We start from the raw sequence: 115343 nt of genomic DNA on the forward strand, positions 1-115343 counted from the left end.
AGAACCCCGAATTTCATACAGAAACCTTAGCAGATTTGAATGTTGTTCCGGATAAGGAATATTTATCGAGGGAACAATTAGAAGACTATTTTTATGGCATCAAGTCGAAAATTGAAACCTATATAAACGAGTTGTCCGATGACGAACTTTCTAATATGCCGGAAGGATGCAACATGACAAGATTTCGTCTAATATTGGGACAGTTTAGGCATTGGCACAGGCACATGGGAGTAATCTATGGATTTATTGTGGAAGATACTGGAAAGTGGCCGTATGTTCTGAATATGAAAGGGGCATATCCGGAAGAACCAATGCCAAACTACTATTAAGATTTGATAATAACGGGAGAAATTATATGCAAGATTTCTTTTATATTTCAAAGGAAGACATCATTTTGCAGGGTAAAACGCATGAGCCGTACTCTGAACATAATTTTATTGTATATGTAAATCCAAATGATAACCGCAATAAAATCCATATAAATACATATTTTGTTGAATATGAAGAAGGTATTCAGTGCTGTCATTTTTATGACAGAGGGCTTTGTGATACCATAGATGAATATAGAAAATTAAATATGTATGAAATTGAAAGTCAGGCATATGGTTCGTGGATGGATGGTGCCAGATAAAGTTTGCTAACAGTAACACAAAGTAGATGGGGATACTTAAAGACAGGAGATAATAGAATGCTCATTAATGATGAAATTATAAATGTAAAAGGAAAAGAGTTGCTATTTCGCAATGCAACGGAAGAAGATGCACAAATGCTGATAGACTATTTGAAAGTGACTTGTGGTGAGACTAGATATTTGGTGAAAGAGCCGGAAGAAATAAAATTCACCTTAGAACAGGAAAAAAAGTTTATTACTCAAATTAATAATTCTGAAAATAATTTAATGTTATTAGGTTTTTTAGATGGAAAATATGTCGGCAATTGTTCTCTTATGGGAATGGCAACAAGCAGATATAAACATCGTGCCAGTATGGGAATAGCGCTTTATCAAAAATATACCGGAATGGGTATTGGGCGTGCTATGATAGAGAAGTTATTTGCGGTAGCTAATGAAAAAGGTTTTGAGCAAATTGAACTTGAAGTAGTTGCTGATAATGAAAGAGCTATCCATTTATATAAAAATATGGGATTTGAAATTTATGGAACTTTTCCTAATAATATGAAATATAAAGATGGTACATATGCTGATGCTTATTGGATGATGAAAAAACTTTAAATAAAGCAATGTGAAAGGGCTGATTATGAGGTTAATAATTTATCAGAACTTTTAGACATTTGCGAGGAACAATGAAATGAATAAATTAAATATTGAAACATTAGAAAATTATCTAAAAGAAACATATAAAAGTTTTGATGAAGACCAAGGCTTATTTATGAAACTTGTGGAAGAAATTGGTGAAGTGGCAGAACTTCTAAATATTAGAACAGGAAGAAAAGGTGGCGACAAAGATATAAAGGAAGAATTAGCAAAAGAATTAGCTGATGTTATCCATTATACTGTAGCTATAGCTGCTATTAATAATATTGATTTAGAAAAGACAATAATTGAAAAAGATTTAAAGGCTGCTATTAAATATAATCATGAAATCAATTTAAAAGATTATATGGAACGAAAAAGTTGAATTGAGCGAGGTCTTTAGAGCGGGGGATGCTTCTTGTCCGAAGGACAAGAAGATGGGTGGAGATAAAGAAAATTGATGTTGGAGGAAACTATGTACTATCATGCATCGCCAGTAAAGAATATAGAAATTTTGAAACCACGAATTTCTAACCATAATATACCATTAATATACTTTTCGGATAAGCGTGAAAATGTCTTAGTATACTTAAGCAATGCTGTTGAGAAATTCTGTAAGGAACAGAATTTTGAATATAACGGATTTTGGTATAAGTGGGGAGCGTATGGATTTAAGGATGGAATCCTATGCTTTGAAGAATACTATCCTAATGCTTTGGAAGAAACATATAAAGATGTTTCTGGCTATATTTACTACTGTAATGAAATCATTGAGGAAAATGCAATAGATATCAAGATTCCCAATGCACATATTTCCAGTAAGGCAACAAAGGTAAATTTCTGCGAATTCATTGAAGATGCATATGAGGAAATAATGTTGGCTGAAAAAGCGGGCAAAATACATATCATTCGCTACGAGCAGTTTATTGGTAAAAGAAAAGCGTGGTTGGAAAGAGTAATAGAGGAAGAATATAGTAGTATTGAAAATCACCCAGAGTACCGATTCTTTTTGAAGAATAAGTTTGCAGATATTCTGAAGGATAAATCCTAAGTTATCGAGCGGTGCCATTCGCATCTTCGCACCGCTCGTAGAAACGCGCAACTTCCAATTTGCCGAAAGGAGAATCTGATGAGGATAGAACATATTGCATTATATGTAAATGATTTAGAAGCGACCAAAGAATTTTTTATAAAATATTTCGGGGCGTCTTCCAATGATGGATACCATAATTTTAATACGAATTTTCGTTCCTATTTCTTGTCTTTTGATGATGGGGCTAGATTAGAAATTATGAATAGACCATCTATGGATAATCCTGAAAAAACTATGGAAAGAACAGGATATATTCATTTGGCTTTTAGTGTAGGAAGTAAAGAAAAGGTTGATGCACTTACAGCAGAGTTGAAGAAGGATGGTTATGAAGTAATAAGTGGGCCAAGAACAACAGGCGACGGATATTATGAAAGTTGTATCCTTGGTATCGAGGGGAATCAAATTGAAATAACCGTATAAAATAAAAATTAAGGAAGAATATGGCAATTTATTATGGTACAAATTGAACCAAAAGAATATCCGGCAATTGGATCATATGTTGATGTAGGAACATATCAAGCACACTATTACGCAAAAGGTGAGGGTGATGTTGCATTTGTTTTTATTACGGGTTCCGGAACACCATGTGCTTATACGGATTTTTATATGATTCAGAATATGTTGTCAACAATGGGACAGACAGTGACATTTGACCATGCGGGAAGTGGTTGGAGTTCGAGTACGGAAACGGAGCGTTCAATCGAAAATCTTGTTAAAGAACTTTCGATATTGATTGATACGGTTGCTCCAAACAAGCCGATAATTTTACTTTGCCATTCTCTTGGTTCTCTTGAAGCAATTGGCTATGCCCAAATGAATCCAGAAAAAGTGAAAGGCATTATATTTTTGGATTCTGGAAGTCCGGAGTTTTATAGTACAGATTCTGAAATTTTCGCAAAAATAATTAATCGAGGAAGTGCATTTATCAGAACAATTGGTATCAATCGTCTATTGGGAGAGCTTGGAATTATGTTGCCATTATACGGTGAAAATATTAGAAATCACAACATTCCGGAAGAAGTGAAGGAAATAGATAAATCAATGTATTATCAATTTACAGGAAACTCGGCTTCATTGGACAACATTAAACTCATCAACGAAAATGCAAAAAAGGTTCGTGAAGGCTCTTTGTTAGGTAAAATACCGATACTTGTTCTTTCCTCTGATAATGGTGATGAATGGAATGATGTACAGATTCAATTGGCATCATGGTCTGAAAACAGTAAACAAGTCATGATTAAGAATGCCGAGCACTATATACACTGGTCAAATTATGACAAGGTTTCATATTATATTGAGTTGTTTGTTGAAGATATCTTGAATTAGGAGATGAATTATGATAGAAAAAGTAAATATTAAGGAAAAAGTAAATTCTATAAATGAATTGTTTTCGTATATGCGAATTGGTACATTAAATAATCACATGATTAACGTTCTTCAAGCCGAGAATAGGACACTGGATTTTCATATTCATGAAGAATCGGATGAATTATTTTATTGTATTGAAGGTGAATTTGATATTGAATTTGAAGATGGACTTACTCACCTGGTAGAAAATGATTTTATTATTATTCCAAAAGGAGTTAAACATAGACCTGTTTGTAAAAAATTGGTCAAGTGTCTTCTAATTGAAGTTGAGGGGACTCTAAATAAAAGCAATACAGGTGGTACATATTCGGAAAGTGATTGAGGAAATGAAAATGATAAGAAATGCACAGAAAGAGGATAAAGAAAATATAACAAAAAATGGAATCATTAGTTCAGAGTTCATAGAACATAAAAAGCAGATATTATCAATTGCGAGCCGTAACTATATTAGTAAACTTATGGAATTTGAGATACCAAGAATAAATGACGATATTGCAATCCAAGCCTTTATAGAAGAAAAAATGGAGCATATGCAGGGAGTTGTTTATCTGCAAAAAGGATGTTGCAAAGGATATTTGCTTTATCAGTTATGGGAAGAAGATAATATATTACATTGCAATATTCCGATATGGGGATATGGTGCCGAGGGCGAAGACAGAACAAAAATTGTGTCACTCTTATTTCAAGAGTTAGCCGGACAGTTGGTAAATGGAAAAGTAGTTTCGTTTTCCGTTCATATATATGCACAAGATTTGGAGATACAGAGACTATTTTCCTATATGGAATTTGGAATACAAGCAGAGACAGGTGTTCGCCTCTTGCAAAAGAATGATATCAATAAAGAATATTGCATAAGAAAAATCGAAGTAAGCGAAATAGGCAAAAGGTGGTCAGAGATTTGGGCGTTATTAAGTAAGTTGATTATGCATTTAAAGGAGAGTCCTATTTTTTATCCAGGTAATGAGTTTACAGAAGATGTATATAAAGAATTTTTTGAGGATGAAGATACTAATGTTTTTATTGCAGAAGAAAACGGAAGAATCATAGGCGTAATTGAAACAAATCCAGAAAGAAATGAATTTATTTTTGGAAAAGAGGAATCTGCTAATGTGGGGGAAGCATTTGTACTACCAGAGTATCGAGGAACAAAATTGGCGGAATCATTGCTATTTTATGCAGAAAATGAGTTGCTTATGAAGCAGTGTTCCTATGAGTGGGTAGAACATGGAACAGCCAACCCTAATGCTAGAGGATTTTGGAATAAATATTTTTCTACATATGAATATGAATTTGTTCGATGTATAGGAGGTATATAATGGAAAAGAGTAAAAAAATTTTCGTTGATTTTTTAGATCAATATAATGAATGTTTTTATAACAAAGATATAGTAGGTTTAAAAGAATTTTATGATACGCAAAGCAATGTGTTGATATATTTTGATAATCATAAAGGCAATGATACATATACTTTAGAGGAGCATTTGCAACTGATTTCAGACTTTTTTGTGAAGGGAAAGCAAACAGAGTCAGGGGGCGTAGAGCCGCTTATCATAGAAAATTTAAATGTTTTCCATAAAGAAAATGCAGCGTGTTTATGTTTTATTTCTAAGTATAAAAGTTTTCCTGTTCCGGTAGTACGAAGTACCATGTATTTGGAGCGTATCGAGGATAAGTGGAAAATTATGCATGCGCACTTTTCTTTTGAACCTGAAAAGAACCTGAAAAATAGAATAGATATTGTAGGAGGCATGTAATGAAAGATTTTCCAGATTTTATGAAGAGCAAATATAACCACATAGATAGTAGTCAACAAAATACAAAAGACATTGATGGATACTATTTTGAAGGAAAAGATGGTAGCCAGATGGCTTTTTGGACGTATTATTCAGATCGAGAATCAAAAGAGCAGATACATGAATTTGATGAATATACGTTATGTGTGGCAGGTGAGTATGTTGAAATATTTAATAATGAAGAACACATTTTAAGACCGGGAGATGAAATTATTGTTCCGAAGGGAACACCACATCATGGAAGAGTGAAAGCAGGAACAAGAACAATACATTGTTTTGGTGGAAAAAGAATTAGGCAGTAAGGCATTGTTTTTTGAAGATGTAACAGATATAATAGTAAAAGTTAAGATAAAATGGAAGGAACATTTTCATGGAAAAAAGAGTGATTTCCACACAGGCACAGGAAGAAGATATTAAAATAGAGACAAGCCTGCGTCCTCAAACTTTAAATGAATATATTGGACAGGAAAAGGCAAAGGGAACATTAAAGGTCTATATTGAAGCAGCAAAACAGCGTAAGGAATCTTTAGACCATGTATTGTTTTATGGACCACCGGGACTTGGTAAAACTACTCTTGCGGGTATTATCGCTAACGAAATGGGTGTACATATGAAGATTACTTCTGGTCCGGCAATCGGAAAACCAGGAGAAATGGCAGCTATTTTAAGTGGACTTCAAGAAGGCGACATCTTATTTGTAGATGAAATTCATCGCCTAAACCGTCAGGTAGAGGAAGTTCTTTACCCTGCCATGGAAGATTATGTCATTGATATTATGATTGGAAAGGGAGCAACTGCCCGTTCCATTCGTCTTGACTTACCACACTTTACACTGGTGGGGGCAACAACAAGAGCTGGTTTGTTATCAGCACCATTGCGTGACCGCTTCGGCGTAGTAAATCATATGGAGTTCTATACACCGGAGGAATTAAAGACGATTGTTCTTCATTCAGCAAAAAAACTAGATGTTGAGATAGATGAAGAGGGGGCCTTTGAGCTTGCAAGACGTTCCAGAGGTACTCCAAGACTTGCAAATCGTCTTTTGAAGCGTGTCCGTGATTTCGCCCAGGTAAAATATGATGGAAAAATCAATAAGGAAGTAGCTTCCTTTGCATTAGATTTATTGGAAGTAGACAAATTTGGATTAGATCAGAATGACAGGAATATTTTATTGACGATTATCGAAAAATTCCAAGGCGGACCGGTAGGTCTTGATACCCTTGCTGCATCTTTAGGCGAGGATGCAGGGACCATTGAAGATGTGTACGAGCCATATTTGGTGAAGAATGGCTTTATTAACCGTACTCCCAAGGGAAGAGTGGCTACAGATTTTGCTTATGGACATTTTGGAATTACAAAATAAAGGTTGTTTTTCTGTAAAAAAAGAGATATACTTTTGAGTGTATATGGTAAAAGAAAGCAGAGAGGATGAAGACTTATGTCAGCGAAAACCAGCGCAGATGTTTTAATAGGAGGCAAGATTTATACATTAAGCGGATACGAGAGTGAGGCTTATTTACAGAAGGTTGCTACCTACATCAATAATAAGATAAACGAATTTGACGAGATGGAACAGTTCCGCCGTTTTCCGATGGATATGAAGTCCACTCTGTTGGAGTTAAATATTGCGGATGATTATTTCAAGGCTAAAGAACAGGCAGAAACACTGGAACAGGATATAGAGGTTAAGGACAAGGAAATTTATGATTTAAAGCATGAACTGATTTCTGCTCAGATAAAGCTGGAGAGTAATGAGAAGGCCATTACAGAGCTTGAAAGAGAAAATAAGGAATTGTTATTACATAAAGCGAAGCTAGAGGCTTCTTTAGAGGATGCATTACTTGGAAAAGTAAAAGGACAGGCAGAAACGAAAGAGGTTGGAACAAAAGTAGCAACGCAGAAGACAAATGGAAATAAAATTTCGCAGGTAAAGACCTCAAAAGAGGAAGGAAACAAGTGATAATGAGCTCTGAAAAGGAAATAACTTTTCAGAGCGTTTTTATCTTATAATACGAGGTTATATTATGAAAGAAAATAAATTTAAGAAAACAGAATTATTAGCACCGGCAGGATCCTTCGAGACTTTAAAATCGGTAGTAAATGCCGGAGCAGATGCCGTATATTGTGCAGGAAATCGTTTTGGTGCAAGAGCGTATGCCAATAATTTTACAGAAGAAGAAATGCTTTCGGCCATTGATTTTATGCATCTAAAAGGGAAAAAGTTGTATATGACAGTGAATACCCTTTTAAAAGAAAAAGAGCTGGAAGAAGAATTATATGATTATCTGAGACCTTATTATGAGGCGGGACTGGATGCAGTAATTGTACAGGATTTGGGTGTCATGCGTTTTATACGAGAGCATTTTCCGGAACTTCATATCCATGCAAGTACTCAGATGACCATTACCGGAGCATATGGGGCAGAGTTGATGCTAAAGGCTGGTTGCAACCGGATTGTAACAGCAAGAGAACTTTCTTTAAAAGAGATTCAGGATATTTACGAGAAGACAGGGGCGGAGATTGAGAGCTTTGTTCATGGTGCATTGTGTTATTGTTATTCAGGACAGTGTTTGTTGAGTAGCATGCTTGGAGGTAGAAGCGGCAATCGAGGACGGTGCGCACAACCTTGCCGTCTTCCTTATGAACTGATTGAAGAAAGAAAGCACGGATTTCTTTTGAGCCCGAAAGATTTGTGTACCATAGACCTGATACCGGAATTGATTCAGCATGGGGTACATTCCTTTAAGATTGAAGGACGAATGAAGCAAGCAGAATATGCAGCTGGAGTTACCAGTGTATATCGTCATTATATTGACAAATATGAGGACAATCCGCAAGCTTCCTACGAGGTATTGAAAGAAGACAGACAGAAATTATGGGATTTTGGAAATCGTTGTGGATTTACGGATGGTTACTACAAGAGACATAATGGGAAAGACATGATTACTTTTGAAAAGCCTTCCCATGAAAAGAGTAATGAGCAACTGCAACAGCAAGTGCGAAATACCTACATCAATCAGGAAAGAAAAGAAAAAATAAAGGGAATCTTAATACTTTCCAAAGAACTTCCGTCAAAACTTATGTTAGAATATAAAGGTGTGGAAGTAACCGTTGAGGGCGATGTGGTACAAAAAGCCCAGAAACAGCCAATGTCAGAAGAAACCATACGGGATAAGATGCAAAAGACCGGAAACACGCCATTTATGTTTGAAACATTGGAAATAACAATGGAAGAGGATATTTTTATTCCGGTAGGTGCATTGAACAAATTGCGGAGAGAAGGTCTGGAACAGGTAGAACGTCAGATTCTTGGGACATATAGGCGAAGGATACCGGAGAAAACAGCTAATATCCAAGAAAAGGATAAAGCAAAAAATACATCGAAAGCAAGAGAATGGAACCCAAAGCTTCATGTATTATTAGAAGAGCCGGAACAGCTTGCCTTTGCATTAAAACAGCCAGAGGTTGACAGAATTTATTTGGATATTTTAAAAGTAACGAAATCAGATGTTTGTTCCGTGAAGGCAACCGGAAAAGAAGTGTATCTGGCATTGCCTTATATCATGCGAATGGATTTGGCAAAACGGTTAGAAGCGCTGATTTCAGAATTAGAAAAAGAAAATCCTGATGGTTATTTAGTTCGAAATATGGAAGAAATCTGCTTTTTACAGAAACTGGGAATAGATGGAAGTAAGATACAGACAGATTATGGAATCTACATATTTTCCAATGAAGCTCAAAATATTTTAAAGGAATGGAAGATAGGGCATTTTACTCTGCCGGTAGAGTTAAACCGTGGGGAATTGTCAGAGCTGAATTGTGAAATGGGAGAAATGATTCTGTATGGTCATCAGCCGTTAATGATAAGTGCTCAGTGTCTTCACAAAAATGTGGCAGGCTGTGACAAAACACCAGGTATTTTTCATATAAAGGACAGATATGGTAAGCTTTTCCCGGTAAAAAATAATTGTAATGCATGTTATAATGTGATTTACAATACCAGTCCATTGGTTTTGATGCATCATTTTACAGAAATCCAAAGACTGACGCCGGAGGCAGTAAGACTCAGCTTTACCGTAGAAAACGAGAAGAAAATGGAACAGGTATTTTCCCTATATCGGCAAGCTTTTATGGAAAAGAAGAAGGTATCGCCGGAACAATATTTTAAGGACTATACCAATGGTCATTTTAAACGAGGAGTAGAATAGTTTATGGTACACTTGATTACGGAGCTATCAAAATATTTAATGATTATTCTGTTTGCACTGTATACTTATCAGTGTTTTGCAGTATTAAAACGCAACACAGACCCGGAGAAACAGAACAGAAAGTTTCATCAACAGGTATTCTATATGTATATGATACATTTAAATGCCTATCTTGTTTTGTATTTATCTACAAAAAATCAGAGCTTGATTACTTTTTATCTGATGCAGGTAGTGTATTTTGTGGTAGTACAGATTTGTTATACTACTATTTATCGTAGGGCATCCCGGCTGGTAGTAAATAATATGTGTATGCTTATGATGATTGGCTTTATTATATTAACTCGGCTATCTGTGGATTTTGCAGTAAAGCAGTTTAAGATTGCCATTATTTCCATGGCAGCAACGATGCTGATTCCGTTTTTGATTAGTAGACTGAAGTTTTTTCGCAATCTTTCATGGATGTATGCCATTGCCGGGATTACGCTGCTGGGAGCAGTTGCAGCATTAGGAGCAGTTTCTCATGGAGCAAAGCTTTCTTTTACTATAGCAGGAATTAACATACAGCCTTCAGAATTCATTAAGATTATTTTTGTATTTTTTGTGGCAGCTATGTATCATGAATCGACCGAATTTGTGCAGGTAGTAAAAACCACAGCCATTGCGGCACTTCATGTAATCATACTGGTTTTATCCAAGGACCTGGGAGCAGCGTTGATTTTCTTTATTGCTTATATTGTAATGCTTTATGTTGCCACTCATAAAATCTATTATTTTTTGGGAGGAATTTTATGTGGGTGTGCTGCATCCGTGGTAGGATATTTTTTGTTCAATCATGTAAGAGTGCGTGTATTGGCATGGCAAGACCCTCTGGCACGGTTTGAAAATGAGGGAAATCAGATATCAAATTCACTGTTTGCCATTGGAACCGGAGGTTGGTTTGGAATGGGACTGAATCAGGGAATGCCAAATAAGATACCGGAGGTAAAGCAGGACTTTATTTTTTCTGCCATTTCCGAAGAATTGGGCGGTATTTTTGCGCTGTGTCTGATTCTGGTATGTATCAGTTGTTTCCTTATGTTTTTGAATATTGCTATGCAGATGAAGGATTCTTTTTATAAGCTAGTGGCATTAGGACTTGGAACGATATACGGATTCCAGATATTCCTCTCTGTTGGCGGTGATATTAAGTTTATTCCCTCTACCGGTGTAACTTTACCACTGGTAAGTTATGGTGGAAGCTCACTGTTAAGTACATTGATTATTTTCGCTATCATTCAGGGATTATATTTATTACGGGAACGTGAGGAAAATGAACTTGAAAAACCAAAAATAAAAAAGAAGAAGAAAGGAGGCAGAGTGACCCATGAGGAAACAGTCAAAATCCATGGAACGAAAGTCCAGAACTTCGACTAATAAAAACAAAAATCGTGAATTTGTGATTATTACATATATGTTCGTTGGAATCTTTATCCTGATGATGGGATATTTTGCTTACTTTCAAATTTTCAAAAGTGAAGATTTTATTAACAGCCCGTACAATACGAGACAGGATAAGTTTGGAGAACATGTTGTGCGGGGAAGCATTTTATCCTCTGACGGGAAAACATTGGCAGAAACCATTGTTGAGGAAGATGGCAGTGAAACAAGATATTATCCGTATGGAAATATGTTTGCACATGCAGTAGGCTATGATAGCAATGGAAAGTCAGGAATCGAATCCTTTGCTAACTTTAATTTGCTGCGTTCTCATGCTTTTTTTTTAGAGCAGATTATAAATGGATTGAAGGATGAAAAGAATCCTGGAGATAATGTAATTACAACTTTGGATTACTCTGTACAAGAAGTAGCTTATAATGCACTTGGAGATAATAATGGTGCTGTAGTTGTCATGGAGCCGGAAACAGGAAAAATACTGGCATGGGTATCCAAACCGGATTTTAATCCAAATACCATAGCAGCAGATTGGGAAAGTATTATTTCTAATACGGACAGCGAGAATTCTGTATTGCTAAATCGGGTAAGTCAGGGACTGTATCCGCCAGGGTCTACGTTTAAAATATTGACTACTTTGGAATATATTCGAGAAAATCCGAATTATTTAGATTATACTTATGATTGTACGGGAAGTATTAATAAGGATGAAACAGAAATTCACTGTTATGATAATTCCGTACATGGGACGGAAGATTTAAAAACATCTTTCGCAAAGTCTTGTAATGCTTCTTATGCAAATATTGGACTTTCCTTGAATAAAACATCTTTTGCAAAACTTTGTAACAGCCTATTATTTAATGCGGATATTCCCAGTGCATACCCGTATCAGAAGAGTAGTTTTGTGCTGAATGAGGCTTCGGATACATCTGCTACCATGCAAACAGCAATTGGGCAGGGGCAAACTTTGGTAACTCCACTTCACATGGCGCTTATTACTTCTGCAATTGCAAATGATGGTGTGTTGATGAAACCTTACATTATTGACCATACAGAAAATTATAAAGGAATTTCTGTGAAGGAATATAACCCTTCTACTTATGGAACCTTGCTAAATTCTCAGGAAGCAGCTACCATGCAAGAATTTATGTCTTATGTGGTTAGTGATGGAACTGGTTCTAAATTAAATGGTCAAAGCTATGAAGCTGCTGGAAAGACCGGTTCTGCAGAATACAGCAATACCAAAGGAGAAAGCCATGCATGGTTTACCGGCTATGCTTCTACAGAAGAAAAAGGAACGATAGTAGTAACCGTAATTGTAGAAGGCGGAGGAGCAGGAAGCTCTGTAGCAGTTCCGATTGCAAAGCAGGTTTTTGATACCTATTTTAATAATTAATTTCTTGTCTGTCTTGCAAGATAGTCGAAAAAGAGGTATACTGTTTTCAAGTTCTAAAACCACATCAGGAGGTATTGCAATGATAGAAGCAACGAGTTGTGGTGGTGTGGTAATATTTCGCGGGAAGATACTGCTTCTGTATAAGAATTACAGAAATAAGTATGAAGGCTGGGTTCTTCCGAAGGGAACGGTAGAGCCGGGCGAGGAGTATAAAGATACGGCAGCAAGAGAGGTTCTGGAAGAGACAGGTGTAAATGCATCAATTATCAAATATGTTGGAAAAAGCCAGTATACCTTTAATGTTCCTGAAGATACAGTGGAAAAGGATGTTCACTGGTATCTTATGATGGCAGACAGTTATTACAGCAAACCACAACGGGAAGAATATTTTGTTGATTCCGGGTACTACAAATTTCATGAAGCATATCATTTATTAAAATTTGCAAATGAGAAGCAGATATTAGAAAAGGCTTATAATGAATATCTGGATTTAAAAAAGAGTAATCTTTGGGGCAACAGAAAATATTTTTAAAAGGTGCTCATCGAAAGACGGGCGCCTTTTTTACAAAAAAGTAATGAGAGGTTTGGATGATTTGGTATAAAGATTTTTATGCAGGGGAATCCATTGCATCAAAAAAAGAAAGAGTAAAATGGAAAATTCTGCATAATGCAGGACAACTGGATATATATGTCATTGCTCTTGGAAGTGCCGAGGGAAATCTCCTGGATATCATCCCGGCTTGGGAATTGATGCAGAAACATTATCCTAAAATAGATATGCTGGTTGTTGGCGTGGACAAAGGATATGATAATGCCATGGAATTAGCAGGAAAGATTGTGATAGACGTTTTTAAAGAGACCGGAACCTTTAAGGTAAAAGAGTATTTTCTTGAAAAACAGCGGGAAAATCTCAGAAAAGAGCCTGTATGGAAATCCTGTTCTTAATTCTAAAAATAATTGGCATTTGTTTTCTTGTTTTAATTGGAATATTCTTATTTTTGATACTCTCTATACTATTTATTCCGGTCAGGTATCGTATCAAAGGAAAAGGAGAGGTTCCTAAGACATTAGAAACAGATGCAGTGTTTAGTTGGTTTTTACATGTTATTCATGGAAGAGTCTGTTATGGCACAGATGGATTTTTGGTTAAAATACGAATATTTGGTATTCCTTTAAGGTTGGGGCAGAAGAAACCCAAGAAAGAGAAAAGAAAACGCACAAAGGAAATACAGGAATTGTCAATAGATTTAAAGAACGAAGCAAAAGAGGCGTCTATCGACTTTGATGAACAGTTAAGTGAAACACAAGAAACCGAAATAAAGGTTTTGAAAGAAGAAAAAGAAGAGAAATCTTCTCGAAAGAATTTTTTCAAAAAACTAAGTTTTAAAGGAATCAAAGAAAAATGCAAGCGATTCTGGCAAAAGCTAATTCGCTTAAAAGAGCAGCTTGGTAACATAAAAAATATCATTTTGGAAGAGACTAATAGAAATGCGGCGACTGCTTTGCTTCGGGAATTCAAAGGGTTAATGAAGCATTATACTCCGAGAAAAGCTTCAGGAGAACTTCAATTTGGTACAGAAGATCCTGCCAATACAGGACAAATTCTTGGAATAATTAGCTTATTTCCGTTTTGGTATCGCTATAAAATATCCGTAATACCTGATTTTACAGCGGAAGGATTTTATGCCAGAGGAGAACTTTTTCTAAAGGGACACATTCGAAGTGCTCATCTGTTGGCATCAGGAATGCGGCTTATAAAAAATAAAGATATACGCAAACTTATCAATCAAATTAGAACATAATAGGAGGTTTTTATATGCAGGACAATAATTTTAACACAACAGTACAGTCATTATTTAAGGGAATGGACAACTTCATCAGCACCAAAACAGTAGTAGGTGATGCGGTTCATATAGGGGATACCATTATTCTTCCATTGATAGAGGTTTCCTTTGGAGTAGCTGCAGGGGCATTTTGTCAGGAAAAGAAAAACAATGCAGCCGGTGGTATGGGAGGTAAGATTACTCCAAGTGCAGTATTAGTAATTCAGGATGGATGCACCAAACTTGTAAATATTAAGAATCAAGACAGTGTGACCAAGATCTTGGATATGGTTCCTGATTTTGTGAATAAATTTACTAGTGGGAAAGACAATAAAAAGACAAACGGAATCGTAGACGAAGCTGCGAAAGAGGCTGCTGCAAAAGATTTATCAGAGAAGCTGAATATTGTTGATGAGACAGAAGCGTAGATTTGGTTTTGCCGTTTCAAGGCATTTATTCCCAAGTTTTGCATATAGTATATAATAGAAAGGTTTGCAGGAGGGAAAATATGCGACGGCTGATAGGATTTGTTCTGTTCTGGATAGCAATCGGAATGGCGCTTATGATGTTTCTGCACAGCCAATTATTGGGATTGATTATAATATTTCTGCTTTTGTTATTAGGATATAATTTATTTTCTTGTTGAGTTAATACTGTCGTATTTATTCTTTGATACGACAGTATTTATTTTTTTGTATAAAAGTGAGCTGTCCGCTTTATTTTGGAAAAACTTGACAGTAAATTTAATCTTTTGTATGATTTAATAGTTAAAAATAGGTAATTGCGAAACAAGTTCGCAATCCTGATTGAATACAAGGATAGAATCCTGCAATGCAGGATTCTTGGTATGAAAAGTGGATACCAGGTATTTTTTGGCACACGAAATAAATCCCATGGATTTATGGAATTGGTAAGCCCTATGCGATGAGAGGTTTCAAACTTCTAAGATACTGGTGTTTATGTATTTTATCAGCAACCATCACAGTAACAAGCTGGGTAATACCGGCGAGAAGAAGATCTGCATGGAGCGTTTTCTCATTTTGAGTTTTACGTCCGGCAATACAGAAACTATCTTTAAAGTGATTGATAGATTTCTCTACATTGACTCGGATTTTGTAAGTTTCATCCCATTCGGCGGAACCGCGTTCGACACCCGGATACGCGCGGAGGTTTTTCTCCGGATAGATGTAGATCATTCGTCCGCAGGAAGAAGTTGTACAGGGGTTATCGCAGTGGCAGACGCGACGTTTGGATTTATCTGCCGGATTGTATTCCCATTTCATTTTGGGGCATACAAACTTCATGGTTGGAATCTTGCTTTTTAAATGAGATTTACTTCCTTCTCTTTTCATTGGGAGTGAAGGATCGTGAGGGCAACAGGGAATGCCGTTCTCGTTGAATGTGCAGCCGTTTTCTTCCATGGAGAGTTTTACTCTAAGGGGAATGAAAGCTTTTTGAAATCCGATTTCTTCAAAAAGAGATTTGTAGATTTCAATCGTATCAAAGGCTGCATCGCCCAGAAAAGTCTTTGGCTCAATAAGCGGATGTTTCTGGAAGAAATCAATCAAAACAGGAAGTAATGCTTTTGAGTCGGCGAGTGACTTATCTTCGTCCGGAGAATCCGATTTTTTCTCCACAACGATATCAGGATGAGCATTCAGAAAGTCTTTGTTATAGAAAGTGATATCACGAACAATGCCAAGCCCATTTGTAATAATGCCAAACTTGTAAGCGTAACAGAAATGTCCATTAATGTACATTTGTTGGATAGCCTGATTAGAAGCAGCATGGGAAGGCATGGAACCATAGGCAGCCTTATAAGGGTCGTAAGAATCATCAAGGTTATGGGATTTTTTAAAGGCTTTCAGCTGTTTGATAATACGGTTAGCATATTTGGGATTATTTTCAGCGACCCAGGCTTCTATACCGGAGGTATCGAAGATGGTCATGGATGCAAGAGCAGAATCAATCTTTTGGCAGATCGGTTCGGTCAGATCAACCAAGTGGTCGAACATAGATTGTAAGTCCAGTAAGAAATCCTGTTTAAAACGAGTGAATTTTGAGGCATCGGGAACAACATCAAATCCACAGAAATCACGCAATTCCTGAGAGTATTTGAGAAAGACAATCAGAAGCATATCAGTCGGGATTGAGAAGATACGCTGGATCAGAAGAGCTTTGAGCATAGGATAAAGCTGATGTTTGCGAGGTCTTCCGGTACGAGCGTGAAAATGAGACACAAAAGAAACAGGAACAATTTCATCAAGGTTAATGGCTTCATCAAGAAGTATTAGAAACTGATATTTGTCATTGTCAAATTTATTTTGACAATCTTCAAAAACTTCTGCCAAAGTGAGCTGCTTATGTGTTATCATATGAGTATATCTCCTTTCAGGTGGATGGTTGATTAGTTTCTCGACAATTCTATTTTACCATAAACCTTGAGGAGATATTTTATTTTGGCAACAAAAAAAATGCTGTATTTATGCGGCTTTTGGCGTTTCGCAAACGCCAAATAGTTAAAAAGCATAAAGGGAGAAGAAATAATATGTCAGAAGAAATTAAAATTAACCAAACCTCCGTAGAAAATGACGCAACGGTACTTTCGGGGGCAGCAGCATATTTTGAAGAAGTTGCGTTAATTCCGTCAGATGAAGAGACTACGCTTACAGCAAATGGAAACGGGCAGAGTAATTTTGGCAAATCCCAAAAACTGATCGCTTCTTTTGGAGCTGCGATAGAAAAAGAAGTTGGCAATGTCAGACAACTGGGTGCAACTTTTGAGGAATATGACAGCATGATGAGCCAATTATGGGAAAATGGCTGTAGATATGAAACATTAACAGAGAGCAAACCCTAAACAAAAATAACATGGAGACTTAACAATGGAAGAGACTAAAAAACAAAAGAGTATTGAAAAACTAGAAGAAGATAAAGAAGCTTTAGAAAGGCGAAAAAAGCGTGTATTAGAAAGGGAAGACGATGAGGATATGGAGATTTTAAGGACTTATCGGAATCTGGATAGAATGCGGGAAGCTTGTGGAGTGAATGATACAGAAATATTACGTCTGTTGGATGAAAAGCAAAGTGTATTAGACTCATTAAGAAGAAGGAAAATGGAATTTGGGGAAGAGTTCCAAAATGAGACTAAGAAGGAAGAACAGAAAATAGAGGAAACAGAAGCAAACTTTCAGGAAAAGAATGCTGAAAAAAATGAGGAAGATAATAATTAATACGGAGGAAAAATTTCATGAACGAAAATTCTTATTTAAATCCCACCAAAATAAAAGAAGAATGTGATAGTGCGATTCACAGTGCTGCAGGCAATGAGAACAGCAAATAATTCCGATATTGCTGATTTTACAATCTTAAAATCGTCTGTTGGAGATGAAGTGTTAATTGGCGGCAATATTCTGAAACAAAAAGCTGCTGCGTTGCGACAAAAAGCTGCAGATGAGGAGACTGCACAGGAGTATGAAAGAGAAGCAAACAAAGCCTTCTGGCCATGGGAAAGTCGGTATTATAGCTGGAAAGCAAATCAATACTGGAATATGGCAGAAATTGACCAAAGGTTGTATCTCATGTGGCAGGCAAAAGAAGACCGCTATGATGAAATAGAAGGTACTACCAGTGGATTGTTTTTGGCAGTGGCTACTATGCGGGCGGCAGCAGAAACGGGACTTTGTGCTATTGATAATGCTTTTCAAAATGGCGCTTATGTTTCGGATCCAAATGCAGCATGGAGGACAGAGCTTGCAAAGTCTTACATAGAGCGTATATTGACAGTAAATGCAGACGGAACTATAACTGCAAATTGGGATGAAGTAGAAAAAGTGTTGAGTAAGCCAGCAGAAGAAATTACGCAGGAAGAGTATCAAGCATTGGCATTGTTATATCTGAATATTGATGAAACAGAATTGTCTCATTTTCTTGAACTTTGCATGGATAGAACATCGGATGTAGATATTCCATGGTATAATGAAATGATTCAAATGGGAACAGGCTTTTCGGGAGGCGAAGATTTCTCTGAATGGACTGTAAATACAGAAAAATTGGATAAATTGATAGAGCAGGTGTCCATTGCTTCGGATGGTACATTAGCTATGTTGCGAGTGATTGATAGTGAAAATGAAAATGGAAATGAGAATGAACAATATAAAAGACTAAGAGAGCAACGAAATATTATAGTTCAGAGGATGACACTTTTGGAAGTGACAGGAGAAGTTGGAACTTTTCGTGGAGAGTATCAGGCGGAGCATCCAACGATTAAGATAAAGAAAAATGAGGATGAAAGTCTGACTATGAGTTTTTGCCAGTTTCGTAATATAGGAAGTGAAGTGTCACCAACAATGAGTAATCTTGGAGAATCTACCATAAACATTTCAAGAACTAAGAATGGTGAAAATATTGATAGAGATGCATTAAAAGATACAGAACTTTCTTTTGCGGGATATTTTGCAGGGGTTTCCTTAGTTGACGAGACGTGGAGTTTTATGATAGATGAAACTTCAGGGGAAATGATTAGTATGGGCTCAGAATATTTAGGGACATATCTGGTAGAAAAAACAGGAAAAGAGGCATTAGAAAATGTGATAGGATATGTTCCCATAGCCGGTGATATAGCAGGCTTTGCAATCGACATGGCAGAAAGCAGAGCAGAAGCAGATGCGGCGCAAAAGTTTATCACAGGGCAATTAGACACTTTAGAAAGTGCAATGATTTATAGAGCCTTTGATTGTAGCGTTAACTTTGTTCAGTATGATACAGTAGATAATGAACAACTTGCCTTATATACACAATCTGGACGAAAGACGGCAGATATTATAAATAGTGTAAATGATGCATTAGGAACAGAAATAACAGAGGCAGATGTTGTGACAAAGCCGAACGAGATTTCGAATTTAATTGATCAGTTAATTGCTGAGAATCCAGAGAACGCAGATAGATATAATGATGCAATAAAGGGAGATTAGGAGGTAGACATGAAAAAAAAACATATTATAACAATAATAATATTAGTAATAGTACTGTTGGCAGGAATCAAAGGAGTATTGTTGTATCGTGACTATAAAACAGAACAGGAACGAATGGCACAGAAACCTTATTTTACAAAATATAAGTTAAATGAAGAAGAAATGAATATTTTAAACAGTCAATTTCATGTGAAGACAACACCAGACTGGTGGGAAAATTGGAATGAAGAAGATAGACCAGATTATAGTTATTATACCATAGAAGCTACAGAAGATACTAAAATAGTGGTTACTGTAATGAATTATTGGTTATTTGATGATTTGTCAGAAGTGGATAAAGACGCATGGGAAAAGGCAACAGAATATGGTTTTACAACGGATAATCGGATAACAGTAGAATGGGTTATGGAACATCCTAGAAAAGCAGTTGAGATTATGTATTCCATGGCAAGTCATGGAGAAATTTTTCAAGAACTTAGAGAATGGATATATCCAATATATGAAAGAATTACAGGTGAAAAGATAGAAGATATAACCAAAGAGTAGGAAGTAAGATTATGAAGAAGAAACGTATTATGACAATAATATTACCTGAATCCGTGAAACTCATTAATCAATAATGTGTCAAACTTATGATAAACAAAGGGATTAATGAAGCTTCATTTCCTATTTCTGATTTCACCCATTTGATGAAGTTAAAATACACGAAAAAAACTTAAGTTTTCCTATGCTATCTATGCCTCATATAGTAAAATATAGGTATCAAATATATGAGGTAAATACACATGAAAAAGCTTGTAATTGAATTCTCTAATGAAAGATAAATCACCCCGAGTGGACTATCTCTTGTTGGACAAATGCTTGGCAAAAGCAACTTTATCAAAAAGTGCAATAATAAATTCAGCCTTCTGCACTTAAGTCAGATCTTGTTCCTCTGGATCTTGATGTGACTCCTATGGATAATTCCAAGACTCATAAGGAAGGTGTTTCACACACTTACAAAGGATTTGATGGTTACGCACCAATGATGGCTTACATTGGAACAGAAGGTTTTCTTGTAAATACAGAGCTTCGTGAAGGAAGCCAGCATTGCCAGTGTAATACGCCTACATTTTTAAAACAACCCCTGAAGAAAAGACGCCGAATCAGAACAGTCATAGGAAATCTGATTCAAATCGCAGGTCATGTAACAACACATGGACGACGAATAATCCTGGCAATAGGATGTAGCAATGTATGGCGCCATGTTTTTATGGATGTTTATAATCGATTTGCTTTAGCATAAATCCTTCCCCAAATAGAAGGCTTTTTAAAGTGCGTAAATTTTTTGAACGAGTAACTCTATTAAAGGAAAAAATAGGTATAAGCAGGAACTTTTTCAATTCACTTGGCTGATTATTGTCTAAAATCAGTTAGAAGCGAGGTTCCTGTAAAAAAACACCTGAGTTTCACGGATTCTGGTTATTGGTTGTTTGATGATTTATCAGAATATGATAGAGACGGATTTGAAAAAGCAAAAGAATATGGATTCACAACAGACAATCGCCTAACGGTGGACTGGGTCATGAAATATCCAAACGAAGCGGCAGATATTATGGAATCTATGGCAAGTGATGGAGCAGATTTTATATATTTGTTTCGTTTGGTTTATCCAAAATATGAAGCAATAACCGGAGAAGTAATAGATACAGAAAAGAAAGAGGATGAGTGGATAGAAGATTTTAAAGAAGGTTATGTGGATTAATGCAAAAGGATTATGATAGCAGTAGAAGAAAAATAGAAAAATAAAAAGAGCCAGCCTTCACAGGCTGGCTTGATTTCCGCTTCTTAAGCTCTTTCAACTTTACCACTTCTTAAGCAAGAAGTACAAACATACATCTTCTTAGCGGCTCCATTTACCTTACACTTAACGGATTTTACGTTAGAACTCCACATTCTGTTAGATCTTCTATGAGAATGGCTGACATTATTTCCGAAATGTGCACCTTTTCCACAAACACTACATTTTGCCATAATTGCACCTCCTTGCAACTTACTAAACCTACATATTGTTATAGGCTCACAACAAACATATTCTACCAGAAAGAATACTGAATTGCAAGCGAAAAATGATTTTTTTATAAAAAAGTAAAAAATTATGTTTGATTTTTCTATAAAAGCGGTTATAATAGCAATATATGTGCAAGTGATTGCAGTAATAAAATGGAGGTTATGGTATGAAAGGACAAATGAACACACCTTACGGAAAAGTGTTAATTGATACAGATGTCATTGCAACCTATGCCGGTTCTGTAGCGGTAGAATGTTTCGGTATTGTAGGCATGGCTGCCGTAAATGTAAAAGATGGTCTTGTTAAACTTTTAAAGCGTGATTATCTGAATCATGGTATCAATGTTACCATTACAGATAATAAAATTACATTGGATTTTCATGTAATTGTTTCTTATGGCGTTAGTATTTCAACTGTTTCTGATAACTTAATCAGTACGGTGAAATACCAGGTGGAAGAATTTACTGGTATGGAAATCGAAAAAATCAACATCTTTGTAGAAGGTGTGAGAGTGATTGATTAAGGAGGAAACTGTAGTGCAGGTTAATACAATAGATGCTTCTATGCTTGCTAAAATGTTTTTGGCAGGTGCGAAGAATCTGGAATCAAAGAAAGAATGGATTAATGAGTTAAATGTTTTTCCGGTACCGGATGGAGATACCGGAACTAATATGACTATGACAATTATGGCTGCGGCAGCAGAAGTAAGTAATTTGGGTGAACATCCTGATATGAAGTCTTTGGCAAAAGCGATTTCTTCCGGTTCCCTTCGTGGTGCAAGAGGAAATTCCGGTGTTATTCTTTCACAGCTATTTCGTGGTTTTACCAAGGGAATCAGTGAATATGATACAATTGATGTAGTTGTATTATGTGATGCTCTTCAGAAGGCAGTGGAAACAGCATATAAGGCAGTTATGAAGCCGAAGGAAGGTACAATCCTTACCGTAGCCAAAGGTGGAGCAGATAAGGCACTGGAATTAATCGGAGAGACCGATGATTTGGTGTATTATATTGATGAAGTAATTAAGCATGCAGATTATGTTTTAAGTCAGACTCCAGAAATGCTTCCGGTATTGAAGCAAGCCGGTGTGGTAGATTCCGGCGGACAGGGTCTTATTACTGTATTAAAGGGTGCTTATGATGCACTTCTTGGAAAAGAGATTGATTATACCATTGAAGGAGCTTCCCAAGGTTCTGGTGTGGTAAAGATATCAGCGCAGACAGAACAGGAGATTAAATTTGGTTATTGTACAGAGTTCATTATTGTGTTAAACAATCCTTTAAGCGAACAGGAAGAACTTAACTTTAAGGGATTTTTAGAGTCTATTGGTGATTCTATTGTAGTTGTTGCAGATGATGAAATTACAAAAGTCCATGTACATACTAATGATCCTGGACTTGCAATTCAAAGAGCATTAACCTATGGTTCTTTAAGTAAGATTAAGATTGATAATATGCGCGAAGAACATCAGGAAAAACTCATTAAGGACGCTGAAAAGGTGGCAGCCGAACAGAAAGATGAAGAGAATAAGAAACGTTCTCAAAAAGACGCTGAAGAGGAAGCTAAGGCCAATGAGCCAAGAAAAGATATGGGATTCATCTCTGTATCCATCGGAGAAGGAATCAATGAAATTTTCAAAGGCCTTGGTGTAGATTATATTATCGCGGGCGGACAGACCATGAATCCAAGTACAGAGGATATGCTGAATGCCATTGAGGAAGTAAATGCAGATAATATTTTCATTCTTCCGAATAATAAAAATATTATTCTTGCAGCAAATCAGGCCGCGTCTTTGATGGAAGAGAAGAATATTTATGTAATTCCTACCAAAACAGTCCCACAGGGAATTACTGCTTTAATTAACTTTATGCCGGATAAAACTGCAGAAGAAAATGCAGAGCAGATGACAGCAGAGCTTGAGAATGTTAAAACAGGTCAGGTTACCTATGCGGTACGTGATACGCTGATTGATGATAAAGAGATTAAGCAAGGCGATTATATGGGAATTGGTGATAGTTCCATTCTTTCGGTTGGACAGGACATGGATAAAGTCATCAAGGAGATGGTCGCACAGATGGTAGATGAAGATTCTTCTATTATCAGTGTTTATTACGGAGAAGAAATAGAAGAGGATGCTGCAGAAGTATTAGGAAATGAATTAGAAGAACTTTACCCGGATTGTGAAGTAGAAGTACATTCCGGCGGACAGCCAATCTACTATTATGTTATTTCTGTAGAATAAGATAGGAGGATTCCCATGGAATTAAGTTCTGGAATTGGAACCATTAAGGGAATCGGCGCAAAAACAGAAGAGTTGTTTCACAAGATAGGAGTATACACCTTAGGTGATATACTCCTTCATTATCCAAAGAATTATGATAAGTTGCCAGAAATTACGCCGTTGGCAGAGTTACCGGAAAAGTTTGAAGTTGGAACAGAAAGTATCACTACGGCATTGGCAGTACATATTCAGAAAACTCCTTTTGTAAAAAGTGCCCGTTCCATGCAGATTACCACATTACAGGTACAGGAGCAAAACGTTCATCTGGACGTGATATGGTTTCGTATGCCCTATTTAAAAAATACGCTTACGCTTGGAAGCTGGTTTGTTTTTCTTGGAAAAGTGACAAGAAAAGGAAACGGTTATCATATGGAACAGCCACAGATATTGGTGCCCGAAAAATACAATGCTATGCAGAATTGTCTCTGGCCAAGTTATGCATTAACTGCCGGATTAAGCAAAAACAAGCTATCCCAAACTATTCAGCAGGTATTGAAGGAACTGGATTTATCCAAAGATTATCTGCCAGAGGAAATTCGAAGCCGCCATCAGTTAGCAGAATACAATTTTGCCATTGAAAATATTCATTTTCCCGAAAATGATAAAGCATTGGAGGAAGCACGAAAACGCTTGATTTTTGATGAATTTTTTCAGTTTATTCTTTCTGCTGGAATGCAAAAAGAACAAATGGAGGAAATACAAAATGATTTTTCGTTTCTACCACTAGAGCAGAGGTTGTGGGCTGATGAAGTGATGGAAAAGCTTCCTTACAAACTAACAGGAGCACAGCTTCGTACTCTTGGAGAAATTCGTGCAGATTTGCGTGGAAAAAAGGTGATGCAGCGTCTGGTGCAAGGAGATGTAGGTTCCGGTAAGACAATTATTGCATTCCTTGCTATGTTGGATGCTGCACAGTCCGGTTATCAATCTGCACTGATGGCTCCAACAGAAGTTCTTGCCCAACAACATTATCAGACATTTACAAATCTTTGCGAAGAACATGGATTAAAAATCCCCATTGTATTGCTGACTGGTTCATTAACTGCAAAGGAGAAGCGACGGGCTTATGAGCGAATGGAACTTTATCCCAATGCTATGGTAATCGGAACACATGCACTGATTCAAGAACGGGCAGTGTTTGACAATCTTGCATTGGTCATAACTGACGAACAGCACCGTTTTGGTGTAAAACAGCGAGAAACACTGTTTTTAAAAGGAGAACAGCCTCACACACTTGTAATGAGTGCAACACCGATTCCAAGAACCTTAGGAATTATTTTATATGGAGACTTGGATATTTCTGTAATTGATGAAGTGCCGGCAAAACGTCTGCCAGTAAAAAGCTGTGTGGTAGGAAAGAATTCCCGCAAAACTTCTTATGATTTTATAGCAAAGGAAATACAAAATGGCCATCAGGTTTACGTTGTCTGTCCGTTGGTGGAAGAGAGCGAAGGACTGGAAATGGAAAATGTTACAGACTATACAGAAGCTTTGAAAAAAAATCTTCCCAAAGGTACTGTGGTGGAATATCTTCATGGAAAAATGAAGTCTGGACGTAAAAATCTAATTATGGAACAATTTGCGCGAAATGAGATTCAGGTTCTAGTATCTACAACTGTTATTGAAGTCGGAGTAAATGTACCAAATGCTACTGTTATGATGATTGAGGATGCGCAGAGATTCGGACTTGCCCAATTGCATCAGTTACGAGGAAGAGTGGGGCGTGGAGATGCACAGTCTTATTGTATTATGATTAATACCACGGATTCGGAAAAAGCAAAAAAACGTTTGGAGATATTGAATAAGTCAAATGATGGATTCTTCATTGCCAGCGAGGATTTGAAATTGCGTGGTCCGGGAGACTTTTTCGGTATTCGCCAAAGTGGATTATTGGAATTCCGTTTGGGAGATATTTACCAAAATGCAGATTTGTTGAAACTAGCTTCGGAAGAAGCAAATCTGATTCTGGCTGAAGACAGAAGATTAGAATCAGAGAAATATGCTTCTGTGCGAGAAAGGATTCAGACATATATAAGGGAACAGGCAGAAATTGCAAACTTATAGTTGAAAATTAAACATGATTTTAGTATAATTATTCATGAAGTATACATATACAAAAGAAGAGCTATGGAGGTATGGGAATTATGAAAAAAATTTGTGCTTTTTTAGCAACTATCATGCTTATCTTTTCGATAGGTACTATTGTAGCACCTATGCAAAAGGTAAACGCTTTTTCAGAATCAGAGCTTAACTATTCTGATTTTAATGGGTATTATTCGACGAAAGCAGGAACGAGTTTGTATTATTATGTCTCACTGGATTATGAGACGGCAAACGAGTTGGATGTAACCGGATGGAAAGCCGCACTTTGTCCAGAAGATAACAAAACATTAGCTGGTGCAGTGGCTACAGTTGATATTTCTAATACTGACAAATATGTCAGTACAGAATACAATTATGCATGTATGAATTTGACTATTATATTAGCAAATGATATTCCAGAAGGAAGTTATAAAAAAGTAATCTTTGATGCAGAAGGTAATATCAAAAATGAGGATTATAGTCCAAGTACATTTATAAATCAGTATTTGACTTCATTTGAGTGTGATTTGATAAATAATGATGGTTATGCTTATGCCTATGTGTATGCAGATAATGTACCATTGAGTTCAGAAACATATCCAACTTTTTACGCTGCAGATAAGGCAACCCCAGTTACTTCATTTAACGATTATACTACTGAAGTCAATAGAAATGGCGATAAAGTTCATGTGTATAGACTAAATATTTTGAATCCGGCGGAATTTACATTAGATGACGAAGGACTTGCTTATTTATATTATAAGGTAAATGGCGGTATTGGAACAACCAGAACAGATGCCAATGGATTTTCTTGGACTTATGCATATGATTTAAATAATGTCCTTAAGAGATATCAGGCGGAAGGTTATTTAACTGATGTTACAGCAACTACACCGTTTGATACAACCGATTCGAGTATGACTGCAACTGGAAATCTTAATGGTCAATCGGTTGATGTGTCCGTTACTTCAATTCAAAGTTCTGATGTTCCAGAAGTTCAATCAGCCATTAACAATGTGGTTGATTTGGTAAATCGAATTGCCAATGATGCTGAGAACGTAGCTGCTGTGTTAAAGCAGTACGCACCTTCTTTGAATATTTCTAAACCATTAGCTGGTGGAACTTTAGAACTTACGGTTCCAAGTGGTACAGATATTTCTTCAGGAATACAAATTACATTTGCAGATAGTAATATTGCAACAAACGTAAAAAAAGGTGATACTATTGTTGTGCTTCATATAAAACAGGATGGAACAATTGAATATATTCCTGCTACAGCAGGTGATGGAAACATTACAGCAACCTTTACATCACTTTCTCCAATTGCATGGTTTAAGGTGGAAACAGCTAATGTTGCAACCGGTACTACAACCAGTAGTGATACAACTAAAGTATCACCTAAAACAGGAGAGAACTTTTGGGATTTTTTATTTCATTAATTATGAGTGAAAAGTAAATTCTAATATTTATATTCCCTGGGAGCATTCCCAGGGGATTGTTTTTATATTTTAAAATATGTATGGTGAAAGATATGACAAAACTAAAAGATTCAATAGGAAAAGCCTCGTTATCAATGATATTAGGAATGGCAGTAATTTTAGGTGGTGGATTTTTTGATTATTCTGTAGCAATTGTAGGAGCAATCATCACAATATCTTTATTTGCAATGCTGATAAAAGGAGAATCGTTTTTTCAGAGAGATAGGCGAAAGGTCTTTGCAATCCCAATTATGATAATGTGCATATCAATAATAGTGAGTTTTTGGGCTATTGATTATATGGATAATTTTATGGGAATTATGCGAATCGGAGTAATATGCCTATGGATGTGGATGATTCGATGCAAGAGTAATGAAGATATAAATCTAGTGCAAAATATAATTCCAGTTTTGGGTTGTATTATGGTTCTTATATCAGTTGCCAGTCTTTTTGTATTCAATATGAAATTATACTTTTGGGAAAATAATCGAATGTCCGGTTTTTTTCAATATGCAAATACATGTGGACTTTTTACAGCAATAGGGCTTGTAATATTGGTTCATAACTGGAAAGAAAGAAAAAATTTCATTTTAAAAATTATGCAATTAGTTATCTTAGTTGCAGGTTTATTATTAACAGGTTCCAGAAGTATATTATTAGTTTTGCTGATATGGGGAATTTATTATGCATTTAGAAGGAGAGACGTTCAAAAACCTTTTTTTATAACAACTTTTCTATTAATCTTAGCAGGGAGTTCCTATATTATTTTAACAGGAAATACAGAAAATATTGGACGAATTTTTACAATTTTTAGTTCAAATTCTACGATATGGGGAAGAGTTCTTTATGCCAGGGATGCTATTTTTGTGTTGTTCAAAAAGTTTTATGGACTTGGAAGAATGGGCTATTATTATAGCCAAGGAACTTTCCAAACTGGGGTATATCATACGAGATTTGTTCATAATGATTTCTTGCAGATTGCGTTAGATTATGGTGTTATTGCACTGATACTATTATTACTTTTTATAGGATGGCAAGTGTTTTACGGAAAACAAAATCGAAATGATAAAGAGATTCTTCTGTTGATATGTTTTTCATCGTTAGTTGATTTTCACTGTCAATATCTTTCGATTATAATGATTGCAGTTCTGTTTTTAGATTATGGCGAATGTATCAAAGTAAAGAAAAAGGAGCTTCGTGAGAACTATATTATTTTGCCAGCACTTCTGATACTATTTGTTTATATTGGAATTGCTACAGGGTGCAGCAAAATAGGAAATCAAGATTTTGCCTTAGCAATGCTTCCAGATTATACATATGCTCAGGAGAAAAAAATGCTTTTTTTTTTCAAGCAGAAGACGGCATACGAGATAGCATCAAAAGTAATCGACAAAAATCCATATAATATAACTGCTTTTATCACTAGAGGTTCCTTTTGTGCATCACAAATTCGTATTGAAGAATGTATTGATGATTTGAACCAAATGCTTGAGTTAGATCCATATAATGTAGAATATTATAAACAATATGAGCAATTGCTGCAAAATCTCATACTGCAACTGAATAGAATTTCATCTGTAGCAGAAAAACAGGAAATGTATGAATATTATATGGCTCTTCTGCAAGAAAGAATAGATTCTCTGCCAGCGCAATTAGCTTCTTTGCAGGAAAGAACTAGTTGTATTGCATATAAAATAAAAGATAAACCCGTATTTCTTTATAAATAGGATTAGAAAGGGAAATGAGATATGAAAAAAAGACTGAAAAAAAGTAATAAGGCTATTTACATAGTGAGTATAATTGGTGCTATGTTGCTGATATGTTTGGTGTTGGTTTTTTTGAAATACAAACAATATAAAGAAGAAATAAATGAAAATATACTTGAAATGGATACTTTGGTAAAACAGGTGACTATTGATACAAAATCTGAAGATGAAAAAGGAACAGAGTCTGAAGTAGCAAACGAAGAGCCATGTCTTATGCATGATTTTGATACTTTAAAACAAATGAATGGGGATGTCTATGCGTGGATTACAATACCGGAAACAAAAGTGGATTATCCTATTCTGCAATCTACTACGGATGATAAGTATTTAAATACTAATATCGATGGTTCCTCGGGATATCCGGGCTGCATCTATTCAAATATATGTAACAGTAAAGAATTTGATGATTATATTACAGTTTTGTATGGACATAATATGAAGTCTGGAGAAATGTTTGGCAGTTTACATAATTTTGATGATGCAAATTTTTTTCAAGCATTTGATAAATATACCGTAGAGACAGAGAAAAATCGATTTATTTATAGTATATATGCTGTGGTCAATTATAATGATAAACTGATACCGGCATATTTTGATGTAAAAAGTTCGACGGGTAGGGACGCTTTTATTGAATCACTAGAAGAGTGTCGTGAAAATAATATTACGCATTTTAATGATGAGATAGAGATAGCAGGGGAGGATAAAGTATTAGTATTGTCTGTGTGTATCAGCGGTCAGGAAAATAGGAGATATTTAGTTGTTTCAAAGTTAGAAGAGGTAATATCTTATTCAAAAGAATAATATAAATAGCGGTTTGTACATAAAGGTACAAACCGCTATTTTGGTGCCAGTAAAATTACTATTTACCGGACATCTGTCTTTCCTGGGCTTCGATCATTTTCTTCACCATATAACCACCAACAGAACCATTCTGCTTAGAGGTTAAATCTCCGTTATAACCGTCCTTCAAAGGAACACCAATCTCATTAGCTACCTCAAACTTGAACCTGTTTAACGCACTTTTTGCTTCAGGCACTACTGCCTTGTTAGATGAATTAGACATATCGTTACCTCCTGTTTTCTTCCTCTTTGGTTGTGTAACAAGATTTGTTACGATTCTAGTATATGCAGGAGCGCTCTTAATAGACATGCAATTCCTTCCGATTTTAACATTTTTTTGTAATTGATTATTCTGCTAAAGAAATTCCACTAATATCCGGACTGGTGGTGAGAGAGTAGTTTGTATAATATACTACAAATCCGGGTTTGCTTCCATTTGGCTTTTTTACATTTTTCTTTTCCAGGTAATCAATTTCGACCTTATCATTATCCCGTCCCTTTGAATAATATGCAGCAAGCCGACCAGCTTCTTCAAAGGTGCGGTCTGGAAGTTCATCGCCATTGGTTTTTACAATAACATGAGATCCCGGCATGCCCTTAGCGTGGAACCACCAGTCGTTTCCAACGGCAAACTTAAAGGTCAATTCATCATTTTGCAGATTATTTTTTCCGACATAAATATGATAACCATCAGAGGAAATGTAGTGAAAAGGTTTGCTTTTGATACGTTCTTTTTTACCGGTATTTTTCTTCTTAATATAGCCGGATTGTATCAATTCTTCTTTAATCTGTGTCAAATCTTCTTCAGATACAGCAATATCCATGGAAGTAGCAATAGATTCCAGATGTTCAATTTCGGAATGTGTTTCCTGAATTAAATCATTTAAGGCTTCGCTGGTTCGTTTCAATTTATTATATTTATCAAAATATTTTTGTGAATTTTCCTGTGGCGTTAATTGCGGATCTAAAGGGATGGTTATCATCTCGTTCGTATAATAATTGAGGGCTTCCAGTTTTTTTGCCCCCTCCTCCAAATTGTAACCATAGGTATTAATTAATTCCCCATAAACTTTATATTTATCACGTTTTTCTGTATCTTTTAACTGTTTTGCCTGTAAATCATATTTTTTTCGGTTGCGTTCCAGAACTGTGGTAACAACTTTTCGCAGGTCTACGGATTTCTGGCGGATTCTGGTGTAGATATTTTTTTCTGCATAATACTGTTCCAATACTTCGGAAATCGTATGAAAGTTACTAATATCTAAATCATCATACTGTTTTAAGGAAACAGCAGCAAATTCGACCGGCTCTTTTCCCTTTTTTACAATATTTGGAGAAAATTTTCCTTCTGCAATATCCTCCATGAGCCACTGAAAATGATGATAAAGATGGAGTTTTTCTTCTTCGTTTAGTGCCTGAGTGGGGCGGTCTCCGTCAATTCCTGCACGAAAGCATAGTTCTGATGCAATAACCGGACTGATACCGTTGTAGGTGGTATAGATTGCCTTAGTGACAGTCATTGGTTTCTCAAATACTTTTTCAAAAAAATTATTCTGGTTAGCAGTAAGCGGATTGTATTTATCCTGAGTTTCCGGAATGAAATAGGTTCTTCCGGGCAGTACCTCACGAACTGAACTGACCTGAGCAGAAATATGCTTGATACTATCAATAATCATTCCATCTTCATTACAGAAAATGATGTTACTGTGTTTTCCCATAATTTCTACAATCAATGTCTTGTGACATAAATCCCCCAGTTCATTTAAATGTTCAATTTCAAAATTAATAATACGCTCCATATTAGGCTGGTAAATTCGGGTGATTCGTCCGTTTGCAATATGCTTACGGAGTAGCATACAAAAATTCGGTGCAGTCATAGGGCTTGTTTTATTCTCTGAAGTGAGATAAATAAGTGGAAGAGAAGCACTGGCGGATAACACCAGACGCACTTGTCCCTTTGTTCCTTTTAGGGTGAGAAGCAACTCATCATTTTCGGGCTGGGCGATTTTACTGATTCTTCCGTTTAATATATTTTCATTTAATTCTTTTACAAGATTTGCTATTACAATTCCATCAAATGCCATAATTTATTCTCCTACAATTTTAAATTTCAATGTCAATACAGGACGTTACTCTGAGTATACACCAAAAATCGAAAAAAGAAAACACAAGACATTTGACTATTTAGCAAAATTGTTCTATAATACAAATAATTATGCATACGGTGATGCATGAGACAGGAGGTTTCACATGATTAAGAGCATGACCGGCTTTGGACGCTGTGAAATTGCTGAGAAAGAACGAAAGATTACGGTAGAAATAAAGGCTGTAAATCACAGATATCTGGATGTAAATATCAAAATGCCGAAAAAATTAAATTTTTTTGAAAGCAGTATCCGTACTCTTTTAAAGGAATATATCCAGCGTGGTAAAGTAGATATTTTTGTTACTTATGAGGATTACACGGAAAATAATGTAACCTTAAAATATAACCAGGAACTGGCAGCTGAGTATGTAAAGTACATAAGCCAAATGGCAGAGGACTTTTCGCTGAATAATGATTTGCAGGCATGTACTCTTTCACGTTATCCGGAAGTTTTAACAATGGAAGAACAGACGGTAGATGAAGATGCATTATGGGCTACTTTAGAAAAAGCAATTCGCGGTGCTGCAGAGCAGTTCGTAGAGACACGAATGAGAGAAGGAACAAATCTTAAGGAAGATTTATTGCAAAAACTGGACGGAATGTTACAGTATGTTGAAGAGATTGAAAAGCGTTCGCCTGAAATCATTGCGGAATATCGTCAGAAAATACAAGACAAGGTAGCAGAGCTTTTGGGTGATACACAAATAGACGAGAACCGTCTTGCAACCGAGGTTACCATTTTTGCCGATAAGATATGTACAGATGAAGAGACTGTACGCTTAAAGAGTCATATTCTCGCAACAAAGGAGACTCTTTCGCAGGGAGGAAGCATAGGACGAAAGCTTGACTTTATTGCTCAGGAAATGAATCGTGAAGCAAATACCATTCTTTCCAAAGCAAATGATCTTACGGTTTCTGATATCGCTATTAATTTAAAAACGGACATTGAAAAAGTAAGAGAACAAATTCAGAATATTGAATAAAGAGGTTCTAAGATATGAAGAACAGAGGAATATTGACTGTGGTTTCCGGTTTTTCCGGCTCGGGAAAGGGAACCATTATGAAAGAATTGATGGCGAAGTACGCAGATACTTACGCATTGAGTATTTCAGCCACAACTAGGGCACCAAGACCGGGAGAGGTTCATGGAAAAGAATATTTTTTCGTAACAAAGGAAGAATTTGAATCCATGATAGAACAAGAAGAATTGATTGAATATGCTCAATATGTAAATAACTATTATGGAACACCCCGAAATTATGTTTTTGAACAGTTAGAAAATGGGAAAGATGTTATTTTAGAAATTGAAATTCAAGGAGCTTTGAAAGTAAAAGAAAAGTATCCTGATACCGTATTGATGTTTGTCTCTCCGCCAAGTGCTGAAGAATTAAAAAAGCGTCTGGAAGGCAGAGGAACTGAAGATGCAGCAACCATTGCTTCCAGATTAAGTCGTGCATGGGAAGAAGCACAAGGAGTAGAAAATTACGATTATTTCGTAATAAATGATGTTTTGGAGGAGTGTGTAGAGGAAGTACATGCTATTATCCAGAATGAACATGCAAGAGCATTCCGAAATCAGGAATTGATTGATGATATAAAAAATGAATTAAAAGAATTTTCAAAAGGAGAATGATGCCATATGATGTTACGTCCATCTTACACAGATTTAATGAAAGTAGTAAACAGCGGAGTGGAAATCGGAGAAGAACCGGTAGTAAATAGCCGTTATTCTATCGTACTTGCCACAGCAAAACGTGCAAGACAGATTATTGCCGGAGAGGAACCATTGATTGATGATATTGCAGGAAAAAAACCTTTTTCTATTGCAGTAGAAGAACTTTACAATGGTGAAGTGAAGATTGTCGGTGATGACGAGGAAACTGAAGAATAAAACAGCATAAATTCAGAAATATTTTACCACACTGTTTTGGAAACAGAACAGTGTGGTAATCTTTGTTATTAATGGAGGAACTATGAGAATTTTATTTGTATCCCTTGGGTGTGATAAGAACCTTGTGGACACGGAGTTTATGCTTGGAACTTTACGGGAAGCCGGGCATACTTTTACAAATGATGAAACAGAAGCAGAGGTTATTGTAATTAATAGCTGTTGCTTTATTAATGATGCAAAAGAAGAAAGTATCAATACCATTTTGGAAATGGCTGAATATAAAGATGCAGGAAGCTGTAAGGTATTAGTTGTAACCGGTTGCCTTGCAGAACGATATAGAGATGAGATTATAAGAGAAATTCCACAGGTAGATATCATATTGGGAACTAATTCTTATGAAGAGATTGCAAAGGCATTAGAAGAAGTGCAAGCACATTCAGGGCAGCATTATGAAGCCTATAAGCCGCTAGAAGGTCTTCCGGAAATAAAAGCCTCCCGTTCTCTTACAACAGGGGGACATTATGCTCATCTTAAGATAGCAGAAGGATGTAATAAAAATTGTACCTACTGTATTATTCCTCATATTCGAGGCAGATACCGTAGTGTGCCTATGGAAGAACTGTTAAAGCAGGCAAGAGAACTAGCAGAGCAAGGTGTAAAGGAATTGATTTTGGTAGCGCAAGAGACAACTCTGTATGGTGTCGACTTATATGGTGAAAAGTCTTTGCACAAATTATTAGATGCATTGAACGAAATTTCCGGAATCCAATGGATTCGAATTATGTACTGCTACCCGGAAGAGATTTATGAAGAACTGATTCAGTCTATTAAAAGAAATAAAAAGGTTTGTCATTATCTTGACATGCCGATACAGCATATTAGTAATGAGTTGTTAAAGCGTATGGGCAGACGTACTACAAAAGAAGAACTGACAGAAAAAATCTCTCATTTGAAGAAGGAAATACCGGATATTACACTGCGTACCACATTGATTAGTGGTTTTCCGGGAGAAACACAGGAAATGCATGAGGAATTGATGTATTTCTTAAATGAGATGGAATTTGATCGTCTCGGTGCATTTACTTATTCCCCTGAGGAAGGAACACCTGCTGCAGAATTTCCAAATCAGATTGAAGAGGAAGTAAAGTCTGAATGGCGTGATGAAATCATGGAACTTCAGGAAGAGATTATTTTCGATAAGAACGAAGAAATGAAAGGGCAAGAACTCTGGGTTATGATTGAAGGCAAAGTGGACGCGGAAAATGCCTATGTGGGAAGAACCTACCGAGATGCTCCGGAAATTGACGGATATGTTTTTGTCAATACGGACGAGACGCTTATGACCGGAGACTTTGTAAAAGTAAAAATAACCGGAGCATATGAATATGACTTAATAGGAGAGATGATAGTATGAATTTACCAAACAAGTTAACTATTTTGCGTGTTATATTAATTATTCCATTTGTACTTTGTATGCTGCTTCCTTGTGTAGGAACTGCTGGGAAATATGCGGCTGCAGCGATTTTTATTATTGCCAGTCTGACAGACATGCTGGATGGAAAAATCGCACGAAAAAACAATCTTGTAACTAATTTCGGAAAGTTTATGGATCCGTTGGCAGATAAACTGTTGGTATGTTCTGCCATGATTTGTCTGACAGCAAATGATAAGTTGGCTGCATGGATTGTCATTGTGATTATCAGCCGAGAATTTATTATTAGTGGTTTCCGTCTGGTGGCTTCTGATAACGGAGTAGTGATTGCTGCAAGTTATTGGGGCAAGTTTAAGACTACTTTTCAGATGATTATGATTGTTATGTTGATTTTGGATTTTGACAATGATATTTACCGTATCTGCACAACTGTGATTACTTATATTGCATTAATTTTGACCGTAGTTTCTTTAATTGACTATATTGCAAAGAATAAATCTGTATTGAAAGAGCAAAAATAATCAGAAAACAATTTTTGCAAAATAAAGGACGGTAACATTATGACAGTAGAATTAGTATGTGTAGGAACAGAACTTTTACTTGGAAATATTGTAAATACCAATGCGGCATACATGGCAGAAAAGTGTGCTATGTTGGGACTTTCCATGTATTATCAAAGTGTGGTAGGCGATAATCCCGGAAGATTGGAAGAACTTTTAAAAACGGCAAAAAATCGTTCCGATGTTATTATTTTATGCGGAGGACTTGGACCTACTCAAGATGATTTAACCAAAGAGACAGCGGCAAAAGTAATGAAGAAAACTTTGGTCGAGGACACTCGTGCCAGACAAGAAATTGAAGCATTTCTTACGAAACGTGGCAGAAAAATCACAGAAAACAATTGGAAGCAGGCATTAGTCCCCGAAGGAAGTATTGTACTGTATAATTCAAACGGAACAGCTCCCGGAATTATCATGGAGGAAGAAAATACCAGAATGATTCTGCTTCCGGGACCACCAAATGAATTGATTCCTATGTTTGAAGAACAAGTATATCCATATTTGAACAAATTACAACCGGAAATCATATGTTCTAAAATGGTAAAACTGTGCGGTATTGGTGAAAGCACTGCTGAAACAGAGATTTTAGATTTGATTGAGCAGCAGGAAAATCCAACCGTGGCACCATATGCTAAAACAGGAGAAGTGCATTTACGCCTTACAGCGCGAGCAGAGACGAAAGAAAAGGCTTTTTCTATGATTGAACCATTAGAGCAGGAACTGCGAAAACGATTTGGTTCTATGATTTATACGGATAAAGAAGATGTAACACTGGAAATGGCAGTAGCAAAACTATTGTCAGAACATCATTTGACAGTAACAACTGCAGAATCTTGTACAGGAGGTCTCTTGGCCGGAAGACTCGTCAATGTACCGGGGATTTCGGAGAATCTGAAGGAAGGATACATTACTTATTCTAACGAAGCCAAAGAGAAACTACTAGGTGTATCGCATGAGACATTAGAAAAATACGGAGCAGTCAGCGAAGAAACGGTTCTTGAAATGGCAAAAGGTGGTGCAAAAGCAGCAAACGCAGATATTTGTGTTTCTATTTCAGGGATTGCCGGACCGGATGGTGGCACCAGTGAAAAACCAGTAGGTTTGGTGTACATGTGTTGTTACTGTAAAGGAAAGACATATACGGAACGAAATATATATACCGGGAACCGCAGTAAAGTAAGAGAATATGCCGTAGCCAGTGCTTTGACACTGCTTCGTAAAGCAATTTTAAAAGAGGTGGAATAATGAGAATCATAGCCGGAAGTGCAAGAAGTCTCCCGCTTAAAACGATTGAGGGAATGGATACAAGACCAACTACAGACCGTATAAAAGAAACATTGTTTAATATATTAAATCCAGATATTTCGGGATGCGATTTTCTGGATTTATTTGCAGGAAGTGGTCAGATTGGATTAGAAGCTATCAGTCGTGGAGCAAGACAGGCGGTTTTCGTAGAAAACAATAAGAAAGCTGTAAACTGTATACAGGAAAATATTGCTTTTACTCGTTTTACTGAGCAAAGTACTGTAATGCATATGGATGCTGTTTCAGCAATTCGTCGTATGGAAGGAAAGCATATTTTTGATATTATTTTTATGGATCCTCCATACAAAAAGGGACTAGAAGAAGATGTTTTACGAACATTAGCTGATTCCTCCATTATAAATGAGGATACACTAATTATTGTAGAAGCATCATTGGATACAGATTTCTCCTATTTAAAGGAGATTGGATATCAAATAACAAAAGAGAAAAGATACAAAAACAACATGCATGTTTTTATGCGGCATGTCAGATAAGAAATGGGGGCTAATATGACAAGAGCAATTTATCCGGGAAGTTTTGACCCGGTAACCTTTGGACATATTGATATGATTGAACGCTCTGCTAAAATGGTAGACGAGTTGTTGGTATCAGTTTTGAATAATAGTGCAAAAAATCCGTTGTTTTCTGTAAAAGAACGTGTTAGTATGTTAGAAGAGATAACAAATCATCTTCCGAATGTAAAAGTCACTTCTTTTGACGGGTTACTGATAGATTATGCACGAGAAATGGATGCTTCTATTATTATCCGAGGACTTAGGGCTGTGACAGATTTTGAATATGAACTTCAGATTGCACAGACCAACCGGATTGTGAATCCAAATATAGATACTTTGTTTTTGACTACCAGTTTGGAGTATGCTTATTTAAGTTCTACCATTGTTAAGGAAGTTGCTTCTTACGGGGGAGACATTTCTCATTTTGTACCAGAGAAGCTCATTGGAAGGATTTACGAAAAATACAATAATAAGGAGAGTTAACTATGAGCAGTAGAATAGAACAGATTATTGATGAAATTGAAGAGTATATTGATGGATGTAAGCCACAGCCTTTTTCAACATCCAAGATTGTAGTAAATAGAGATGAATTAGATGATTTATTGGCAGAACTTAGAAGAAAAACGCCAGATGAAATTAAGCGTTATCAGAAAATTATTAGTAATAAAGAAGCTATTTTAGCAGATGCTCAAGCCAAGGCAGATGCCATTATTGCAGAAGCACAGGTACATACCTCAGAGTTGGTAAGCGAACATGAGATTATGCAACAGGCATATGCACAGGCAAATGAAGTGGTATTAATTGCTACGAATCAAGCTCAGGAAATTCTGGATAATGCGACCAATGATGCTAATAACATTCGTATGGGAGCAATTCAGTATACCGATGATATTCTGAAAAATTTGGAAGAAATTATTGGTCATGCTATGGATACCACGCAGGCAAGAACAGATAATCTCATGAAATCTCTTCAAAACTGCTATGATTTAGTAAATACAAACCGGAATGAATTAAGACCGGAAGAAGAGCAGGAAGTTCCGGCAGAGGAACCAACGCCAGAAAAAGAAGTTCCTCAGATGGAGGTAAATACAGATTTACTGAACCAATAAAAGCGCAAGCAAAAAGGTGATGCCAGTTCCGGCTAACTTTGTAAGGATGTATGGTTTTAGTGGGAAATGGGTATCCTTTACCATAGAGGCGGTCTGGGCAAACCCGGAAAGTCCACCAAAAGCAGTATATGCCATAATTAATGGATAAGTTTTGGAAAAAGCCATATTAGTGCCGGCGGTATATGCAACTCCATTTGTAATTTCTGTAAATCCAATTAAAATACATCGAAGATACTGATTGGAAACTGGAAGCAGGGTAGTCATTTGAGCCAGTATGGCAAAAAGCATAATGTATCCGCCCAATTTGGCAAGGGTTTCAAATCCGTTCATAATGCCGTCATCTATGAGTTGAAAGTTCATTGATGTCGGCTTTTTTTGAGAAATTTGCGAAGCAGAGAAATTTTTCCTATGACAAAGCAACATATATAAAATTAATGGTGGTAGATACAAAATGAGATAAGTCTGCAATAACAACTCCGAGTGATGCAAGCAGTCTGTCAAAATGAAACCACTAACGAAGGCTGGACTAATATTGTTGCAGATACAAAACAGTCGACTTCCTTCTTCATAGGACATTTTTTCAGAAGATACCAGTTCGGCTGTAATTTTACTTCCCAGCGGAAAACCAAACAGCAACCCTGAAATCAATGGATAAAGTCCGGCATTGCTGATAGGAAAGAACTTCTTTACAATTCTATGCAGTTTTACAGTTAATTCGTCTAAAATTCCTGAATGAATTAATATGTAGGAAAGAATGGTAACCGGAAGCAGAGTAGGCATCATTTTCTCATACCAGAGTTTTAGACCTATTGCAGCTGACATCACAGCATCTTTCGGGAAACACAAAATATAAGTTAAAAAACCGATTAAAGCAATAATATACATGATTTTTTTCATAGTTTATTCTATGAATCATAATAATAAATATGCGTAAAATAGGAGGGCATAAAATGAAAGTTTGCAATGAATTAAAACCAAAGAAAGTATTTGAATATTTTGAAGATATATGCAGTATTCCTCATGGTTCTAAAAATACGAAGGCAATTAGTGATTATTGTGTTGCTTTTGCAAAGGAACACGGTCTTAAGTACATTCAGGATGAAATGAACAATGTTATTATCTTCAAAGAAGGTTCTGCAGGATATGAAGCTTCCGAGCCAATCATCATTCAGGGACATATGGATATGGTCTGTGAAAAAGAAAACGGCGTAGATATTGATTTTGAAAAGGATGGACTCCGCCTCTTCGTAGATGGCGATTTTTTGAAAGCAGATGGCACAACTCTTGGTGGAGACGATGGAATTGCCATCGCCTATGCCTTTGCAATTTTAGATGATGATACTCTGGCGCATCCACCATTAGAAGTAGTCATTACTGTAGATGAAGAGATTGGAATGTTAGGAGCTGAGGGAATAGATCTTTCCATGTTAAAAGGAAAGAAACTTTTGAACATTGATTCTGATGAAGAGGGTGTATTTTTAACCAGCTGTGCAGGTGGTTTAACAGCAGAATGTGAACTTCCGGTTACAAGAAAAAGTACAGAAGGAATGGAATATGAGCTGAAGATTACAGGCCTTCAGGGGGGACATTCAGGAAGTGAAATTCATAAAGAGCATGGAAATGCGATTATGCTTATAGGCAGATTATTAAAACAATTAGCAGATCAGATAGATTTTTCAGTAGTTTCCCTAACCGGAGGATTGAAGGACAATGCCATTCCTAGAGAAACGATATGCACCATTCTTATGAATGAAGCACTGGAAACAGAATTGCAAGAACTGGTAAAAGAATATGACGCAGATTTAAAAAAGGAATATCATATTTCGGATCCGGATGTTTCCGTGCTCTGCACAAAAAAAGAAAATCTATCAGTTGACGCATTAGATAGAACTTCTTTTGCCAAAGTATTATTTATGTTACGAAATCTTCCTTGCGGTGTGCAAAATATGAGTATGGATATTCCAGGATTGGTGGAAACTTCTTTGAATGCAGGAATTATGACTTTGAGCGAGGATACATTCTCTCTTTCCTTCTCTGTAAGAAGCAGCGTTACCAGCCGGAAATACGAAGTAACCGATAGACTTTGTTTTGTAACTGAATTCTTAGGTGGTTCCGTCAATATTAGCGGAGATTATCCGGCATGGGAATACAAAGCTGATTCTAAGATGCGTGATTTGATGGTACAGACTTATCGGGATTTGTTTCAAGAAGAGCCTAAAATACAGGCAATTCATGCCGGATTGGAATGTGGTATTTTTTCCGGTAAAATCGATGGCTTAGATTGTATTTCCTTTGGACCGGCAAACTTTGATATTCATACTCCTAAGGAACGTTTAAGTATTTCTTCTACAGAAAAGGTTTGGAATCTGATTGTGGAATTTTTAAAACGTTCGAAATAATATGAAAAGACGCGTAGGACTGTTCTGTATTCTTTTTACTGCAATTCTTGGATTCGATGTGGTGACTATTACAAAAATCCAAAATATTGCAAAGGTAATGCATCTTATGGATGTAGAGAGTACCAAAGAAAACCTGCGCAATCAGGAAATTTCCGGTGAATTATATCAGAAATTCTGTGGTTATGAGAAAGACGGACGTTACTCCAGATATGAATATTTGTGTGGCTATCTTTTCACTGGAGAAGAGAAGGAAAAGCCATTAGAGGAATATTTGAAACCGGTAAAGAAATATAAAAAGAAGGAATTTTCCTATATAGTAAGCTATGAGAAAGCCCTCTGGTGTGATTTGAGATACTTTCCGGTTCCTGCTGATCGTGGTGAAACCCTTCAGGTCTCCTTTGAAAATTCATGGATGTCAGAGCGAACTTTTGGTGGAAAACGAAAGCATGAAGGTACGGATATTATGGCATCTATGAATCAAAGAGGTCATTATCCGGTAATCAGCATTTCTGACGGTATGATAGAAAAAATAGGTTGGCTTCCGCAGGGCGGCTACCGGATTGGTGTTCGTTCTCCAAATGGTGCATATTTTTATTATGCACATTTGTATGACTATGCTGAAGGAATCGAGGAAGGAAGAGAAGTGAATGCGGGAGAATTACTTGGATTTATGGGCGATAGTGGCTATGGAGAAGAAGGTACCGTTGGAAATTTTGATGTACATCTTCATATAGGAATTTATCTGAATGATGAAAATGGCGAAGAATTTAGCATCAATCCCTACTGGATTATGAAATATTTAGAGGATAAACGTCTTACCAGCCAATATGAATAAGGAGCATTATGCAGTTAAGAATTGATAAATATCTGGCAGATATGGGAATCGGAACCAGAAGTGAGGTAAAACAGTATATACGCAAAAAACAAGTACAGGTTAATGGAGTCTATCCCAAAGGACCGGAACAGAAAATAGTCCCAAACCAAGACAGCATAACTTTTCAAGGAAAAGCCATCAGCTATATAGAAATGGAATATTTTATGTTAAATAAGCCTGCCGGATGTGTTAGTGCTACTACAGATGCGAAGCATAAAACTGTATTGGACTACATAGATACCAAAAAGCGTAAGGACTTATTCCCGGTAGGACGACTGGATATTGATACAGAAGGTTTGCTACTTATTACGAATGATGGGGCACTTGCCCATGAACTATTGTCACCCAAAAAGCATGTAGCAAAGACTTATTATGCCAAAGTAGAAGGCTGTGTTACTTCAGAGGATGTAGTACAATTTGAAAAAGGCGTAGATATCGGAGAAGAACGACTTACCCTGCCGGCGGAACTTAAGATTTTAAAAGTTTCGCCGGAGGATATTTCGGAAATAGAGCTTACCATTATGGAAGGAAAGTTTCATCAGGTAAAGCGGATGTTTGAAGCAGTTGGTAAAAAAGTAGTCTACTTAAAGCGGATTTCCATGGGAAATTTAATATTAGATGAGAATTTACAACCGGGAGAATATCGTAAACTGACTGCAGAGGAAATAGAAAAGATTCAAATGAAACGATAGGAGGGGCGAGATATTGTTAAAAAATATACAATCTATTATTTTTGATTTAGATGGAACCTTGATAAATTCCATGTGGGTCTGGGACGAAATCGACATTGAATTTTTATCTGCGCGTAACATGGAACTTCCTCCTACCTACCAAAAAGAAATTGAGGGAATGAGTTTTACGGAAACAGCAGTTTATACAAAAGAATTATTTCATTTACCGGAAAGTGTGGAAGAATTAAAGGCTATCTGGAATCAGATGGCATTAGAAAAATATACAAAGGATGTACCGTTAAAACCAGGCGTAGAAGAATTTTTAAAATATTGCAAGGAAAATAAAATTTCCATGGGGATTGCCACCAGTAATTCCAGAGAATTAGTAGATTCCGTAGTAAAGGCACATTCTCTGGAAGATTCTATACAAGTAATTGTTACTTCTTGTGAAGTAGCAAAAGGTAAACCTGCACCGGATGTATACTTAGAAGTGGCAAAACAATTGAACACTTTACCGGAACATTGCCTTGTATTTGAAGATGTTCCTATGGGGATTTTAGCAGGAAAAAATGCAGGAATGAAAGTCTGTGCAGTAGAAGATGCATTTTCAGAAGAACAGCGAGAGGAAAAACGCCGACTGGCAGACTATTATATTTCATCCTACGAAGAAGTGCTGCAGCACACATATGAGGTTTTAGAACATGAATAACGGATTTTTACCTCTTTCTAAAGAGGATATGATAAAAAGAAAAATAGAACAATTTGACTTTGTCTATGTTATTGGGGATGCCTATGTGGATCATCCCTCTTTTGGACATGCCATTATCAGCCGTCTACTAGAAGCTCACGGTTACTCTGTGGGGATTATTTCACAACCGGATTGGACGTCAAAAGAAAGTATTGCCATTTATGGCGAACCACGGCTTGCTTTTTTAGTAAGTGGTGGAAATATGGATTCCATGGTAAATCACTATAGCGTATCGAAACGCCGCAGGGAAAAAGATTCCTTTACACCGGGTGGAGTTATGGGAAAACGTCCGGATTATGCTACCGTGGTATACTGCAACTTAATACGCCAGACTTATAAAAAAACACCGATTCTCATTGGTGGAATCGAAGCCAGTCTTCGTCGACTTGCTCACTACGATTATTGGAGTAACAAGGTAAAACGTTCTATTTTATTGGACTCCGGTGCGGATATTCTGATGTATGGAATGGGCGAACATAGTATCATAGAGTTGGCTGATGCATTAAATAGCGGACTTGCTGTAGAAGATATCACTTTTGTAAATGGTACTGTTTATAAAACCCGTCAAAAAGAGAATATATATGACGCAACTTTCCTTCCTACCTTTGAAGCAGTAAAGGAAGATAAAAAAACGTATGCGCAAAGCTTTTATCAGCAATACTGTAACACAGATCCGTTTAGTGGAAAACGTCTTGTGGAAGAATATCCACATGGAATCTATGTAGTGCAGAATCCAGCCGCAAAACCATTGACCCAGACTGAAATGGATGATGTATATAGTTTACCCTATATGCGCACCTATCATCCTTCTTACGAAACAGCAGGTGGTGTACCGGCTATTTCAGAAGTAAAATTCAGCCTTACCAGTAACCGCGGTTGCTTTGGCGGATGTAGTTTTTGTGCACTTACATTCCATCAGGGAAGAATTATCCAGACCCGTAGCCATGCGTCTTTGATAAAGGAAGCTGAATTGCTTACACAGGACAAGGAATTTAAGGGGTATATCCATGATGTTGGAGGGCCAACGGCTAATTTTCGCGCGCCTGCCTGTGAAAAACAATTAACAAAAGGAGCTTGTCCAAATAAGCAATGCTTGTTTCCAACCCCATGTAAAAACTTAAAAGCAGACCATAAGGATTATTTAAGCCTGCTTCGAAAATTACGAAAGATTCCAAAGGTAAAAAAGGTATTTATTCGTTCTGGTATTCGTTTTGATTACCTGTTGGCAGATTCAAACCGAACCTTTTTAAAGGAACTGTGTGAACATCATGTCAGCGGACAACTTAAGGTAGCACCGGAACATATTTCTGACAAGGTACTTCAGAAAATGGGAAAACCGGAGGTGGCAGTTTACAATCGTTTTGTAAAAGAATATACTAAAATGAACGAAAAACTGGGAAAGAAACAATATCTAGTACCTTACCTTATGTCTTCTCATCCGGGCTCCACATTACAAGAAGCAGTGGAATTGGCAGAATTTTTAAGAGATTTGGGCTATATGCCGGAGCAGGTACAGGATTTCTATCCCACACCATCTACGATATCCACCTGTATGTATTACACCGGACTGGATCCACGTACCATGGAACCGGTTTATGTTGCCCATAATCCTCACGAAAAGGCAATGCAGAGAGCACTGATTCAGTATCGTGATCCAAAGAACTATGATTTAGTAAAGGAAGCCCTTATTAAAACTGGACGTACGGATTTGATTGGATTTGATAAAAATTGTCTCATTCCGCCACGAAAAATGACAGCAAAAAATGAACGTAAAAATGCAAGCAATAAATCAAAAGGCAAAATTAGAACAGGAAAGGGACGAACACCGCAGAAAAATCAGCGAACTACATCATCCAGAAAAGGAAAGAAACAACGATGAAAAGCTTTCAGATAAATAACAATGAGGCGGGACAACGCTTTGACAAATACTTGAAAAAACTTCTTTCGCAGGCACCGGGAAGTTTTGTATACAAAATGCTTCGAAAAAAAAATATTACTTTGAATGGGAAAAAAGCAGATGGTTCTGAGAAATTGAATATTGGGGACGAAGTGAAGCTGTTCTTTTCTGATGAGACCTTTGAAAAGTTCACGGCTTTAGAAAATTCAACGACTACTGGAAATTCGGGATGCATTACCGAGAAATATCCTTGTATTCCGCTCGACATTGTTTATGAAGATGCTGATATTCTGGTTATAAATAAACCGGTTGGAATGCTTTCACAGAAAGCTACTCCAAGTGATATTTCTGCCAATGAATATATCATTGGCTATCTGTTGAAAAATAAGTCTATTACAAAAGAAGAACTTGTAACTTTTCATCCTTCTATTTGCAATCGTCTGGACAGAAATACTTCCGGACTCCTGATTGCCGGAAAAAGTTTGAATGGCCTGCAGAATATGGCAAAACAACTTAATGACCGTTCTATGGAAAAATATTATCGTTGTCTGGTAAAAGGAAAAATAACCGGGGAACAGCTTATTGAGGGTTGGCTGAAAAAGGATGAAAAGAGCAATAGTGTAAAAATATATAAGGAAGAAGTTTCGGATAGCAAATATATCAAAACAGGATATAAAGCGGTAGAAAATTTTTCTTTCTCCGACAACAATATCAAAGAAACTTATACCTTATTGGAGGTTCACTTAATTACCGGTCGCTCGCATCAAATTCGTGCACATCTGGCCTCTATTGGACATCCTATTGTAGGAGATAGTAAGTATGGAGATAGAAAAGTAAATACCAAATTTGCAAAAGAAGTGGGAATTCACTCCCAGCTACTGCATGCCTATCAGATGAAGTTTGAGGATGGAAGAGAAGTAACTGCCACTTTGAGCAAAGAATTTCAGAAAGTGTTAGAGTATTTAAAAAATAACGGATGAGAATAATTTTGTATTTTTTACATAAATTTAAAATGTAATTGCATTTTACCGCAATTTATTGTAGAATGTAGTTAGAAAAGCTGTGAATCAGCGGTGGGTTGACACCTAAAATCTGATACTTTTTCCGAACATAGGTGTCGGAGGTTGGCAGGCAACGGAAAAACCTGTTATTTTCCAGACATAGGTGCTGGAGGTTGGCAGACAACGGAAAAATCAACCACGAAAAGGGAATGTTTAGTGCTGCGGCATTAACGTTCCCTTTTCTAATAATAAAATTAAGGAAAATGTTATGGACAAAAGACATGCAATTCAAATTATAACAAAATCGGCTAAATTATATAAAGAGTATTTGGAAGATCAAAAAATACTATTTCTTTATGGCATACCATCTGAAATTAGAAAGCAGCTTGAAACAGAGGAAAATTATTTGCCACAGCTGAAGGGATACGAGGTTGCTTTTCATCGCTATAATTTTTTACATTTGACAGGAGTAAGATTAAGTCCTAAGGTTGTATCTTCTATTCATTTTTACGAAAAATGTTTGAGTAACAGATTAACAGAAGAAGATTTTTCGTTTTCAAAAGACGGTTCCACAACTCAAAAGCTTGATATATTAGAAAATATGATGCAGATTAAGAAAACTGTAACAATGATTGGAGATTTTACAGGCAGAGGTCCAAAACTATTTACAGAAAAAGTTGCAGGAAATGTATGTGGATGTATTGGATTTGTAAAAGACCGTAATACCAGTTTAAATGTTCCGAATACGTTATTGAAAAAAGATATAAGAGATGTAACAACTATACCAACACAAAAAGTGTACGCAGTGGCATCAAAGAAATATATGGATGAAAAATATTCTATATTTACAAAAGTGGATAAAAGTATACATATTAACGAATGTCGTTTTTCGGATGAAATAGAAAATATTTTAGAAAAGCCCAGACCATTAATATAAAAATGTATCGTGAATAAAATTATAGGTGAGAAATATTATGAAGTTTGTTAGAAAAATGTCTATCAGCGAAATTCCACAGGGTTTTGCCCTTATCCAAAATGTTTTTTATGAATTTATAGCGCCTGATTATTCAAGTGAGGGGATTGAAACCTTTGAAAATCAATTTTTGAAAAATACTGAATTTCAGCAAAAATTTCATGATGGTAAAGAAGAAATGTACGGTGCCTTCGATAATGATGAATTAGCCGGTATTTTATCCATCAGTAATCATAATACTGTTTCTTGTGTATTTGTAAGAAAAGAATATCATAGACAAGGGATAGGTACTATGCTTTTTAATGAAATTATAAATATTTTGAAAATTCGCAATGTAACAGAAATTAAGCTAAATGCATCACCATATGCTGTGCCCTTTTATCATGCAATTGGATTTCAGGACATGAAGAAAGAACAAGAATACAAGGGCATACGTTATACACCTATGAAAAGGAAGATTTAAAATGATTCAAGAAGCAGTACACAGCCTATGAAATAACAACTTACTAACTTTGGAGGAATTATGGCAACATGGAATTCAAGAGGTTTACGAGGTTCCACACTAGAAGAATTCATAAACCTCACCAATGAAAAATATTTATCGCAGGGACTGGCGCTAATTCAAAAAGTACCAACCCCAATTACGCCATTAAAAATAGACAAGGACAACCGCCACATCACGCTGGCATATTTTGAACAAAAAAGTACGGTAGACTATATTGGAGCTGTACAGGGAATACCAGTGTGCTTTGATGCCAAGGAATGCAATACAGACACCTTTCCTTTACAGAACATTCACTCGCACCAAATCGCATTTATGGGAAACATGGAAAAGCAGGATGGTATATCATTTTTGATTATTTTTTATTCTCATCGAAATGAATTTTATTACCTGCGCTATGAAAAAATAATGGAATTTTGGAATCGTGCCCAAGAAGGTGGAAGAAAAAGTTTTCGTTATGAAGAATTAGAACCGGATTTTTTCTTTCATTCCCATGGTGGACTTTTAGTTCCATATTTGGATATGATGCAGAAGGATTTGGAAATGCGAGGTTGACAATTTGTTCTTTGTTGGATATAATATGAATAATTTTAGTTTAGTAGCATGGTAGCACACTAAAGTGCATGACAATAGAAAATTGGAGGAAATTATGGAACGACGTTTATTACATACCCCGGAAGGTGTTCGGGATATTTACAATTCAGAATGCGCGAAAAAACTTGTTTTGCAGGATAACTTGCATAATCTACTAAAAAAATACGGATATCATGCAATTGAGACACCGACCTTTGAATTTTTCGACATTTTCGGGAAGGAAATTGGAACAACTCCTTCCAAAGACTTATATAAATTTTTTGACCGTGAAGGAAACACATTAGTATTACGTCCGGATATTACTCCGTCTATCGCAAGATGCGTAGCAAAATATTATGCAGAAGAAGATTTACCGGTTCGTCTTTGCTATATGGGTAATACCTTTATTAATAATACCAGTTATCAGGGACGTTTGAAGGAATCTACACAGTTGGGAGCAGAGATGATAGGCGATAACTCTGTAGATGCAGATGCAGAAATTATTGCACTGGTAGTAAATGCTTTAAAAACAGCAGGATTACAAGAATTCCAGATTGGTGTTGGCCATGTGGGATTTTTTAAAGGATTAGTGGAGGCAGCAAAATTACAAGAAGAAACTGAAACTGAATTAATGAATCTGATTTCTAACAAAAACTTTTTTGGTGTAGATGAATTAATTGATTCACTTTGTCTAAATGCTGATTTAAAAGAGTTGTTTTCCATGCTGGGAAGTCTTAGTATGTCTGAAGATATGTTGAATCGTGCCAAGAAACTTGCAGCATCATATCCTATGGTGTTAGAGGCATTGGAACATCTAGAATTATTATTACAGGTACTTTCCTGTTATGGAGTGGAAAAATACGTTTCCTTAGAACCAGGCATGATTAGCAGTTACCATTATTATACTGGAATTATTTTTGCCGGATATACTTTTGGAAGTGGCGAGCCTATTGTAAAAGGTGGCAGATATGACAATTTACTTCCTTATTTTGGGAAAAATGCTCCTTCCATCGGTTTTGCTGTAGTTATTGATCAGTTGATGGCTGCGTTATCCAGACAAAAAATTGAAATACCGGTACAAGATAATCAGGTCTTAATTGTTTATAAAGAAACCAGCCATGACAATGCCATTAAGAAGGCACTATCATTAAGAGAACAAGGCACAGGCGTTTCTCTTGTGAAATGGGCAGCCCATAAAACAGTAGAAGATTATAAGGCATATGCTGCGCGAATGCACATGCAGGATATAACATTTATGGAATAGCACGGGAGGAACAAGATGAGATATTTAACATTTGCACTTGGAAAAGGAAGACTGGCGAAACAGACCTTGGAAACCTTTGAGAAAATTGGAATTACCTGTCAGGAAATGAAGGATAAAGATACCAGAAAGCTGATATTTGTCAATGAAGATTTGAAATTAAAGTTTTTCCTTGCGAAGGGACCGGATGTTCCAACTTATGTAGAATATGGGGCTGCTGATATCGGGATTGTTGGAAAAGATACTATTTTAGAAGAGGCGCGTAATATTTATGAAGTATTGGACCTGGGCTTTGGAAAATGCAGGATGTGTGTCTGCGGTCCGAAGGATGCAGAAGAACTGTTAAAACACCATGAGTTAATCAGTGTAGCAACCAAATATCCTAGAATCGCCAAGGATTATTTTTATAACAAAAAACATCAGACCGTGGAAATTATCAAATTGAATGGTTCTATCGAACTGGCACCAATTGTTGGTCTGTCGGAAGTAATCGTAGATATAGTAGAAACCGGAACTACCTTACGTGAAAACGGTTTAAGTGTATTAGAAGAAGTTTGTCCTCTTTCTGCTCGAATGGTAGTAAATCAGGTCAGCATGAAAATGGAAAATGAACGTATTACTAAATTAATCAGTGATTTGAAAGAGGTATTGGCAAAGGAGAATGGCAAATGAGAACATTAAAATTAACAAGTGATACAAAAAAGAATCTATTAGAAGACTTATTAAAAAGAAGTCCAAACAATTACACACAATATGAAGAAAGTGTCAATGCAATTATTGAAAAAGTACGTGCTGAAAAAGACGCTGCTGTTTTTTCCTATACAAAACAGTTTGATGGTGCGGATATCAATGCTTCCAATATTCGTGTGACAGAAGATGAAATTAAAGAAGCATATACTTTAGTGGATGATAAATTGTTACAGGTAATGCGCAAATCCTTGGAAAACATTCGCGTTTACCATGAAAAGCAGAAGCAGTACAGTTGGTTTGACAGTCGTCCGGATGGTGTCATGCTTGGTCAAAAAGTAACCGCGCTTGCAAGTGCCGGTGTTTATGTACCTGGTGGAAAGGCTGCTTATCCTTCTTCGGTACTGATGAATGTTATCCCTGCAAAAGTAGCCGGTGTAGAAAAAATTGTGATGACTACTCCATGTAACAAAGAAGGAAAAGTCAATCCTGCCACATTAGTAGCTGCAATGGAAGCTGGTGTAACAGAAATCTACAAAGTCGGTGGAGCACAGGCAATCGCAGCCCTTGCCTTCGGAACAGAGAGTATTCCTAAGGTAGATAAAATTGTAGGACCTGGAAATATCTATGTTGCCCTTGCAAAAAAGGCAGTATTCGGTCATGTTAGCATTGACTCAATCGCTGGACCAAGTGAGATTCTGGTATTGGCAGATGAAACATCTAATCCACGCTATGTAGCTGCAGATTTATTATCTCAGGCAGAGCACGATGAACTGGCAAGTGCTATTTTAATTACCACCAGTGAAGAATTGGCAAAGAAAGTATCAGAAGAAGCAGATAAGTTTGTAGCTGAGCTTTCCAGAAAAGAGATTATTGAAAAATCTCTGGAAAACTATGGATACATATTGATTGCAGATTCCTTAGACGAAGCAATTGAAACTGCCAACGAAATCGCATCCGAACACCTTGAAATTTTAACAGCAAATCCTTTCGAGGTTATGATGAAGATTAAGAATGCCGGAGCTATTTTCGTAGGCGAATATGCAAGTGAACCACTAGGTGATTATTTTGCAGGACCAAATCACATTTTACCTACCAATGGAACAGCCAAGTTCTTCTCGCCATTAGGAGTAGACGACTTTATCAAAAAATCCAGTATTATTTCTTACTCCAGAGAAGCTTTAGAGCCTGTGTATAAAGATATTGTACAATTTGCAACCTCTGAACAGTTGACGGCCCATGCAAATTCCATTAAAGTAAGATTTGAAGATTAGATAGAAAAGAGGTAAAGGTATGTCATTTCAAAGAAATGTACAACAAAACCGTAAAACAAAGGAAACCGATATTTCCCTTTCTTTTAATATTGACGGAAACGGCGAAACTCAGTTAGATACCGGAATTGGATTTTTCAATCATATGTTGGATGGTTTTGCCCGTCATGGTTTTTTTAACTTAAAGGTACAAGTAAAGGGCGATTTAGAAGTAGATCCCCATCACACCATTGAAGATACCGGAATTGTGCTTGGAACAGCAATTCGAAAGTCCTTAGGCGATAAGCGGGGAATCAAGCGATTTGGCAGTTGTATTCTTCCTATGGACGAAACACTGGTACTTTGTGCTGTTGATTTGAGTGGAAGACCTTATTTTTCCTTTGAAGGAGAATTTACCACAGAGCGAGTAGGATATATGGATACCGAAATGGTACGGGAATTTTTCTATGCCATTTCCTATAGTGCGGGAATGAACTTACATATGAAAATATTAGCTGGAACCAATAACCATCATATGATAGAAGCTTTGTTTAAAGCATTTGGAAGAGCTCTGGATGAAGCAACAACAATTGACCCGCGAATTACAGATATTATGTCAACGAAAGGTAGTTTATAGGTGATAATATGGAACACAAGAACCTGATTGCCACCATGTATTTAAAGAATGGTATGGCAGTAAAAAGCCCACTTGAGTTAGAAAGCGTAGGTGATTTTAAGACTCTGGCTAAACTGTATAACGATAGTGGAATAGATAAATTATATATTTTTGATTTATCCGATAATGACAATGAACATGATTTGAATCTTCACACCATTAAGGAATTATGCCGAATTGTAGAGATTCCTGTTTATGGTGGCGGAAATATTAATCGTTTAGAGGATATTAAGAAAATCCTTTATGCCGGATGCAAGGGAGCTATTTTAAACAGCGCCAAGCATGAAGCACTGCAGCTTGCAGAAGAAGGTGGACAGCGTTTTGGCAGAGAAAAAATGCTTCTTTCTATCGAAAATGTAGATATTTTATTTAAACATAAAGAAGAAGTAACGAAGTATATCCATAAATTAGTGGTTATGAATGAAAATATTGTTGACACTATGGGGAACGTAACCTCACTTCCATATAGTGTTATTATAAATGATTTTAATTTAGAACGTTGGGCAGATATATTAAAAAAAGATTCTGTTACTGGAATCGGCGGTAATTATATCAGCAATCCGGAAACCGATGTTATGAAGTTAAAAATGCTTCTTGCTATGCAAGGCGTAGAGACAGAAAAATTTGAGTCTTCTGTAGAATGGTCTGAATTTAAATTAAATGAACAAGGAATGATTCCGGTAGTTGTTCAAGATTATCAAACCTCTGAGGTATTAATGTTGGCTTATATGAATGAAGAGGCATTTAATACCACCCTTGCTACAGGAAAAATGACCTATTACAGCAGAAGTCGCCAAGAACTTTGGACGAAAGGTGAGACCTCCGGTCATTATCAGTATGTGAAATCTTTAACAATTGATTGTGATAAGGATACGATTCTTGCAAAAGTTTCCCAGGTTGGTGTGGCATGTCACACCGGCAATCCAACTTGTTTCTTTACGGAATTAGTGAAAAAAGAATATACCGGTAAAAATCCATTAAAGGTATTTGAAAATGTCTATAATGTAATTGCAGACCGCAAAGTACATCCAAAGGAAGGTTCTTACACCAACTATCTGTTTGATAAGGGAATTGATAAGATTTTGAAAAAAGTAGGAGAGGAAGCAACCGAAATTGTAATTGCAGCCAAGAATCCTGAGCCGGAAGAAATCAAATATGAAATATCCGATTTCTTGTATCACATGATGGTACTTATGGTAGAAAAAGGAATTACCTGGGAAGAGGTTATGGAAGAATTAAGTCAGAGATAATATACAAAAGGTATTTGTGATAAAAATAAACACAAGTACCTTTTTTTTTGCATTTCTTTGCATTTTTTCTTTTCCTTAAAACTAAAATAGAAATAAGAGGTTTTAAGGAGTTTTTTATGGAAAAATCACTTCAACAATCAGTAGAAGAACGCAGAGCCTATATCAATCAGATACGTTCTTCCTTTCAAACAGACAATTCCACTGCAACCGGACACTATTCCTTATATGGTACGATGGAAAAGAGAGAAGAACAAACACCAGCCGCATCCACGCTTGGCATCCGTACCATAATTGCACTTCTTATTTTTGCAGCATTTGTCTATTGTGATAAAGAAAAAATTACTTATCACGATTATTCCACAGAACAAGTTTTTTCTCAGATAGAATGGAATCCGCTTCCAATGGACGAAATTGATGAGTATGTACAATCCCTTTAAAATATGCTATACTAACATACATGTGTGCAGATTCATCTGTACCAATAGAAGAAAATGATAAGGAGCAATTTATGAATCAGCTTGCATTATCCGATGAAATTTTATTGTCTATTGATAAGCCGGCGCGCTATATTGGCAATGAAGTAAATATGATAAAGAAAAATCCGGATGAAGTGTCGATACGTTTTGCTATGTGCTTTCCTGATGTATATGAAATAGGAATGTCACATCTTGGTATTCAGATTCTATATGATATGTTTAATAAACGTGAGGATGTTTATTGTGAACGTGTTTATTCTCCATGGCCGGATCTTCATAAAATCATGAAAGAACAGGACATTTCTCTTTTTACCTTAGAGACGCAGTCCCCAGTAAAAAACATGGATTTTCTAGGGATTACCATACAATATGAGATGTGCTATACCAATATTTTACAGATATTAGATTTAAGTCATATTCCAATGATGGCAACAGAACGAACCGAAGAAGACCCATTGGTAATTGGCGGTGGTCCTTGTACCTATAATCCAGAGCCATTGGCAGACTTTTTTGACTTATTTTATATAGGGGAAGGAGAAACGCAGTATGACAATCTCTTTGACCTTTATAATACCATGAAAAAGCAGGGAAAGAGCCGACAGGAATTTCTACATGAAGCAGCAAAAATTCCGGGGATTTATGTACCATCCCTTTATGAAGTGACCTACCATGATGATGGAACGATTGCTTCTTTCCAACCAAAACTGGAAGACATTCCAACTACCATCCGAAAGGAAATTCAGATGGATGTTACCAATACCACATATCCTCACAAGCCTTTAGTTCCGTTTATTAAAGCAACGCAGGATCGTGTGGTATTGGAAATTCAGCGTGGATGTATCCGTGGTTGCCGTTTTTGCCAGGCAGGAATGATTTACCGACCGGTGCGTGAACGTGACGTGAATATGTTAAAGGAATGTGCTCATGATATGTTAGAAAGCACCGGACATGAAGAAATTTCCTTAAGTTCTTTAAGTTCCAGTGATTATAGTCAGTTACCGGAACTCATTAATTATTTGATTGAAAAGAAGGAAAAAGGTGTGAATATCTCCTTGCCTTCTTTACGAATCGACGCTTTTTCTCTGGATGTTATGAGTAAGGTACAGGATATTCGAAAGAGTAGTCTGACCTTTGCACCGGAAGCAGGTTCACAGCGTCTTCGTAATGTTATCAATAAAGGATTGACAGAGGAAGTTATTTTGCATGGTGCTGGACTTGCCTTTGAAGGAGGATGGCAGAAGGTAAAGCTTTACTTTATGCTTGGACTTCCTACAGAAACGGAAGAAGATATGAAAGAAATTCCACGTTTGGCAGAAAAGATTGCGGAACGTTATTACGAAATTCCAAAGGAGCAGAGAAATGGAAAGTGCCAGATTACCATCAGTACCTCTTTCTTTGTTCCAAAGCCTTTTACTCCGTTCCAGTGGGCTCCTATGTGTGAAAAAGATGAATACCTTCACCGGGCAAAGATTGTAAATGATGAAATGAAGGAACAACTTAACAAGAAGAGCTTAAAGTATAACTGGCATGAAGCCGATGTTACGGTTCTGGAAGGTGTATTTGCCAGAGGGGACCGAAAAATTGGACAGGTTCTGTTAAAGGCCTATGAAAAAGGATGTATCTTTGACTCATGGAGTGAGTTTTTTGATAATGAAAAGTGGATGGAGGCTTTTGACGAATGTGGTATTTCCATTGACTTTTACAATCTGCGTACCAGAAGTACCGATGAGATTCTCCCATGGGATTTCATTGACTGTGGTGTTACAAAGTCCTTCTTAAAACGAGAATGGGAACGTGCACAGCAAGAAGTTGTAACGCCAAACTGCCGTATGCAGTGTAATGGTTGTGGAGCAGCAAGATTTGAAGGAGGTGTCTGTCTTGAACATCAGAATTAAATTCCAAAAATATGGTGTCATGAAGTTCATCGGACACTTAGACATTATGCGCTATTTTCAGAAGGCGATGCGACGTGCAAATATAGATATTGCTTATTCCGAAGGTTTCAGTCCACACCAAATTATGTCTTTTGCCGCACCTTTGGGGGTAGGCATTACTAGCGATGGAGAATATCTGGATATTGAAGTAAAAACTACCCGTTCCAGTAAAGCATCCATTGAGGCATTAAATCAGGTTATGGTAGAAGGAGTTTCTATACTAGAATATAAAAAACTTCCAGATATGGCAAAAACTTCTATGTCCTTAGTAGCCGCTGCAGATTATATTGTTTATATAAAAGAAAATTATTCAAATCCCTTCAACTTGAAGGAACTGGAAGAAAAAATACATGCTTTTTACAACCAATCAGAAATCTTAATTACCAAAAAGACAAAAAAGAGCGAGACAGTCATGGACTTAAAGCCCCTCATCTATGACATGAAGGCAGTGGAACATGAAGGTAATGCAGCATTTTTCTTAAAGGTATGTACCGGAAGCAGTACCAACATCAAACCTGAATTGGTATTAGAAGCTTTTTATCGTTTTTCTAATCTTGATTATGAACCACTGGCATTTCAGATTCACCGTTTAGAAGTTTATGCATCTTCTAGTGAAATTCCGGTCAAAGGTGAAAAAGAGCGGGCAGAATACGAAGAAAAACTGAAGATTATGAAGTCCGAATATAAAAAGAATGGATTGGAATTCCCTGCATTTTTCACGCTTGGGGAATTGGGGGAAGATATTTTATAATTATGGAAACAAAACTACTGATTACCAAACTGATTCGAAATCATACTACTTATATTGCAACGGCTCTTTATTCGGGAAAAAAGTTATTGGAACTTTATTTAGAGCCGACAGAGCAGGAAAGTATCTTAAATAATATTTATGTGGGCAGAGTAAAAGATATCGTCAAGAACTTAAATGCTGCCTTTATTGAAATTGCACCCGGAAAGCCCTGTTACTATTCCCTGGAGGACTGTCATAATCCTTTGTATGTGAAGAAAATAAACAGTCCCAGAATGGTACAGGGAGATGAAGTAGTGGTACAGGTGGTAAAGGAGAATATAAAGACAAAGCCTCCCAAGGTATCTACGAACCTCACATTTACAGGGACATATCTGGTACTGACCACAGAAAATACCTCCTTGGGAATTTCAAGAAAACTTCCGGATGAGGAGCGAGAACGATTAAAACAGTTGTTGGAACCATATCGAAATGATAAGTTTGGAATCGTGGTACGTACCAACGCTGCTCAAGTAGAAGACACGAAGATTTTTCAGGAATATGAGACTTTAAAACAGGAATATGAACAGCTTATGCAAAATGCTGTTCATCGTACTTGTTTTTCCTGCTTGAAGAAGAGTCCGCCGGAATTCTTATCTTTGTTAAAAGATGTTCATCAAGCAGAATTGAATGAAATAATTACGGATGATCCAGAGCTTTTTGACCAGATAAATGCAGCCGGCTTTCATGCAACTTTTTATGAGGATAAACTGTTAAGCCTTCACAATCTTTATAGTCTTGAAACACGCCTTCAGGAGGCATTAAATGAACGGGTATGGTTAAAATCCGGTGGTTATCTTGTGATTCAGCCTACAGAAGCATTGACTGTCATTGATGTAAATTCAGGAAAAAGTATTGCCAAAAAGAAAGTACAGGAACATTATCTTAAGATTAATCTGGAGGCAGCAGAAGAAATTGCACATCAACTTCGCTTACGCAATATCTCCGGTATTATTATTGTAGACTTCATTGATATGAAAGAACAGTCTGCCAAAGATGAATTAATGTTACACTTAAAGCAACTGGTAAAAAAAGACAGTGTTCCGGTTCAAGTAGTTGATATGACACGTTTGAATCTGGTAGAACTGACCCGTAAAAAGGTACGAAAATCTCTGGCGGAACAGATAGAAGGAGAAAACTAATGGGAAATGTATCAAATTGCGAAACTTGTGCAAACTATGTATATGATGAAGATTATGAGTATTATGTCTGTATGGTAAATTTGGATGAGGATGAAATGGTGCAGTTCATGACAAATTCTCGCTGGGAATGTCCTTATTATCAATGTGACGACGAGTATAAGATTGTTCGCCACCAGATGTAAGGAAATTAAGGAATTTTTTCCAAAAACACTTGACGGACAGTTCTTGCTATGCTAGTATATATGAGTATGCCGCACAGTGAGGTTCTACAAGTCTATATTTTTATAATATAGCACCGTAACTGGCGAGTAATGATAATAGGAGGTGCCATATGTACGCAATTATAGCAACAGGTGGTAAGCAGTACAAAGTATCCGAAGGCGATATCATTACCATTGAAAAGCTTGGTGTTGAAGCTGGTGAAAAAGTTACTTTTGATAACGTATTAGCAGTAAGCGACGGTTCTTTAAAAGTTGGAGCTGACGCAGCAAACGCAACTGTTGATGCTTCTGTAGTTGAAAACGGCAGAGGTAAGAAAGTTATCGTTTACAAGTACAAGAGAAAAACCGGTTATCACAAGAAGAACGGTCACAGACAGTCCTTCACCAAAGTGAAAATCGAAAAGATTAATGGCTAATCGATAGGAATTGTTATGATTCATGTAACGATTTACAAAAACCATAAAAATGAATACACTGCATTTAATTGTATTGGACACGCAGAGTATGGAGAATCAGGCGAAGATATTGTCTGCGCAGCAGTTTCTGTACTAGTTATCAATACTATTAATTCCATTGAACACTTTGTTTGCGATGAATTTGATATTGTAACAGAGGAAGAAAGTGGTTTGATTGATTTTTCGTTAAAGGAAAATTATTCAAAAGAAGCGGTGTTATTGATTCGTTCTATGGTTTTAGGCTTACAAGGAATACAAAATAACTACGGAAATGAATATATTACGCTTATATTCAAGGAGGTGTAAGACATGTTGAATATGAACCTTCAATTTTTCGCTCATAAAAAGGGAGTTGGTTCTACTAAGAACGGTAGAGATTCCGAGTCCAAGAGATTAGGTGCGAAAAGAGCTGATGGACAGTTCGTAAAAGCTGGAAACATTTTATACAGACAGCGTGGAACCAAGATTCACCCAGGTGTGAACGTTGGAATCGGTGGCGATGATACATTGTTCGCTAAAGTTGACGGTGTTCTGAGATTTGAAAGAAAAGGAAGAGATAAGAAACAGGCTTCCGTATATCCAGTAGCAAGCAACGAATAAGAAAGACTGATAGACTCGACTGCAACAGCCGGGTCTATTCTTTTAATAAAACTGAGATATTCTCTCGTTTGAAATTGAGGTGGAAAACAATGTTTGCAGATAGTGCAAAAATTATTATAAAATCAGGAAATGGCGGAAATGGTCATATATCTTTTCGCCGTGAAAAATATGTTCCCAATGGCGGACCCGACGGCGGTGACGGCGGAAAAGGCGGAGACTTAATCTTTCAGGTGGACGAAGGATTAAATACTTTAACAGACTTTCGCCATAAACGCAAATATGCCGCACAAAATGGTGAAGAGGGCGGAAAGCGCAACTGCCACGGAAAAAACGGTGAAGATATGATTGTAAAGGTTCCTGCCGGAACAATCATAAGAGAAGCAGAAACGGATAAGGTCATTGCAGACATGTCCGGAGACAACACAAGACAAATTATCTTAAAAGGCGGAAAAGGCGGTCTGGGAAATCAACATTACGCTACCTCTACTATGCAGGCTCCCAAATATGCCCAGCCGGGTCAGCCTGGAATTGAGTTGGAAGTTCGCCTGGAATTAAAGGTAATTGCAGATGTAGGATTGGTAGGATTCCCTAATGTAGGAAAATCTACGTTGTTATCCCGTGTTACAAATGCTCGTCCTAAGATAGCAAATTATCATTTCACTACACTAAATCCGAACTTAGGTGTAGTAGACTTAGAAGGCACTGGCGGTTTTGTCATTGCTGATATTCCGGGATTGATTGAAGGTGCTTCGGAAGGAATTGGACTTGGTCATTCCTTCTTAAAACATATTGAACGTACCAAAGTTATGATTCATATGGTAGATGCAGCATCTGTAGAAGGACGAGACCCTATTGCAGATATTTATGCCATAAATAAAGAATTAGAAGCATATAATCCGGAATTAATGAAAAAACCTCAAGTTATTGCAGCAAATAAAATAGATGCCATTTATAATGAAGATGAAAGTGCGTTGCCGGCATTAAAAGCAGAATTTGAGCCAAAAGGAATACAAGTCTATCCAATTTCTGCCGTTAGTGGTCAGGGATTGAAAGAACTTTTGTATCATGTAAATGAACTTTTATCCGGATTAGATGATGCCCCAGTCGTATATGAACAGGAATACTTCCCGGAAGCATCCTTATTTAAAGATGAGGCTTATACAGTAGAATACAACGAAGAAGATGACGTATATGTAGTAGAAGGACCTAAGATTGAGAAAATGCTTGGTTACACCAATATTGACTCTGAAAAGGGATTTTTGTTCTTCCAGAAGTTTTTGCGTGAACAGGGTATTTTGGAGGATTTGGAAAAGGCTGGAATTACAGAAGGCGATACGGTTCGTATGTATGGTTTAGAATTTGATTATTACAAATAAGGACTTATGTCCGGAAAGGATTTTTATATGGAAATGACAAGCAAACAACGTGCTTATTTAAAATGTCTTGCCAGCAGCCTGACTCCTATTTTTCAGGTAGGAAAGGCAAGTATTTCACCGGAAATGGCAGCCGGAATTGATGAAGCACTGGAAAAACGGGAATTAATCAAAATTTCTGTGTTAAAGAACTGCTTCGATGAGCCAAAAGAAATTGCTCAGACCCTTGCAGAACGTACCAATTCTCAGGTCGTTCAAGTCATTGGTAAAAAAATTGTATTATACCGTCCAGCCAAAAAGGATGCTAAAATTCAATTACCACGCTAAAGGAAGTGACGCTTATGGATAACGCAACAGATCATGACATAATACAAAAAATCGGGATTATGGGGGGAACCTTTAATCCCATTCATAATGGACATCTGTTGATGGCGGAATATGCCAGAGAGGAATTTGATTTAAACCAAGTCTTGTTTCTTCCTACCGGACATTCCCCCCATAAGTTGGAACAACAGATTACAGAAGCTTCCATGCGTTGTGACATGATAGAATTGGCAATTCAGGATAATCCCTTTTTTAAACTTGATTTAACAGAAGTGAAAGAAGAACGTATCAGTTATACTTATCTTACACTTCCGTTATTGAAAAAGAAACATCCAAATGCAGAACTGTATTTTATTTTGGGCGCAGATTCCCTTTTTGATTTGGAAGATTGGAAGAAACCAGAAGAAATTTTATCTACCTGCAATATTCTTGCGGCTTATCGTGAGGATAAAAGAGAAAAAGACTTCCAGAAACAAATTGACTATCTGAATAAAAAATACCATGCCCACATTTATCCGTTGCATATGCCAAGTTTCGATGTCTCATCAAGCAATATCCGAAATCGCATTAGAGAGCATCGAAGCATACATTATCTGGTTCCAAAAGAAGTTGAACATTATATTAGAAAAACTGGATTGTATCAATAGAAAAGAAGTGATATTGTGAAACGTAAAGAAATAGAAAAGCAATTAAAAAAAGAATTGGACAAGGATCGTTTTACACATACTATGGGCGTCATGTATACCGCAGCAGCTCTTGCCATGGCGCACGGAGCAGATATGGAACAAGCACTATATGCCGGTTTATTACATGATTGTGCAAAATGTATTCCAAATGACGAAAAAATTGTCCTATGTAAGAAATATCAAATACCCATTTCCGAAGCAGAAGAGAAGAGTCCATTTCTTCTACATGCCAAGCTGGGTGCTTATTACGCCGAACATAAATATGCTATTCAGGACAACGAAATTTTGCATGCCATAAAGGTGCATACCACCGGCGAACCTGGAATGAATACACTAGATAAGCTCATTTACATTGCGGACTATATAGAACCCAACCGAGACCAGGCACCTAATCTGACGCTAATTCGGAAACTGGCTTTTGAAAATTTGGACGAGGCAATGAAACAGATTTTAAGCGACACCTTACATTATTTACAAGAAAAAGGAGGAGAAATTGATCCCCTTACCGCTCAAACTTATGAATATTTTCATAACAACTAATTTTTTATAACTAAGACATTTCGAAAGGAGATTACAATCAATGAGTCAATCAAATGAAATGGTAAAAATTGCATGCCATGCATTAAGTGAAAAGAAAGCAGAAGATGTGCGTATTATTGATATTAGTGAAATTTCACCGATTGCAGATTATTTTGTTATTGCCAGTGGCGCTAATGCAAATCAGCTTCAGGCGATGGTAGATGCTGTAGACGAAGAATTGACCAAAGCCGGATATACAGCAAAGCAGGTAGAAGGGAACCGCAATTCCAGTTGGATTTTAATGGACTATAATGATATTGTAGTTCATGTATTTTCGAAAGAAGACCGTCTTTTCTATGATTTGGAACGTATCTGGACAGATGGAAAAAAAGTAGAACTGGAAGATATATTAGCTGAATAGAAGCAAACAAAATATTTTTAACTAAAAAAGCGTCATTCCTATAATAGCGGAATGACGCTTTTAGATTCCAATTAGAAAAGACGAAATACTCCAAATACCTTACCAAGAATACTACATTCTTGCACAATAATTGGTTCCATATTATCATTTTCCGGTTGCAGACGGTAATAACCATCTTCCTTATAAAATGTCTTTACAGTTGCAGAATCATCCACAAGAGCTACTACCATATCTCCATTCTGTGCGGTATTCTGACACTGTACCAGAATACTGTCACCGTCAAAGATACCTGCATTTATCATACTTTCTCCCTTAACCTTTAGCATAAATGTCTCTACATTTGGCATCATATCTGCCGGAATAGGAAAGTAAGATTCAATATTTTCCACTGCCAATAAAGGTTCACCGGCAGCTACCCGTCCCACCAGGGGAACATTCACAACTTCACGACGCACCAGATTGAAATTATCATCAATAATCTCAATGGCTCTTGGCTTAGTCGGGTCACGACGTATGTAACCATTCTTCTCCAATGTCTCTAAATGAGAATGAACAGAAGAAGTAGACTTTAAATGAACTGCTTCACATATATCTCTTACTGCAGGCGGATATCCCTTATTCAAAATCTCGCTTTTAATATATTCCAAAATCTCCCGTTGTTTATCACTAATCTTACCGTATGACATATTCATACCTCCTAATACAATTCTGTTGTTCGAAATCTGCGTATAAAATTACAAACATTCATTTTATTTATCATAACATACCTACTTTCAAAATGCAAACACATATTCCGAAAATTTGTTCGGATTTTATATTGACAAACAAGTGTTCGTATGCTATTATTCAAACATAAACAAATGTTCGTAACAGATGTTCGAATAGTCATATGGAAATAATCATTGATCAAGGGAGGAAGTATTATGAATTACAGAAAACAGGCAATTTCTTTTAGAAGAGAAGCAGAAGTACACCAAAATATTCTTTTAGCTCTAATTACTACTATTGTTGTTTTGTTATGTGTATTAATTGGAAGTAGCATTGCTGCCTCTGGACAAAGTAAGGCTGCACAAAATACCTCTTATAAATATTATACCAGCGTTGAAATCGAAAAAGGAGATACCATCTGGAATATTGCAGAAGAATATATGACACCCGAATATGGAAGTATACAAGAATATGTAGAGGAGATTAAATCCGTAAATAATCTTGGCGATGATGATATCCATTCTGGACAGTATCTTATGATTCCGTATTTTTCCAGTGAACGTAAATAATTATGCCTTTTATTCATTTTTTAATATAACTCTAGCCTACTGATTTCTCTGGATTTTAGTAGGCTTTTTGCTTGTCTTTTTTGGGATTTCATTCTATAATAGTAAAGATGTATTTACAAGAGGAGAAAGAGATATGATTAAATTTTTATATGTTATTTTTATGAATCTATTCCGGGCTCCCTATATGATTCCTAAAATGCGTTATCAGGCAAATCATCCGGAAAAATATTCAGAGCAGAAACGTTATGCATTAGTTCGTCATGCTATTACACTTATGAAACGAACTGGTCATATACATACAAAAGCTTATGGTGAAGAAAATCTTCCAAAAGAAGGCGGCTATATCATGTATCCCAATCATCAGGGAAAATACGATGCACTTGGTATCATGATTACTCATAATACTCCTTGTTCTTTTGTAATGGATAAGGTAAAATCCCATATGATTTTGACAAGTGAAATCGTAGATTTAGTACAAGGAAAACGTTTGGATCGTAAAGATGTCCGCCAGGCACTTCCGGTTTTGAATGAAGTAGCAGAAGAAGTAAAAAATGGACGGCGATATATTATTTTTCCAGAAGGAGATTATGTCTATAACAATCGCAACCGTATTTCCACATTTAAAGCGGGTAGTTTCAAATGCGCACTAAAAGCAAAAGCTCCTATTGTACCAGTAGCACTTATTGATTCATACAAGGTATTCAACAGTTTTACCCTAGGAAAAGTAACTACGCAAGTGCACTATTTGAAACCCTTACTATATGAAGAATATAAGAATTTAAAGACTATAGAAATTGCAAAAATCGTACAAGAGCGTATTGCAAAAGTAATAGAAGAGTATAGCCCCATTACATGCTAAAGAATCATTGACCAGTTTTTAGGGGCCAATCCTCCATATTTCCATTTACAATAGCCGTGAACATTCTTTCTTTACAGCCTGGATGTTCACGGTTTAGTTTTTTTAGTATGTCTTTTATGTATTCTCGCTTAGTATATCCATCTGCAGGACATGGACTCTTGGCTACAGGAAGATTATATTTGTGGCTAAAGCCAATTACATCTGCTTCCCACACATACATCATGGGACGAATGACCGTTAACTCCGTACGATCTAAATATGTTTTAGGGGAAAAGGTATGAAAACGACCTTCAAAAATCAAAGACATCATCATAGTCTCAATAATATCATCCTTATGGTGAGCATATGCAATTTTGTTAAAACCACATTCCTTTACTGCTTGATTCAAGGCACCTTTTCTCATTTTGGCACAGAGTGAACAAGGATTACTTTCTTTTCGTTCTTCAAAAACAATTTTTGCAACTTCAGTATGCACCACTTTATATGGGATTTCTAACTCCTGACACAGCCTAGCAATTGCCTTTGTATCAAAGTTTTGAAATCCTAGGTCCACTGTAATTGCCATAAGTTCAAATTTTTTCGGATAAAAACGTTGCAGTCCCTTCAAAGCATAAAGCATAGTGAGGGAATCTTTTCCACCGGAAACACCAACTACAATTTTATCTCCATCCTCAATCATTTGATAATCATCAATAGCACGTCTTGTATAACTCATTAATTGTTGTAATTTCATAAATTTCTCTCCTTTGGTTTACATAAATACTTTATGTAAATATGTTTCTTAAAAGAGTCATTTTCTAAAGTATTTATTATAGTATAAGTTTGTGATATAATCAATCATTATGACAGAAAAGGAGATTTAATCATGAAATTTGTTGTACAACGAGTCACCGAAGCTTCTGTAGCAGTAAACCAGGAAGTAATTGGTTCAATTCATCATGGATTTTTGGTATTAATTGGAATATGTGAAGGTGATACAAAGGAAATTGCAGATAAATTAGTAAAAAAACTCATTGGTTTGCGGATTTTCGAAGATGAAAACGGTAAAACCAACCTTGCTTTAAAGGATGTAAACGGTGAATTATTGCTAGTTTCCCAATTTACCCTGTATGCAGATTGTAAAAAGGGAAATCGTCCATCCTTTATTAAAGCCGGTAATCCGGAGCTTGCCAATCAGTTATATGAATATATCATTGAACTATGTAAAACAGAGATTCCTGTAGTAGAAACAGGAGAATTTGGTGCAGACATGAAAGTTTCCTTATTAAATGACGGGCCATTTACTATAATTCTGGATTCAGTAGAAATCTGTTAAATACAAGAAGATAGACTTGTCTGAATAAAATTCACTCCATCAGTTCGTAAAATCAACATTTCGCGAACTGATGGTTGGCTATGAAATAACATAATCACTCTCAACTTTTACTGTCCGCTCATGAAAAATCATGTATTGATATTTTCATTCAGTTCCTTCTTGAATCTCATTTCTTCCTTTTCTTCATACACTGCAAATTCGTCCGACAAGAATCGTTTCATACTAATTAAAGTACTTTCTATCATCTCTTTCTTCTTCTTTGTCCGTCCAATTTGAGGAAGACATAGAAAATAATTCAAATAGCAAGTAATTTCATAAGGTTCGATTGAGAGTTTTACTCTAATCTTCATGGTAGAATAATTGGTAATTAGATGGAGCGAAATATCTTGAAGTATTATCATTTCAGTATATAACCTATATATGAAAGAACTGATTTCTTCGGCTCGCCTGGAAGTAATCAATGCAATTTGCTCATACCCCATAAAGACAACCCAAGGAATGATGATATAATTGATACTGGTCCATTCGTTTCCTTTCAGCGATATATATAAGCCTCCGACTCCTGTTAACATTGTCATTGCATTGATAAAGTATAATCGCAAAAACCTTACTTCACTTATATATGAATATTTATCTTGAAAGTTGCCTGTTACAAAAAAAATCACAACTATTACATTTCTTAAAAACCATATTGCCAAATAAATTACTGAAATGAAAATTATACATTTGATAAATCCATATGACATTACAAAAGGTAAAACCTCAAGATATATCAAAAAACCAATCATATACGTTGACCATATCCAATAGAAGTGCAACAATATTTTTAGTCGCGTTTTCTATCCTAAATAAGTGGAATAAAAATAATTAAAAAACAGACTATAGAGACCATCAATAGCCCGTGTTTAAAATTTCTATAATTATCGGTAACTGATTTCTTTACATATAAGCACATGGCTAACAATAAAAATAAAATGGCGAAAAAAAGACGTCAATATAAATAGCTTCTATCATTGCTTCTACCTTTAAATCATTGTAAAACAATGCATATGTAAAATATAATACTCCTAACGCAAATGCTAACATTAAAAACGGGCTTGCTTTCATGTAAATCTTGTCATTCGTTCCATACATGTTTTTTGCGCTACTACTAATTTCGACTAGGAATTGCTTGATTTTTCTCATTTTACTGTCACCTCTTGCTACTGTTTGTCTTCTATAATATATTATGGTTCACTAATTTCATCGCTTTTTATCCTTCTATCCATACCATGGATGGGTGTCATCATATCCTTCAAGTATAATGAAAATGACACTTCTGGACATTTTATGCTATTTATGTTACTATTTTTCCGTTGTCACCAAACCCACTCCGGCAACGGAAAGGGGGTGTGTGTATGGATATACTGATTTCGTTTTTGGTTGCTGTCATGGGTGGTGTAGCCTGCCACTACATCATCAAATGGTTAGATGGCGATGACAATGACAACTAGCCTAAAGAAAACCCCGGAACTGCCATTCCGGGGTTTTCGCTTTGTGCCTGTATGGACACTGATTTCGTTTGCCTATGCACATTATAACATATGCATCTGCCAAATTCAAGTATTCTACTTTATAGGGGAATTTATTCTTTTTTCCGCTAAACTTAATTTTCCTTTTTTCTCTTGACGTCCTCAATATTATACCAAAACTTGTATTACAATACAAACAGAATAAAAAAACATATCCAAATATCTTTTCCTGTGATAAAATCTAATTATATCGCAATAACGGAACTAACAAAAGGAGTCTTTTTCATGGAATATACAGAAAAAATCAATCTGGAAAACAAAAGAAAATTACAGGAATTGCTAAAGGAATTACCTAAATTCTGCAGCGACTTTTTTCGATATCTGGACACACGCAATACTTCCTCCAGAACTAGACTGTCTTACGGCTATGACATCCGAATTTTCTTTGAATTTATTCAGGAAAATAATCCGGTATATAAAAAAATGTCTATGCACGATATTCCTATCAGCGTGTTAGATGAAATGACCCCGGTAGATATTGAAGAATATCTTTCCTATCTTTCTTATTATGAGAAAAAAGACGGACAGGCAGTAACGAATGGAGAAAAAGGAAAATCACGGAAACTCTCTGCTATCCGTACTATGTACAATTACTATTTTAAAAAGGAATTCATTAAAACAAATGCTCCATCTATGATAGAAACACCAAAAAAGCACAAAGAAAATATTATTCGTTTGGACAAGGATGAAGTATCCGAATTGATTACAACCGTCCAAAATGGTGAAAATTTAACCGCAAGACAGCTTGCTGCCCATCAAAAGACAAAATATCGTGATATTGCTATCCTCACTCTTCTACTTGGCACCGGAATTCGTGTATCCGAATGTGTGGGACTGGATGTTGCTGATGTAAGTTTTAAAAATAATTGTATGCGGGTTGTTCGTAAAGGTGGAAATGAATCTACGATTTACTTTGGTGACGAGGTGTCTGACGCTCTTTTAGATTATCTGGAACTAGAACGAGAAGGTCTGGCTCAGAAAGCTCTTCCGGAGCATGAAAACGCTCTGTTTTTATCGTTAAAATACAGCCGTCTGACCACGCGTGCCGTAGAAAAGCTGGTAAAAAAATATACAGGAGCCGCTAATATTAACAAAAAAATTACTCCTCATAAGTTGAGGAGCACTTATGGTACCAATCTCTATAAAGAAACCGGTGATATTTATTTGGTAGCAGATGCCCTGGGCCACAAAAGTGTAGAAACCACCCGCCAGCACTACGCCGCCATTGATGACGACAGACGCAGGCTGGCAGGTAAGTTTTCAGGAAGCATCTTTCATGAGGATGAATAACCCTACATGAAAATGTTTAAAATCAATATTTCTACCAATCCTACTGCCCATGCTATGGTTGTAGTAACAGACCATACTCTGATTTGTTCCTTCGTTTCTGTAATACCACTTAGACGATTTACTACCCAGTAAAAACTGTCATTAAAGTAAGAGAAGAACAATGATCCAATACATGCTGCAAATGCGCCCAATAACATGTTTCCGCCGGCTGCAGATACGATTGGTGCTGTAATTCCTGCTGCTGTAATCATTGCAACTGTACCTGATCCCTGAACAAATCGTACCAAAGTTGCGATAATAAACGGAAGTAGAATAACCGGTATACTGGTTGCTGCAATTCCTTCTGCAATATAGTTTCCAACGCCTGCTGTCTTAATTACCTGTCCTAATGCTCCACCGCCGCCGGTTACCAGAATAATAATACCTGCACTCTTAATACTATCTTCTAATTGTTTTATAACTTCAGCACGTTTCATATTTCCGGTCAAAACATAAATTGCAAGAATCAATCCAAGTCCAACTGCCACAATTGGTTTTCCAAGGAAAATCAAAATTTGAAATAATCCATCCGTTTTTCCTAATGCACTTAGTATGGTATTTGATAAAATCAAAAGAATAGGTAATAACAATGGTGCAAAAGATGCAAAGGTAGATGGCAGTTTTTTATCTGTGTCATTCAATGAATCGTAAACCGGCTCCTGATATGGAGGGCGTTCCCAACTTTGTCCATCTTCACTTGGCAACTGATAAATTCGCTTGCCAAGCCATTTGCCATATAGCATAGTTGCAATTGCCATCGGAAGTGCAACCACGATACCTAATAACAGAAATTGTCCTACATCTACACCAAAGGTTCCTGCTACACCAAGCGGTCCCGGTGTTGGCGGAATCAAGCTGTGAGTGATTACCAATCCGGCTGCCAAAGCGATACCAAGACTTACCATTGACTTCTTAGTTTTCTTAGAAATTGCTTTTGCTAATGGCGAAAGAATTACAAATCCTGAATCACAGAAAATCGGTATGGATACTAAGAATCCCGTCAGTGACATAGCTGCTTCTTCTTTTCCTTTTCCAAATAGTTTTAAAAAGGTACGAGCCATCCGCTCTGCTGCTCCTGATATCTCGAAAACTTGTCCGAGCATAACACCAAAGCCAATGATGATACCTATGCTTCCAAGCGTACCGCCAAATCCATCTGTAATCGCAGTAACTACATCATTTGCCGGCATTCCGCCAATTAACCCAATAATACAAGAAGCAATAATCAAAGCAATAAATACATGAATTTTTGTTTTTAAAATAAGTAAAATCAATACAATTAGGCCTATAAACAACCCTATTAACATTTGTGTTCCAGAAATACCTTCCATACGCTTTCCCTCCAATACTCTTCTTTTTGTCCGGTGTTATTACTATGACATAAAATTCGGTGCATATTTTACAGCCAGACGAATCGCTTCTACCATACTAACAGCACTTGCAATATTTTTCCCCGCAATATCCATTGCTGTACCGTGGTCTACAGAAGTTCGTAGAATCGGCATACCTCCTGTAACGGAGATTGTCCGTTCAAAATCCAATGTCTTGGTTGCAATATGTCCCTGGTCATGATACAGAGATAATACACTGTTGAATCGTCCCTGTAACGCCAGATGGAATACAGAATCGGCACCGATAGGGCCAACGACCGGATAGCCCTCTGCCTGCAGTTCCTCTACTGCCGGAATTACATGTTTCACCTCCTCATCTCCAAAAAGTCCATGCTCCCCACTGTGTGGATTCAATCCTGCAATTGCCATGTTCCCCTCTGTTACCCCCAATTTTTTCAATGCTTCCAGACAACGTTTTACATAGTCTTTTATACGGTCCTTTGTTACCATATCACAAGCCTGTCGTAATGACACATGACGACTTAAGAAAAAAACACGCATATCTCTTACTTCAAACATTGTCAGTGGGTCAGGTGTATTGGTCAATGCCCCAAATATTTCCGTGTGACCAATAAAATTAATACCTCCTGCCTTTAACGCTTCTTTGTTGATTGGTGTGGTTGCTACTGCAGCAACTTCCTTATTGTTGGCAAGCTGTATGCTCTTTTCTATATATTCATACGCGGCTTTTCCGCACATACCATCAATTTTTCCAATCTGAAACTTTTTCATATCAATATTGTCAAGGTCAATGAGATTCAAAATTCCTTTCCGATAATCTCCTTCCTTTGGATCTTTAATTATCTTGATTTCAAGGCTGGCTCCTGTAATCTTAATAGCATTTTCCATTATCTTCCTATCTCCGATAATGACGCATGCAGCTCCTTCCTCCACAATAGGATCTACCAGTGCCTTCGCCACGATTTCCGGTCCAATTCCTCCCGGATCTCCAATGGGTACAGCTATTATTGGTTTGTTCATAATCATCCCTCCTGTTCTTACATAAACAACTTCTCCTTTAAATAATTGATACATTCACGCATAGCACTTGGTTCTCCTACCATTCCCCCTTTGGTAACAACCCTGATACCAGCATAGTCTCCACCAAGAATCTCACCATAGGCAGCCAAAGGAAGTACCTCTCCCAAAAGCTGAATTCCTGATGCCTGAAAATTCTGGCAAATTGCAACGGTAACATCACCACCACTGGAATAGATTCCTTTAAATCCCTGAGAAGAATCCAGTAATCTTCTAGCGATTTCCGCCAATGAATGATTAATTATCTTGCAGAGCTCATCGCTATTTTTTCCGGTTTCTCTTGTATACTTTTCAAAATCAATTCGATTTTCCGGATAAATGCCATCACCTACCACACTACAAACTTCATAATCAGCACAATTATTCAAAATATCAGTTACAATTCTTTCAATCTCCTGTTTTCTACTTTCTTCTCCCATTAGAAATTGTTCAGTTTTTGCAAATACATTGTGAATACTCTGAGAAAGTAGAAATTCTTCCACCTGCGTAGTCGTTACCGGATTAACACTTCCTACTACTGCAAGAATTTTAGAAGCAGATGTTCTGGTTTTCGGTACAATACTTTTTCTTACAACAGTCATAGTAAATGGTCCGGGATCTACCATGATACAGGATACTTTACTCTCAATGACCGCATCAGCAATTAAATCTAAATCTTCTTGAGAAATACAATCAAAAATAATTGTTCTAATTCCGTCCTGCTCCAATTTTAAAATGGATGCCACAATATGCTCTTTTCCTTTTCTTAGGTCCTCCATATCCAAAGATGCTACCGGATACTTAGACTGTGCACGATAAATATCTTCTACTTTTGAAGTAGTAACAGGCGTCTTCGGATCAATTGCTGCAGATGTCTTATGTAACGGAACTCCATTTACCAGCATATAACCTCCACATACTACTCTTCCTGAATCCGGAAAACATGGAGCTACAATAGCAATTCTTTTTTCACTAAAACTGTCTAAAAATGCATCTGTTTCGCTTCCAAGATTTCCGCGCAACGTACTGTCGATTCGCTTGGAATAAATCTTAATTCCTTCCTGCTGTAACAACTTTGACACATTGTATACACGGTTATATGCTATTTCCGGAGACACTCCCCGGCTATCAGTCGGATACAAAATACAGTCACAATCTTCCTGATTATTTAATTCCAACCGCTCTGTGTTCATTACCGTGTATGCAGTATAATTGATTTTTTGAAGCAGGGCACCTGTAGCATTTGCTCCAGTCAAATCATCTGCAATAATCAAACAATCTGCCATTTTCCCACCTCCTATGCAATTAAGGTCATGCATTGATTATATGTATCTTTTTCTTTTCTATCAGTTCCAATTCTTCCTTCTCAAACTGATAGGTTGTAATCACTCCGGTATAATCCCCCATATTGTTAATTCTACGCATTGCTTTTCGATTAAATTTACTAGAATCTACCAGCAAGTAACTATAACAACTATTCGCGATGGCAAGGCGTTTATAGGCTACTTTCTCCTCTGTTGGAGTCAATACATCGAACTCTTCATCAATAGACGCTGCTCCAATAAATGCTGCATCTATCTTCAATTCGCGTAAAGTGTTTTCTGTCAGCATCCCCATCATACATGATGTATCTTTCTGAATCCATCCACCACAGATAATCAGTTCACAATTTAGTTTGTTTACATAATGCCCGATTTCCAAATCGTTTGTAACAATCGTAAGATTATCCAGTTTCTTCAGTTCTTTTGCCAGATAAAGATTTGTAGTTCCTGCATCCAAAAAAATGCAATCACCATCATTAATATAAGACAATGCCTTTTTGGCAATTCGCTTTTTCTCATCTCCTTGCACACTGATTTTCTTAGTGTAGGGTACTTCTTTCTTAGCAATTGCACCTCCGTGGCAACGCTCAATCCATCCTTCTTCACTTAGGTGTTGTAAATCACGTCGTATTGTCATTAAACTGACATCCAATTCTTTTGCCAGTTTTTCAACCTCGACCCCACCTTCTTCTTTTATCTTTGTAACAATATAATTCTGCCGTTCCGTTGCCAACATATGAATTCCTCGTTTTCTTTTTACACTATATGTTCTTTTTGCGATTCATTTTGTTCTTATTTGTTCTTATTATATTTTTATTTTCTATTTTTGTCAATATTTTCTCTAAATTTGTTCCTTCTATCTTTATTTTTTCTGAATTTTATCAAAAACGAACATTATTGGAACAAATATAAAAAACTGCCAACTATGTGGCAGTTTTCAAATAGTCCAAAAGACTAAATATTTAAATGTTTTTCCAATGCAACAGCGATTCCATCCTCGTTATTGGATAAAGTAATTTCATTTGCTACTGCTTTTAATTCTTCACAAGCATTTTCCATAGCAATACCCAGACCAGCATATTCAATCATTGTAATATCGTTTTGAGCATCCCCGAATGATATAATTTCCTCTCTTTTAATCCCCATACTTTTACATACATAGTCCAAAGAGGTGGCTTTATTAATACCTTTCATATTACATTCCAGGTAAAAAGGCGCAGACATTACAAAGGAAAACTCTTCTGCAAATGGCGTTGTTATCTCTTCCATCTTTGAAAGCAATACTTCATTTGGAGCAGCCGTCAAAATCTTCACAGGCGAAACGCTTAAAAATTCAGAAAGCGGAATTTTCGTTTCTGTCACCTCTAATCCAATGATACGGCTTTCATATTCTACTTTATAACCATTTTTATCTATCGTATATAAGCAATCTTTTCCATAAGTCATTGGTGTTACGGGAAACTGTTCCAAATGTCTTAAAACCGCTTTTGCCCGCTCTACCGGAATACTTTTTTCATAAAGAACTGTGCCATCTTCGGCATCCAACACCTTACCACCATTATACGCAAGTAATATTCCATGATGTGTATCCATTTCCAGTTCACGGCTTAACTGTTTCAATCCCGCAACCGGACGCCCGGAAGCAAGCACTAGAATAATACCTCTTTCCTGTGCCTTTTTCAGGGCGTCCAACGTCTTAGGAGTTATTTTCTTTTCATCATTCGTCAACGTTCCGTCAATATCCAGAACAATCATTTTATAACTCATATCGTTTTATCCTTTATTTCTCTTTCTTATATCCATATATTTCAAAATCATCTCTACGCAGCCATCAATTCCAAGCTCACTGCTATCCAAAGACAGATTATAGCTTCTGGAATCTCCCCATTTTTTACTAGAGTAGTAATTATAATAGCTTGCACGCTTCTTATCCGTCTTTTGTATCATGTCTTTTGCCTTTTCCTTTGACAATTTGAAGGTGTCCATTACATGATTGATTCTAAAATCCATATCCGCATGGACAAATACACTTAGGCAATTCGGATGCTCCGCAAGTGCATAATCTGCACAGCGCCCTACAATAATACAGGATTCTTTTTCTGCAAGATTTTTAATGGTATCAAACTGCGCTAAAAATACTTTGTGGTTCAATGGCATGTCTAGAAAGGGAGCTGATGTATATCCGCTGACGGAATATGTATCCATAACCAAAGAATATAAAAAGCTGTTCGTAGGCTTTTCATCATGGTTTTCAAAAATTTCTTCACAAAGTCCGCTTTCCTTCGCTGCCATCGCAAGCAGTTCCTTGTCATAATATTTCACATTTAATTTTTCGGAAAGAGCACGAGCTATGTCCATACCGCCGCTGCCAAACTCTCTACCAATTGTAATTACAAAGTTGTCCATAGAAATACCACCTTTCTGCTTTACTTGTCTTTATTATAATATATTTTCAAAAAAATGTATATACATTTACAAGTTTCCTCTTAGCAGTTTTTGAAAATAATCCGGTAGTGATGCTTCTACTTCCACATATTCTCCGGTCGTCGGATGAACAAATCCAATTACTATGGCATGAAGCGTCTGCCCCTGTAAATGATAAGGATTCTTTCCACTGCCATACAACGTGTCTCCCATCAAGGGATGCCCAATGCTCGCCATATGAACGCGAATCTGATGAGTCCTTCCTGTTTCTAATTCAAACTCCATATAAGTGTGGTTACTAAAACGCTCCAACACACGATAATGAGTTACCGCGGGCTTTCCGTTCTTTTCATTGATTGCCATTTTCTTGCGCTCAATTGGATGTCTTCCTATGGCACCTTCGATTCTTCCTGTATCTTCCTTTACTACTCCATTTACAATTCCACGATAACGTCTGGTGACGGAATGCTCTTTGATCTGCTCCGCAATTTTTACATGTGCATTATCATTCTTGCACACAATCAAAGCTCCGGTGGTATCCATATCAATTCTGTGTACAATTCCCGGACGTATGGCACCGTTAATCCCGGAAAGGCTCTCACGACAATGATACATAATGGCATTTACCAAAGTTCCGGTATAATGCCCGGCAGAGGGATGTACCACCATTCCTTTTGGTTTATTCACTACTAATACATCGTCATCTTCATATAAAATATCCAGCGGAATATCTTCTGGCAAAATCTCAATTTCCTGTGCTTTAGGAATCGTAACATTTATAGTATCTTCTGCACTTACTCTGTAATTTGCCTTTTGAACTTTTCCATTCACGAACACAAGATTTTCTTTTATTAGCTTCTGAAGAAACGAGCGGGATTGATTTTCATAAATCAACGCCAGATACTTATCTAAACGCTCACCTTCCTGCTCCATGGTTACTTCAAATTCCTGCGAAATCCCATCATTCTGCTTCATTTCCTGCATGCTTCTTCTTTCTGGAAGGCAATAATACCTCCACATCCTCTTCTTTATAATAAAAAATAAATAATATCAGCAATGCTGCTACACTGCAACTCACATAAATATCCGCTACATTAAAAATCGGAAAATTAATCAATTCAAAGTAAAAGAAATCAATAACGTAATCCAAACGTATACGGTCAATGAGGTTTCCAAAGGCACCTGCCATCAAAAACATAATAATAACTCTAATCCAGACATATCTTTTATCCATAGGACAATGCCAATAAACATAAGACATAACTGCGACCAGAAGTATGGTAATTACAACAAATACAATCTTTCCACCCTGAAACATACCGAAGGCAGCTCCCTGATTTTCCAGATATTGCAAACAGAATACATCTTTCATAATCGAAATGGAATTACCATCTTTTAAATGTATGGCTGCCAGATATTTTGTAAATTGGTCTAAAAATATCAACAAAATAGTTACTATAATCCCTAATAAACAGCTCATTTTCTTATTTTTTGTCATATGATTTACACTCCCATAACATAGGAAATTCCCACAAGAAGTTCTTCATCTGTTAATTCTTTTGTAATAACAGCATTTCCTATTTCTTTTAATACAATGAATTTCACTTTCCCGGATTCCATCTTCTTATCTAACTTGGTTGCCGCCAAAATCTCCTCTGGGCCATGGGAAAATTCCGGTATACGAATCGGAAGATTATAACTTTGTATCGTTTCTTCTATCATAGCAAGCTGTTCTTTGGTAATATGTCCAAGCTTCCATGAAATGTAAGCAGCTCCTGCCATTCCAACGGCAACACATTCTCCATGATACATGGAAAAACCTGAAAGTTTTTCGATAGCATGTCCTAAAGTATGTCCAAAATTTAAGAGTGCACGTTCTCCTTGCTCTTTTGGATCATTTTCTACTACATTACGTTTGATTTCACAGCTTCCAAAAACAATTTCTTCCATGGACTCCATATCCAGAGCCTTTATTTTTTCGCTATTTTCCTGCAAATAAGAAAAATAAGAGGTATCTTTAATCAATCCATGTTTGATGATTTCTCCCATTCCGGAGGAAATCTGGCGTTTCGGTAATGTTTTTAATACAGAAAGATTCATATAGACCAATTTAGGCATATAAAATGCTCCTACCATATTTTTGTACTGCATGAAGTCTACTCCTGTCTTTCCTCCGATACTACTGTCTACCTGTGCCAATAATGAAGTAGGAACCTGTACAAAATCAATACCACGAAGATAAGTAGCAGCTGTAAATCCGGTCAAATCACCTACTACTCCTCCTCCAAGAGCAACTAACAAATCCTTACGGTCAAAGGAATTTAAAATCAGATGTTCATATACCTTTCCTACCGTATCTGTATTTTTACTAGCTTCACCAGCCTCAAAAGTATAAGAAATGCACTTTGAAAATATTGGTTCCAATAAGCGTTGAATCTCTTCTAAATACAATTTTCCAACATTTGAATCGGTTACGATACATACTTTGCGATTTTCATATCCCAGTTCCTTCAGCTTTTCCGGCAAAGTCTGAAAATTCTGCTGAATTTCAATATCATAACATGGTTTTTGTTCATAATTTACGGTTACTTTTCTTCCCATTACGTCTCCTCTATTCTAGATATATTTTTCATATTGTATTTTCAATCGTCCCTTCCTGGTCTCTCCAGACGTTCCTTGAAACAGAAAACGCCCTACGAAACGAACAGAAATTACTTCAGATGCCTTACATTCATAGGTGGTATTTAAAACTTCTCGGCTATTGATAAATACCTTACCACCTCGAATCCATTCGTTCGCTTGCGAACGGGATATCTTGCATATGCAAGCAACTACACTGTCCAATCGGTTAGAGGTAATAATTCCCTCCATAGCCTGTGTTTTTGGTACAATATTTACTTCCGAGGCTGCCGTTTTTTCCAACTGTACAGACGTATGTTTTATGCGCGTAAGTTCTTCCTGAATATAATCAGCGATTTTCTCTTGGCAAAAGACATAAATCATATTATCCTCTACCAAAATATCTCCCAGCATACTACGTTCAATTCCAAGATTCATCAGACTCCCCAGAACATCCCTATGGGTCAGTTCGTCAGCAAATTTTCGGTTCAATGGCGTTATCTTCAAACAGGAAATAGGATAATCCCAGGTATAACAAAGAGCATCAGGAAGAAATGCAATCATCTGACGCTCACTGTTCGGAAATCCACCGGACATCTCAAAGTTGCAATACAACTCTGAGATGTTTTGTCTTAAAATATTTTGTTCATTCAAATTCAAAAAATCACTAAATAAAACAATACCCTTTTGTTGCGCCTGCCTAGACAAGTCTATAAAACGTTTCCCTAGTAAAGTCTCGTCTCTAGTCATCTTCCTTATCCCTTATAAATCTGTCTGAATCGGAGGCACATCAAATGCATCCATAATATTTGCAAAATCTCCGGAAATGTCTACATTCGGAGGCGTTATTATGAATATGTAATTAGAAATCTTCTGTAAATTACCACTGATTGCAAAACAGGAACCGGAGGTAAAATCAATAATACGCTGTGCGATTTCCACATCCAAACCTTCCACATTCAGTACTACAGTTCTGTTCAGTAATAATGTCTCTGTAATCTCTCTTGCATCCTCTACTGAGGTTGGTTTAATTACACATACTTCCATATTTGTCCCCTGCCTTTTAGATGACCGCATCGGTGTAACCTTTGGAGTAGTTTTCACCGGCTTTGGTTTCTTTTCTTCATATTCAAAATCATCTTCTGGCTCTTTATCCTTTAAAAAGCCCTTTTTCTTCGGTACTTCTTCTTCATAATCGTCATCGTCATAATAATCTTCGTTATAGAAATCGTCATCATCTTCCGGATTCAATCTCATAACATTTAAAAATTTATCAAGCATTCCCATGATAATTCTCCTTGTTACTTTTTCGTACTTTATATATTATAATTTCTTTCGCCAAAAATCCCTGTCCCAACGCGTACCATGGTAGCGCCTTCTTCCACTGCTACCATATAGTCTCCTGTCATTCCCATAGAGAGTACACCCATAGATACATTATCAATGTTTTTCTTCATTATGTCAACAGATAATTCCTTGATTTGTCTAAAATATTTTCGATTATCTTCTGGATTTTCTACAAAAGGCGCAATTGTCATAAGTCCTTTTACATGAACATGTGGAAGCTTAGCAATTTCTTCTACTAAAGAAATTGCTTCTTCTCTGCTGGTTCCAAACTTACTTTCTTCCTGCGCAATGTTTACTTCTACTAAAACATCCACTTCTACCTGTTTTTTTTCTGCCTGCGAACTGATTTCTTCTGCTAAGCGTAAAGAATCTACCGAATGTATCAAAAAAACCTTATTTACAATGTATTTTACCTTATTTCTCTGCAAATGCCCAATCATATGCCAACGAATGTCCTGTGGAAGTACCGGATACTTATCCATAATTTCCTGTACCTTATTTTCTCCAAAATCTCTGCTTCCGGCATCATAGGCCTCTTGCAGCATGGGCACCGGTTTTGTCTTACTGACCGAAATCAATGTAATCTCACTCACATCTCGTCCTACCTTTTCACAAGCTTTCTTTATATTTTCCCGTACCTGTTCTAAATTTTCTTTTACCATTCCATGTTCCTCCTTATTGCACAATCTGATTTTCTTTTATCGTAGAGGCATCTAACGCAATATGGTCATAAAGCGATAGTCCATAGCTTGTCCCTGTATCTACAATAGTATATTCTTCGTTTTGGAATAATATCTCAACCTTACGAAATACTGCATAACCCTTATTGATGTTATAAACACCTTGCAGTTTGGCTGTGGCTTCTAACGTCATAGTCTCACCGGAATCCGGCTTATTAATAGTATCACCCTTTTTCAAATCACTTCCATCAATATAATAGGAATCCTCTGTTTCATGAAATACTGTAACATCGGTAAATTCCATGGTTTTCTTTCCATCTTTAGAAACGTTCTGGCGCAACACACCATTTCCGTCGGAGTCTCCTCCTTTTGTCACATAATCCTTCGGTACTACAAAGAAAGTTTTTTCTGTCAAAGCTGTATTTGGAATTTTCAGTCCACTAGAATCCGATACCAGTAATTTAACGTCCAGATAACGATCTGATGCAAACCGAATCATAGAATTTTGAAAAGTCAAATCCAAATAATAAGAGCCTCCATGATTCAATACTTTAGAACTTCCCCAGGCTGTAGAACCATCCTTTTGAAATTCCACCTTTATATTGCTTTCTTCGGCTAAATCCACTGCCAATTGTTCGTCTATTGGTAATATCAAATCCCAATTTTCGCTACTAATCAGCTTATATACAGGTTCTCCTGCATTCACTTTTTCTTTCGCTTGCAAATTATTTTTTACATGTTTCGCCTGGTCAAAGCTATCTTCCGTAAAGGTATCAGCAGTTGTTTCTTCCAGACCATCTGTATTATATACTACAACACCTGCCTGCGGGGCAAGATACGGATGAAAGGTTGCTACATTTCCACTATATCCGTCTAAATTAGATAAATTGCTGGCACTAAGTGCCTCCATCACAGCTGCCTCCATATCAAATTTAAAACTATATACCTGATAAAAATTTTCATCTGAATATCCTAATACATATTCCGATGCGGTTTTTTCCAGTTCCTGATAAGATTCCTTTTGTTTAAACAATTGACCATCATTCGCATTTAATACCTGATTGTAAAAATCACCGGTTTCATCAATGGAATATACATAGGTATCAACTCCTACCTTAGTAGCATCCTTGTTATAATAATTGATATATCCACTAATTTCTGCATTAAATACCGTCTCTTCTCGTAAAGCAAGACCGGTAAAAGTATTATTTTGCGCTATAGTTCCCTGAGACACCTCATATACCGCCACCTGTTCTGTAGTAAAATATTGGAAAATATTATAAAGCATATAGATAAATATCATAAAAAATACGATAACACCAATATTAAGATGAGAACCTTTATGAAATTTTACAATTTTTTTATTTCTTTTTTTTGTCACAGAATTTGCCATCCTTATTTTTACTCGTATATTTTATTTTAACATGTTAAAACTTCAAACTCAATACTACCATGAATTTCCAACATGTTTTTCCCTATAGTGGTAATACTAAATTCATGTAAAAGGAGGAATGCATATGAATACAAGAGGTTTAGATTATACGTTATTGACCATTGTAATTATTGGTGCCATCAACTGGGGCTTAATTGGTTTATTCCGTTTTGACTTGGTCGCATTTTTATTTGGCAACATGAGCTGGCTCAGCCGTATTATTTACGGAATCGTCGGAATCAGTGGATTATATCTTTGCAGTGCTTTTGGACGCATTCGATCCATGAACGAAGCCTGAAAAACAAATTTCAGTTGACAGCTTAAAAGGGGTTATTGCATGGCAACAACCCCTTTATCATCTGTAACTTACAATGAAATAACAATTTTACTTCTTACATATTCCGGTAAATCTGCTTCATTTCTGGAAACGCTTAAAACAAAATTTACATGAAACATTTCCCCAATTCCCTGAAGCTTTGTGATTGCACGGCATATATCATCATCATTTACTTCTGCAATAGTGAGAAAACTGTCCAAAAACATTTCTTCCAAATCATGATCTTGAGAAATAATTCCACAAATAAATCCCATAAATTCATCACAATTTGTTATGAGATAGTCGGAAACATTAATTAATCGAACTTTATTATCAAGTTCATACATATGTCTGGAACTTTTATCCAAATATACAATATTTCCATTGACTGATGCTACGTCCTGATTCACTTTGTCTAAAAGGTGCTTTGTCTTTCCTTTTCCCTTTTCACCAGCTATAATCTGTACCATGACAATCTCCTCCTAATCTTGTTTATTTTGTATAGGAATAGTTTAATTCATGTGTACATTATAGTATATATTTACAGAAAATTCAACCTCTATTTCATGATTTCTCCTAACAATTCGGTCATTTCGTAATAAAGATTGTCACGACTATCCGATTTATAAACAATAGAAATATAAGGAATTTCATCTCCCTTTTTACTATAAAGGACTAAACAGTATCCTGCGTCGTTGGTAGTTCCTGTTTTTCCTCCAATGACATTAATACCTTCCGGAGCTGTTTCTTCCCCTTTCAAATATTTATTTGTAGTGGTCCAATCTTTTACCACTGTTTCCCCCGCAGAATTCAAAAAATTTGCTGTATGATTCTGCGTGCTAATCAATTCAACAAAACGTTCATCTTGTACGGCTGCATTGAAAATCAAGTACATATCATATACAGTTGTATAATGTTCTTCGTTATGTAATCCATGTGGATTTACAAAATGGGAATTGGTAGCTCCAAGTGCATATGCCTCTTGGGTCATCAGATTGGCAAACTCCTCTGTACTTCCTGAAATCATATCAGCAATGACATTCGCTGCATCATTTCCACTGCAAAGAATCAAACCGTATAAAAGTTCCTGTAACGATATGGTATCGCCTACAGAAAGTCCACAAGTAGTAGAACCTGATTCTAACTGCAATTCTTCTTCTGTTACTGTTGCAGTTGCTGCAAGATCACCATATTTTAATGCAACATATGCAGTCAAAATTTTAGTGGTACTTGCCGGATATCGTCTTTCGTAAATATTTTTTGCAAATTTCACTTCATGGTTTACCGTATCAAACAGACCTGCTGCTTCTGAAAGATTTTCGGTAACCCCTTCTGTCAAAATATTATCTGTTCCGGTTACACAAAGATTGTCTGCAAAATAAGAAACATTCTGTTCCTGAACGGAAGCGTCCATACCATAAGCACTGGTTGTATCGTATACGTTATAGGCATCTTCCAATACTTCCTGTTTGCCACATCCGCTTAACAGGAAAGAAGCTGTCAGTATCATACTGACAGCACTTGTCATTCTTTTTTTATTTATACATCTCACGCCACTCTAAATCTCCTCTATCCAATGCTCTAATTAACAATTCTGCTGTTGCAAGATTGGTAGCAAGCGGAATATTATGCGAATCGCATAAATGAATTACATTATGCACATCCGGCTCATGTGACTTTTTTGTCAACGGATCACGCAAAAAAATCACAAGGTCAATCTGGTTGTGTTCAATCTGAGCGCCTAACTGCTGTGCTCCACCTAAATGACCTGCCAAATATTTATGAATAGAAAGATTTGTTACCTCTTCAATCAAACGTCCTGTTGTACCTGTTGCATAAAGTTCATGCTTACATAATATGCCACGATAAGCAATACAGAAATTCTGCATTAACTTTTTTTTGGAATCATGCGCAATTAAACCAATATTCATTTAGAATTCTCCCTTTCCATATTTTCTGGGCTGAAGCCCTACATTCAATACCAGCCCGATGCCGATAAACAAGCTTAATAACGAAGTAAGTCCATAACTTACAAAAGGTAATGGAAGTCCGGTATTCGGCATAAGACCGGTTACTACACAAATGTTAAAAAAAGTTTGAAAGCCAATCCAAGCAGCAACTCCCCCACAAATCAATCTGCCTGCCAGATCTTTTGCTTTTCTTCCAATCATAATACATTCTATCACAATTAGCAATAATAAGATTAAAATAATTGCACTACCTACAAATCCCAGTTCCTCTCCGGCAACAGAAAAAATGAAGTCCGTTTGGGGCTCAGGAATAAAATTTCCGTTCTTTACAGAAAAAACATTATCATTATTCAATCCTTTTCCCCACAGCATACCAGAACCTATTGCCATGATGGAATTCTGCTGCTGCCATGCATTTTGGGCATATTTCTCTGGTTGCAGCCATGCCATAATACGTAACCACTGATAATGTTCCAAAATTTTTTGATCCGGCTGTAAAATCAGATAGAGAAAAATTCCAACCGCCGGAATAGCTACTGCAAGCACTCCTCCTATTATTTTATAACTTAGTCCTGTCAAAAACAACATTACCAGAAAAATCATTGCTACAACAATACTAGTCGAAAGTGCCGGCTGTTCTTTTATCATAATCCATGGAACTGCAATCAATATACCTGCTACTATTAATAATGGAAGTTTATTGACTTTCTCATGAAACTTTGCAAAAAACCATGCAAAAAACAAAATAATACATACCTTTGAAAATTCCGAAGGCTGAAAGCGAAGAGGTCCAATCTCAATCCAACGTGTTGCACCACCAGCATCAGAACCTAAGATTCCAAAAGTAATCAATCCAAGCAATACCAGATTAAAAACATAGATGAGCCAATGGAATCGAAGAACGAAGTTATAATCAAATAGCGATACGATTATCATTGCAACAATTCCTACCAGCATCCCCATAACCTGCTTGCTCTGTACAGACTGCTGAGCACTTCCGATAATACTTATTCCCAGCATAGTAAGTACTAACACATATACAATTAAACGAAAATTGTAATCCTTTACCTGATATTGTTTTAACATATACTACTTCCTTAATTTGAATTTCCGGAATGCTTCAAATCCTTAATTGGAATGTTTGCATATAAAGCCGGAACTGTTCCATTATCTCCATCAGATTCTGTCTGTGTAATTTGAATATCAAGCCCTTCCGGATCTATCTCCATATATTTCGAAATCACCTGAATAATATCATTCTTTATTTTTTCCATTACCTCCGGAGAACAGTTTGCTCTATCCGAAACCAACAATAACTTTAGTCGGTCTTTGGCAATATCACCGGAATTTTTCTTTTTAAACAAGTCCATTAAACCCATTTTACGGTTTCCTCCTAATTCTTCTTAAATAAATCCTTGAATTTTGACCATACACCAGACTTTGCTTCCAAATCGAGGAACGGTACTTCCTCTCCAAGAATTCTACGACAAATATTTGCATAAGCTTGTCCAGCAAGGCAGTCACTTCCAACTAATGGTTCTCCCTGATTGGTAGATACAACAATTTGTTCATCATCTGGAACTGCTCCAATCAAATCAATAGCAAGAATATCCGTAACATCAGCAATAGACATCATATCGCCACGTTTTACCATATCCATACGAAGTCTGTTAACAATCAGCTCTGTCTTTTTCAATTCGTTTGCCTCTAATAATCCAATGATGCGGTCTGCATCGCGAATAGCGGAAACCTCCGGTGTTGTTACTACCAGCGCACGGTCTGCACCTGCAATGGCATTTTTGAATCCTTGTTCAATCCCCGCTGGGCAATCTAACAAAATATAATCAAATTCTTCTCTTAATTCCTCAGTTACTTTTACCATCTGTTCCGGTGTTACAGCTGTTTTATCTCTTGTTTGTGCAGATGGAAGCAGGCATAAGTTTGGATAACGTTTATCCTTAATTAACGCCTGTTTCATACGACAGTTTCCTTCTACTACGTCCACCAAATTGTATACAATCCGGTTTTCCAATCCCATAACTACGTCAAGATTACGCAATCCTATGTCTGTATCGATTAATACAACTTTCTTGTTTAACTGCGCAAGACCAGTTCCTACATTTGCGGTTGTAGTAGTTTTTCCTACTCCACCTTTTCCAGATGTTATTACGATTACTTCACTCATTTACTATATCCTCCTGCTATTTATATACTATTTAAAAGACCTTTGGTTATTGGTTCAATATAAATATTTCCATCTTTTACAATTGCTACCTGTGGTTCTACCGGCTCTACATGTTGTTTCTTCTTTTTTCTGTCATTGCCAGTTTTATCCGCACTTCTTCCGATAACATCACCGATTTTAATTTGTACCGGATCCATATCAAGGGCCGCCACAAAGGCTTGTTCATTGCCATTTGCTCCTGCGTAGGCATTCCCCTTTAAGGCCCCTAGAATAACAATATTGCCTTTAGAGATTACCTTCGCTCCCGGATTCACATCACCAATAACTACCACACTGGTCTCACAGTCCAGAACCTGTCCAGACCGGAGCGTACCTTTATAAAACTCTCCTGTCTTTCCTGCTTGTTCCTCTTCGAACTGTTCTATTTTCTGACGTACCAGTTCTTCTTTTAACTGGTCATTGTCCAGAATACAAATAATTTGTACAGAGCTATTCTCTGTAATAGCCTCCACAATCTGAAATTCTTCTTCCTGTGTGAGTTTTCTTCCTTCAAAAGAAATCGCCATTTTAGCATTTTTGAAAAAACTCTCTGATTCCTTAAATTTATCAATGATACACTGCAACAATTCTTTGAATTCCATGTCATCATTCAGAATCAGATTAATTCCATATTTATTACTTTTTAGTACAACTGGTTGCTGCATATCCTGTCCCTCCAACTCTTAATCTGTAAATCCATTGGTGGAATCACCAATATCCTGAGCCTGTCCATTCAACAGAGACTCTTCATCTGCAAGCTTAAAGTAATATTTTAAAACATTGCTGGATAACTCTGCCGCATTTGCAGAAGTATAACCATATGCAATACGCGTAGTAATTGCCACCTGCGGGTCTTCATAAGGAGCATAACCAATAAAAAGCGCATGGTTTGCTCGGGTCTTATCCTCCTGTGCAGTACCTGTCTTACCAGCAACAGCAATTGGGAAATCCTTAAAACTACTATTATTTTCTGCCACCATTCGCATACCGGAATGAATTGCATCCCATGATGTTGTAGCTATTTCGTCAATATGCCATAAAAGTTCCGGCTGAAACTGTTGTACAAGTTCGCCTTCAGAGGTTGTCTCTTTACTAAGCAAAGTCATCTGATAAACATTTCCACTGCTGGCAACAGCCGTTACATAACGTGCCAATTCTGTTGTGGTATAGTTATGATTACCTTGTCCAATCGCAGATGTAATTGGGTATTCATCTGAAATTTTCGGCTCACTTTCCGGTATTTCAATTCCAGTCTTCTGTCCCAATCCAAAAAGTGTTGCATATTTTTGCAAACTTGCAATACCCTTATCCTCAATATAAGTATCGCCGTTAGCACTTAAACGATAACCCATCTCATAGAAAAAGTAGTTACACGAATCACGGATTGCTTCGGAAATATTAATCAATCCATGGGTACTATTTGGATAAATCCAACATTTCGGTGGATTCACCGGATCTATCTTCGTGTACTTTCCTTCATCTAATATCTGTTCCTGCGGAGTAACAACTCCTTCTGTCAGCGAAGCTGCTGCCGTAATAGGCTTAAAAGTAGAACCCGGTGCCGTTCTCTGCTGTGTAGCATTATTATACATCGGAAGAGATAAATCCTGTTGCAGACTTGCAAAGTAACCCGCATCTACTGTGTTTGCCAATCGATTGGTATCATATCCCGGATAAGTTACACATGCCAACAACTCTCCAGTTTTTACATTTGTAACAACACAGGAACCGGTACACGGATCTAATGCCAACTGTGCCGGAGTAATCTCCAAATTCTTAATCTTATCCCGAATAAAATTATACGCACTGATGCTGCCATTTTGAAGTCCACCGTATTCTTCTGCATTTTCCGCCAAGACTCCTTGTTCAAAAAGAATCATACAAATCTGTGTTCCGGATATCAAATCCTGATGAATCATATATTCATATACTTTTTTACTAAATCCTTGATTTCCTTTTAGTTCTTCTATAATATACGCTACCAATGCTTCATAGATTTCGGTAGAATCAGAATATTTGGACTCTGTACCAAATTTTGTAATATCAATCCAATCCTTAGATACTGCATAATGTAAATACTCAGCAAGACTGATTTCATCATTCTTCCATGCCAGATAAGTTGCATCTTCTTTATCCACTTCCGAAGAAAGGAACACCTTGTCCTCTATCAACATTGCAAGAATATAACTCATATAGACCTGCATTTCCTTATCTAACTCATTATATGCCGTTGGCGAAGCGCTTTTCAACTGCTGTTCCACATTAGAAAGTACCGATGACTGTTTTCCCGAAAACGTATCGAATACCTGCTGCTCTACACCACTGGCATCCGCTTTTGAAAAATGATTAATATCTATAACATTATTATTAATCAAAGCAAAATAAACATCATCAATCGGTATTTTAATATCAGAGGCAGAACCAGAGCTGGTATCATACTCTTTTGCAGGAATAATTTTAGAATATACAATACCTGCAAGTTCCTGTTCCAACATATCATAAACTGCTTTTTGCAAATCCGCATTAATGGAAAGATATACATCGTTTCCGGCAGTAGCTTCTTTTTTATCTGTAACCTCTAAAATTCTTCCTAAACTATCGACATAGAAGGTCTCTTTTCCCTTTCCTCCCTGAAGTTCTTCCTCCATCACCTGTTCAATGCCTGATTTTCCAATTACATCATTCAATGTGTATTCATCATTGTTTTCAGAGAGCTTATCATACTCTTCCTGGGAAATCTTTCCTGTATAACCGATAATATGAGAAAAATACTCACTGTCATTATATTTACGAATGCTTTCTTCTGAAATATCGACACCTGGGAGTATATCGGAATTCTCCTTTATTACAGCAACTGTTTCCTCTGAAACATTCTGTGCCACAGTAGTAAGTACATACTTTTGAAAGCTGTTTTGAGAAATTGCATATCGTAAAATCATAATCTTATACGCTTCATCTTCAGTATAATAGTCGATATCCTCTTCCTTTTCATCCGGATATTCTTTTCCTTCGATATGAATATTAAATTTACTGCTACCTTGTAGATATTCCATTACCTGCTGTGCTGTAGCACTCCCTTCATCATACCCAAGTTTCTTATTATATGCTAACTGTTCCACTTTCGTATGCCCATATACATCTGCCAAAAAGCGTTTTAGTGAAGAACCCGACACAGTAAAATCATATACTCCTTCTTCATTCTTCTGAATCTGAAAATCATTCAAGATACTGTCGCCACGCTTTTCAATCAAAGAAATTAGAGTATATAGTTCCTCGTTCATTTCACGATTTCGCTGCTTAGTAGTATCATAAACAACATTATCCTCGAAAGTCACGGAATAAGAAAGCTCGTTATATGCCAAAAGTTTTCCTGTACTGTCGTATATATTTCCACGAGTTCCGGAAATTACCCGTTCCTTTTGAATACGCAATGTGTAGTTATTTAAATAAGTTTCTCCATTAATAATCTGTAACACAAATATACGTTGTATTAGTATTCCAAACAACATAACCATTACAACGCTGAGCACAAATAATCTGGATTTTATTAATTTCTTGCAAAATTCTTTTAAAGTCTCAAACAAATTTACTTGCACTCCTTTTTTCAATTGCTTCCAACTTCTGATTGATTTTTAAAATCACAAAATACAAAATAAGGGTCACTAATATAGTGTATACCAATTCCGGAATTATGATATGAATCAGATAATATCCAAACCGGAATTTTCCTCGCATAAAGAATAGAAACAGATACACCAGCATACTATATCCAAAATCACTGGCACTAATCAATATCATTGGAAGTTTGATATCCTCCGGGAAAAAAATCTTCCGAAAAAAACCATTAATATAACCAATATACATATAAATTAAGGCATAGAATCCTATTACACTACCAAAGAAAATATCCAAAAGCAGTCCACTAAAAAATCCAATCCACATTCCCTCTTTTCTTCCTCGCATAAATCCAAAGGAAGATACTACCACAATCAAAAGATTTGGCGTAATAGACGCAAAGGAAAGCGCCTGAAACAATGTGCTCTGCAATAGGAAACATACGACTATAATGAAGAAAACTGTTATTTTACGTCTCATGTTCCATGCTCCTTTATTCTACGGCCTGCTTTTTATCCAATATGACCAATACTTCCTGCAAATGTTTGAAATCTACAGCCGGTGTTACGGTTCCTGAATAAGTCAGATTATTAGAATCCCGTTCTATGGAACTAATATAACCAATCAGGATTCCTTCTAGATATTTATCACTAATATTTGAGGTTACAAGCTGTTCCCCAGTTCCAATTACATTTTCTTCACACTTTAAATTAGAAAATTCAATTACTTGATTTTCATTCATACTTTCCAGATTACCATTAATAATGCAACGGTCGGTTGTTGAAAGCGTCATGCCACTGACATTACTTGCATCATCAATAATGGAACGCACCTTCGCATAATCCGGTCCCACATCAATCACAATGCCCACCAGCCCGCTTCCGGCAATGACATTCATATCTTTTTCAATACCATCTTTACTTCCCTTATCTATAACAAAAGTATTAAACCAGTTACTGGTATCACTTCCAATAATTCTTGCTACAACCTTTTCGTAACTCGGGTATTTCTGATCCAGTTGCATAAGTTCTCTTAAATTATCTAATTCATACTGTTCCAGTTTGATAGTATTCAACTCGGTAGTAAGTTCATCTACCTTTGCCTGCAGTTCTTTATTTTCCTGCATGACATCCTTTAATGATTTTAATTCATCTGCTCTGGATACAAACCACGTTCCAACCGAATTAATGCCTTTTTGCATCGGTGTAAACACATATCCCGCAACGGTATTCAGTGGACCACCGGACAGATTCAGTGTAAAACTTACAAACATTACCAGAACGCAAAGTCCTGTTAATATCAAAAGCAAATATCTGGTTGGAAATGAATGTTTTGATTTACGTTTCATAAAACACAATCCTATCTAAAATTTCTTGTTTCCATACTATATGCCAATTTTTTTATCTTATCGTCAGAAACAATTTTATTCAGGCCTCTGACTGCACTTTCTTCCGGATATTCACAGCTATTCACTTTAATATTCGTTATTTGTGTAAACAGCTCATCCAATTTACTGATTTTAGAAGATCCTCCTGTAATATAAATACCGGAATGAATAATATCCTTTGCCAATTCTGGCGGAGTTTTTTCCAAAATTATTTTTATGGAATTGCAAATAGAATTCAAGTTATCCTTGATTGCTTCATAAATAACCTTTGAAGAAATCTCCATCTCAATCGGAAGTCCACTTACCAAATCGCGTCCTACAATCTTCGCTGTACGCTCTTCTTCCTCTGGAAGTGCACATCCAAGCGTTTCTTTCAAATACATAGCCGTCTTTTGCCCAATTGCCAAGCTGAAGTTACGTTTCAAATAACTTATAATGGATTCATCGATACGTTTTCCACCAAAATGAAGCAACTCACTTAATACCAGTCCGCCTAAAGAGATAACTGAAATTTCTGTGGTATCTGCACCAATATTAACAATCATATAACCGGTTGGAGATAACACATCCAAATCTAAACCTACCGCATCTGCAATCGGTCGCTTGCAAAGCTGTACATTCTTTGGTTTGAATCTACTCTTATAAAACATATCAAAAAACGCTTTTTCTTCTACCTTGGTAATTGCGGTAGGAACTGCTATGATATATTCTGCTCCCTTAGTATGATTCTTTACATGCTTGTCCAACACTTCTCCAATCATAGTCTGCATGTTGTTATAATCAGCAATTACACCGTTTACAATTGGAAATGATACTTTAATCGTATCCGGTGCTTTTTCATACATCGCATATGCTGCATCTCCAAAAGCATATAACTGATTCTTGTTTACAATTGCAATGGTGTTTTTCTCGTTGATTACTTTTCCTGTTGCTTTGCAAAAAATTTTCAAGTTGCAGGTTCCTAAATCAATTCCGTAAACATTTGTTGACATTTTTCTTATCCTTTCCTCAGCCCAAAAGGCCCTTTTCTCTAAAGCTTATATAACTGTTATCGCCAATTATGATGTGGTCTGCAAGAACAATATCCATCATTTCACCACAAGCGGCTATTCTCTTTGTTACCAATTTATCCGCTTCGCTAGGAGTCGGGTCGCCACTAGGATGATTGTGAAGCATTACGATATGAACAGCCTTGTATTGTAATGCTTTCAAAAATACTTCTCTTGGTGACACCAATGAATGATTTACTGTCCCTACCGAAATGACCTCATCTCCTAAAAGATTACATTTCGCATCAAACATAGCTAATAACAGTTTTTCCTTTGATTCATGCCGCAGTGTTTCCATATAATATCCTGCAACACTTTCCGGCTGATTTAAGCTTATTTTAACTGCCCGCCTCGTACGGGCAATACGCATGGCCAGCTCCGCCACACATTTCATTTGTGCCGCCTTGACCTGACCAATTCCCGGAATCTCCTGCATCTCCTCTATCGTCATATTAACCAGATTCAAAAGATTTCCCTCGCCACCACGCAACAACTGCTGCGCCGTCTGTAACGAAGTTCTCTGTACGGTTCCGGTTCTTAATATAACTGCAAGAAGTTCTGCATCCGAAAGTCCCTTAGCACCTCGCTGGATGCACTTTTCATAAGGCTTTTCTGACTCCGGCATTTCTTTCATTGTAATATGTGTATGCATGCTTTTTCCAAGCTCTCTCAAGTAAACGGAAAAAGTTTTACATTTTATTTTAGCACAAAAGAAGTTTTGTGTACACTATTTTTTCTATATTTGTACTAACCCAGCTTCATACAACTTTTGCAATGACATTAAAATCCCCAACTTTGCATGATACCAAGTAAGTCCTCCCTGGAAATATACGGCATAAGGTTCTCTCAACGGACCATCTGCACTAAGTTCAATAGAAGACCCCTGTACAAAAGCCCCAGCCGCCATAATAACCTCATCATCATACCCAGGCATTGCCCATGGTTCCGGTGTTACATGACTATCTACCGGAGCTGCTGCCTGAATTCCTTTACAAAAAGCAATCAGTGCTTCCGGTGACTTCAGGGTAACTGCCTGAATAATATCATGACGACTTTCCGTACTATTCGGAACTACCGGATAGCCAAGGCTTTCGTATATATTAGCTGCAAAAATAGCTCCCTTTAAGGCTCCTGCAACAACAGTAGGTGCTAAAAATAATCCCTGATAAAAGGATTGAATAACTCCCAACGAAGCTCCTACTTCTTTTCCAAGCCCCGGAGAAGTCAGACGATATGCTGCATTTTCCACACATTCTTTTTTTCCTACAATATAACCCCCGATAGGCGCGAGTCCACCACCCGGATTCTTAATAAGAGAACCGACAATCATGTCCGCTCCTACTTCTAATGGCTCTTTTCGTTCTACAAATTCGCCATAGCAATTATCTACCATACAAATTACATCAGGTTTAATACTCTTGATAAAAGAAATCAATTCCCCGATTCGTTCCACAGAAAGGGTTGGTCTTGTCTGATAACCTTTGGAACGCTGAATAGTAACTAGCTTTGTCTTATCATTTAGTGCCTTTTTGATATTCTTAAAATCAAAACTGCCATCCGGCAGTAAATCCACCTGACGGTAAGTTACTCCATACTCTGCAAGAGAACCTTTCGATGGACGGATACCAATTACTTCTTCTAAGGTATCATAAGGCTTTCCCACCGGTGATAGCAACTCATCACCCGGGCGCAGATTTGACATCAATGCCAATGCCAACGCATGTGTTCCACATGTAATTTGAGGACGAACCAGCGCTGCTTCGCCCTTAAAGCAAGTAGCATATACTTCTTCTAAGGTATCTCGTCCCAAATCATTATAACCATATCCGCTACTGCCCATAAAACATTCTGCGCTTACTTTATGCGTTTGCAATGCTTTAATGACCTTTAACTGATTATACTCTGCTGTACGGTCAATTTCTTCAAATCTTTCTTTTAACTGGTCTTCAAATTTCTTTCCATATTGATACACTTTAGCATCAATTCCTAGTTCTTGATATATTGCTTCCAACGTTCTTCCTCTTTTCTGTATTTCTGCTTATTCTATACTAAAATCTGTTTCTTTTTCATTTCCGACATCATATATGTTAAAATTTTATCATTGTCATATTGGAATTCTTGCTTATTTACCCAAAGCACCTCGCGCTCCCGTCGAAACCAGGTAAGCTGACGTTTTGCAAAATGTCGGGTGTCCCGTTTTATCCGGTATATGGCTTCGTCCAAGGTACATTCCCCATCCAGATATTCTAAAATCTCTTTATATCCTAAGCCCTGCATGGAAACCATTTTTTTATGATACCCCATGTTTTTTAAGTTCTGCACCTCTTCTACCAGTCCCTGTTCCATCATAATATCTACACGTTGGTTAATTCTTTGATACAGTCGTTCTCTTTCATCATTCAACACAAAATAGGCGAAATTATACGGAGATTCTTTCTGTCTTTCTTTTTCATTGTGTTCTGAAATTTTCCCGCCGGAAAGATGATGAAATTCCAACGCCCGAATAACACGTTTCACATTATTTTCATGGATTTCTTCTGCTGCTTTTTCATCTACAGCTCTTAACTTTTCATGAAGAGCGTGCGCACCATGTTCCTTTGCAAATTGTTCCAATTCCTTTCGATACGCAGAATCCTCTTGTTCCTTTGTAAAGTCGATATCATATAAAAGCGCTTGTATATAGAATCCGGTTCCTCCTGCTATGATAGGAATTCTACCTTCTGCGTAAATCTCTTCCAGATATCTCTTTGCATATTCCTGAAACTTCACTACATGGAATTCTTCATCCGGTTCAAAGGTATCAATGAGATAATGCGGAATTCCCTGCATTTCTTCCGGACGAATTTTCGCAGAACCAATATCCATATGACGATATACCTGCATGGAATCTGCTGAAATAATGGAACCTTTTACCCTTTTTGCAAGTTCGATAGATAATTCCGTTTTTCCTACTGCTGTAGGCCCTGTTAAAATAATTAATGGCTTTTTCATTATAACACCCGCTTAAATTTTTTCTCCAATTCATACTTTGACATAGAAATAATCGTTGGCCTGCCATGAGGACAATGATATGGATTCTCTAATGTCAAAAGTTCGTCTATTAACTTCTCAATCTCTGCCATGGACAGTTTTTGATTTCCCTTCACTGCCGCTTTGCAGGACATGGAAGCAATCTTTTCCGTTATCATATCCGGCTTTTCATTTCCGTGAAAACTTGCCAGACTATCTAAAATTTCTACCATAAGTTGTTTTCCGTCTAAGCCAAACAGATTTCCCGGAACCGCTGTGACCGAATACTCTTTTCCTCCAAATGGTTCTATTTCAAAGCCAAGTTTTTTAAAATAGTCCATATACTTTTTCAACAACTCTTCCTCTTGCATATTTAAAGTCAAAAGTACCGGCGGATAAATGGTCTGTGACGTAAATTCTTTATTTTCCAGCGACTTCATAGTTCGCTCATACAATACTTTTTCATGCGCTGCATGTTGGTCAATAATATAGAGATGGTCATCAAATTCGATTAACCAATAGGTTTCAAAAATCTGCCCAATAATCCTGTGATCCTTTTTGGATTCTACATCCAAAAGTTTTCGCATATCCTCCTGAACCGGATTCTGGATAATTTCCTGTTGAAATTCCGGTTCTGCCTGTTCTGGCAATTTGTGCTCTATATGGGGCTCCTGTTTTATTGTTGTCTTTTGGTTTATGGTATAGGAAGACTGCTCTGCCACCATATCTGACTTTTTTGATATAACTGGCTGCTCAGGATATTTTCGTTCATATGGTGTATCCTTTCGTATGGATGCCCGTATCGCCTCCAAACGCTTTGCTTCAAAAGGTTCTGGTACATGCTGTTCACTCTTCAGACGCTCTTTACGTGCCTGTTCCTCTCTTGCCTTTGCCTCCCGTTCTTTTTCCAATGAAACCTGATAAACTAATTCGCCTTGATTAATCGTATCACGAATTAACTTCTCTAAAAAATGATAAACTACCTCACCATTACTGAAGCGCAGTTCCATTTTGGTAGGATGTACATTTACATCTAAAAGTTGCCCATTGATAGATAAATGTAAAACTGTAAACGGATATTTGTGCTGCATCACAAAGGACTTATATCCTTCTTCAATGCTCTTTGCAATCAAACTGCTCTTCACATATCTTCCATTAATAAAATAATTTTCAAAGTTACGGTTTCCTCTGGAAATCAATGGTTTTCCAATAAAACCTTTCACTGAAAACATTTCATTTTCTCCCTGAATCTCCAAAAGATTGGAAGCAATGTCTCTTCCATATATATGATAAATAATTTCTTTCAGATTTGAATTACCGGAAGTGTGGAGTTTCACTTGATTATTATTTATAAATTTAAAAGAAATTTCTGGGTGCGACATTGCCAATCGTTCCATTAAATCTCCGATATATCCGGCTTCTGTCTGCGGTGTCTTTAAAAATTTCCTTCGTGCCGGAGTATTATAAAAAAGATTCCGCACAAGAAAAGTTGTACCATCCGGTGCTCCGATTTCCTCTAGCGTTTTCTCTTTGCTTCCTTCAATAACATAACGCACTCCACTAATTCCCTGGGCTGTTTTTGTAATCAATTCCACTTGGGACACTGCCGCAATACTAGAAAGTGCCTCACCACGAAATCCCAAAGAGGATACCGTCAATAAATCTTCCACACTTCGTATCTTACTGGTGGAATGACGTAAAAACGCCAATGGAACTTGTTCCTTTTCGATTCCCCAGCCATTATCCGTAATTCGAATAAAGGAAATACCGCCTTCTTTAATTTCTACCGTAATTGCAGTGGCTCTGGCGTCAATGGCATTTTCTACCAGCTCTTTTACTACAGATGCGGGACGCTCAATTACTTCACCGGCTGCAATTTTGTCTATAGTCTGTTGGTCTAAAACTTCTATGTTTGGCATATTTCCTCCTTCTTTTTCTTTTAGGTTTACATAATATTTTTATGTTTACCAACGATTCTTTATTTTGTTTTGAAGCTGATATAATTTGTTCAACGCATCAATTGGCGTCAGATTTCCCAAATCAATTTCTTTAATTTCTTCAATAATATCATCGTCTTTTACTGTATCAAAGAGAGACATTTGTGTCAAATCCACTTCATCCAGACGCTCTGGCTTTTTCTTTGACGTAGCACCGGTATCTGCCATAATACTGCTTGCCACCTCTGTAATATCGTTGGCGCTTAATTCTTCTGCAATTACCTTGGCACGCTCAATGACGCTTTCCGGTACTCCTGCCAACTTTGCAACCTGAATACCATAACTTCTGTCAGCGCCACCCGGAACAATTTTTCTTAAAAAAACAATATCATCGCCCTTTTCCTTTACTGCAATACAGTAATTATTTACATTATTAAGCTTGCCTTCCAATTCCGTCAACTCATGATAATGCGTTGCAAATAGTGTCTTTGCTCCTAAAAGTTTCGGATTGCTGATATGCTCTACTACTGCCCAGGCAATACTCAATCCGTCAAAGGTACTGGTTCCTCTTCCGATTTCATCCAATACCAAAAGGCTATTGCTGGTAGCATTTCTTAAAATATTGGCAACCTCTGTCATTTCTACCATAAAGGTACTTTGTCCACTTGCCAAGTCATCAGAAGCTCCCACACGCGTAAATATGCGGTCAACAATTCCGATTTTAGCACTTTCTGCCGGAACAAAGCTTCCCACCTGTGCCATCAAAACAATTAATGCAGTCTGACGCATATAAGTAGACTTTCCTGCCATATTTGGTCCGGTGATAATGGAAATACGTTTCTTTCCATTATCCAGATAGGTATCATTGGATACGAACATATCATTACTTATCATTTTTTCAACCACTGGATGACGTCCGTTCTTAATATAAATTACACCGTTTTCGTTAATAACCGGGCGGCAATAATTATTCCGCTCTGCCACCAATGCAAGCGAAGCAAACACATCTATCTTAGCAACTGCTTTTGCAGTTTTTTGAATACGCAGTACCTCTGCCGCAATCGTATCACGAATCTCACGATACAATTCATATTCCAATGAGATAAGCTTGTCTTCTGCGCCAAGAATGATATCTTCTAATTCCTTTAATTCCGGTGTAATATAACGTTCTGCATTGGCAAGGGTTTGTTTTCTGGTATAGTAATCCGGTACCAAATTTTTATAGGAATTAGTCACTTCCAGATAATATCCAAATACCTTATTATATTTAATTCGAAGATTCTTAATTCCGGTCTTTTCACGTTCCTTCGTTTCTAACTCCATAAGCCAGGTCTTGCCTTCTGTCTTGGCATGGCGCAGCCTATCTACTTCCTCGTTATAACCTTCCTTTAAGATGCCACCATCACGAACAGAAATAGGCGGCTCCTCAATAATAGAACGTTCAATCAAATCATTGATATCCGAAAGTACATCCATCTCTTCTCGAATTTCATTTAACAGTGTTCCCTTAAATTCTCCCAAAAGATTCTTAATGTATGGAAGCATGGACAAAGAACTCTTAAAAGCAATCAGGTCTCTTGGATTTGCGGTCTGATAGGTAACACGGCTGATTAAACGTTCTAAATCATAAACCGGATTCAAATATTCTCGAATCTCTTCCCTGGTCATGGCATTCTGGTTCAATTCTTCAATGGCATCCAGACGCTGTTCTATTTGCTCTTTATCTATCAATGGCTGTTCTACAAAGCTACGAAGCATTCGTGCACCCATGGCTGTTTTGGTTTTATCCAGAACCCAAAGCAAAGAGCCTCGTTTTTGTTTTTCCCTAAGAGTCTCTACCAGTTCCAGATTTCTTCTGGTAGAACTGTCAATAATCATATATTTTCCTGTGATATATAACTGCAAAGAAGTCATATTGGCAAGATTATTTTTCTGAGTTTCATAGAGATATTTTAACAAAGCTCCGGCTGCGATAGTTCCCGACTCATAATCTTGAATACCAAGTCCTTGGAGATTTTTCACTTTAAAATGTTCCATCAAGATTCCCTTCGCCGTTTCATCACTGAAATACCATGAATCCAAGGAATAAATTGCTATTCCGAGACGGTGTTTTAAATCTTCAAAATCCATTCCGGTCATATAAAAAGCTTCGTTACAGATAATTTCAGATGGCGCAAACTTATGTATTTCGTCTAACAGCTTACGCTCTGTATCTACTTCTGTTACATAATAATCACCGGTAGTTACATCCGCAATAGAGATTCCATACCGATCCTGCATGTAAACGATACACATAATATAGTTATTTTTCGTTTCATCCAATGCCTGCGTATCCAAATTGGTTCCGGGAGTTACAATACGGACAACCTCACGCTTAACCAACCCCTTTGCCATTTTAGGGTCCTCTACCTGTTCACAGATTGCCACCTTATGTCCCTTGGAAACCAATTTATTCAAATAAGATTCCACCGCATGATAAGGCACACCGCACATAGGTGCTCGTTCCTCCAGACCGCAACTTTTTCCGGTCAAAGTAATTTCCAATTCTTTTGACGCTATTTCAGCGTCCTCAAAAAACATTTCGTAAAAATCGCCCAGACGGTAAAATAAAATACAATCCGGGTATTCCTGCTTGGTCTCCATATATTTCTGCATCATCGGTGTCAGTTCTGACATATTTACATTCACGTTATTACTTCCTCTCGTTTCTGTTCATTTACTCTGCATCCGGTACTTTATACCTTCTAACAATTTCTTCTGCTATTTTCATACCATCCATTGCTGCTGACATGATTCCACCTGCATATCCGGCACCTTCTCCACAAGGATACAATCCCTTAAGACTGCTTTCAAAGTTCTCATCCCTTGGAATCCTTACCGGAGATGAAGTCCGACTTTCTACTCCTGAAAGAATCGCATCCTTCCGGTCAAAATCGGGAATACGCTTTGCAAAACTATGCATTCCCTGGATAAAAGATTCTGTAATCTCCTTTGGAAACAAAGTATGCAGTGCGCCAAAAGTATGATTTCCTTTTAATTCTGATGAAAACGCGCCATATGCTTCTGAAATTTTTCCTTTTTCAAAATCGCCAAACAACTGTTGTGGAACCATTCCATTTCCCAACTCATATGCCCGTTCCTCTAATTTTCGTTGGAAAGCAACTCCACTTAATGGTCCTTCGCCACCAAAATCCTCTGGTGTTACAGTTACAATAATGGCACTGTTAGCATTTTTTCCGTTTCTTCCACTGTAGCTCATTCCATTTACTGCAAGGCGTCCTTCTTCGGAAGAAGCATTTACTACATATCCACCCGGACACATACAAAAAGAATAAACACCTCTACCATTTTCCAGATTTGCAGTCAATTTATAGGACGCTGCCGGAAGAATGGATGCAGCAGCCTCTCCGTACTGATTCTCACTAATCATCTGCTGTGGATGCTCTACACGCATTCCTACTGCAAAAGATTTTGCTTCCATAGGAACCTTTCGTTCTAACAACATCTCAAAGGTATCTCTTGCACTATGTCCAATCGCAAGCACTACTGCCTCTGCCGGAATGTTACAACTACTTCCATCCCGCTCATTTCTGCATACAACACCTGACACACTGCCATTTTCGACTGATACATCCGTTACACAAGTTTCAAAAAGATATTTTCCGCCCCATTCCTCAATCTGCCGACGCATATCCGCCACTACTTTAATCAAAATATCTGTTCCAATGTGTGGCTTATTAACATAAGAAATTTTTTCGGGTGCACCATGAGAAATAAAGATATCCAATACTTTTTTATTTCTTCCTTTTACATCCTTTACAAGGGTATTTAGCTTGCCATCTGAAAAAGTTCCTGCACCGCCCTCGCCAAATTGCACATTAGAACGAGTATCTAATACATTTGTTTTCCAAAAAGTTTCTACATCCTTTTGACGTTCCTCTACGCATCTGCCTCGTTCTATAATCACAGGTTTGTAACCATGCTGCGCCAATAAATATCCACAAAACAAGCCTGCCGGACCACTTCCGATAATCACAGGTCTGTTTTTCAGCTGTTGTGTTCCACTTTCCGGAAAATCATAGATTTCATCCTTTGCAAGGGAAATATAATTACTTTTAAGTTTTTTAAGAAGTTTTTCTTCTCCCGGCACCTGCACATCTACAGTATAAACATAAGAGACTTCCTGCTTTTTTCTGGCATCGATGGACTGTTTTCTTATCTTATACAGTTTGATCTCTGCTACTGGCACCCGAAGCATCTTTGCTATTTTCTGTTTTAGCTGCTCTTCTGTATGAGAGATAGGCAGTTTTAACTGCTGTATTCGAATCATAATTGTTTACTTCCTTCCCCTGCATGTTTTCCAGCTACCCATCCGCTGGACCACGCCCACTGCAAATTATAGCCGCCACACATACCGTCAACATCAACTACCTCGCCTGCGAAATAAAGTCCTGAAACTATTTTAGACTCCATCGTAGCTGCATCTATTTCTTCTGTATCCACACCACCGGCTGTTACCTGTGCTGCATCAAATCCTTTTGTTCCCACAATGTCCACGCGCAAATGACGAATCACATTCACTAATTTTTTTATTTCTTCTTTGGAACAAACTTCTGCTCTGGTTTCTGTGGAAATTCCTGCTTCTTTCAAAAGAACTCCTATTATTTTTTCAGAAAAAAGCCCAATCAATGCCTCTCGTGCAGACTTTCCCTTTCCATATTTCAAAAAACGTTCTTCCAACATAATTACAGTCTCTTCCTCTGTCTGCCATGGTAAAAAATCCAACAATACATAAACCTCTTTTCCTTCTGACAATCCATAAGAAGCATATCGACTTAATTGGAAAACAGGAATTCCGGAAACTCCATTTTCTGTCAGTTGAAGTTCTCCGGTTTCTTCTGCAATTTCCTCATTTTCTATGTAAATTTTCACCCGATTTTCTGCACGAATTCCTGCAATTTCCCGTAAAAATGACTGTTTTCCCTGCAAAGCAACAAGTGCAGGCACAATATCTGTCACTTTATGACCAAATCCTACAATATATGGAATTCCGCTTCCATCGCTTCCTGTTTTCTTTGCAGCCTTACCACCGGTAGCAATAATACATGTTTTTCCCCTGAATTCTCCCTGCTTTGTATCAAAAATGAAGTATTTTCCTTCTTTATAAATTGAACGAATTCCTACATTGTATGCAATTCGCACTTTTTGCCGTCTGCATTCCATCAAAAGTACTTCACGCACAGAAGAAGCCTGTCCACTAGCCGGATAATAGTAACCATCCCTTTTACTTCGCGGCTCTATTCCAAGCTCTTTAAAAAGGCTTAATGTATCTTCCAGACCAAATTGTTCAAAAACAGGCAATACAAAGGCAGGGTTATTGCTTCGATAATACGCAATCCCCTGCTTTTCGTTGGTAAAGTTGCATTTTCCATTTCCGGTCGCCAATATTTTCTTTCCTGCACTATCCATATGTTCCAGAATCAGCACCTTAGCACCGGAACGTGCTGCACTGATTCCTGCCATCATTCCAGATGCCCCTGCACCAACTATAATTACATCAAATTCTCTACCCATGGGTCTTATTTCTTTCCTATCCTTCTGTCAATTTTCGCTACCCATGATTTTATCACAATCAAAAATAACATTCAAGTTTTGTCACCATTAACTAGAATAATTCTCAAGAAAATTGTAGAGCTGTTCTTCGCTACTAATGTACTTGCCTTCTTCAATTTCCTTCTGCAATTCCTCCGGAAGCTCCGATACTAAAATATCAGTAGATGCATACAAAGTCTTACGGTCTGTATGATAAACTGCAACATACCCTTTCTCCTCTAATAAAATGTACTCATAAGGTTCTACAACATTCAGACTTTCCTTTACATCTTGTACTTTTTTTTCTATTTGTGACAATTGGATATTTTCTTCTTCTAAAAGTGCAATTTGTTTTTCATAAATATTCTGCTTTTTCAGTGTTCCGATAAAAAAACCAGTACATCCAAAAAATGCAGCCGTAAATATAATTGTGCCTACTAATAGGCGGATACTACATCTTCTCTTCATCATAAACTCCTTTTTATGTAGTATCCGCCTATTTTGGATTTTTTATACACTATTTCTTATTTTTTCATCAGATGCATTTTCTTTGCAAGTCGAACCAGTAAATAACCTTTCGGAAATGGCTTTAATTCTTCTTCATTCAGTCCACGCATCAATAAAAGAACTACTCCATACACAATAACACCTACAATAATAGATACTATTGTAGCTATTGCATTCATCTTTACCGTCTTTATGAGCAACTGGTATACTCCATATACTGCTCCTCCCATAATCGCAGAGGCAATCCCTGGAATCAAAAATGTCTTTACAATTTCTTGACGATACTTTAGATATTTTCTTATCGCTGCTCCATTCAATATGCACATGAGAAATGCAAAGAATGTATTTGCCCATACTACTGCATAGATATTAAGATCAAGTCCATACATAAGTGCCATTAATACACCAATATGAAGTACTAACGTAATTGCTGCATTTTTTACCGGAGCTTTCATCCTGTCAATTCCCTGTAATATTCCATTACTTAACGTAGACAGAGAGTAGAATACAATAGAAACTGCTCCCACCTGTAACATTCTAGCCGGTAATTCTCTCGCATCATGGAATAGTAATTGCAAAATCGGTGATGCAAGCACACCCATTCCTACTGCACACGGAAATGCAATTACCATAATAAAACGAATGGAACTTGCAACCTTTCGTCGTACCTGTGGTATATCTCTCGATGCAAATGCTGTCGCAAGACTTGGTACACTCGATGCAGCTAAAGAAGATGCAATCGCAATAGGTACATTAATAAGCGTCTTGTATTTCCCACTAAAAATCCCCCACATAGTACTATAAGTCTTTTCTTTATACCCTTGTGCAGCCGCAATATTTTTGAAAATTCCCATATCTAAAATAGAACTAATGTTATAAATTGTAGTACTTAATAAAACCGGTACAATTGTCATAATCAAAACAAAAAAAATGTTCCGATAACTTTCTTCCCCTTTTCTTCTATCACGCAGCATTTGGTTCTTATATACCGGGCGATATACAGAAAATACAAATAATACAAATAACAATGCTGCAAATGCACCAAGACCAGTACCTATCGTTCCACCTGCTGCTCCATAAGCAGCTCCATACTGCTTCGAATTGCCAAGTACTGCTCCTATACGAGTACCATATCCAAAGAGCATATATGCTGTCCACACACTTACCACTGCATTAATAATTTGCTCTATTAACTGAGATATAGCACTCGGCATCATAGTTCCCATTCCCTGGAAAAATCCTCGTACCACTCCCAATACAGCTACAACCAAAAGCGTCGGCGCCAGCACTTTTAAAGCAAAGATACTTAATGGTGTTTTTACCAAATATACTGTTATAACTTCTGCACCAAAATACACAATCATTGCTGCTATGGTTCCAGAAATTACTGCAAATATCAGTGCTCCTTTAAAAAGGCGATATGCATTTTTTCTTTCTCCCTTTGCCACTCTGGTAGATACCAACTTTGAAACAGCTAAAGGTAAACTATAAGAGGAAATTAGCAATAAAATACTATATACCTCCATTGCTGCCCCATAGTAATCGTTACCAATATCCCCGATAATTGCCGTTAAGGGAATTCGGTACAGTAATCCGATAATTCTACTAATGATAGATGCCACTGCCAGAATAGAACCTTGCACCAAAAAACCAGATTCATTTTTTTTCTTTGTACTCATAAAAGTTCCTCAAATTCGTTCTTATTCTGCTGCTCTGGCTTCCTGCAATTCTGCCTCTGTCTGATATACATGGAAACGGTCTTTATAACTGTTTTGTACAACACATACCCATGTCTTACCCTGATTAATTGTGATTTCGTTTCCGCTTTCATCAAAATAACGTGCCGGAGAATTCTCGTTTGCCTTTGTCCATGTTACCTTTTCCATTTTTCCATTTGTAATATAAACTCCTTCTCCGCCAGAAGTTGTATTGATGTCTAAATATCCATTTTCATCTTTATAAGACCAGTCACAATACTGAACCAGAATATTTTTTACTGCAAGCTGTTGGTCATTGGCACCATCAATCTGCTTATCCTTAAATTCATAACGATAATACAATCCATCTTCCGCATTGTATACAAACCATGGTTTATTCACAACATATCCAGGACTTACAACCAGCGCATCTTCCCCATTGGTCAGATTTACTTCCTGCTCATCCTCTGCAAACTGATAATGTCCCTGATAATCAGAAGAAAGCTCAGTCCGATACCCCTTTTTCTCAATTCCTGCATTAATTCCTTCTGCACTGGCAAATGCATTATGTGGTGCCTTACGGTTGGTATCTCGGTAGAACACGGTAGAACCAACAGATCCATCCAGACCACTTAAATTATTTACATCCTCTTGCTCTAACAACGGCTCTGCATAAATAGATTGTCCGTAATGCGCATAAATGGCATCGAACTCTTTTGCAAAGTAAAGGAAATAATGACGGCAGCTTCGCACGGAACCAATCTTGTCCAACGCAGAATAATCCTGAAAAATTGCCATCATACGAGTATATGCTCCCTCTACCGGAACTTCGTAAATAATATCTGCCGAAGAAGTTCCAAACTGTGGCAATGCATCTGAAGTATTACCAATCATAATTGCCAATGGACGCTTCTTAGCTAGTTCCTCATCAATCCATTGTCCGGTCAGATAACTCTTTGCCTGTCCCTCGTGAGTATCCACAGGCTCTTCTTCCGGTTCTTCCTTGGGCTCTTCCTTTTCCACTACCGGTTTCTTTTCCTCTTCCTTCTTCCCGCATCCAGCTACGGTTGTAGCTGCCACGCAAGTTGCTAATAACAAACATAACATACGTTTCTTCATTTTTATATCCTCCATCTTCCTTTATCTTAAAATATTCATATGTTCCAGAATCTCTCTCTGTTTCTGTTCCATAACTGCGGCCTCTTCCTCAGTCATATGATCATATCCAAATAAGTGAAGCATACTATGCAAAATCAAAAAGGCAAATTCCCTTTCTATAGTATGTCCATAACTTTCTGCCTGCTCCTTTACCTTATCTACACACAGAATAATATCTCCTAAAAGCGCTTCCCCCGTATCGGGATTAAAATTATCTTCATCCTCTTCTATTTTCGAAAAATCCCCCGGACTTTCGTACTGAATCATAGGAAAGGAAAGTACATCCGTAGGTCGATCGATATTCCGATGTTCCCGATTTATCTCATGAATCTCATCTAAGGATACCAAAAGCAAATTGACCTCTGTCTCATATGGGAACTCTTCCCACTCAATAGCGGCTTCAATTACTTCTTTTGCCAAAGACTGATAATCAAACCCAAATTCCGGATTCCGTTCTTCTTCTATGGTAACTGTCACAATAACTCCGCCTCCTTTATCAAATAATCTCTAATTTTCAAAAACATATTCATACTAAATCCCGCTTTATCATAAAGTCCTGCAGCAGAATTTTCATTTAAGGTCTGGTAAACCAGAATATCCTGATTCCAAGAACTGGATAATGTACTCTTGTCCAATACATCAAACTTAGCAACTACACTGTCCACAATATGTATTATGGCAGATTCCACAGTAGACGGCAAACTCTTTTCTCCATTATATTCACTCAATATCTGAACCACCTGCATCGGAAAATAATTGCTTTTTGCCAGCATCACTCCATTTTCTACATAAGGTTTTCCTTCCATTCTTCCAATCCGGTAATAAAATCCGCCGGCGGCTGCTACAAAAGGATCTGCTCCTATCTCTTTCGCACATTCTCTTGCAATATGAGATACTTTTCTGGCATGCTCATAATCTACCTTTGAAAACTTCTTTACCGCCTGAACCAAACTGAAATCCTCAGAAATAATTCGTTCCAGAGCATGCTCTCTGGTATGACTCATCCGTTCTTTCAACCAACTATATAACCAAATAGACAGAACAGCAGAAACAATACCATTACCCAATCCATAGATTACCATATTTATGCTTACCTTGCCGGTATCAAGATAAGAAAATACTACGGTACATCCTAGAACGAACACCGCAATCAACAGACCTGCCCACTTCCAATTTGCTTTCTCTTTCAAAAAATCTACCATCATAGCACCACAGGTCATTAACAACAATGCCCACAAAAATTGATATACACTTCCACTTTGTGAAATATTCCATACCACTGCATAAAATATTCCCGCCAACATCCCAAGAAATGAATTTGTCACAAGCGTCATTCCTACTGCCATAACTAAAATAGGCACCATATACACCGGCAAAAATATAAACAATATCGTTGCCAGACAGCAAATCCCATGACTTATGGTAATTCTCACGTAATTATTTGCTTTTTCATGAAACCAACCTTTTTTCAAACGGTAAATTTCCATTCCAAGTACAAATATAATTAAAAATAGCATACTGCAAAACCCAAGTGCTATACGGCTACCAGACTCTATTTTAGACAATGTTCCACAAACAACTGCTGTTACTATCCCAAACACTGTCATAAGACATATCATGTAAAAACGTTTCCAAGACCAATTATCTTCCAAAATCGGTCTTTTTTCTACTTCTATTTTTTTCTTTTCCTTTTGTTTCCTTTTTTTCATATTCCTCATAAGCCTTTACTATTTTCTGCACCAGTGGATGGCGCACTACATCCGCACTGCTCAATCTACATATTCCGATCTCTTCTACATTCTTCAATACACGCAATGCCACATCCAACCCAGAAGTTGCTCCCGGAGCCAGGTCCTTTTGTGTCGCATCTCCCGTCACAACCACCTTAGACCCAAATCCGATACGTGTCAAAAACATTTTCATCTGCGCCGGAGTCGTATTCTGTGCCTCATCCAGGATAATAAAAGCATTATCCAGTGTACGTCCTCTCATATAGGCAAGCGGAGCTACTTCTATTAATCCCTTTTCCATATTTTTCTGGAAACTATCTGCTCCCATAATCTGATACAATGCATCATACAGCGGACGCAAGTATGGATCAATCTTACTCTGCAAATCTCCCGGAAGAAATCCAAGTTTCTCTCCTGCCTCAATGGCCGGTCTGGTAAGAATAATACGGTTTACTTCTTCATTTTTAAACGCAGTAATTGCCATAGCCATAGCAAGATAGGTCTTACCGGTTCCGGCTGGCCCCATTCCAAACACAATCATTTTATTGCGAATTTCATCTACATACTTTTTCTGACCTAGTGTTTTTGGCTTTACCGGTTTTCCATTGATTGTATGACATATTAATTCCTTATCAATCTCTACAATTGCCGATTCCTTCTCTTCAAACGTAAGGGATATAGCATAATCTACATTCTGCTCTGTAATCTGGTTTCCTCGTTTAGAAAGTTCAAATAACTGTGTAAATACGCGGGAAGCTTTCTGAATATCCTGTTCATTTCCCAGGAGCTTCATACTGTTTTCCCGAATTACAACGGTAACGCCAAATGCTCTTTCTATCTTCTTCATGTACATGTCGAACTGTCCAAACACATTAGACATATGTTCTACCGGTACATCAATCATCTTCTCCATCAGACTCATCTGTCATCTGCCCTTCCTGTGTCTCTTCTGATATGACGGAAGCTTTCTGTGTTCCAATTTTTTCAATCACCTTTATAGAACCGGAAGCCTTACATTTTTTTCCGTCTGTTACTATCATAACATTATTTTCTATAATTTGAACCCCTTTTTGTCTTAATTTTTTATAAAATTGCTCCAATTTCCCCTCAGCTACTTGTTTTGCTTCTTCTTTCGTATATCTTTTTTTCACAATTTCATATTCTTTATAGGTCTTTCGATTGAACGCTACCGGAAGATAAAAAGTGTCTCCTATTTTCAAGTCATACTCATCCGTTATGGTGTCACACTTAAAAAATGTTTTCGAAAAATTAGGTAAAGAAAACTGTTTTTTTCCTAAACGTAATTCATAATCAATACTCTCATTTCCAGTAAATACCTTATCCTGATATTCCAGTAAAAAACTATCATCATACGGATACTGTGTGATTCCCATAATATCCGCATCAGAAGTACAATACTGATAAGATACCGTTTCTCCATCATCACTTATGACCGGAATCTGTCCTGTCACCAAAATATCTCCAGCATGAACTTCAGCTCCCTCTTCCACCTGCGGAAGCCCCTTTCTGGCAAGAATACTGTAAATGACCGCATCCTTATCTGCCACAATATCAAACGGTGTTCCGTCATCTACTTTTTTTTCTTGCGCCTGCTGATTCGTAGAAAGATTTTCCTGAATATCAATTACCAACATGGTTCCTTCCACTTTAACAGATGCCCAAATAATATCGTCATATCCGGTTCGCAACAATTCTTCAATGGTTTCACAATCTATTTTGCTTTTTCGCATTCCATGATATACATGATTTTCCTCTAAAAATTGAATAATACTGTCATCAGTACGATGCAGATTCCCATCTACCTCAATCTTCCATATAAACAAAGACATTGTATACAATAATATACTGCACACTAATATTCCAACTGCAAACAATTTCCGTTTCCGGTATCTATGCATGTAAAAAGGCATACCATGACGTTCCAATATTTCAAATGTTGTCCTTGTTTTTTTTAGAATAGGCTTTAGACTCTTAATCCCTTTAATGCTGATACAAAATATGTAATTGCCATCCTCATACTCTAGGTTCCAAATCAGAATATTGCGATTACTGCACAGATTCAGAAAACGTTCCGGTGCATATCCGTAAAGTTTTATTTTTACATATCCTTGCAGATATTTCAATTTATCTATTAACAAAATACTACTCCCTTATGAGTCATATAATATTCCCTGTATAAATCCGGTGATTTTCATTTCCTCATTGGTGTAGTATTCTATCATCAGGCGTTTTCCCTCTATGGTGACCTGACAATTTTTTGTCTGAAGTCGAATCTTCTCTCTGGTATATTCGATAATTCCCTTATAATTTTCTATCAGAACCTGATTTCTCCCCGTAGCAGAAATAATAACTGCCCCATACATAATGTCCTTAGGAAGTTCTAGCGATTCTACAATATTTGATTTGACCCGGCTTAATTTGTTTTTTCCCATATTGCACTATATGAAAGGCAGCATGGACTTATTCTTATTAACGAAGGATTCCTTTTATCATAGGAACTGACGCAGGCTGCTCTGGCTGAATCTCATACGCACATACAATTTTAGCATATGCTTCCTTTGCCTTTTCCATATCGTTGGCAAAAATAGTGGCAAGGGTATCTCCCATTTTTACTTTATCACCACGCTTTTTGTTTAATAACACACCTACTGTAAGGTCTATTTCACTATCTTTAGTCACCCTTCCTCCGCCAAGAACAAGACTGGCAATTCCGATGTCTTCTGCCTTAATTTTAGAAACATAGCCTTCTTCTGTATTCATAACTTCAAGTATGATTCCCGCAGCCGGAAGCACCTCTGGTTGATAAACCAGACGTTTATCACCGCCTTGCGCTTCTACAAATTCTGCAAACTTATCTAAGGCGGTCTTATCCTTAATAGTTCCTTCTAACATAGTTCTTGCCTCTTCTTCTGTTTCTGCTTTTCCGGCAAAAAGAACCATCTGCGTTCCAAGCGCATAAACTACTTCCATAAAATCCTTTGGTCCAAGGCCATTTAAGGAAAGTATCGCTTCTTTCACTTCCAACACATTTCCTACTGCATTTCCCAGAGGCTGATCCATATCGGTAATGACTGCCGCCATTTTCTTTCCTGCATTCTTTCCGATTTTCACCATCTCTTCTGCAAGAGCAAAAGCATCTTCTTCCGTTTTCATAAAAGCACCATTTCCTGTCTTAACATCCAGAACAATGGCATCTGCACCTGCTGCTAATTTTTTGCTCATAATGCTGGATGCAATCAAGGAAAGCTGATCTACCGTTCCTGTGACATCCCGTAAAGCATACAATTTCTTATCTGCCGGTGCCAAATTGGCAGTCTGACCCATAATTGCCATTTTTACCTGATTCACATTTTGATAGAACTGTTCTTCTGTAAGTGAGGTAGAAAAGCCCGGAAAACATTCCAATTTATCAATAGTTCCACCGGTGTGTCCTAATCCTCTTCCTGACATTTTAGCTACCGGAATTCCAAGAGCTGCTACCATTGGTGCCAGCACAAGCGAAGTCTTGTCTCCTACCCCTCCGGTACTGTGCTTATCTACCTTGATACCTTCGATGGCAGATAAATCCAGCACCTCTCCACTGTCTCTCATGGCAAGTGTGAGGTTCAGTGTTTCCTCATCATTCATTCCCTGAAAACAGATTGCCATCATCATAGCAGACATCTGATAATCCGGGATTTCGCCATTTGTGTAACCTGTAATCATAAAATTGATTTCTTCTTTGGTTAAGGCATTGCCTTGTTTCTTTTTTGTAATTAAATCGTACATTCGCATTTTATTTACCTCTTTCTTATTAACAAAATCCAAGTTCTGTTGCTTTTTCCATCAATTTGGGTTGAATCAACGGATAAGTCCATTCTTTCGGAAGCTGGTCTGTAATTATAATCTTTTCTATTTCACTATGCAGTTCTTGTTCAAAAGTTCTGATATTTGCAAAATATAACATGCCAAAAGATTCTTCGTCGATATTTTCATTTACTCTCGTTTTACCAATCACCGAGTACACACATACAGGTGCAATATCAAAGTCAATAGCTCCTGTTTCTTCCTGTAATTCTCGTTTTGCAGTCTGCAAAATCGTTTCGCCCGGTTCTCTATGACCTCCCGGAACTTCGTAGGTATTACGTTCCTTATGCTTGCAAAGTACCCATTTTCCGCCTGTCTTTGATATGATGACTGCAAATTTCAGTTTTTCATCATCTATTTGTTCATAAAATTTCACTTGCACTTCGGACATTTTTATCAGCACGTTCCTTTCCTAGTATTGTATTTTTTATATCCACTGAATAAATGCGGTCTTATCATTCCTGTTATATCCTGCCTGTTCGTAAAATTTCAGCGTACTTTCCTTTTTAGAACCCGTCAGTAACATGAGCTTATAACAATTTTCTTTTTGAGCTATTTCTTTGGCATAATTCAGGCAATCAGTTGCAAGTCCTCTTTTTCGATAATTTTCATCTGTAATGACATTTTCTATGAATGCATACGGGCGCTGACTGTGGGTAAGATTCGGAATTATAACGCACACACAGGAAGATACTATTTTTCCATCTTCTTCTGCCACAATGATATGATGATTCTTATCGTTTAATATCTGTTTCCACAAATCGTTCAATTCCTGCGTGGATTCCGGCATAGGGTTATCATGTAACTGCATGTATAAGGTTAATAAACCTTTTAAATCTTGTTCTGAGATTTCTCGTATCATAATATTTTTCTCCTTATGAAATCATATTTAGGCGTTTGATAAACGCCGTAACCCATTGATTTTACTGGGTTTTATTGCTAATTTTATATAAATTTTCTCTCCTCAAGTGATAAAATATAAGTAACAACACAAACACTTTTTCACAAGAGAGGAGAAAATTTATGGCTATTAAGTATCATCAAATTTCTTTAAGTGAAACTTTTTCAGACTGTCAAAACCAGTTCATGGATGACTCTCCATCATTCTTTAATATTCTCGCAGAATACTTTGATCTTGATGACTTCATCCCTCCAGAATTCACATCCGCTTTTTATCTTACCATCGGCAGGAATCGTCTTTATTCTCTTCATGGTTTTCTTACCGCCTATATCCTCCAGAAAATATTTTCTATTCCTACCGATTCCCTGCTTCTTTTATTCTTAAATCTCTGCAAGGAATTACGTGATTTCTGCGGTTTTTCTAAAGTTCCTGACGCTTCCTTAATGTCCAGGTTCAAAAACGAATTCGAGCCTTACATTGAACTCATGTTTCAACGAATGGTTGATTACACAGAGCCCATCTGCCAACTAATTGACTCATCTCTCGCACAGATGCTTACCTTTGATACCTCCGGAATTGAACTTTATGTTACTGAAAACAATCCAAAAACTTTAAATGCTTTAATCAAAAAACTCAAAGCTTTTTACAAAGATAAACCTGATGTCGACCCTTACAAGATGGCTTATGGCCTCATGCCTTCACAGGCTGTTTCCTGTCCTGACGCAAAGCATATGTACATCAATGGTCATTTTTGCTATGCAGACAAATTTGCTATTCTTACCAATGGTTTAGGTATCGTAAGACATATCGCTTTTATCAATGATGACGATTTCAAATCTGCGCATCCAGAACTTCCTGTTGAAAAGAAAACTGCTTCTCCCGATGAAGATAAATCCTTAGGTGACGCTGCAGCACTTGTTCCAGTTCTTAGTGATTTCTTTTCCCTTCATCCAGACTTTCATCCAAATACTTTTCTTGGAGATGCTGCTTTCGACTCTGCTGAATTGTATGGAAAGTTATTCAATGATTTCCATTTTTCCAAAGCTCTAATCCCCTATAATCCAAGAAATGAAAGCCCTCTTAAAAAGGTTGGTTATAATGCTTATGGCTATCCTACTTGCCCTAATGACTCCTCTCTTTCCATGAAATACTGTGGAGTAACAAAGGAAAAAGGTCGTTCAAATCGTATCAAATGGATCTGCCCTAAGATGTCTTATAGCCATGGTTGGCATTGCAACTGTGAAACCCCTTGCAGCACAGCTGCTAAAGGGCGAACAACATATACTTATGAGAACATGGATTTACGTATGTTTCCTGGCATCCAACGTGATTCTGACGAGTGGAATGACACTTATAAAATAAGAGCCATTGTCGAGCGTGTAATCAATCATTTTAAAATCAACATGTGTATTGCTGGAAGGAAAACAAGAAATCACTCCACCACCAAAGCTGATGTCTTTCTTGCCGGTATTGCAAGCCAGTTGACGGTAATCGTTGCATATGCGATGAATTGTCCACAATACATTCGAAGTCTAAAACCTTTAGTTGCCTGAAAAAATATTCAATTGTCATAATACTTATTTGAGCTTATTAAAGTACGCCCCAAATTTGATGCTCTATGTCAATTCAGAAACAATTCTGAATACTGACCGATTTTTTCTCCTTATATAGAGGAGAGTTATCCACAAGAACTGATAAAATCATTTATCAATTACCTAAAATCATATTAAAAATAATAACTGCCTGTTGTATCTCTAATAAATATTTCTTAAAATCATATCCCACAAAATATTTACTATCTATCACATCTTCTGAGACTTCTTCTCCTCTGTAAAAAGGTGGACATGGATTCAATATCGCATTTTCATTAGCACATTCCATACGCTGATAAGTTACCTGATAATCCGCAAAATCTTTCAACTTGTCTTTTCCTAAGGAATCAGTACATATGATATCCTTACCTCGAATAGCCTCATCCAGATTATATTGAATCGTAACCCCCGACATTTCATATCCGGCAGGACAACATTGTTCTAAGGAAAATCCCATACATTCCGAAGCCTCTTTCCATGCTAAGCCAATATTTCCGCTAGCACCCACAAATAAATACTTGTCCTTGGTAAAATCTTCTCTCATTTTAGACAAAGAATACATATCTGCAAGCATTTCACAAGGATGATTGATATCCGTCATGGCATTTATAATAGGCATGTTTGCATATTTTGTCATATTTTCTAACATGGCAATATCCTTATATCGAACAATGATTCCGTCTGCCCAGTTGTTAAGATAACCTATCACATCTTTTATTTCTTCTTTTTTATCTAAGGTTTCCGGCGGGAAGAGAATGGACTGTCCACCAAGCAGATAAATTCCTTTTTCAAAGGTTACTCTTGTACGAATACTGGATTCCGGGAAAAACATAATAATGGTTTTCCCTTTTAAGAAATCCTTATATTTTCCCTTTTGTATTTCGTCTGCAATATGAAAAATCTCCTTTATATCATCTTTGCTGTAATCCCTTAATCTTATTAAATGTTTCATAGGTTTCTCCTGACTAATTGTATATCCTTTCCAATTACAATCCCTTTTGAATTTGTTCCATGACCAATTTCATTTGTACAAGCAATCGGAATTTCTGTTCCCGCGTACCGCTTTACAAGTTCAATCATAGTTGGAGTAGAATTTTCCGACTCCATTTTCGTAAATGTTCCCAACAAAATACCCGATATTTTCTTAAACACTCCCATTTGACTTAATTGATTCAAATAAGTGACCATCTGCGGAACTATTCCACCATATGCCTCTAATAATAAAATCTTTCTGTTCATATTTGGCCAGTATTCCGTTCCTGCTAATTTCAATAAACATCTAATATTTCCACCAATTACAGTTCCATACATTTCTTCTTTTTGAACAAAAGAATACTTAAAATCAAATAAATCATTTGTACCATTCATTACTGTATTTCTAAAATTACTAATCTGATTCTCTGCATCATCATAAATCAGATTTCTAACTTGATATAGTACTGATTCTTTACCTGTTTTCGCATAGATTGCATTGATAATGGTCGTAAGATCACTATATCCCCAAAATAACTTCTTGCTCTCTGCAATTACATCAAAGTCAAGATAAGGCAAAATTTCATTTGCTATATCTCCGCCCGATATATCAAATATTGCTTTTATTTCATTGTCTAAATAAAACTTCATCAAACTTTCTGCTCTCTGCTGCGCAGAACCACTAAATACAGAATCTTTTTCGTAAACGAATTCCCCCATAACTGGCACTAATCCAATTTGAGTT

Annotated in this window: 126 protein-coding genes and 2 pseudogenes (2 of these 128 cut by a window edge); 75 read left to right on the plus strand and 53 right to left on the minus strand. The window is 37.0% G+C overall.

Annotated elements, in window-relative coordinates:
• The 21 genes from BIV20_RS07190 to BIV20_RS07290 all read left to right on the plus strand — a co-directional run.
• Positions 1-329, plus strand: the 3' portion of a protein-coding gene (locus BIV20_RS07190; protein ID WP_242939800.1) for a DinB family protein. 214 nt of this gene lie to the left of the window's left edge; the window shows 329 of its 543 coding nt (coding positions 215-543); the start codon falls outside the window, past its left edge; it ends in the stop codon at positions 327-329.
• Between the two features lie 65 nt (positions 330-394).
• The gene (locus tag BIV20_RS07195; RefSeq protein ID WP_143524513.1) at positions 395-631 is read left to right on the plus strand and encodes a hypothetical protein; all 237 of its coding nucleotides are present in this window, start codon (positions 395-397) and stop codon (positions 629-631) included.
• A 57-nt stretch (positions 632-688) separates the two neighbouring features.
• Positions 689-1231, plus strand: a complete 543-nt coding sequence (locus BIV20_RS07200; RefSeq protein ID WP_075719529.1) for a GNAT family N-acetyltransferase — start codon at positions 689-691, stop codon at positions 1229-1231.
• A 76-nt stretch (positions 1232-1307) separates the two neighbouring features.
• A complete protein-coding gene (locus BIV20_RS07205) occupies positions 1308-1637 on the plus strand; it encodes a MazG nucleotide pyrophosphohydrolase domain-containing protein (protein WP_075719531.1) in 330 nt (109 codons plus the stop codon).
• A gap of 90 nt (positions 1638-1727) precedes the next feature.
• The gene (locus BIV20_RS07210; RefSeq protein ID WP_075720053.1) at positions 1728-2303 is read left to right on the plus strand and encodes a hypothetical protein; all 576 of its coding nucleotides are present in this window, start codon (positions 1728-1730) and stop codon (positions 2301-2303) included.
• Between the two features lie 78 nt (positions 2304-2381).
• Positions 2382-2765, plus strand: a complete 384-nt coding sequence (locus BIV20_RS07215; protein WP_075719533.1) for a VOC family protein — start codon at positions 2382-2384, stop codon at positions 2763-2765.
• A 33-nt stretch (positions 2766-2798) separates the two neighbouring features.
• Positions 2799-3671, plus strand: coding sequence for an alpha/beta fold hydrolase (locus BIV20_RS07220; protein WP_075719535.1), 873 nt, complete (start codon positions 2799-2801; stop codon positions 3669-3671).
• Positions 3672-3681: 10 nt separating this feature from the next.
• A complete protein-coding gene (locus BIV20_RS07225; protein ID WP_192848872.1) occupies positions 3682-4035 on the plus strand; it encodes a cupin domain-containing protein in 354 nt (117 codons plus the stop codon).
• 10 nt (positions 4036-4045) lie between these two features.
• Positions 4046-5029 carry a GNAT family N-acetyltransferase gene (locus BIV20_RS07230; protein WP_158024918.1) on the plus strand — a complete coding sequence of 328 codons (984 nt, stop codon included), beginning with the start codon at positions 4046-4048 and terminating at the stop codon, positions 5027-5029.
• Entirely contained in the window at positions 5029-5466 is a 438-nt protein-coding gene (locus BIV20_RS07235) for a nuclear transport factor 2 family protein (protein WP_075719539.1), read from the plus strand. Before BIV20_RS07230 ends, BIV20_RS07235 begins: the two co-directional genes overlap by 1 nt.
• A complete protein-coding gene (locus BIV20_RS07240) occupies positions 5466-5807 on the plus strand; it encodes a cupin domain-containing protein (protein ID WP_075719541.1) in 342 nt (113 codons plus the stop codon). Before BIV20_RS07235 ends, BIV20_RS07240 begins: the two co-directional genes overlap by 1 nt.
• A gap of 68 nt (positions 5808-5875) precedes the next feature.
• Positions 5876-6868 carry a Holliday junction branch migration DNA helicase RuvB gene (gene ruvB, locus BIV20_RS07245; protein WP_075719543.1) on the plus strand — a complete coding sequence of 331 codons (993 nt, stop codon included), beginning with the start codon at positions 5876-5878 and terminating at the stop codon, positions 6866-6868.
• 75 nt (positions 6869-6943) lie between these two features.
• Positions 6944-7465 carry a cell division protein ZapA gene (gene zapA, locus BIV20_RS07250; RefSeq protein ID WP_075719545.1) on the plus strand — a complete coding sequence of 174 codons (522 nt, stop codon included), beginning with the start codon at positions 6944-6946 and terminating at the stop codon, positions 7463-7465.
• 64 nt (positions 7466-7529) lie between these two features.
• Positions 7530-9713 (plus strand): peptidase U32 family protein, encoded by a 2184-nt coding sequence (locus tag BIV20_RS07255; protein ID WP_075719547.1) that lies wholly within the window; start codon positions 7530-7532, stop codon positions 9711-9713.
• 3 nt (positions 9714-9716) lie between these two features.
• Entirely contained in the window at positions 9717-11126 is a 1410-nt protein-coding gene (locus BIV20_RS07260) for an FtsW/RodA/SpoVE family cell cycle protein (RefSeq protein ID WP_075719549.1), read from the plus strand.
• Positions 11077-12540: a peptidoglycan D,D-transpeptidase FtsI family protein gene (locus tag BIV20_RS07265; RefSeq protein WP_083655128.1), complete on the plus strand. Its 1464-nt coding sequence runs from the start codon at positions 11077-11079 to the stop codon at positions 12538-12540. The genes BIV20_RS07260 and BIV20_RS07265 overlap by 50 nt, the downstream gene beginning before the upstream one ends.
• 79 nt (positions 12541-12619) lie before the next feature.
• Positions 12620-13072: an NUDIX hydrolase gene (locus BIV20_RS07270; protein WP_075719551.1), complete on the plus strand. Its 453-nt coding sequence runs from the start codon at positions 12620-12622 to the stop codon at positions 13070-13072.
• Between the two features lie 56 nt (positions 13073-13128).
• A complete protein-coding gene (locus tag BIV20_RS07275; RefSeq protein ID WP_075719553.1) occupies positions 13129-13485 on the plus strand; it encodes a hypothetical protein in 357 nt (118 codons plus the stop codon).
• 290 nt (positions 13486-13775) lie between these two features.
• Positions 13776-14342, plus strand: a complete 567-nt coding sequence (locus tag BIV20_RS07280) for a DUF2953 domain-containing protein (RefSeq protein ID WP_158024919.1) — start codon at positions 13776-13778, stop codon at positions 14340-14342.
• Between the two features lie 14 nt (positions 14343-14356).
• Positions 14357-14791 (plus strand): GerW family sporulation protein, encoded by a 435-nt coding sequence (locus BIV20_RS07285; RefSeq protein WP_075719557.1) that lies wholly within the window; start codon positions 14357-14359, stop codon positions 14789-14791.
• Between the two features lie 80 nt (positions 14792-14871).
• Entirely contained in the window at positions 14872-15009 is a 138-nt protein-coding gene (locus BIV20_RS07290) for a hypothetical protein (protein WP_192848873.1), read from the plus strand.
• 333 nt (positions 15010-15342) lie between these two features.
• Here the strand turns inward: BIV20_RS07290 and BIV20_RS07295 are convergent.
• Positions 15343-16738, minus strand: a pseudogene (locus BIV20_RS07295) (transposase).
• A 173-nt stretch (positions 16739-16911) separates the two neighbouring features.
• Between BIV20_RS07295 and BIV20_RS07300 the strand changes: the two are divergent.
• The 6 genes and pseudogenes from BIV20_RS07300 to BIV20_RS07325 all read left to right on the plus strand — a co-directional run bounded on the left by BIV20_RS07300 (position 16912) and on the right by BIV20_RS07325 (position 21080).
• Complete coding sequence (locus BIV20_RS07300) at positions 16912-17223, plus strand: TIGR04197 family type VII secretion effector (RefSeq protein ID WP_075719559.1); 312 nt, start codon at positions 16912-16914, stop codon at positions 17221-17223.
• A gap of 25 nt (positions 17224-17248) precedes the next feature.
• Positions 17249-17596, plus strand: coding sequence for a hypothetical protein (locus BIV20_RS07305; protein ID WP_075719561.1), 348 nt, complete (start codon positions 17249-17251; stop codon positions 17594-17596).
• A gap of 93 nt (positions 17597-17689) precedes the next feature.
• Positions 17690-19336, plus strand: coding sequence for a hypothetical protein (locus BIV20_RS07310; protein ID WP_075719563.1), 1647 nt, complete (start codon positions 17690-17692; stop codon positions 19334-19336).
• Between the two features lie 9 nt (positions 19337-19345).
• A complete protein-coding gene (locus BIV20_RS07315) occupies positions 19346-19882 on the plus strand; it encodes a hypothetical protein (protein WP_075719565.1) in 537 nt (178 codons plus the stop codon).
• A gap of 181 nt (positions 19883-20063) precedes the next feature.
• Positions 20064-20468 (plus strand): annotated as a pseudogene (locus tag BIV20_RS07320) (hypothetical protein); the annotation flags it as partial.
• Positions 20469-20723: 255 nt separating this feature from the next.
• Positions 20724-21080, plus strand: a complete 357-nt coding sequence (locus tag BIV20_RS07325) for a hypothetical protein (RefSeq protein ID WP_075719569.1) — start codon at positions 20724-20726, stop codon at positions 21078-21080.
• An 83-nt stretch (positions 21081-21163) separates the two neighbouring features.
• Here the strand turns inward: BIV20_RS07325 and rpmB are convergent, their stop codons facing one another.
• Positions 21164-21349, minus strand: coding sequence for a 50S ribosomal protein L28 (gene rpmB / locus BIV20_RS07330; protein WP_075719571.1), 186 nt, complete (start codon positions 21347-21349; stop codon positions 21164-21166).
• 203 nt (positions 21350-21552) lie between these two features.
• Here rpmB and BIV20_RS07335 point away from each other — a divergent pair, with 203 nt between their 5' ends.
• The 6 genes from BIV20_RS07335 to BIV20_RS07360 all read left to right on the plus strand — a co-directional run bounded on the left by BIV20_RS07335 (position 21553) and on the right by BIV20_RS07360 (position 29795).
• Positions 21553-21909 carry an Asp23/Gls24 family envelope stress response protein gene (locus BIV20_RS07335; protein ID WP_075719573.1) on the plus strand — a complete coding sequence of 119 codons (357 nt, stop codon included), beginning with the start codon at positions 21553-21555 and terminating at the stop codon, positions 21907-21909.
• Positions 21910-21922: 13 nt separating this feature from the next.
• Entirely contained in the window at positions 21923-23629 is a 1707-nt protein-coding gene (locus BIV20_RS07340; RefSeq protein ID WP_075719575.1) for a DAK2 domain-containing protein, read from the plus strand.
• 15 nt (positions 23630-23644) lie between these two features.
• A complete protein-coding gene (recG, locus tag BIV20_RS07345; RefSeq protein ID WP_075719577.1) occupies positions 23645-25732 on the plus strand; it encodes an ATP-dependent DNA helicase RecG in 2088 nt (695 codons plus the stop codon).
• An 80-nt stretch (positions 25733-25812) separates the two neighbouring features.
• Positions 25813-27189, plus strand: coding sequence for an RHS repeat protein (locus BIV20_RS07350; RefSeq protein ID WP_075719579.1), 1377 nt, complete (start codon positions 25813-25815; stop codon positions 27187-27189).
• A gap of 92 nt (positions 27190-27281) precedes the next feature.
• Positions 27282-28955: an O-antigen ligase family protein gene (locus tag BIV20_RS07355; protein ID WP_330554477.1), complete on the plus strand. Its 1674-nt coding sequence runs from the start codon at positions 27282-27284 to the stop codon at positions 28953-28955.
• A 21-nt stretch (positions 28956-28976) separates the two neighbouring features.
• Positions 28977-29795, plus strand: coding sequence for a class B sortase (locus BIV20_RS07360; RefSeq protein WP_075719583.1), 819 nt, complete (start codon positions 28977-28979; stop codon positions 29793-29795).
• A 58-nt stretch (positions 29796-29853) separates the two neighbouring features.
• On the opposite strand, the gene BIV20_RS07365 is transcribed toward BIV20_RS07360, so the two are convergent.
• Complete coding sequence (locus BIV20_RS07365; RefSeq protein ID WP_075719585.1) at positions 29854-30057, minus strand: alpha/beta-type small acid-soluble spore protein; 204 nt, start codon at positions 30055-30057, stop codon at positions 29854-29856.
• Positions 30058-30181: 124 nt separating this feature from the next.
• A complete protein-coding gene (locus BIV20_RS07370) occupies positions 30182-31918 on the minus strand; it encodes an Rqc2 family fibronectin-binding protein (protein ID WP_075719586.1) in 1737 nt (578 codons plus the stop codon).
• Positions 31919-32084: 166 nt separating this feature from the next.
• On the opposite strand from BIV20_RS07370, the gene BIV20_RS07375 reads away from it, so the two are divergent.
• From BIV20_RS07375 to BIV20_RS07415, 9 genes are all read left to right on the plus strand, one after another.
• Complete coding sequence (locus BIV20_RS07375) at positions 32085-32963, plus strand: YicC/YloC family endoribonuclease (RefSeq protein WP_075719588.1); 879 nt, start codon at positions 32085-32087, stop codon at positions 32961-32963.
• Between the two features lie 14 nt (positions 32964-32977).
• Entirely contained in the window at positions 32978-33613 is a 636-nt protein-coding gene (gene gmk / locus BIV20_RS07380) for a guanylate kinase (RefSeq protein ID WP_075719590.1), read from the plus strand.
• A gap of 9 nt (positions 33614-33622) precedes the next feature.
• Positions 33623-33871, plus strand: a complete 249-nt coding sequence (gene rpoZ, locus BIV20_RS07385; RefSeq protein ID WP_075720059.1) for a DNA-directed RNA polymerase subunit omega — start codon at positions 33623-33625, stop codon at positions 33869-33871.
• An 82-nt stretch (positions 33872-33953) separates the two neighbouring features.
• Entirely contained in the window at positions 33954-35285 is a 1332-nt protein-coding gene (gene rimO / locus BIV20_RS07390; RefSeq protein WP_075719592.1) for a 30S ribosomal protein S12 methylthiotransferase RimO, read from the plus strand.
• Positions 35282-35824 (plus strand): CDP-diacylglycerol--glycerol-3-phosphate 3-phosphatidyltransferase, encoded by a 543-nt coding sequence (gene pgsA / locus BIV20_RS07395; RefSeq protein ID WP_075719594.1) that lies wholly within the window; start codon positions 35282-35284, stop codon positions 35822-35824. Before rimO ends, pgsA begins: the two co-directional genes overlap by 4 nt.
• Positions 35825-35863: 39 nt before the next feature.
• The gene (locus tag BIV20_RS07400) at positions 35864-37108 is read left to right on the plus strand and encodes a competence/damage-inducible protein A (protein ID WP_075719596.1); all 1245 of its coding nucleotides are present in this window, start codon (positions 35864-35866) and stop codon (positions 37106-37108) included.
• Positions 37108-37662 carry a 16S rRNA (guanine(966)-N(2))-methyltransferase RsmD gene (gene rsmD / locus BIV20_RS07405; RefSeq protein ID WP_075719598.1) on the plus strand — a complete coding sequence of 185 codons (555 nt, stop codon included), beginning with the start codon at positions 37108-37110 and terminating at the stop codon, positions 37660-37662. Before BIV20_RS07400 ends, rsmD begins: the two co-directional genes overlap by 1 nt.
• Positions 37663-37677: 15 nt before the next feature.
• Positions 37678-38166 carry a pantetheine-phosphate adenylyltransferase gene (gene coaD / locus BIV20_RS07410; protein WP_075719600.1) on the plus strand — a complete coding sequence of 163 codons (489 nt, stop codon included), beginning with the start codon at positions 37678-37680 and terminating at the stop codon, positions 38164-38166.
• A gap of 2 nt (positions 38167-38168) precedes the next feature.
• Positions 38169-38792, plus strand: coding sequence for an ATPase (locus BIV20_RS07415; protein ID WP_075719602.1), 624 nt, complete (start codon positions 38169-38171; stop codon positions 38790-38792).
• Here the strand turns inward: BIV20_RS07415 and BIV20_RS07420 are convergent.
• Complete coding sequence (locus BIV20_RS07420; RefSeq protein WP_075719604.1) at positions 38778-39689, minus strand: hypothetical protein; 912 nt, start codon at positions 39687-39689, stop codon at positions 38778-38780. The genes BIV20_RS07415 and BIV20_RS07420 overlap by 15 nt on opposite strands.
• 53 nt (positions 39690-39742) lie before the next feature.
• Between BIV20_RS07420 and BIV20_RS07425 the strand changes: the two genes are divergently transcribed.
• From BIV20_RS07425 to rsfS, 27 genes are all read left to right on the plus strand, one after another.
• Positions 39743-41191: an aminoacyl-histidine dipeptidase gene (locus BIV20_RS07425; RefSeq protein ID WP_083655132.1), complete on the plus strand. Its 1449-nt coding sequence runs from the start codon at positions 39743-39745 to the stop codon at positions 41189-41191.
• A 1-nt stretch (position 41192) separates the two neighbouring features.
• Positions 41193-42026, plus strand: a complete 834-nt coding sequence (locus BIV20_RS07430; RefSeq protein ID WP_242939801.1) for a M23 family metallopeptidase — start codon at positions 41193-41195, stop codon at positions 42024-42026.
• 8 nt (positions 42027-42034) lie between these two features.
• Positions 42035-42757, plus strand: coding sequence for a pseudouridine synthase (locus BIV20_RS07435; RefSeq protein ID WP_075719608.1), 723 nt, complete (start codon positions 42035-42037; stop codon positions 42755-42757).
• 13 nt (positions 42758-42770) lie between these two features.
• Entirely contained in the window at positions 42771-43445 is a 675-nt protein-coding gene (locus BIV20_RS07440; RefSeq protein ID WP_075719610.1) for an HAD family hydrolase, read from the plus strand.
• A complete protein-coding gene (locus BIV20_RS07445; protein WP_075719612.1) occupies positions 43438-45363 on the plus strand; it encodes a YgiQ family radical SAM protein in 1926 nt (641 codons plus the stop codon). Before BIV20_RS07440 ends, BIV20_RS07445 begins: the two co-directional genes overlap by 8 nt.
• On the plus strand, positions 45360-46361 hold the full coding sequence (locus tag BIV20_RS07450; protein WP_075719615.1) for an RluA family pseudouridine synthase: 1002 nt from the start codon (positions 45360-45362) through the stop codon (positions 46359-46361). The genes BIV20_RS07445 and BIV20_RS07450 overlap by 4 nt, the downstream gene beginning before the upstream one ends.
• A 289-nt stretch (positions 46362-46650) precedes the next feature.
• On the plus strand, positions 46651-47319 hold the full coding sequence (locus BIV20_RS07455; RefSeq protein ID WP_075719617.1) for a PBECR4 domain-containing protein: 669 nt from the start codon (positions 46651-46653) through the stop codon (positions 47317-47319).
• Between the two features lie 37 nt (positions 47320-47356).
• Positions 47357-47818: a GNAT family N-acetyltransferase gene (locus BIV20_RS07460; protein WP_083655133.1), complete on the plus strand. Its 462-nt coding sequence runs from the start codon at positions 47357-47359 to the stop codon at positions 47816-47818.
• A 60-nt stretch (positions 47819-47878) separates the two neighbouring features.
• Entirely contained in the window at positions 47879-48412 is a 534-nt protein-coding gene (locus BIV20_RS07465; RefSeq protein WP_075719619.1) for a Holliday junction resolvase RecU, read from the plus strand.
• A gap of 94 nt (positions 48413-48506) precedes the next feature.
• Positions 48507-49694 carry an ATP phosphoribosyltransferase regulatory subunit gene (hisZ, locus tag BIV20_RS07470; RefSeq protein WP_075719621.1) on the plus strand — a complete coding sequence of 396 codons (1188 nt, stop codon included), beginning with the start codon at positions 48507-48509 and terminating at the stop codon, positions 49692-49694.
• 15 nt (positions 49695-49709) lie between these two features.
• Positions 49710-50363, plus strand: a complete 654-nt coding sequence (hisG, locus tag BIV20_RS07475) for an ATP phosphoribosyltransferase (RefSeq protein WP_075719623.1) — start codon at positions 49710-49712, stop codon at positions 50361-50363.
• Entirely contained in the window at positions 50360-51652 is a 1293-nt protein-coding gene (gene hisD / locus BIV20_RS07480; protein WP_075719625.1) for a histidinol dehydrogenase, read from the plus strand. The genes hisG and hisD overlap by 4 nt, the downstream gene beginning before the upstream one ends.
• A gap of 19 nt (positions 51653-51671) precedes the next feature.
• A complete protein-coding gene (gene hisB / locus BIV20_RS07485; protein WP_075719627.1) occupies positions 51672-52265 on the plus strand; it encodes an imidazoleglycerol-phosphate dehydratase HisB in 594 nt (197 codons plus the stop codon).
• 8 nt (positions 52266-52273) lie between these two features.
• Positions 52274-53554, plus strand: a complete 1281-nt coding sequence (gene hisIE / locus BIV20_RS07490) for a bifunctional phosphoribosyl-AMP cyclohydrolase/phosphoribosyl-ATP diphosphatase HisIE (RefSeq protein ID WP_075719629.1) — start codon at positions 52274-52276, stop codon at positions 53552-53554.
• 116 nt (positions 53555-53670) lie between these two features.
• Positions 53671-53991, plus strand: a complete 321-nt coding sequence (locus BIV20_RS07495; RefSeq protein ID WP_075719631.1) for a hypothetical protein — start codon at positions 53671-53673, stop codon at positions 53989-53991.
• A gap of 71 nt (positions 53992-54062) precedes the next feature.
• The gene (locus BIV20_RS07500) at positions 54063-55925 is read left to right on the plus strand and encodes a TIGR03960 family B12-binding radical SAM protein (RefSeq protein WP_075719633.1); all 1863 of its coding nucleotides are present in this window, start codon (positions 54063-54065) and stop codon (positions 55923-55925) included.
• On the plus strand, positions 55909-56715 hold the full coding sequence (locus tag BIV20_RS07505) for a TIGR03936 family radical SAM-associated protein (RefSeq protein WP_075719635.1): 807 nt from the start codon (positions 55909-55911) through the stop codon (positions 56713-56715). The genes BIV20_RS07500 and BIV20_RS07505 overlap by 17 nt, the downstream gene beginning before the upstream one ends.
• A gap of 2 nt (positions 56716-56717) precedes the next feature.
• Positions 56718-57893 (plus strand): ribonuclease E/G, encoded by a 1176-nt coding sequence (locus tag BIV20_RS07510; protein ID WP_075719637.1) that lies wholly within the window; start codon positions 56718-56720, stop codon positions 57891-57893.
• Positions 57893-58075 (plus strand): DUF6472 family protein, encoded by a 183-nt coding sequence (locus BIV20_RS07515; RefSeq protein WP_075719639.1) that lies wholly within the window; start codon positions 57893-57895, stop codon positions 58073-58075. Before BIV20_RS07510 ends, BIV20_RS07515 begins: the two co-directional genes overlap by 1 nt.
• Positions 58076-58224: 149 nt before the next feature.
• Positions 58225-58530 carry a 50S ribosomal protein L21 gene (gene rplU, locus BIV20_RS07520; RefSeq protein WP_075719641.1) on the plus strand — a complete coding sequence of 102 codons (306 nt, stop codon included), beginning with the start codon at positions 58225-58227 and terminating at the stop codon, positions 58528-58530.
• A gap of 15 nt (positions 58531-58545) precedes the next feature.
• The gene (locus BIV20_RS07525; protein ID WP_075719643.1) at positions 58546-58875 is read left to right on the plus strand and encodes a ribosomal-processing cysteine protease Prp; all 330 of its coding nucleotides are present in this window, start codon (positions 58546-58548) and stop codon (positions 58873-58875) included.
• 3 nt (positions 58876-58878) lie between these two features.
• A complete protein-coding gene (gene rpmA / locus BIV20_RS07530; protein ID WP_075719645.1) occupies positions 58879-59169 on the plus strand; it encodes a 50S ribosomal protein L27 in 291 nt (96 codons plus the stop codon).
• 89 nt (positions 59170-59258) lie between these two features.
• The gene (obgE, locus tag BIV20_RS07535) at positions 59259-60545 is read left to right on the plus strand and encodes a GTPase ObgE (RefSeq protein WP_075719647.1); all 1287 of its coding nucleotides are present in this window, start codon (positions 59259-59261) and stop codon (positions 60543-60545) included.
• A gap of 33 nt (positions 60546-60578) precedes the next feature.
• Positions 60579-60869, plus strand: coding sequence for a ribosome assembly RNA-binding protein YhbY (gene yhbY / locus BIV20_RS07540; RefSeq protein WP_075720064.1), 291 nt, complete (start codon positions 60579-60581; stop codon positions 60867-60869).
• Positions 60870-60883: 14 nt separating this feature from the next.
• The gene (nadD, locus tag BIV20_RS07545; protein WP_075719649.1) at positions 60884-61513 is read left to right on the plus strand and encodes a nicotinate-nucleotide adenylyltransferase; all 630 of its coding nucleotides are present in this window, start codon (positions 60884-60886) and stop codon (positions 61511-61513) included.
• A 15-nt stretch (positions 61514-61528) separates the two neighbouring features.
• The gene (gene yqeK, locus BIV20_RS07550; protein ID WP_075719651.1) at positions 61529-62092 is read left to right on the plus strand and encodes a bis(5'-nucleosyl)-tetraphosphatase (symmetrical) YqeK; all 564 of its coding nucleotides are present in this window, start codon (positions 61529-61531) and stop codon (positions 62090-62092) included.
• Between the two features lie 40 nt (positions 62093-62132).
• The gene (gene rsfS, locus BIV20_RS07555) at positions 62133-62492 is read left to right on the plus strand and encodes a ribosome silencing factor (RefSeq protein ID WP_075719653.1); all 360 of its coding nucleotides are present in this window, start codon (positions 62133-62135) and stop codon (positions 62490-62492) included.
• Positions 62493-62563: 71 nt separating this feature from the next.
• Here the strand turns inward: rsfS and lexA are convergent, their stop codons facing one another.
• Positions 62564-63178, minus strand: coding sequence for a transcriptional repressor LexA (gene lexA / locus BIV20_RS07560; protein WP_075719655.1), 615 nt, complete (start codon positions 63176-63178; stop codon positions 62564-62566).
• Between the two features lie 237 nt (positions 63179-63415).
• On the opposite strand from lexA, the gene yneA reads away from it, so the two are divergent.
• Together yneA and BIV20_RS07570 are read left to right on the plus strand one after the other, a co-directional pair.
• Positions 63416-63769: a cell division suppressor protein YneA gene (yneA, locus tag BIV20_RS07565; RefSeq protein ID WP_075719657.1), complete on the plus strand. Its 354-nt coding sequence runs from the start codon at positions 63416-63418 to the stop codon at positions 63767-63769.
• A gap of 133 nt (positions 63770-63902) precedes the next feature.
• Positions 63903-64628 (plus strand): lysophospholipid acyltransferase family protein, encoded by a 726-nt coding sequence (locus BIV20_RS07570; protein ID WP_075719659.1) that lies wholly within the window; start codon positions 63903-63905, stop codon positions 64626-64628.
• Positions 64629-64632: 4 nt separating this feature from the next.
• On the opposite strand, the gene BIV20_RS07575 is transcribed toward BIV20_RS07570, so the two are convergent.
• Positions 64633-65361 carry a tRNA lysidine(34) synthetase gene (locus BIV20_RS07575; RefSeq protein ID WP_075719661.1) on the minus strand — a complete coding sequence of 243 codons (729 nt, stop codon included), beginning with the start codon at positions 65359-65361 and terminating at the stop codon, positions 64633-64635.
• Positions 65362-65493: 132 nt separating this feature from the next.
• Between BIV20_RS07575 and dtd the strand changes: the two genes are divergently transcribed.
• A complete protein-coding gene (gene dtd, locus BIV20_RS07580) occupies positions 65494-65943 on the plus strand; it encodes a D-aminoacyl-tRNA deacylase (RefSeq protein ID WP_075719663.1) in 450 nt (149 codons plus the stop codon).
• A 128-nt stretch (positions 65944-66071) separates the two neighbouring features.
• Here dtd and BIV20_RS07585 read toward each other — a convergent pair whose 3' ends face one another.
• Positions 66072-66344, minus strand: a complete 273-nt coding sequence (locus BIV20_RS07585; RefSeq protein ID WP_143524517.1) for a hypothetical protein — start codon at positions 66342-66344, stop codon at positions 66072-66074.
• A gap of 556 nt (positions 66345-66900) precedes the next feature.
• Positions 66901-67128 (minus strand): hypothetical protein, encoded by a 228-nt coding sequence (locus tag BIV20_RS07590; RefSeq protein WP_075719667.1) that lies wholly within the window; start codon positions 67126-67128, stop codon positions 66901-66903.
• A 611-nt stretch (positions 67129-67739) separates the two neighbouring features.
• On the opposite strand from BIV20_RS07590, the gene BIV20_RS07595 reads away from it, so the two are divergent.
• The gene (locus BIV20_RS07595; protein ID WP_075719669.1) at positions 67740-68804 is read left to right on the plus strand and encodes a tyrosine-type recombinase/integrase; all 1065 of its coding nucleotides are present in this window, start codon (positions 67740-67742) and stop codon (positions 68802-68804) included.
• 2 nt (positions 68805-68806) lie between these two features.
• On the opposite strand, the gene BIV20_RS07600 is transcribed toward BIV20_RS07595, so the two are convergent.
• From BIV20_RS07600 to BIV20_RS07660, 13 genes are all read right to left on the minus strand, one after another.
• Complete coding sequence (locus BIV20_RS07600) at positions 68807-70174, minus strand: GntP family permease (RefSeq protein WP_075719671.1); 1368 nt, start codon at positions 70172-70174, stop codon at positions 68807-68809.
• A gap of 42 nt (positions 70175-70216) precedes the next feature.
• Complete coding sequence (gene pdxA / locus BIV20_RS07605; protein ID WP_075720066.1) at positions 70217-71215, minus strand: 4-hydroxythreonine-4-phosphate dehydrogenase PdxA; 999 nt, start codon at positions 71213-71215, stop codon at positions 70217-70219.
• 17 nt (positions 71216-71232) lie between these two features.
• Positions 71233-72537, minus strand: coding sequence for a four-carbon acid sugar kinase family protein (locus tag BIV20_RS07610; RefSeq protein ID WP_075719673.1), 1305 nt, complete (start codon positions 72535-72537; stop codon positions 71233-71235).
• 25 nt (positions 72538-72562) lie between these two features.
• Positions 72563-73309, minus strand: coding sequence for a DeoR/GlpR family DNA-binding transcription regulator (locus tag BIV20_RS07615; RefSeq protein ID WP_075719675.1), 747 nt, complete (start codon positions 73307-73309; stop codon positions 72563-72565).
• Positions 73310-73527: 218 nt separating this feature from the next.
• Positions 73528-74340 carry a Cof-type HAD-IIB family hydrolase gene (locus BIV20_RS07620; RefSeq protein WP_075719677.1) on the minus strand — a complete coding sequence of 271 codons (813 nt, stop codon included), beginning with the start codon at positions 74338-74340 and terminating at the stop codon, positions 73528-73530.
• A 6-nt stretch (positions 74341-74346) separates the two neighbouring features.
• The gene (locus BIV20_RS07625) at positions 74347-74979 is read right to left on the minus strand and encodes a cytidylate kinase-like family protein (protein ID WP_075719679.1); all 633 of its coding nucleotides are present in this window, start codon (positions 74977-74979) and stop codon (positions 74347-74349) included.
• A gap of 66 nt (positions 74980-75045) precedes the next feature.
• The gene (locus tag BIV20_RS07630; RefSeq protein ID WP_075720068.1) at positions 75046-75972 is read right to left on the minus strand and encodes an RluA family pseudouridine synthase; all 927 of its coding nucleotides are present in this window, start codon (positions 75970-75972) and stop codon (positions 75046-75048) included.
• Positions 75959-76495: a signal peptidase II gene (gene lspA, locus BIV20_RS07635; RefSeq protein ID WP_075719681.1), complete on the minus strand. Its 537-nt coding sequence runs from the start codon at positions 76493-76495 to the stop codon at positions 75959-75961. The genes BIV20_RS07630 and lspA overlap by 14 nt, the downstream gene beginning before the upstream one ends.
• 5 nt (positions 76496-76500) lie before the next feature.
• Entirely contained in the window at positions 76501-77598 is a 1098-nt protein-coding gene (aroB, locus tag BIV20_RS07640) for a 3-dehydroquinate synthase (RefSeq protein ID WP_075719683.1), read from the minus strand.
• 15 nt (positions 77599-77613) lie between these two features.
• Positions 77614-78366, minus strand: a complete 753-nt coding sequence (locus BIV20_RS07645; RefSeq protein ID WP_075719685.1) for a YlmH family RNA-binding protein — start codon at positions 78364-78366, stop codon at positions 77614-77616.
• A gap of 12 nt (positions 78367-78378) precedes the next feature.
• Positions 78379-78903, minus strand: a complete 525-nt coding sequence (locus tag BIV20_RS07650; protein ID WP_075719687.1) for a cell division protein SepF — start codon at positions 78901-78903, stop codon at positions 78379-78381.
• Positions 78904-78932: 29 nt separating this feature from the next.
• Complete coding sequence (locus BIV20_RS07655; protein WP_075719689.1) at positions 78933-79625, minus strand: YggS family pyridoxal phosphate-dependent enzyme; 693 nt, start codon at positions 79623-79625, stop codon at positions 78933-78935.
• A 13-nt stretch (positions 79626-79638) separates the two neighbouring features.
• Positions 79639-81024 carry an HlyD family efflux transporter periplasmic adaptor subunit gene (locus tag BIV20_RS07660; RefSeq protein WP_083655135.1) on the minus strand — a complete coding sequence of 462 codons (1386 nt, stop codon included), beginning with the start codon at positions 81022-81024 and terminating at the stop codon, positions 79639-79641.
• A gap of 136 nt (positions 81025-81160) precedes the next feature.
• Here BIV20_RS07660 and BIV20_RS07665 point away from each other — a divergent pair, with 136 nt between their 5' ends.
• Positions 81161-81373, plus strand: coding sequence for a DUF378 domain-containing protein (locus tag BIV20_RS07665; RefSeq protein ID WP_075719693.1), 213 nt, complete (start codon positions 81161-81163; stop codon positions 81371-81373).
• A 68-nt stretch (positions 81374-81441) separates the two neighbouring features.
• Here BIV20_RS07665 and BIV20_RS07670 read toward each other — a convergent pair whose 3' ends face one another.
• From BIV20_RS07670 to BIV20_RS07810, 29 genes are all read right to left on the minus strand, one after another.
• Entirely contained in the window at positions 81442-81861 is a 420-nt protein-coding gene (locus BIV20_RS07670; protein ID WP_075719695.1) for a twitching motility protein PilT, read from the minus strand.
• Positions 81862-81950: 89 nt separating this feature from the next.
• Positions 81951-82943 carry a D-alanyl-D-alanine carboxypeptidase family protein gene (locus BIV20_RS07675; protein WP_242939803.1) on the minus strand — a complete coding sequence of 331 codons (993 nt, stop codon included), beginning with the start codon at positions 82941-82943 and terminating at the stop codon, positions 81951-81953.
• On the minus strand, positions 82927-83322 hold the full coding sequence (gene mgsA, locus BIV20_RS07680; RefSeq protein WP_075719697.1) for a methylglyoxal synthase: 396 nt from the start codon (positions 83320-83322) through the stop codon (positions 82927-82929). Before mgsA ends, BIV20_RS07675 begins: the two co-directional genes overlap by 17 nt.
• On the minus strand, positions 83323-84447 hold the full coding sequence (locus tag BIV20_RS07685; protein WP_075719699.1) for an FtsW/RodA/SpoVE family cell cycle protein: 1125 nt from the start codon (positions 84445-84447) through the stop codon (positions 83323-83325).
• Positions 84448-84458: 11 nt separating this feature from the next.
• Positions 84459-84740, minus strand: coding sequence for a cell division topological specificity factor MinE (gene minE / locus BIV20_RS07690; protein ID WP_075719701.1), 282 nt, complete (start codon positions 84738-84740; stop codon positions 84459-84461).
• 14 nt (positions 84741-84754) lie between these two features.
• Positions 84755-85546: a septum site-determining protein MinD gene (minD, locus tag BIV20_RS07695; protein WP_075719703.1), complete on the minus strand. Its 792-nt coding sequence runs from the start codon at positions 85544-85546 to the stop codon at positions 84755-84757.
• A gap of 20 nt (positions 85547-85566) precedes the next feature.
• Positions 85567-86250, minus strand: a complete 684-nt coding sequence (locus BIV20_RS07700) for a septum site-determining protein MinC (protein ID WP_075719705.1) — start codon at positions 86248-86250, stop codon at positions 85567-85569.
• Positions 86251-86268: 18 nt separating this feature from the next.
• On the minus strand, positions 86269-89169 hold the full coding sequence (locus tag BIV20_RS07705) for a penicillin-binding transpeptidase domain-containing protein (protein WP_075719707.1): 2901 nt from the start codon (positions 89167-89169) through the stop codon (positions 86269-86271).
• Complete coding sequence (gene mreD, locus BIV20_RS07710) at positions 89162-89680, minus strand: rod shape-determining protein MreD (protein ID WP_075719709.1); 519 nt, start codon at positions 89678-89680, stop codon at positions 89162-89164. The genes BIV20_RS07705 and mreD overlap by 8 nt, the downstream gene beginning before the upstream one ends.
• A gap of 13 nt (positions 89681-89693) precedes the next feature.
• Entirely contained in the window at positions 89694-90548 is an 855-nt protein-coding gene (mreC, locus tag BIV20_RS07715) for a rod shape-determining protein MreC (RefSeq protein ID WP_075719711.1), read from the minus strand.
• 11 nt (positions 90549-90559) lie between these two features.
• The gene (gene mreB / locus BIV20_RS07720) at positions 90560-91579 is read right to left on the minus strand and encodes a rod shape-determining protein (RefSeq protein ID WP_075719713.1); all 1020 of its coding nucleotides are present in this window, start codon (positions 91577-91579) and stop codon (positions 90560-90562) included.
• Positions 91580-91595: 16 nt separating this feature from the next.
• The gene (radC, locus tag BIV20_RS07725) at positions 91596-92288 is read right to left on the minus strand and encodes a RadC family protein (RefSeq protein WP_075719715.1); all 693 of its coding nucleotides are present in this window, start codon (positions 92286-92288) and stop codon (positions 91596-91598) included.
• A gap of 84 nt (positions 92289-92372) precedes the next feature.
• Positions 92373-93668, minus strand: a complete 1296-nt coding sequence (locus BIV20_RS07730; RefSeq protein WP_075719717.1) for a methionine gamma-lyase family protein — start codon at positions 93666-93668, stop codon at positions 92373-92375.
• An 11-nt stretch (positions 93669-93679) separates the two neighbouring features.
• Positions 93680-94627, minus strand: a complete 948-nt coding sequence (miaA, locus tag BIV20_RS07735) for a tRNA (adenosine(37)-N6)-dimethylallyltransferase MiaA (protein ID WP_075719719.1) — start codon at positions 94625-94627, stop codon at positions 93680-93682.
• Positions 94627-96564 carry a DNA mismatch repair endonuclease MutL gene (mutL, locus tag BIV20_RS07740; RefSeq protein WP_075719721.1) on the minus strand — a complete coding sequence of 646 codons (1938 nt, stop codon included), beginning with the start codon at positions 96562-96564 and terminating at the stop codon, positions 94627-94629. Before mutL ends, miaA begins: the two co-directional genes overlap by 1 nt.
• Positions 96565-96609: 45 nt before the next feature.
• A complete protein-coding gene (gene mutS / locus BIV20_RS07745; protein ID WP_075720072.1) occupies positions 96610-99258 on the minus strand; it encodes a DNA mismatch repair protein MutS in 2649 nt (882 codons plus the stop codon).
• 40 nt (positions 99259-99298) lie between these two features.
• On the minus strand, positions 99299-100912 hold the full coding sequence (locus tag BIV20_RS07750; protein WP_075719723.1) for an NAD(P)/FAD-dependent oxidoreductase: 1614 nt from the start codon (positions 100910-100912) through the stop codon (positions 99299-99301).
• Positions 100909-102156 carry an NAD(P)/FAD-dependent oxidoreductase gene (locus BIV20_RS07755; protein ID WP_075719725.1) on the minus strand — a complete coding sequence of 416 codons (1248 nt, stop codon included), beginning with the start codon at positions 102154-102156 and terminating at the stop codon, positions 100909-100911. The genes BIV20_RS07750 and BIV20_RS07755 overlap by 4 nt, the downstream gene beginning before the upstream one ends.
• A gap of 87 nt (positions 102157-102243) precedes the next feature.
• Positions 102244-102642 carry a hypothetical protein gene (locus BIV20_RS07760; RefSeq protein WP_075719727.1) on the minus strand — a complete coding sequence of 133 codons (399 nt, stop codon included), beginning with the start codon at positions 102640-102642 and terminating at the stop codon, positions 102244-102246.
• Between the two features lie 56 nt (positions 102643-102698).
• On the minus strand, positions 102699-104360 hold the full coding sequence (locus tag BIV20_RS07765) for a putative polysaccharide biosynthesis protein (protein ID WP_075719729.1): 1662 nt from the start codon (positions 104358-104360) through the stop codon (positions 102699-102701).
• 21 nt (positions 104361-104381) lie between these two features.
• Positions 104382-105497, minus strand: coding sequence for a DUF3048 domain-containing protein (locus tag BIV20_RS07770; protein ID WP_075719731.1), 1116 nt, complete (start codon positions 105495-105497; stop codon positions 104382-104384).
• Between the two features lie 21 nt (positions 105498-105518).
• Entirely contained in the window at positions 105519-106013 is a 495-nt protein-coding gene (gene ybeY / locus BIV20_RS07775) for an rRNA maturation RNase YbeY (protein WP_075719733.1), read from the minus strand.
• Positions 106010-107245, minus strand: a complete 1236-nt coding sequence (locus tag BIV20_RS07780) for a hypothetical protein (protein ID WP_075719735.1) — start codon at positions 107243-107245, stop codon at positions 106010-106012. The genes ybeY and BIV20_RS07780 overlap by 4 nt, the downstream gene beginning before the upstream one ends.
• Positions 107178-108188: a PhoH family protein gene (locus BIV20_RS07785; RefSeq protein WP_075719737.1), complete on the minus strand. Its 1011-nt coding sequence runs from the start codon at positions 108186-108188 to the stop codon at positions 107178-107180. Before BIV20_RS07785 ends, BIV20_RS07780 begins: the two co-directional genes overlap by 68 nt.
• Positions 108163-109425 (minus strand): sporulation protein YqfD, encoded by a 1263-nt coding sequence (yqfD, locus tag BIV20_RS07790; RefSeq protein WP_075719739.1) that lies wholly within the window; start codon positions 109423-109425, stop codon positions 108163-108165. Before yqfD ends, BIV20_RS07785 begins: the two co-directional genes overlap by 26 nt.
• 12 nt (positions 109426-109437) lie before the next feature.
• Positions 109438-109719 (minus strand): YabP/YqfC family sporulation protein, encoded by a 282-nt coding sequence (locus BIV20_RS07795; protein ID WP_075719741.1) that lies wholly within the window; start codon positions 109717-109719, stop codon positions 109438-109440.
• 37 nt (positions 109720-109756) lie between these two features.
• Positions 109757-111061 (minus strand): pyrimidine-nucleoside phosphorylase, encoded by a 1305-nt coding sequence (locus BIV20_RS07800; RefSeq protein ID WP_075719743.1) that lies wholly within the window; start codon positions 111059-111061, stop codon positions 109757-109759.
• A gap of 19 nt (positions 111062-111080) precedes the next feature.
• Positions 111081-111536 carry an NUDIX hydrolase gene (locus tag BIV20_RS07805; protein ID WP_330554487.1) on the minus strand — a complete coding sequence of 152 codons (456 nt, stop codon included), beginning with the start codon at positions 111534-111536 and terminating at the stop codon, positions 111081-111083.
• A 24-nt stretch (positions 111537-111560) separates the two neighbouring features.
• Positions 111561-111995: a GNAT family N-acetyltransferase gene (locus BIV20_RS07810; RefSeq protein ID WP_075719745.1), complete on the minus strand. Its 435-nt coding sequence runs from the start codon at positions 111993-111995 to the stop codon at positions 111561-111563.
• Between the two features lie 161 nt (positions 111996-112156).
• On the opposite strand from BIV20_RS07810, the gene BIV20_RS07815 reads away from it, so the two are divergent.
• Complete coding sequence (locus BIV20_RS07815; RefSeq protein WP_075717430.1) at positions 112157-113587, plus strand: transposase; 1431 nt, start codon at positions 112157-112159, stop codon at positions 113585-113587.
• A gap of 154 nt (positions 113588-113741) precedes the next feature.
• On the opposite strand, the gene BIV20_RS07820 is transcribed toward BIV20_RS07815, so the two are convergent.
• Together BIV20_RS07820 and BIV20_RS07825 are read right to left on the minus strand one after the other, a co-directional pair.
• Complete coding sequence (locus BIV20_RS07820; RefSeq protein ID WP_075719747.1) at positions 113742-114578, minus strand: ornithine carbamoyltransferase; 837 nt, start codon at positions 114576-114578, stop codon at positions 113742-113744.
• Positions 114575-115343, minus strand: partial view of a GNAT family N-acetyltransferase gene (locus BIV20_RS07825; protein ID WP_202817013.1) — the 3' portion only. It continues 596 nt past the right edge of the window; the window shows 769 of its 1365 coding nt (coding positions 597-1365); the start codon falls outside the window, past its right edge; its stop codon occupies positions 114575-114577. Before BIV20_RS07825 ends, BIV20_RS07820 begins: the two co-directional genes overlap by 4 nt.

The organism is Roseburia sp. 499 (assembly GCF_001940225.2).
GTDB lineage: Bacteria > Bacillota > Clostridia > Lachnospirales > Lachnospiraceae > Petralouisia.

What these genes read in the sequence shown, in the direction of transcription:
- BIV20_RS07200 (WP_075719529.1), top strand. Translation starts at nt 689, where the DNA reads ATGCTCATTAATGATGAAATTATAAATGTAAAAGGAAAAGAGTTGCTA.
- BIV20_RS07205 (WP_075719531.1), top strand. Translation starts at nt 1,308, where the DNA reads ATGAATAAATTAAATATTGAAACATTAGAAAATTATCTAAAAGAAACA.
- BIV20_RS07210 (WP_075720053.1), top strand. Translation starts at nt 1,728, where the DNA reads ATGTACTATCATGCATCGCCAGTAAAGAATATAGAAATTTTGAAACCA.
- BIV20_RS07215 (WP_075719533.1), top strand. Translation starts at nt 2,382, where the DNA reads ATGAGGATAGAACATATTGCATTATATGTAAATGATTTAGAAGCGACC.
- BIV20_RS07220 (WP_075719535.1), top strand. Translation starts at nt 2,799, where the DNA reads ATGGTACAAATTGAACCAAAAGAATATCCGGCAATTGGATCATATGTT.
- BIV20_RS07225 (WP_192848872.1), top strand. Translation starts at nt 3,682, where the DNA reads ATGATAGAAAAAGTAAATATTAAGGAAAAAGTAAATTCTATAAATGAA.
- BIV20_RS07230 (WP_158024918.1), top strand. Translation starts at nt 4,046, where the DNA reads ATGATAAGAAATGCACAGAAAGAGGATAAAGAAAATATAACAAAAAAT.
- BIV20_RS07235 (WP_075719539.1), top strand. Translation starts at nt 5,029, where the DNA reads ATGGAAAAGAGTAAAAAAATTTTCGTTGATTTTTTAGATCAATATAAT.
- BIV20_RS07240 (WP_075719541.1), top strand. Translation starts at nt 5,466, where the DNA reads ATGAAAGATTTTCCAGATTTTATGAAGAGCAAATATAACCACATAGAT.
- ruvB (WP_075719543.1), top strand. Translation starts at nt 5,876, where the DNA reads ATGGAAAAAAGAGTGATTTCCACACAGGCACAGGAAGAAGATATTAAA.
- zapA (WP_075719545.1), top strand. Translation starts at nt 6,944, where the DNA reads ATGTCAGCGAAAACCAGCGCAGATGTTTTAATAGGAGGCAAGATTTAT.
- BIV20_RS07255 (WP_075719547.1), top strand. Translation starts at nt 7,530, where the DNA reads ATGAAAGAAAATAAATTTAAGAAAACAGAATTATTAGCACCGGCAGGA.
- BIV20_RS07260 (WP_075719549.1), top strand. Translation starts at nt 9,717, where the DNA reads ATGGTACACTTGATTACGGAGCTATCAAAATATTTAATGATTATTCTG.
- BIV20_RS07265 (WP_083655128.1), top strand. Translation starts at nt 11,077, where the DNA reads ATGAGGAAACAGTCAAAATCCATGGAACGAAAGTCCAGAACTTCGACT.
- BIV20_RS07270 (WP_075719551.1), top strand. Translation starts at nt 12,620, where the DNA reads ATGATAGAAGCAACGAGTTGTGGTGGTGTGGTAATATTTCGCGGGAAG.
- BIV20_RS07275 (WP_075719553.1), top strand. Translation starts at nt 13,129, where the DNA reads ATGATTTGGTATAAAGATTTTTATGCAGGGGAATCCATTGCATCAAAA.
- BIV20_RS07285 (WP_075719557.1), top strand. Translation starts at nt 14,357, where the DNA reads ATGCAGGACAATAATTTTAACACAACAGTACAGTCATTATTTAAGGGA.
- BIV20_RS07290 (WP_192848873.1), top strand. Translation starts at nt 14,872, where the DNA reads ATGCGACGGCTGATAGGATTTGTTCTGTTCTGGATAGCAATCGGAATG.
- BIV20_RS07300 (WP_075719559.1), top strand. Translation starts at nt 16,912, where the DNA reads ATGTCAGAAGAAATTAAAATTAACCAAACCTCCGTAGAAAATGACGCA.
- BIV20_RS07305 (WP_075719561.1), top strand. Translation starts at nt 17,249, where the DNA reads ATGGAAGAGACTAAAAAACAAAAGAGTATTGAAAAACTAGAAGAAGAT.
- BIV20_RS07310 (WP_075719563.1), top strand. Translation starts at nt 17,690, where the DNA reads ATGAGAACAGCAAATAATTCCGATATTGCTGATTTTACAATCTTAAAA.
- BIV20_RS07315 (WP_075719565.1), top strand. Translation starts at nt 19,346, where the DNA reads ATGAAAAAAAAACATATTATAACAATAATAATATTAGTAATAGTACTG.
- rpmB (WP_075719571.1), bottom strand. Translation starts at nt 21,349, where the DNA reads ATGGCAAAATGTAGTGTTTGTGGAAAAGGTGCACATTTCGGAAATAAT.
- BIV20_RS07335 (WP_075719573.1), top strand. Translation starts at nt 21,553, where the DNA reads ATGAAAGGACAAATGAACACACCTTACGGAAAAGTGTTAATTGATACA.
- recG (WP_075719577.1), top strand. Translation starts at nt 23,645, where the DNA reads ATGGAATTAAGTTCTGGAATTGGAACCATTAAGGGAATCGGCGCAAAA.
- BIV20_RS07350 (WP_075719579.1), top strand. Translation starts at nt 25,813, where the DNA reads ATGAAAAAAATTTGTGCTTTTTTAGCAACTATCATGCTTATCTTTTCG.
- BIV20_RS07355 (WP_330554477.1), top strand. Translation starts at nt 27,282, where the DNA reads ATGACAAAACTAAAAGATTCAATAGGAAAAGCCTCGTTATCAATGATA.
- BIV20_RS07360 (WP_075719583.1), top strand. Translation starts at nt 28,977, where the DNA reads ATGAAAAAAAGACTGAAAAAAAGTAATAAGGCTATTTACATAGTGAGT.
- BIV20_RS07365 (WP_075719585.1), bottom strand. Translation starts at nt 30,057, where the DNA reads ATGTCTAATTCATCTAACAAGGCAGTAGTGCCTGAAGCAAAAAGTGCG.
- BIV20_RS07370 (WP_075719586.1), bottom strand. Translation starts at nt 31,918, where the DNA reads ATGGCATTTGATGGAATTGTAATAGCAAATCTTGTAAAAGAATTAAAT.
- BIV20_RS07375 (WP_075719588.1), top strand. Translation starts at nt 32,085, where the DNA reads ATGATTAAGAGCATGACCGGCTTTGGACGCTGTGAAATTGCTGAGAAA.
- gmk (WP_075719590.1), top strand. Translation starts at nt 32,978, where the DNA reads ATGAAGAACAGAGGAATATTGACTGTGGTTTCCGGTTTTTCCGGCTCG.
- rpoZ (WP_075720059.1), top strand. Translation starts at nt 33,623, where the DNA reads ATGTTACGTCCATCTTACACAGATTTAATGAAAGTAGTAAACAGCGGA.
- rimO (WP_075719592.1), top strand. Translation starts at nt 33,954, where the DNA reads ATGAGAATTTTATTTGTATCCCTTGGGTGTGATAAGAACCTTGTGGAC.
- pgsA (WP_075719594.1), top strand. Translation starts at nt 35,282, where the DNA reads ATGAATTTACCAAACAAGTTAACTATTTTGCGTGTTATATTAATTATT.
- BIV20_RS07400 (WP_075719596.1), top strand. Translation starts at nt 35,864, where the DNA reads ATGACAGTAGAATTAGTATGTGTAGGAACAGAACTTTTACTTGGAAAT.
- rsmD (WP_075719598.1), top strand. Translation starts at nt 37,108, where the DNA reads ATGAGAATCATAGCCGGAAGTGCAAGAAGTCTCCCGCTTAAAACGATT.
- coaD (WP_075719600.1), top strand. Translation starts at nt 37,678, where the DNA reads ATGACAAGAGCAATTTATCCGGGAAGTTTTGACCCGGTAACCTTTGGA.
- BIV20_RS07415 (WP_075719602.1), top strand. Translation starts at nt 38,169, where the DNA reads ATGAGCAGTAGAATAGAACAGATTATTGATGAAATTGAAGAGTATATT.
- BIV20_RS07420 (WP_075719604.1), bottom strand. Translation starts at nt 39,689, where the DNA reads ATGAAAAAAATCATGTATATTATTGCTTTAATCGGTTTTTTAACTTAT.
- BIV20_RS07425 (WP_083655132.1), top strand. Translation starts at nt 39,743, where the DNA reads ATGAAAGTTTGCAATGAATTAAAACCAAAGAAAGTATTTGAATATTTT.
- BIV20_RS07430 (WP_242939801.1), top strand. Translation starts at nt 41,193, where the DNA reads ATGAAAAGACGCGTAGGACTGTTCTGTATTCTTTTTACTGCAATTCTT.
- BIV20_RS07435 (WP_075719608.1), top strand. Translation starts at nt 42,035, where the DNA reads ATGCAGTTAAGAATTGATAAATATCTGGCAGATATGGGAATCGGAACC.
- BIV20_RS07445 (WP_075719612.1), top strand. Translation starts at nt 43,438, where the DNA reads ATGAATAACGGATTTTTACCTCTTTCTAAAGAGGATATGATAAAAAGA.
- BIV20_RS07450 (WP_075719615.1), top strand. Translation starts at nt 45,360, where the DNA reads ATGAAAAGCTTTCAGATAAATAACAATGAGGCGGGACAACGCTTTGAC.
- BIV20_RS07455 (WP_075719617.1), top strand. Translation starts at nt 46,651, where the DNA reads ATGGACAAAAGACATGCAATTCAAATTATAACAAAATCGGCTAAATTA.
- BIV20_RS07460 (WP_083655133.1), top strand. Translation starts at nt 47,357, where the DNA reads ATGAAGTTTGTTAGAAAAATGTCTATCAGCGAAATTCCACAGGGTTTT.
- BIV20_RS07465 (WP_075719619.1), top strand. Translation starts at nt 47,879, where the DNA reads ATGGCAACATGGAATTCAAGAGGTTTACGAGGTTCCACACTAGAAGAA.
- hisZ (WP_075719621.1), top strand. Translation starts at nt 48,507, where the DNA reads ATGGAACGACGTTTATTACATACCCCGGAAGGTGTTCGGGATATTTAC.
- hisG (WP_075719623.1), top strand. Translation starts at nt 49,710, where the DNA reads ATGAGATATTTAACATTTGCACTTGGAAAAGGAAGACTGGCGAAACAG.
- hisD (WP_075719625.1), top strand. Translation starts at nt 50,360, where the DNA reads ATGAGAACATTAAAATTAACAAGTGATACAAAAAAGAATCTATTAGAA.
- hisB (WP_075719627.1), top strand. Translation starts at nt 51,672, where the DNA reads ATGTCATTTCAAAGAAATGTACAACAAAACCGTAAAACAAAGGAAACC.
- hisIE (WP_075719629.1), top strand. Translation starts at nt 52,274, where the DNA reads ATGGAACACAAGAACCTGATTGCCACCATGTATTTAAAGAATGGTATG.
- BIV20_RS07495 (WP_075719631.1), top strand. Translation starts at nt 53,671, where the DNA reads ATGGAAAAATCACTTCAACAATCAGTAGAAGAACGCAGAGCCTATATC.
- BIV20_RS07500 (WP_075719633.1), top strand. Translation starts at nt 54,063, where the DNA reads ATGAATCAGCTTGCATTATCCGATGAAATTTTATTGTCTATTGATAAG.
- BIV20_RS07510 (WP_075719637.1), top strand. Translation starts at nt 56,718, where the DNA reads ATGGAAACAAAACTACTGATTACCAAACTGATTCGAAATCATACTACT.
- BIV20_RS07515 (WP_075719639.1), top strand. Translation starts at nt 57,893, where the DNA reads ATGGGAAATGTATCAAATTGCGAAACTTGTGCAAACTATGTATATGAT.
- rplU (WP_075719641.1), top strand. Translation starts at nt 58,225, where the DNA reads ATGTACGCAATTATAGCAACAGGTGGTAAGCAGTACAAAGTATCCGAA.
- BIV20_RS07525 (WP_075719643.1), top strand. Translation starts at nt 58,546, where the DNA reads ATGATTCATGTAACGATTTACAAAAACCATAAAAATGAATACACTGCA.
- rpmA (WP_075719645.1), top strand. Translation starts at nt 58,879, where the DNA reads ATGTTGAATATGAACCTTCAATTTTTCGCTCATAAAAAGGGAGTTGGT.
- obgE (WP_075719647.1), top strand. Translation starts at nt 59,259, where the DNA reads ATGTTTGCAGATAGTGCAAAAATTATTATAAAATCAGGAAATGGCGGA.
- yhbY (WP_075720064.1), top strand. Translation starts at nt 60,579, where the DNA reads ATGACAAGCAAACAACGTGCTTATTTAAAATGTCTTGCCAGCAGCCTG.
- nadD (WP_075719649.1), top strand. Translation starts at nt 60,884, where the DNA reads ATGGATAACGCAACAGATCATGACATAATACAAAAAATCGGGATTATG.
- rsfS (WP_075719653.1), top strand. Translation starts at nt 62,133, where the DNA reads ATGAGTCAATCAAATGAAATGGTAAAAATTGCATGCCATGCATTAAGT.
- lexA (WP_075719655.1), bottom strand. Translation starts at nt 63,178, where the DNA reads ATGTCATACGGTAAGATTAGTGATAAACAACGGGAGATTTTGGAATAT.
- yneA (WP_075719657.1), top strand. Translation starts at nt 63,416, where the DNA reads ATGAATTACAGAAAACAGGCAATTTCTTTTAGAAGAGAAGCAGAAGTA.
- BIV20_RS07570 (WP_075719659.1), top strand. Translation starts at nt 63,903, where the DNA reads ATGATTAAATTTTTATATGTTATTTTTATGAATCTATTCCGGGCTCCC.
- BIV20_RS07575 (WP_075719661.1), bottom strand. Translation starts at nt 65,361, where the DNA reads ATGAAATTACAACAATTAATGAGTTATACAAGACGTGCTATTGATGAT.
- dtd (WP_075719663.1), top strand. Translation starts at nt 65,494, where the DNA reads ATGAAATTTGTTGTACAACGAGTCACCGAAGCTTCTGTAGCAGTAAAC.
- BIV20_RS07585 (WP_143524517.1), bottom strand. Translation starts at nt 66,344, where the DNA reads ATGATAATACTTCAAGATATTTCGCTCCATCTAATTACCAATTATTCT.
- BIV20_RS07590 (WP_075719667.1), bottom strand. Translation starts at nt 67,128, where the DNA reads ATGAGAAAAATCAAGCAATTCCTAGTCGAAATTAGTAGTAGCGCAAAA.
- BIV20_RS07595 (WP_075719669.1), top strand. Translation starts at nt 67,740, where the DNA reads ATGGAATATACAGAAAAAATCAATCTGGAAAACAAAAGAAAATTACAG.
- BIV20_RS07600 (WP_075719671.1), bottom strand. Translation starts at nt 70,174, where the DNA reads ATGGAAGGTATTTCTGGAACACAAATGTTAATAGGGTTGTTTATAGGC.
- pdxA (WP_075720066.1), bottom strand. Translation starts at nt 71,215, where the DNA reads ATGAACAAACCAATAATAGCTGTACCCATTGGAGATCCGGGAGGAATT.
- BIV20_RS07610 (WP_075719673.1), bottom strand. Translation starts at nt 72,537, where the DNA reads ATGGCAGATTGTTTGATTATTGCAGATGATTTGACTGGAGCAAATGCT.
- BIV20_RS07615 (WP_075719675.1), bottom strand. Translation starts at nt 73,309, where the DNA reads ATGTTGGCAACGGAACGGCAGAATTATATTGTTACAAAGATAAAAGAA.
- BIV20_RS07620 (WP_075719677.1), bottom strand. Translation starts at nt 74,340, where the DNA reads ATGAGTTATAAAATGATTGTTCTGGATATTGACGGAACGTTGACGAAT.
- BIV20_RS07625 (WP_075719679.1), bottom strand. Translation starts at nt 74,979, where the DNA reads ATGGACAACTTTGTAATTACAATTGGTAGAGAGTTTGGCAGCGGCGGT.
- BIV20_RS07630 (WP_075720068.1), bottom strand. Translation starts at nt 75,972, where the DNA reads ATGAAGCAGAATGATGGGATTTCGCAGGAATTTGAAGTAACCATGGAG.
- lspA (WP_075719681.1), bottom strand. Translation starts at nt 76,495, where the DNA reads ATGACAAAAAATAAGAAAATGAGCTGTTTATTAGGGATTATAGTAACT.
- aroB (WP_075719683.1), bottom strand. Translation starts at nt 77,598, where the DNA reads ATGGGAAGAAAAGTAACCGTAAATTATGAACAAAAACCATGTTATGAT.
- BIV20_RS07645 (WP_075719685.1), bottom strand. Translation starts at nt 78,366, where the DNA reads ATGACTAGAGACGAGACTTTACTAGGGAAACGTTTTATAGACTTGTCT.
- BIV20_RS07650 (WP_075719687.1), bottom strand. Translation starts at nt 78,903, where the DNA reads ATGGGAATGCTTGATAAATTTTTAAATGTTATGAGATTGAATCCGGAA.
- BIV20_RS07655 (WP_075719689.1), bottom strand. Translation starts at nt 79,625, where the DNA reads ATGGTAAAAGAAAATTTAGAACAGGTACGGGAAAATATAAAGAAAGCT.
- BIV20_RS07665 (WP_075719693.1), top strand. Translation starts at nt 81,161, where the DNA reads ATGAATACAAGAGGTTTAGATTATACGTTATTGACCATTGTAATTATT.
- BIV20_RS07670 (WP_075719695.1), bottom strand. Translation starts at nt 81,861, where the DNA reads ATGGTACAGATTATAGCTGGTGAAAAGGGAAAAGGAAAGACAAAGCAC.
- mgsA (WP_075719697.1), bottom strand. Translation starts at nt 83,322, where the DNA reads ATGAATATTGGTTTAATTGCGCATGATTCCAAAAAAAAGTTAATGCAG.
- BIV20_RS07685 (WP_075719699.1), bottom strand. Translation starts at nt 84,447, where the DNA reads ATGTTAAAACAATATCAGGTAAAGGATTACAATTTTCGTTTAATTGTA.
- minE (WP_075719701.1), bottom strand. Translation starts at nt 84,740, where the DNA reads ATGGGTTTAATGGACTTGTTTAAAAAGAAAAATTCCGGTGATATTGCC.
- minD (WP_075719703.1), bottom strand. Translation starts at nt 85,546, where the DNA reads ATGAGTGAAGTAATCGTAATAACATCTGGAAAAGGTGGAGTAGGAAAA.
- BIV20_RS07700 (WP_075719705.1), bottom strand. Translation starts at nt 86,250, where the DNA reads ATGCAGCAACCAGTTGTACTAAAAAGTAATAAATATGGAATTAATCTG.
- mreD (WP_075719709.1), bottom strand. Translation starts at nt 89,680, where the DNA reads ATGAGACGTAAAATAACAGTTTTCTTCATTATAGTCGTATGTTTCCTA.
- mreC (WP_075719711.1), bottom strand. Translation starts at nt 90,548, where the DNA reads ATGAAACGTAAATCAAAACATTCATTTCCAACCAGATATTTGCTTTTG.
- mreB (WP_075719713.1), bottom strand. Translation starts at nt 91,579, where the DNA reads ATGTCAACAAATGTTTACGGAATTGATTTAGGAACCTGCAACTTGAAA.
- radC (WP_075719715.1), bottom strand. Translation starts at nt 92,288, where the DNA reads ATGCATACACATATTACAATGAAAGAAATGCCGGAGTCAGAAAAGCCT.
- miaA (WP_075719719.1), bottom strand. Translation starts at nt 94,627, where the DNA reads ATGAAAAAGCCATTAATTATTTTAACAGGGCCTACAGCAGTAGGAAAA.
- mutL (WP_075719721.1), bottom strand. Translation starts at nt 96,564, where the DNA reads ATGCCAAACATAGAAGTTTTAGACCAACAGACTATAGACAAAATTGCA.
- mutS (WP_075720072.1), bottom strand. Translation starts at nt 99,258, where the DNA reads ATGTCAGAACTGACACCGATGATGCAGAAATATATGGAGACCAAGCAG.
- BIV20_RS07750 (WP_075719723.1), bottom strand. Translation starts at nt 100,912, where the DNA reads ATGATTCGAATACAGCAGTTAAAACTGCCTATCTCTCATACAGAAGAG.
- BIV20_RS07755 (WP_075719725.1), bottom strand. Translation starts at nt 102,156, where the DNA reads ATGGGTAGAGAATTTGATGTAATTATAGTTGGTGCAGGGGCATCTGGA.
- BIV20_RS07760 (WP_075719727.1), bottom strand. Translation starts at nt 102,642, where the DNA reads ATGAAGAGAAGATGTAGTATCCGCCTATTAGTAGGCACAATTATATTT.
- BIV20_RS07765 (WP_075719729.1), bottom strand. Translation starts at nt 104,360, where the DNA reads ATGAGTACAAAGAAAAAAAATGAATCTGGTTTTTTGGTGCAAGGTTCT.
- BIV20_RS07770 (WP_075719731.1), bottom strand. Translation starts at nt 105,497, where the DNA reads ATGAAGAAACGTATGTTATGTTTGTTATTAGCAACTTGCGTGGCAGCT.
- BIV20_RS07780 (WP_075719735.1), bottom strand. Translation starts at nt 107,245, where the DNA reads ATGAAAAAAAGGAAACAAAAGGAAAAGAAAAAAATAGAAGTAGAAAAA.
- BIV20_RS07785 (WP_075719737.1), bottom strand. Translation starts at nt 108,188, where the DNA reads ATGAGTCTGATGGAGAAGATGATTGATGTACCGGTAGAACATATGTCT.
- BIV20_RS07795 (WP_075719741.1), bottom strand. Translation starts at nt 109,719, where the DNA reads ATGGGAAAAAACAAATTAAGCCGGGTCAAATCAAATATTGTAGAATCG.
- BIV20_RS07800 (WP_075719743.1), bottom strand. Translation starts at nt 111,061, where the DNA reads ATGCGAATGTACGATTTAATTACAAAAAAGAAACAAGGCAATGCCTTA.
- BIV20_RS07810 (WP_075719745.1), bottom strand. Translation starts at nt 111,995, where the DNA reads ATGATACGAGAAATCTCAGAACAAGATTTAAAAGGTTTATTAACCTTA.
- BIV20_RS07815 (WP_075717430.1), top strand. Translation starts at nt 112,157, where the DNA reads ATGGCTATTAAGTATCATCAAATTTCTTTAAGTGAAACTTTTTCAGAC.
- BIV20_RS07820 (WP_075719747.1), bottom strand. Translation starts at nt 114,578, where the DNA reads ATGAAACATTTAATAAGATTAAGGGATTACAGCAAAGATGATATAAAG.